Source organism: Undibacterium sp. Dicai25W (assembly GCF_049340505.1).
GTDB classification, from domain to species: Bacteria; Pseudomonadota; Gammaproteobacteria; order Burkholderiales; family Burkholderiaceae_D; genus Undibacterium; species Undibacterium jejuense.
On sequence record NZ_JBMPOQ010000013.1, the window covers coordinates 1 to 102,984 of the forward strand.

The 102,984-nt window shown below is 46.0% G+C and carries 86 protein-coding genes and 1 tRNA gene; 45 read left to right on the top strand and 42 right to left on the bottom strand.

Annotation, left to right across the window (positions count from 1 at the left end; translation table 11 throughout):
- Positions 1–393: 393 nt before the first annotated feature.
- On the top strand, positions 394–2,001 hold the full coding sequence (locus tag ACO0KY_RS14090; protein ID WP_423047040.1) for an NAD(P)/FAD-dependent oxidoreductase: 1,608 nt from the start codon (positions 394–396) through the stop codon (positions 1,999–2,001).
- A 126-nt stretch (positions 2,002–2,127) separates the two neighbouring features.
- On the opposite strand, the gene ACO0KY_RS14095 is transcribed toward ACO0KY_RS14090, so the two are convergent.
- The 5 genes from ACO0KY_RS14095 to glnA form a co-directional block, all read right to left on the bottom strand.
- On the bottom strand, positions 2,128–2,955 hold the full coding sequence (locus ACO0KY_RS14095; RefSeq protein ID WP_186914270.1) for an HDOD domain-containing protein: 828 nt from the start codon (positions 2,953–2,955) through the stop codon (positions 2,128–2,130).
- 221 nt (positions 2,956–3,176) lie between these two features.
- On the bottom strand, positions 3,177–4,685 hold the full coding sequence (ntrC, locus tag ACO0KY_RS14100; RefSeq protein ID WP_423047042.1) for a nitrogen regulation protein NR(I): 1,509 nt from the start codon (positions 4,683–4,685) through the stop codon (positions 3,177–3,179).
- 89 nt (positions 4,686–4,774) lie between these two features.
- Positions 4,775–5,848 carry a nitrogen regulation protein NR(II) gene (glnL, locus tag ACO0KY_RS14105; protein ID WP_186914266.1) on the bottom strand — a complete coding sequence of 358 codons (1,074 nt, stop codon included), beginning with the start codon at positions 5,846–5,848 and terminating at the stop codon, positions 4,775–4,777.
- A gap of 90 nt (positions 5,849–5,938) precedes the next feature.
- Entirely contained in the window at positions 5,939–6,421 is a 483-nt protein-coding gene (locus ACO0KY_RS14110) for a DUF4124 domain-containing protein (protein ID WP_423047045.1), read from the bottom strand.
- Positions 6,422–6,606: 185 nt separating this feature from the next.
- Positions 6,607–8,022, bottom strand: coding sequence for a type I glutamate--ammonia ligase (gene glnA, locus ACO0KY_RS14115; protein WP_186914262.1), 1,416 nt, complete (start codon positions 8,020–8,022; stop codon positions 6,607–6,609).
- A gap of 608 nt (positions 8,023–8,630) precedes the next feature.
- On the opposite strand from glnA, the gene ACO0KY_RS14120 reads away from it, so the two are divergent.
- From ACO0KY_RS14120 to ACO0KY_RS14160, 9 genes are all read left to right on the top strand, one after another.
- Positions 8,631–11,576 (top strand): bifunctional diguanylate cyclase/phosphodiesterase, encoded by a 2,946-nt coding sequence (locus ACO0KY_RS14120; protein WP_423047047.1) that lies wholly within the window; start codon positions 8,631–8,633, stop codon positions 11,574–11,576.
- Positions 11,577–11,666: 90 nt separating this feature from the next.
- The gene (locus tag ACO0KY_RS14125; RefSeq protein WP_423047049.1) at positions 11,667–12,131 is read left to right on the top strand and encodes a rhodanese-like domain-containing protein; all 465 of its coding nucleotides are present in this window, start codon (positions 11,667–11,669) and stop codon (positions 12,129–12,131) included.
- A gap of 97 nt (positions 12,132–12,228) precedes the next feature.
- Positions 12,229–12,318, top strand: a tRNA-Ser gene (locus tag ACO0KY_RS14130).
- Positions 12,319–12,483: 165 nt separating this feature from the next.
- Positions 12,484–13,740, top strand: a complete 1,257-nt coding sequence (locus tag ACO0KY_RS14135; RefSeq protein WP_423047051.1) for a tyrosine-type recombinase/integrase — start codon at positions 12,484–12,486, stop codon at positions 13,738–13,740.
- Between the two features lie 103 nt (positions 13,741–13,843).
- Positions 13,844–14,155, top strand: a complete 312-nt coding sequence (locus tag ACO0KY_RS14140; RefSeq protein WP_423047053.1) for a hypothetical protein — start codon at positions 13,844–13,846, stop codon at positions 14,153–14,155.
- A 113-nt stretch (positions 14,156–14,268) separates the two neighbouring features.
- On the top strand, positions 14,269–14,865 hold the full coding sequence (locus ACO0KY_RS14145; protein WP_423047055.1) for a hypothetical protein: 597 nt from the start codon (positions 14,269–14,271) through the stop codon (positions 14,863–14,865).
- Positions 14,866–15,230: 365 nt separating this feature from the next.
- The gene (locus tag ACO0KY_RS14150) at positions 15,231–15,659 is read left to right on the top strand and encodes a hypothetical protein (RefSeq protein ID WP_423047057.1); all 429 of its coding nucleotides are present in this window, start codon (positions 15,231–15,233) and stop codon (positions 15,657–15,659) included.
- Positions 15,660–15,661: 2 nt separating this feature from the next.
- Positions 15,662–16,162, top strand: coding sequence for a hypothetical protein (locus ACO0KY_RS14155; RefSeq protein ID WP_423047059.1), 501 nt, complete (start codon positions 15,662–15,664; stop codon positions 16,160–16,162).
- 127 nt (positions 16,163–16,289) lie between these two features.
- Positions 16,290–16,988, top strand: a complete 699-nt coding sequence (locus tag ACO0KY_RS14160) for a hypothetical protein (RefSeq protein WP_423047061.1) — start codon at positions 16,290–16,292, stop codon at positions 16,986–16,988.
- A gap of 1,866 nt (positions 16,989–18,854) precedes the next feature.
- Here the strand turns inward: ACO0KY_RS14160 and ACO0KY_RS14165 are convergent.
- Positions 18,855–19,517 carry a DUF3313 family protein gene (locus ACO0KY_RS14165; RefSeq protein ID WP_423047063.1) on the bottom strand — a complete coding sequence of 221 codons (663 nt, stop codon included), beginning with the start codon at positions 19,515–19,517 and terminating at the stop codon, positions 18,855–18,857.
- Between the two features lie 290 nt (positions 19,518–19,807).
- Here ACO0KY_RS14165 and ACO0KY_RS14170 point away from each other — a divergent pair, with 290 nt between their 5' ends.
- The 6 genes from ACO0KY_RS14170 to ACO0KY_RS14195 all read left to right on the top strand — a co-directional run bounded on the left by ACO0KY_RS14170 (position 19,808) and on the right by ACO0KY_RS14195 (position 25,700).
- Positions 19,808–19,954, top strand: a complete 147-nt coding sequence (locus tag ACO0KY_RS14170) for a DUF2256 domain-containing protein (RefSeq protein ID WP_417851983.1) — start codon at positions 19,808–19,810, stop codon at positions 19,952–19,954.
- The gene (locus ACO0KY_RS14175; protein WP_423047065.1) at positions 19,948–21,357 is read left to right on the top strand and encodes a DASH family cryptochrome; all 1,410 of its coding nucleotides are present in this window, start codon (positions 19,948–19,950) and stop codon (positions 21,355–21,357) included. The genes ACO0KY_RS14170 and ACO0KY_RS14175 overlap by 7 nt, the downstream gene beginning before the upstream one ends.
- 14 nt (positions 21,358–21,371) lie before the next feature.
- Positions 21,372–22,898: a cryptochrome/photolyase family protein gene (locus ACO0KY_RS14180; protein ID WP_423047067.1), complete on the top strand. Its 1,527-nt coding sequence runs from the start codon at positions 21,372–21,374 to the stop codon at positions 22,896–22,898.
- A gap of 45 nt (positions 22,899–22,943) precedes the next feature.
- Positions 22,944–24,218: a glycosyltransferase gene (locus ACO0KY_RS14185; RefSeq protein ID WP_423047069.1), complete on the top strand. Its 1,275-nt coding sequence runs from the start codon at positions 22,944–22,946 to the stop codon at positions 24,216–24,218.
- A 363-nt stretch (positions 24,219–24,581) separates the two neighbouring features.
- Positions 24,582–24,959, top strand: coding sequence for a hypothetical protein (locus ACO0KY_RS14190; RefSeq protein WP_186913663.1), 378 nt, complete (start codon positions 24,582–24,584; stop codon positions 24,957–24,959).
- Between the two features lie 87 nt (positions 24,960–25,046).
- The gene (locus tag ACO0KY_RS14195) at positions 25,047–25,700 is read left to right on the top strand and encodes a DUF4272 domain-containing protein (RefSeq protein ID WP_423047072.1); all 654 of its coding nucleotides are present in this window, start codon (positions 25,047–25,049) and stop codon (positions 25,698–25,700) included.
- Between the two features lie 74 nt (positions 25,701–25,774).
- Here the strand turns inward: ACO0KY_RS14195 and ACO0KY_RS14200 are convergent, their stop codons facing one another.
- The 3 genes from ACO0KY_RS14200 to ACO0KY_RS14210 all read right to left on the bottom strand — a co-directional run bounded on the left by ACO0KY_RS14200 (position 25,775) and on the right by ACO0KY_RS14210 (position 31,096).
- Positions 25,775–26,911 (bottom strand): glycerophosphodiester phosphodiesterase, encoded by a 1,137-nt coding sequence (locus ACO0KY_RS14200; RefSeq protein ID WP_423047074.1) that lies wholly within the window; start codon positions 26,909–26,911, stop codon positions 25,775–25,777.
- Between the two features lie 12 nt (positions 26,912–26,923).
- Complete coding sequence (locus ACO0KY_RS14205) at positions 26,924–29,344, bottom strand: TonB-dependent receptor (RefSeq protein ID WP_423047076.1); 2,421 nt, start codon at positions 29,342–29,344, stop codon at positions 26,924–26,926.
- A 174-nt stretch (positions 29,345–29,518) separates the two neighbouring features.
- Complete coding sequence (locus ACO0KY_RS14210; protein ID WP_423047078.1) at positions 29,519–31,096, bottom strand: mechanosensitive ion channel family protein; 1,578 nt, start codon at positions 31,094–31,096, stop codon at positions 29,519–29,521.
- A 307-nt stretch (positions 31,097–31,403) separates the two neighbouring features.
- On the opposite strand from ACO0KY_RS14210, the gene ACO0KY_RS14215 reads away from it, so the two are divergent.
- Positions 31,404–32,153: a tetratricopeptide repeat protein gene (locus ACO0KY_RS14215; RefSeq protein ID WP_423047080.1), complete on the top strand. Its 750-nt coding sequence runs from the start codon at positions 31,404–31,406 to the stop codon at positions 32,151–32,153.
- A gap of 269 nt (positions 32,154–32,422) precedes the next feature.
- Here the strand turns inward: ACO0KY_RS14215 and ACO0KY_RS14220 are convergent, their stop codons facing one another.
- The 4 genes from ACO0KY_RS14220 to ACO0KY_RS14235 all read right to left on the bottom strand — a co-directional run bounded on the left by ACO0KY_RS14220 (position 32,423) and on the right by ACO0KY_RS14235 (position 34,843).
- A complete protein-coding gene (locus ACO0KY_RS14220; protein WP_186913667.1) occupies positions 32,423–32,569 on the bottom strand; it encodes a hypothetical protein in 147 nt (48 codons plus the stop codon).
- 247 nt (positions 32,570–32,816) lie between these two features.
- Positions 32,817–33,179 (bottom strand): hypothetical protein, encoded by a 363-nt coding sequence (locus ACO0KY_RS14225; protein WP_423047082.1) that lies wholly within the window; start codon positions 33,177–33,179, stop codon positions 32,817–32,819.
- Positions 33,180–33,195: 16 nt separating this feature from the next.
- The gene (locus ACO0KY_RS14230) at positions 33,196–33,369 is read right to left on the bottom strand and encodes a hypothetical protein (RefSeq protein ID WP_423047084.1); all 174 of its coding nucleotides are present in this window, start codon (positions 33,367–33,369) and stop codon (positions 33,196–33,198) included.
- 568 nt (positions 33,370–33,937) lie between these two features.
- The gene (locus ACO0KY_RS14235; RefSeq protein WP_423047191.1) at positions 33,938–34,843 is read right to left on the bottom strand and encodes a LysR family transcriptional regulator; all 906 of its coding nucleotides are present in this window, start codon (positions 34,841–34,843) and stop codon (positions 33,938–33,940) included.
- A gap of 171 nt (positions 34,844–35,014) precedes the next feature.
- On the opposite strand from ACO0KY_RS14235, the gene ACO0KY_RS14240 reads away from it, so the two are divergent.
- A complete protein-coding gene (locus ACO0KY_RS14240; RefSeq protein ID WP_423047086.1) occupies positions 35,015–35,653 on the top strand; it encodes an NAD(P)-dependent oxidoreductase in 639 nt (212 codons plus the stop codon).
- A gap of 52 nt (positions 35,654–35,705) precedes the next feature.
- Here ACO0KY_RS14240 and ACO0KY_RS14245 read toward each other — a convergent pair whose 3' ends face one another.
- The gene (locus ACO0KY_RS14245) at positions 35,706–36,314 is read right to left on the bottom strand and encodes a TetR/AcrR family transcriptional regulator (RefSeq protein WP_423047088.1); all 609 of its coding nucleotides are present in this window, start codon (positions 36,312–36,314) and stop codon (positions 35,706–35,708) included.
- A 349-nt stretch (positions 36,315–36,663) separates the two neighbouring features.
- Between ACO0KY_RS14245 and ACO0KY_RS14250 the strand changes: the two genes are divergently transcribed.
- Positions 36,664–37,758, top strand: coding sequence for an MBL fold metallo-hydrolase (locus ACO0KY_RS14250; protein WP_423047090.1), 1,095 nt, complete (start codon positions 36,664–36,666; stop codon positions 37,756–37,758).
- Between the two features lie 189 nt (positions 37,759–37,947).
- Entirely contained in the window at positions 37,948–39,825 is a 1,878-nt protein-coding gene (locus tag ACO0KY_RS14255) for a DUF3857 domain-containing transglutaminase family protein (protein ID WP_423047092.1), read from the top strand.
- A 98-nt stretch (positions 39,826–39,923) separates the two neighbouring features.
- Here the strand turns inward: ACO0KY_RS14255 and ACO0KY_RS14260 are convergent, their stop codons facing one another.
- Both ACO0KY_RS14260 and pepN read right to left on the bottom strand, forming a co-directional pair.
- Positions 39,924–40,925: a class 1 fructose-bisphosphatase gene (locus tag ACO0KY_RS14260; protein WP_186913674.1), complete on the bottom strand. Its 1,002-nt coding sequence runs from the start codon at positions 40,923–40,925 to the stop codon at positions 39,924–39,926.
- Positions 40,926–41,040: 115 nt separating this feature from the next.
- Positions 41,041–43,719, bottom strand: coding sequence for an aminopeptidase N (pepN, locus tag ACO0KY_RS14265; RefSeq protein WP_423047095.1), 2,679 nt, complete (start codon positions 43,717–43,719; stop codon positions 41,041–41,043).
- 578 nt (positions 43,720–44,297) lie between these two features.
- Here pepN and ACO0KY_RS14270 point away from each other — a divergent pair.
- The gene (locus ACO0KY_RS14270) at positions 44,298–44,939 is read left to right on the top strand and encodes a DUF4136 domain-containing protein (RefSeq protein WP_423047097.1); all 642 of its coding nucleotides are present in this window, start codon (positions 44,298–44,300) and stop codon (positions 44,937–44,939) included.
- 2 nt (positions 44,940–44,941) lie between these two features.
- On the opposite strand, the gene ACO0KY_RS14275 is transcribed toward ACO0KY_RS14270, so the two are convergent.
- The 4 genes from ACO0KY_RS14275 to ACO0KY_RS14290 are packed head-to-tail and all read right to left on the bottom strand — an operon-like array spanning position 44,942 to position 49,249.
- Positions 44,942–47,158 carry a DUF1631 family protein gene (locus tag ACO0KY_RS14275; RefSeq protein WP_423047099.1) on the bottom strand — a complete coding sequence of 739 codons (2,217 nt, stop codon included), beginning with the start codon at positions 47,156–47,158 and terminating at the stop codon, positions 44,942–44,944.
- Positions 47,159–47,192: 34 nt separating this feature from the next.
- Positions 47,193–47,330: a hypothetical protein gene (locus ACO0KY_RS14280; RefSeq protein ID WP_186913678.1), complete on the bottom strand. Its 138-nt coding sequence runs from the start codon at positions 47,328–47,330 to the stop codon at positions 47,193–47,195.
- Positions 47,331–47,340: 10 nt separating this feature from the next.
- Positions 47,341–48,315: a quinone oxidoreductase family protein gene (locus tag ACO0KY_RS14285; protein ID WP_423047101.1), complete on the bottom strand. Its 975-nt coding sequence runs from the start codon at positions 48,313–48,315 to the stop codon at positions 47,341–47,343.
- A gap of 22 nt (positions 48,316–48,337) precedes the next feature.
- On the bottom strand, positions 48,338–49,249 hold the full coding sequence (locus ACO0KY_RS14290; RefSeq protein ID WP_423047103.1) for a DMT family transporter: 912 nt from the start codon (positions 49,247–49,249) through the stop codon (positions 48,338–48,340).
- 657 nt (positions 49,250–49,906) lie between these two features.
- On the opposite strand from ACO0KY_RS14290, the gene ACO0KY_RS14295 reads away from it, so the two are divergent.
- From ACO0KY_RS14295 to ACO0KY_RS14335, 9 genes are all read left to right on the top strand, one after another.
- Positions 49,907–50,632, top strand: coding sequence for a YebC/PmpR family DNA-binding transcriptional regulator (locus tag ACO0KY_RS14295; RefSeq protein WP_423047105.1), 726 nt, complete (start codon positions 49,907–49,909; stop codon positions 50,630–50,632).
- A 1-nt stretch (position 50,633) separates the two neighbouring features.
- On the top strand, positions 50,634–51,908 hold the full coding sequence (gene purD, locus ACO0KY_RS14300) for a phosphoribosylamine--glycine ligase (protein ID WP_423047107.1): 1,275 nt from the start codon (positions 50,634–50,636) through the stop codon (positions 51,906–51,908).
- Positions 51,909–52,003: 95 nt separating this feature from the next.
- Entirely contained in the window at positions 52,004–52,903 is a 900-nt protein-coding gene (hemF, locus tag ACO0KY_RS14305; RefSeq protein WP_423047109.1) for an oxygen-dependent coproporphyrinogen oxidase, read from the top strand.
- The gene (gene nadD, locus ACO0KY_RS14310; RefSeq protein ID WP_186913684.1) at positions 52,894–53,565 is read left to right on the top strand and encodes a nicotinate (nicotinamide) nucleotide adenylyltransferase; all 672 of its coding nucleotides are present in this window, start codon (positions 52,894–52,896) and stop codon (positions 53,563–53,565) included. Before hemF ends, nadD begins: the two co-directional genes overlap by 10 nt.
- Positions 53,566–53,570: 5 nt before the next feature.
- Entirely contained in the window at positions 53,571–54,272 is a 702-nt protein-coding gene (rsfS, locus tag ACO0KY_RS14315) for a ribosome silencing factor (RefSeq protein WP_186913685.1), read from the top strand.
- 142 nt (positions 54,273–54,414) lie between these two features.
- Positions 54,415–54,885, top strand: a complete 471-nt coding sequence (gene rlmH, locus ACO0KY_RS14320) for a 23S rRNA (pseudouridine(1915)-N(3))-methyltransferase RlmH (protein WP_423047112.1) — start codon at positions 54,415–54,417, stop codon at positions 54,883–54,885.
- A 29-nt stretch (positions 54,886–54,914) separates the two neighbouring features.
- Complete coding sequence (locus ACO0KY_RS14325) at positions 54,915–55,532, top strand: Maf family protein (protein WP_423047114.1); 618 nt, start codon at positions 54,915–54,917, stop codon at positions 55,530–55,532.
- Between the two features lie 12 nt (positions 55,533–55,544).
- Complete coding sequence (rng, locus tag ACO0KY_RS14330; protein ID WP_422993580.1) at positions 55,545–57,011, top strand: ribonuclease G; 1,467 nt, start codon at positions 55,545–55,547, stop codon at positions 57,009–57,011.
- A 395-nt stretch (positions 57,012–57,406) separates the two neighbouring features.
- Positions 57,407–58,981: an HDOD domain-containing protein gene (locus tag ACO0KY_RS14335; RefSeq protein ID WP_423047116.1), complete on the top strand. Its 1,575-nt coding sequence runs from the start codon at positions 57,407–57,409 to the stop codon at positions 58,979–58,981.
- Between the two features lie 102 nt (positions 58,982–59,083).
- Here the strand turns inward: ACO0KY_RS14335 and ACO0KY_RS14340 are convergent, their stop codons facing one another.
- Positions 59,084–59,551: a hypothetical protein gene (locus ACO0KY_RS14340; RefSeq protein ID WP_423047118.1), complete on the bottom strand. Its 468-nt coding sequence runs from the start codon at positions 59,549–59,551 to the stop codon at positions 59,084–59,086.
- Between the two features lie 257 nt (positions 59,552–59,808).
- Positions 59,809–60,366 carry a hypothetical protein gene (locus tag ACO0KY_RS14345; protein WP_423047120.1) on the bottom strand — a complete coding sequence of 186 codons (558 nt, stop codon included), beginning with the start codon at positions 60,364–60,366 and terminating at the stop codon, positions 59,809–59,811.
- A 112-nt stretch (positions 60,367–60,478) separates the two neighbouring features.
- Here ACO0KY_RS14345 and ACO0KY_RS14350 point away from each other — a divergent pair, with 112 nt between their 5' ends.
- From ACO0KY_RS14350 to ACO0KY_RS14390, 9 genes are all read left to right on the top strand, one after another.
- On the top strand, positions 60,479–60,835 hold the full coding sequence (locus ACO0KY_RS14350; protein WP_186913713.1) for a winged helix-turn-helix domain-containing protein: 357 nt from the start codon (positions 60,479–60,481) through the stop codon (positions 60,833–60,835).
- A gap of 101 nt (positions 60,836–60,936) precedes the next feature.
- Positions 60,937–61,359, top strand: coding sequence for a DUF2946 domain-containing protein (locus tag ACO0KY_RS14355; protein ID WP_423047122.1), 423 nt, complete (start codon positions 60,937–60,939; stop codon positions 61,357–61,359).
- 232 nt (positions 61,360–61,591) lie between these two features.
- Positions 61,592–62,197 carry an SCO family protein gene (locus ACO0KY_RS14360; RefSeq protein ID WP_423047124.1) on the top strand — a complete coding sequence of 202 codons (606 nt, stop codon included), beginning with the start codon at positions 61,592–61,594 and terminating at the stop codon, positions 62,195–62,197.
- 11 nt (positions 62,198–62,208) lie between these two features.
- Positions 62,209–62,670, top strand: coding sequence for a copper chaperone PCu(A)C (locus tag ACO0KY_RS14365; RefSeq protein WP_423047126.1), 462 nt, complete (start codon positions 62,209–62,211; stop codon positions 62,668–62,670).
- 48 nt (positions 62,671–62,718) lie between these two features.
- On the top strand, positions 62,719–62,952 hold the full coding sequence (locus tag ACO0KY_RS14370) for a hypothetical protein (RefSeq protein WP_423047128.1): 234 nt from the start codon (positions 62,719–62,721) through the stop codon (positions 62,950–62,952).
- Positions 62,949–63,494: a YcnI family protein gene (locus ACO0KY_RS14375; protein ID WP_423047130.1), complete on the top strand. Its 546-nt coding sequence runs from the start codon at positions 62,949–62,951 to the stop codon at positions 63,492–63,494. Before ACO0KY_RS14370 ends, ACO0KY_RS14375 begins: the two co-directional genes overlap by 4 nt.
- Positions 63,495–63,540: 46 nt before the next feature.
- Positions 63,541–64,542, top strand: a complete 1,002-nt coding sequence (locus ACO0KY_RS14380; protein WP_423047132.1) for a TonB-dependent receptor — start codon at positions 63,541–63,543, stop codon at positions 64,540–64,542.
- Positions 64,543–64,681: 139 nt separating this feature from the next.
- A complete protein-coding gene (locus tag ACO0KY_RS14385) occupies positions 64,682–65,053 on the top strand; it encodes a DUF2946 domain-containing protein (protein ID WP_423047134.1) in 372 nt (123 codons plus the stop codon).
- Positions 65,054–65,188: 135 nt separating this feature from the next.
- The gene (locus tag ACO0KY_RS14390) at positions 65,189–67,585 is read left to right on the top strand and encodes a TonB-dependent receptor (RefSeq protein WP_423047136.1); all 2,397 of its coding nucleotides are present in this window, start codon (positions 65,189–65,191) and stop codon (positions 67,583–67,585) included.
- Between the two features lie 179 nt (positions 67,586–67,764).
- Here the strand turns inward: ACO0KY_RS14390 and ACO0KY_RS14395 are convergent, their stop codons facing one another.
- From ACO0KY_RS14395 to ACO0KY_RS14405, 3 genes are all read right to left on the bottom strand, one after another.
- Positions 67,765–68,361, bottom strand: a complete 597-nt coding sequence (locus ACO0KY_RS14395; protein WP_423047138.1) for a Crp/Fnr family transcriptional regulator — start codon at positions 68,359–68,361, stop codon at positions 67,765–67,767.
- A gap of 214 nt (positions 68,362–68,575) precedes the next feature.
- Entirely contained in the window at positions 68,576–68,944 is a 369-nt protein-coding gene (locus ACO0KY_RS14400; protein ID WP_423047140.1) for a DUF2946 domain-containing protein, read from the bottom strand.
- A 300-nt stretch (positions 68,945–69,244) separates the two neighbouring features.
- Positions 69,245–69,610: a c-type cytochrome gene (locus ACO0KY_RS14405; RefSeq protein ID WP_423047142.1), complete on the bottom strand. Its 366-nt coding sequence runs from the start codon at positions 69,608–69,610 to the stop codon at positions 69,245–69,247.
- A 273-nt stretch (positions 69,611–69,883) separates the two neighbouring features.
- Between ACO0KY_RS14405 and ACO0KY_RS14410 the strand changes: the two genes are divergently transcribed.
- Together ACO0KY_RS14410 and ACO0KY_RS14415 are read left to right on the top strand one after the other, a co-directional pair.
- Positions 69,884–71,305, top strand: a complete 1,422-nt coding sequence (locus ACO0KY_RS14410) for a CoA transferase (RefSeq protein WP_423047144.1) — start codon at positions 69,884–69,886, stop codon at positions 71,303–71,305.
- Positions 71,306–71,431: 126 nt separating this feature from the next.
- Complete coding sequence (locus tag ACO0KY_RS14415; protein WP_423047146.1) at positions 71,432–72,463, top strand: acyltransferase family protein; 1,032 nt, start codon at positions 71,432–71,434, stop codon at positions 72,461–72,463.
- A 3-nt stretch (positions 72,464–72,466) separates the two neighbouring features.
- Here the strand turns inward: ACO0KY_RS14415 and ACO0KY_RS14420 are convergent, their stop codons facing one another.
- From ACO0KY_RS14420 to ACO0KY_RS14455, 8 genes are all read right to left on the bottom strand, one after another.
- The gene (locus ACO0KY_RS14420; protein ID WP_423047148.1) at positions 72,467–73,684 is read right to left on the bottom strand and encodes an acetate/propionate family kinase; all 1,218 of its coding nucleotides are present in this window, start codon (positions 73,682–73,684) and stop codon (positions 72,467–72,469) included.
- The gene (locus ACO0KY_RS14425) at positions 73,681–75,105 is read right to left on the bottom strand and encodes a bifunctional enoyl-CoA hydratase/phosphate acetyltransferase (RefSeq protein ID WP_423047150.1); all 1,425 of its coding nucleotides are present in this window, start codon (positions 75,103–75,105) and stop codon (positions 73,681–73,683) included. Before ACO0KY_RS14425 ends, ACO0KY_RS14420 begins: the two co-directional genes overlap by 4 nt.
- 54 nt (positions 75,106–75,159) lie before the next feature.
- The gene (gene fabI, locus ACO0KY_RS14430; RefSeq protein ID WP_423047152.1) at positions 75,160–75,939 is read right to left on the bottom strand and encodes an enoyl-ACP reductase FabI; all 780 of its coding nucleotides are present in this window, start codon (positions 75,937–75,939) and stop codon (positions 75,160–75,162) included.
- An 85-nt stretch (positions 75,940–76,024) separates the two neighbouring features.
- Complete coding sequence (locus ACO0KY_RS14435; RefSeq protein WP_423047154.1) at positions 76,025–77,179, bottom strand: ABC transporter permease; 1,155 nt, start codon at positions 77,177–77,179, stop codon at positions 76,025–76,027.
- 17 nt (positions 77,180–77,196) lie between these two features.
- Positions 77,197–78,351 (bottom strand): ABC transporter permease, encoded by a 1,155-nt coding sequence (locus tag ACO0KY_RS14440; RefSeq protein WP_423047156.1) that lies wholly within the window; start codon positions 78,349–78,351, stop codon positions 77,197–77,199.
- On the bottom strand, positions 78,348–80,414 hold the full coding sequence (locus ACO0KY_RS14445; protein WP_423047158.1) for an ATP-binding cassette domain-containing protein: 2,067 nt from the start codon (positions 80,412–80,414) through the stop codon (positions 78,348–78,350). The genes ACO0KY_RS14440 and ACO0KY_RS14445 overlap by 4 nt, the downstream gene beginning before the upstream one ends.
- Positions 80,390–81,502 carry an HlyD family secretion protein gene (locus ACO0KY_RS14450; RefSeq protein WP_423047160.1) on the bottom strand — a complete coding sequence of 371 codons (1,113 nt, stop codon included), beginning with the start codon at positions 81,500–81,502 and terminating at the stop codon, positions 80,390–80,392. The genes ACO0KY_RS14445 and ACO0KY_RS14450 overlap by 25 nt, the downstream gene beginning before the upstream one ends.
- A 65-nt stretch (positions 81,503–81,567) precedes the next feature.
- Positions 81,568–82,986, bottom strand: coding sequence for a TolC family protein (locus ACO0KY_RS14455; RefSeq protein ID WP_423047162.1), 1,419 nt, complete (start codon positions 82,984–82,986; stop codon positions 81,568–81,570).
- 121 nt (positions 82,987–83,107) lie between these two features.
- Here ACO0KY_RS14455 and ACO0KY_RS14460 point away from each other — a divergent pair, with 121 nt between their 5' ends.
- Positions 83,108–84,979, top strand: a complete 1,872-nt coding sequence (locus tag ACO0KY_RS14460) for a PHA/PHB synthase family protein (protein WP_423047164.1) — start codon at positions 83,108–83,110, stop codon at positions 84,977–84,979.
- Positions 84,980–85,106: 127 nt separating this feature from the next.
- Here ACO0KY_RS14460 and ACO0KY_RS14465 read toward each other — a convergent pair whose 3' ends face one another.
- The 7 genes from ACO0KY_RS14465 to dnaE form a co-directional block, all read right to left on the bottom strand.
- Entirely contained in the window at positions 85,107–87,113 is a 2,007-nt protein-coding gene (locus ACO0KY_RS14465; protein ID WP_423047166.1) for a diguanylate cyclase domain-containing protein, read from the bottom strand.
- A gap of 196 nt (positions 87,114–87,309) precedes the next feature.
- Positions 87,310–87,885 carry a Crp/Fnr family transcriptional regulator gene (locus ACO0KY_RS14470; RefSeq protein WP_186913735.1) on the bottom strand — a complete coding sequence of 192 codons (576 nt, stop codon included), beginning with the start codon at positions 87,883–87,885 and terminating at the stop codon, positions 87,310–87,312.
- Between the two features lie 11 nt (positions 87,886–87,896).
- Positions 87,897–88,961: a lipopolysaccharide heptosyltransferase II gene (gene waaF, locus ACO0KY_RS14475; protein WP_423047169.1), complete on the bottom strand. Its 1,065-nt coding sequence runs from the start codon at positions 88,959–88,961 to the stop codon at positions 87,897–87,899.
- Positions 88,958–89,536, bottom strand: coding sequence for a peroxidase-related enzyme (locus ACO0KY_RS14480; RefSeq protein ID WP_423047171.1), 579 nt, complete (start codon positions 89,534–89,536; stop codon positions 88,958–88,960). Before ACO0KY_RS14480 ends, waaF begins: the two co-directional genes overlap by 4 nt.
- 46 nt (positions 89,537–89,582) lie before the next feature.
- Positions 89,583–91,328, bottom strand: a complete 1,746-nt coding sequence (msbA, locus tag ACO0KY_RS14485) for a lipid A export permease/ATP-binding protein MsbA (protein ID WP_423047173.1) — start codon at positions 91,326–91,328, stop codon at positions 89,583–89,585.
- A 128-nt stretch (positions 91,329–91,456) separates the two neighbouring features.
- Positions 91,457–92,773 carry an O-antigen ligase family protein gene (locus tag ACO0KY_RS14490; RefSeq protein WP_423047175.1) on the bottom strand — a complete coding sequence of 439 codons (1,317 nt, stop codon included), beginning with the start codon at positions 92,771–92,773 and terminating at the stop codon, positions 91,457–91,459.
- A gap of 9 nt (positions 92,774–92,782) precedes the next feature.
- On the bottom strand, positions 92,783–96,307 hold the full coding sequence (dnaE, locus tag ACO0KY_RS14495) for a DNA polymerase III subunit alpha (RefSeq protein ID WP_423047177.1): 3,525 nt from the start codon (positions 96,305–96,307) through the stop codon (positions 92,783–92,785).
- Between the two features lie 283 nt (positions 96,308–96,590).
- On the opposite strand from dnaE, the gene ACO0KY_RS14500 reads away from it, so the two are divergent.
- From ACO0KY_RS14500 to ACO0KY_RS14510, 3 genes are all read left to right on the top strand, one after another.
- Positions 96,591–98,615: a TonB-dependent receptor plug domain-containing protein gene (locus ACO0KY_RS14500; protein WP_423047179.1), complete on the top strand. Its 2,025-nt coding sequence runs from the start codon at positions 96,591–96,593 to the stop codon at positions 98,613–98,615.
- Positions 98,616–98,693: 78 nt separating this feature from the next.
- A complete protein-coding gene (locus ACO0KY_RS14505; protein WP_423047181.1) occupies positions 98,694–99,602 on the top strand; it encodes an ABC transporter substrate-binding protein in 909 nt (302 codons plus the stop codon).
- Positions 99,599–100,927 (top strand): diguanylate cyclase, encoded by a 1,329-nt coding sequence (locus ACO0KY_RS14510; protein ID WP_423047184.1) that lies wholly within the window; start codon positions 99,599–99,601, stop codon positions 100,925–100,927. The genes ACO0KY_RS14505 and ACO0KY_RS14510 overlap by 4 nt, the downstream gene beginning before the upstream one ends.
- Before the next feature lie 118 nt (positions 100,928–101,045).
- On the opposite strand, the gene ACO0KY_RS14515 is transcribed toward ACO0KY_RS14510, so the two are convergent.
- On the bottom strand, positions 101,046–102,026 hold the full coding sequence (locus ACO0KY_RS14515; protein ID WP_423047186.1) for a hypothetical protein: 981 nt from the start codon (positions 102,024–102,026) through the stop codon (positions 101,046–101,048).
- A 128-nt stretch (positions 102,027–102,154) separates the two neighbouring features.
- On the bottom strand, positions 102,155–102,984 hold an 830-nt coding region (locus ACO0KY_RS14520; protein WP_423047188.1), incomplete at its 5' end, for a DUF2515 family protein.

Genomic DNA, 102,984 nt, shown 5'->3' on the forward strand with positions numbered 1-102,984 from the left:
TCCCTGATTGCTTTTGCTGTTCGTTTCGATGCATCTTATGCAGATGTTGTCGCTTTCGCGTCAATTTCATCAAATCAAACCGCCGGAGTTACCTGGCTGCTGCCTTCTTTCTTGCTTCCCGTTTTAGCGGGAGGCGAACTATAGCAAAGTTTAGTGCTGTTACGCAAGGGGAATTTGGAAAATGATTTATCGCATTCAACCCATTCGGGTATCAACCTAGGCTTGAGCAATTCTTTCCTCGCCTTACTAAATAAACAGAAAAATGAAGTCCAAGGATTAGTCACAAGCTAACTGCAAATAAAAGAAGACGCTGTTTTCAGTCCGGTAACGGGTAAAATACCTCTTTTAGAAGAATTACCTAACTTCCACGACGAAGTTTTTTGGACACGAACTATGTTACGCATTACCGATTTGCAACTACCGCTTGACCACTCAGAATCTGCGCTAAAAGAAGCAATTTTGAGTTTTTTAGATATTGAAGAACACGAATTACTTAACTTCACAGTATTTCGTCGCAGCTATGATGCGCGCAAGAAGACAGCTATCGTACTGATTTATACAGTGGATATCGAAACAAGCAATGATGCAAGCTTGCTGGCAAAGTTTAAAAATAGACCCCATTTCGGCCTCACTCCGGATACCAATTACAAATTCGTCGCAAAAGCAGGCGCAAAGCCATTTAAACGTCCGGTCGTCGTTGGCTTTGGTCCGTGCGGTTTGTTTGCTGCACTATTATTAGCTGAAATGGGTTATCGCCCTATCGTATTAGAACGTGGTAAAACGGTGCGCGAACGCACCAAAGACACCTGGGGTTTATGGCGCAAGCGCGAACTACAACCAGAATCCAATGTGCAATTCGGTGAAGGGGGCGCGGGTACGTTTTCAGATGGTAAGCTATATAGTCAGATCAAAGATCCTAAGCACTACGGTAGAAAGGTGCTCACTGAATTCGTTAAATCTGGTGCGCCAGAAGAAATCATGTATGTGAACAAGCCGCATATCGGCACCTTCCGACTGGTCAAAATGATCGAAGAAATGCGCAATGGCATCGAGGCGCTTGGTGGAGAAATCCGCTTTCAGCAACGAGTCACTGACATTGACATACGAGACGGCCAAGTGCATGGTCTGCATGTGAATGATGGCGACTATATTGAGACGGATCATGTGGTGTTGGCGATTGGCCATAGCGCACGCGATACCTTCAAGATGCTTTACGAACGCGGTGTCTATATAGAAGCAAAACCTTTTTCTGTCGGATTCAGGATAGAACATCCACAATCGGTGATCGATAAAGCGCGCTTTGGCCCTAACGCGGGAAATAAGATACTAGGTGCTGCAGATTATAAATTAGTGCATCATGCAAGCAATGGTCGTTCTGTCTATAGCTTCTGTATGTGCCCCGGCGGCACAGTCGTTGCCGCGACATCCGAACCTGGTCGCGTGGTCACTAATGGAATGAGTCAGTACTCACGTAATGAGCGCAATGCCAACAGTGCCATCGTGGTTGGTATTACGCCTGCCGATTATCCTGGTCATCCTCTGGCTGGCATTGATTTCCAGCGCGCACTAGAAGAAAAAGCCTACGAGTTGGGCGGACAAAATTACAATGCACCTGGCCAGTTGATCGGCGATTTTGTAAAAGGGAAAGCTTCTTCAGAATTGGGCGAAGTGATACCGTCTTATAAGCCAGGGGTAACGCTGGGCGATTTGGCACAAGCATTGCCGGAATTCGCAATTACTGCAATCCGCGAAGCGATTCCCGAATTTGATAAGAAAATACGTGGATTCTCAATGAAAGATGGCATTCTGACCGGCATCGAAACCAGAACCTCGTCACCGATCCGCATTAAGCGCAAAGACGATAGCCTGCAAAGTATGAATACAAAGGGTTTATATCCTGCTGGTGAAGGCGCCGGTTACGCTGGTGGCATTTTATCTGCTGGTGTAGACGGGATCAAAGTTGCGGAAGCAGTCGCGTTGGATATAGAAAACGGACATTAATTTTCCATCTGCTACACCCACACTTAGACAAAACCCATACATGCGCCACTTTATAGAAGCAGCGCATGTTTAGAGTTTAGACGTTTTTGTGATTCAAATGACCTAGTTGAACGATAAGAGTCAAAATCAATTCAACAGATCCTCCAGACCCGCACTCAACTCATTCATTGGCGGCATATCGTTGAGAATAAGCTCCGGTTTCAAACCAAGTTTTTGTAATACATCGACTGGCAACGTTGCTTCTAACTCTTCGGGTGTAAAGCCATTTTCAGCAGCGCGCGCTCGCCATGCAGCGATATGAACAATACCCGCAATAGGTTCAAAACTTTGTTGCACCAAAGGTTCTGCGCAAGCTTTAATCGTCATCGAAAACGTGTCCGGAAATCTCCAGCGCTTGGCGAGTTCTGCACCGACATCGTAGAAATCATAGCCAAATGAATTACGCTCAACACCACTGCGGCGGGCATCTAAAGTACCAGCAATTTTATCCACCTGCAGCGCCTCTTCAGGCATACCTGCATGCATAACCAATTGGCCAATGGCATGCATCAACCCAACCGTAAACGCAAAATCAGAATTGCCGTGCGTTTGCTTCGCCAGCCATTTTGCGACCACTGCAGTGTGCAAGCTGTAGCGCCAGAATTGTTTAAGATCAATCCCAGGCATCGATTTAAAACCACCAGTCAAACCACTACTAACGACTAAGGTGCGTACCGTCATAAAACCCAACATCAGAACAGCGTCGTCTACGGTACCTACACTTCTTGACGCATGGTAATACGACGAATTCGCTAACCGTAATAACTTTGCGCTGATGACCTGATCGGCGGAAAGCTTTTTAGAAATCTCCTCGATCGACACACTGTCATTGTTAAAACTTTCGATTACCTCTTGCACTACCTTAGGGATCGAAGGCAAGGCATTTTGCTGCTGAAACAGAGTTTCGAACTTCATAGGGGCATCTCCTGATAGGGTGACAGCACAAAAGAATCGCGTTTAGCCTGTATCCTGAAAGAAATACATATCAGCATAATGAGCTTTTCTCTTTAATGTCGGCGACAAAACCAGAAAAAAGCTGCTTGCTATCAAAAATCATACTCTGATCTTGCAGTCTCACAAAACATTTTATTCAGAAGAAAAATAATCCCTAAAAAATTGAGGCTTTTTTGCTAACATCAGTCATCTTTTGCGCCATCAATTCCTAACTCCTGGATTTTTCTGGTAATGGTATTGCGACCAATTCCCAGACGTATTGCAGCATCATTTTTCCTGCCGTGAGTGAACTTCAATGCCGCCTTAATGACTATGGATTCAAAACTACGCTCCAACTTTACGATCACATCTGACTGACCATCGACCAACATAGCCATCGCTTCAGCTTCAAGCAAGTTACGCCAATCAGCCTGATGCTGATGTTGTGGCACATCGTGTGATGTTATCCCATTACTGACTGGATACCCAGTTGCATGAGGGACGTCAGACTTACCAGCATCAACTTTCTTAAACTCCGAAGTCAGACTCGTAGCTGCGGCAACGGGAAGCAAATCTTGTGGCAAGTCAAGAATTTCTACCGTTTGACCAGGTGCCATAACAGTAATCCAATTACACAAATTCTCTAATTGGCGTACGTTCCCAGGAAAATCCATACCAGACAACAATTGTAAGGCTGGTTCCGACAAACGTTTTACATCCACACCCAATTGCTTGGCACTTTGCGCGAGGAAAAATTTAGCCAGCAAAGGAATATCTTCGCGTCGCTCGCGCAGGCTAGGCAAGCGTAAACGAATAACATTTAGACGGTGGTACAAGTCTTCACGGAACAAGCCATCACGCACGCGCAATTCCAGATTTTGATGTGTTGCTGCAATCACCCGCACATTGGCCTTCATGGGTTGGTGACCACCAACCCGATAAAAGTGGCCATCTGACAAAACGCGCAACAAGCGTGTCTGCAAATCGAACGGCATATCACCAATTTCATCCAGAAACAGCGTACCACCTTCAGCCTGTTCAAACCGGCCGCGACGTGTAGTTTGAGCACCGGTGAAAGCACCGCGCTCATGTCCAAACAATTCAGACTCGAGTAAATCCTTAGGAATGGCGGCCGTATTCAAGGCAATAAATGGCTGACCAGCACGCGGACTATGTTTATGCAAGGCACGCGCTACCAACTCTTTACCACTGCCCGATTCGCCGGTAATCAAGACGGTGACATGTGATTGCGACAGTCGTCCAATCGCCCGAAATACATCCTGCATTGCGGGTGCCTGTCCGAGTATTTCTGGTGTTTCTGAGATGGTTTGTTCAACACTGGCTTCACGCAGACTTTCATCCAATGCGCGGCGTATGAGTTCCACCGCTTTATCGAGATCGAAAGGTTTCGCCAGATATTCGAAAGCCCCCCCCTGAAACGCTGCGACAGCAGAATCCAGATCGGAAAACGCAGTCATAATAATGACTGGCAAGCCAGGGTGTTTAGCTTTGACAGTTTGTAGCAGCTCGAGTCCGGATGCGCCGTGCATACGGATATCAGAAACCAACACTTGCGGAGATTCGGATTGCAAAGCCTGCATCGCATCTCGCGCATTGGTAAAGCTTTTGGTGCTCAGATTTTCCCGGGCTAATGCTTTTTCCAACACCCAACGAATTGAATCATCGTCATCCACTATCCAAATTGGTTTCATATTTTTATCTTCATCTCTGGTTTCAACGTAGCAATGAATGATGGCACTTTTGATGCCACACTATACACTCCCTCTATCACTCTCTTGCTTCAAGGGAGTGGGATCAGGATTCTGAAATCGGTACACCCTGGCCGGCTCTCACATTCGATGACACCCATGTGTTGTTCGACAAAATTCTGTGCCAGGGTTAAACCTAAACCGCTACCACCATCCCTTCCCGATACTAATGGGTAGAAAATACGGTTGCGAATTTCAGGAGGAATTCCAGGTCCGTTATCAATGATATGCAAGTCTAATGCCAGCCTGTAGCGAACCTTGGCCACCGTGATCTGACGCACCACTCTGGACTTAAAAGTCAGCATGGCATCACCTTGACGTATCCTCTCTCCCAATGCCTGGGCAGCATTGTGGGCGATATTCAGCACCGATTGTATGAGTTGTTCTTTATCGCCACGAAATTCCGGAATCGACAAATCGTAATCGCGATGAATAGTTAATCCCTGCGGAAACTCTGCCACGATCAAACTTCTGACACGTTCGCAGACTTCATGAATATTGACATCCGTCACAATATGCGGAAGTCGGTGCGGTGCCAGCAGACGATCCACCAATGTTTGCAAACGATCCGCTTCTTTAATAATGACTTGCGTATATTCTCGCAATTCTTTGAGCTGACGCTCAGGCAACTCCAATTCCAGCAATTGCGCTGCGCCACGGATTCCACCTAAGGGGTTTTTGATTTCATGCGCCAGATTGCGGATCAATTCTTTGTTTGCCTTGCTCTGATCGAGCATCCGCTCTTCGCGATCCAGTTTGAGTTGCTGTACGTTTTCGCGAAACTCAATTAGTACTGGCGTTTCGGGATTATCTAAAGCCGTGACGATACTATGTACATGCAAAGCTTCGCGTCCAGCACGTTCCAAGGTGAGATCCTGGCGCTTATCTGCAAATTGGTGCGAAATCGCCTGATCGAATACCGCGAGCAATTCTTTGGGGTTTAAAAATAAATCGGTTAATTTCTGATGTGCCAGCGCTTTTAAGGAGCTATCAAGTAAATTTTCGGCGGCGGCATTGACGAATACAATGCATCCGTTAGCATTGAGCACGATAACAGCCGAGGTCAACAAATCAAGACCGGCGAACGAGTTAAGAGAGTTTTCCAAAATGATCCCGAAAAAAAAGGCCGCATACAGCGACCTTTACGCAAACATCATGCCTGAATTTTCAATCCCGAAAGCATCCTGACTTTTGCACTATTTGAGGTTGCTTAGTTCGCGCTGCAGAGCTTCAATATTTTTTGTGCTGCGCGCAATATCATCTTTCATTCCACTGGTCCGTTCCTGGTATTTTGCGAAGTTACGCTCGCTACCCAAGCGCTCGGGCTCGCCATTGTTGTAGTCTTTTTTCAAATCATCTAATTTTTTTTGCTCTGATTTGAGTTCATCTTGCAAAATCTGCTTACGATCAGAATCGCGTGCTTTTTGGGTAGAATCGTCTACCTTAGGAAAATCTGCCGGGCTTGACGCAGGCTTACCTTGCGCTTTTTTTGCTGGCAAAGCAGGCGCTGGAACAACCGTAATACCGGGCAATTCGACCTTACTACAACCTTTAGTCGCGCCAGTGTTTTTGTATTCTTTCTTGCCGGTTGCATCAACACACAAAAAAACCTCACTCTGTGCATAGGCCACACTTTGCATCAAAAGCAAGGAAATAATAGCGGTCAATATTTTCTTCATAATCAGTCAATAGTCACAAACAGGCTTGTAGTGTATTCGAAGCAGCGCCGTCGCACAATTCTAGCTTACCAGTTGTAACAAAGGATGTGTAAAGGAAATACAATCTAAAAAAACCAATCCGAAGCAAAAACGTCGTCAAGACCAAAAAAAAGCGGGGTTGCCCCCGCTTTTTTATCTGTACCAAATTACAGAGAGTAGTACATGTCGAATTCAACTGGGTGAGTTGTCATGCGCATACGCTGTACATCTTGCATTTTCAATTCAATGTAAGCATCAATCATGCTGTCACTGAATACGCCGCCACGGGTCAGGAACTCGCGGTCTTTGTTCAATGCATCCAACGCTTCTTCCAGAGAAGAACATACTGTTGGGATCAATGCATCTTCTTCTGGAGGCAAATGGTACAAGTCTTTAGTTGCTGCTTCACCTGGGTGTATCTTGTTTTGTACGCCGTCCAGACCAGCCATCATCAGTGCAGAGAAGCACAGGTATGGGTTGGCCAGTGGATCTGGGAAGCGCGCTTCAACGCGACGACCTTTTGGATTTGCAACGTATGGAATACGGATAGATGCAGAACGGTTACGGGCCGAGTAAGCCAATTTCACCGGGGCTTCATAACCTGGCACCAGACGTTTGTACGAGTTAGTACCTGGGTTAGTGATTGCATTCAATGCTTTAGCATGTTTAATGATACCGCCGATGTAGTACAGAGCGAAATCAGACAAACCAGCATAGCCATCGCCTGCGAACAGGTTTTTGCCATCTTTCCAGATAGATTGATGCACGTGCATACCAGAACCGTTGTCACCAACGATAGGTTTAGGCATGAAAGTCGCTGTTTTACCATAGGTATGAGCAACATTCCAAACCACGTATTTCAGATTTTGAGTCCAGTCAGCGCGCTCTACTAATGTGGAGAACTTAGTACCGATTTCATTTTGACCTGCGCCAGCCACTTCGTGGTGATGCACTTCAACTGGAATACCCATGGATTCCAGAATCAAGCACATTTCAGAACGCATGTCCTGAAAGCTGTCGACAGGTGGCACTGGGAAATAGCCGCCTTTGACAGTTGGACGATGGCCGGTGTTACCGCCTTCGAGTTTTTCGCCTGTTGTCCAGGACGCTTCTTCGGAATCAATCTTCACGAAGCAACCAGACATGTCGATTTTCCAACGTACGCCGTCAAAAATGAAGAATTCTGGCTCTGGACCGAAGTAAGCCGTGTCACCGATACCGGAAGATTTCAGGTAAGCCTCTGCACGTTTTGCAATAGAACGTGGATCACGGTCGTAACCTTTACCATCGGATGGCTCGATGACGTCACATTGCATAAACAGTGTGGTTTCTTCCATGAATGGATCGATGTTCGCTGTGTTTGGATCAGGCATCAACAACATGTCGGAAGCTTCAATCCCTTTCCAGCCGGCGATGGACGAGCCGTCGAATGCGTGACCAGATTCGAATTTATCGATATCGAATTGGGAAACTGGAACAGTTACGTGCTGTTCTTTGCCTCGGGTATCAGCAAAGCGGAAATCAACGAACTTAACTTCGTTGTCTTTCGCCATTTTCAAGACTTCTGCGGCTGTCATTGCCATGTGAAACTCCTCAAATAGAGCTAAAAATAAATTCGGAAATTGCTGAGCCCTGTGCCAGCCATATTATTTGATAACCCAACAGCACTATAAATACCATTTTTTCATCAAATTTCATGCAGCGGCTAAACTCAATTAACAATCATAGCAGAAACTATGCCACCTTCCAGTTCTGTTAAAAACAAATAGATTTTTTGGAAAACCCTTGTTTTTTTATGAATGAGTATATAAAAAAAGTAAATATAGACGCCCATCTCTGCACGACACACTCACCATTTTGGTGCGCAAAAATAATTTTCGCACCAATTTAATGCATCTCATTTTTAATGATTCGTGCATCCTCATTTTGGTGCGCATATCGTCATTCCATACCAATGCAAACAAACCGTTTTAGTTCAAAGCCATTCCTGCTCTGAGATCAAATGATTGATGCTCATCATACTCAATGCGGATAGGCAGGTAATGCGATTGACTCTCATTTCTCAAGTGGCTATCTTTGATGACCAATTTGCGCTTCGTCGCTGACTGGATAAATTGTCGCAATTACGCGAGCCTACAATTACATAAACATAAGTTTCTTTCCGACCAGTCTACCTATTCATTGATGTCACATGCCACCTATCACCAGAAGATTTTCGCTGAATTCGCATATCTGTGCGATCTTGACCTTCTTTGTGGCCATCAGCATCGGCGTGACGCTGATCATTCGCTTAGAAAGAAGTGCAGCGATCGAAGACCGCTTAGTGACTACAGAGCTCGCCAGCCTGCAAATACACACCATTGAAGATAAGCTTGCACATGCACTGTCAGCGACCTACGCAGTAGCCTCATTGGTAAAAGACCGTAAAGGCAAGGTCGATGATTTCGATTCTTTTGCTGATCATTTGCTTGAATATCACCCTGGTATATCGGCGCTCTACCTGGCACCAGACGGTATCACCACTAACGTCGTACCGGCATACTGGCGCAAATATGGCTTGGGCATTAATTTACTCACCGACCCTTCCAGAAAAACTGAAGCACTCTTAGCGAAAAACACCAACCAACTTACACTGGCCGGCCCACTGACGCTTAAACGCGGCAGTATCGGCATCATCGGGCGCTTGCCCGTTTATTTAAAAGCAGAATCTGGTCAAGAACAGTTTTGGGGCATGATATCTGTCGTTATTACGCTAGAGTCAATACTGAAAGAATCTGGCCTACTCAGCATGGCGCAACGCGGCCACGATTACGAATTGTGGCGTATCGACCCTGCCACCGGGAACAAACAAACTATAGATAAAAGTACACATTTCGACGGCCAAAATACAGTTCACCAAAAACTCACCTTACCCAACGCTGTGTGGTATCTCGATGTCGTTAATAGCAATACCAATCAACCATTAACTGGCTTATACGTAAAATGCAGTATCGTATTTTTGATCAGTCTAATGCTGGCATGTATGGTTAAATTATTACTCAATACTCGTACGCAAAAACGTAATCTGGAAGCGATTATCGCCGACAGAACCAGGGAAGTCGCAGCCCGAGAAGCGGATCTGAGTCGCGCCCAGAGTATATCTGCCACCGGTAGCTGGATTGCAGATAACTACGACCAGATACATTGTTCCAATGAGGCTTATCACATTCTGAAGCTTCCAATAGGAAGCAACGTTGACTGCCAAACTATTTTTGAAAGAATTCATCCAGATGACCAGAAAAAAGTGATTCGGCACTGGAAGGAAAGTCTGACCCAGTTTTGCGCTGTTGAATTCCGCTTAAGCATAGACGGAGAAATTATCTGGATTCACTCTCAAATTGCCCTCGACAGAAGTTCGAATGGCAAGCTAATCCGGCGCATAGGCACAATACAAAATATCACTGACCGCAAACGCATAGAAGATGATTTGCGCGTCGCCGCGATTGCGTTTGAAGGACAAGAAGGAATGGTGATTACCGATGAACATCGCAACATCCTCCGAGTCAATAAGGCCTTTACCAGGATCACCGGATACTCCCGTGAAGAAGCATTAGGCAAGACCACAAATTTACTCAAATCTGGCATACACGGCTCAAGCTATTACAAAGACATGTCAGAACAATTGCAACTACATGGATTCTGGCAGGGCGAGATTTGGAATCGTCGTAAAAATGGCGAAATATATCCAGAATGGTTGACTATTACCGCGGTCAGATCGCAAGATGGAAAAACTATCAATTACGTCGGCACCATGCTCGACATTACGCAGCGTAAAGCCACTGAAGCCAAGCTCGAACATCTCGCTTACCACGACCCATTAACTGGATTAGCGAATCGCCGATTGTTACTCGACCGCTTACAACATGCGCTCGCCAGCAATATGCGCAACAAACGGCACGGCGCAATTTTGTTTCTCGATCTGGACAACTTCAAAACCATTAACGATATTAACGGTCATGGCACTGGCGATATGCTGTTGCAACAAGTCGCCAAAAGACTTTCTGAAAGCGTCGGTAAAGCGGATACATTAGCGCGCATCGGTGGCGACGAATTTGCGCTGATACTGGAAGGCATCAGTGACAATCTCAGAGAAACCGCGAGTAGAGCAAAATCCAGTGCCAGCCAAATTATCGAAAAACTCAAACAACCGTATTTTATTGATGGCCATGAGTATCACACCACCGCCAGCATAGGCATCGATTTTTTTAGTACTGACACCCAATCCGCCGACGAATTGCTCAAGCAAGTCGAAGTCGCAATGTACGAAGCCAAATCGTCCGGTGGCGATACTTTGTGCTTTTTCGATCCGATTATGCTCAATATTGTGACAGCGCGAGCAACAATGGAAGCGGCTATGCGGACTGGCATTTATCAGCAACAGTTTTTGTTGTACTACCAACCACAAGTCAATAGCGCAGGCAAACTGATCGGCGCCGAGGCGCTGCTGCGCTGGCAACATCCGCTCAAGGGAATGATTTCCCCGGCAGACTTTATTCCGCTTGCAGAAGAATCTGGTCTCATTATTCCTCTCGGCACCTGGATACTTAAAACAGCCTGCCAGCAATTGCGTGCGTGGAGCAGCGACCGACACTCGGCTAGTTTGACAATGGCAGTCAACGTCAGTGCCAAACAATTTCGCCAGCCAGATTTTGTCAAAGGCGTTCTATCTACCATTGAAGAAATTGGCGTTGATGCCCGCAAACTCAAGCTGGAACTCACTGAAAGTTTGTTGGTCGACGACATCGAAGAAACCATATGTAAAATGAACCAACTCAAAGCACATGGCGTCTGTTTTTCTCTCGACGATTTCGGAACCGGTTACTCTTCCTTGAGCTACTTAAAACGTCTACCTCTGGATCAACTAAAAATCGACCAATCATTCGTGAGAGATATTTTGATTGATCCCAATGACGCAGCGATCACCCGCACCATCATTGGCTTAGGTAAAAGCTTAGGGCTGGCTGTCATTGCCGAAGGCGTTGAAACCGAAGCACAACTGGCGTTCTTGCAAAGCCAGGATTGTCATGCTTTCCAAGGCTATTTGTTCGGCAAACCAGCACCAGAATTGAACATGCTCAGAAAATTGGTGTCCGCATAAACATAACAACCACATTGAACACAGTGCAAAAAAAGTACTCCTCGTGCATAATCAATACGAAGAACATTCCCTTTTTTATGAGATATCAACATGTCTAGCCTCGCTTTGTTGCAAACTGCTCGTCAACGTGGACAAGAACAAGGGCTGCCCTATGCAGGCGCACTCACCCCGACTGAAGCCTACGACTTATTGCAAGCCGATTCATCCGTGTTGTTAGTCGACGTAAGAACGAACGCCGAACGCGACTGGGTAGGTAAAGTTGGCATCAAGGAAGAACAACATTTTGCTGTGCAGTGGAATATCTACCCAGGCGGGACGCCAAATCCAGATTTTTTGGCGCAATTGCAGGCGGTGTCAGCAAATAGAGATACGGTTATCTTATTCCTATGCCGCTCCGGCGTGCGCTCACGCCACGCAGCCAAGCTAGCAACAGAAAATGCTTATATAAATTGCTATGATATTTTGCAAGGTTTCGAAGGTGATAAGGATCAACAGGGCCATAGAAAGACCATAGGTGGTTGGTGTCAACAAGGTTTGCCCTGGATTGGCGCCTGAATTTTGAATAATTCAACACCAAAGCTTCCATCTGAAGAAATAGTTTGCTAGAATAGCGAGCTTCGCTGATGCGGCACAATTGCAAAGACGAAAAGTAGGAGAGGTGGATGAGTGGTTTAAGTCACACGCCTGGAAAGCGTGCGTAGGTTTATCCCTACCGGGGGTTCGAATCCCCCCTTCTCCGCCATGAACACCGCAAACTACTACCAAGTTTGCCTAAAAAGCCCCTAAGTAATCAACGACTTAGGGGCTTTTTTACGTCCGTAGCGGCAAAGTATGCCCATTGACACCCACATTCTTTAGGGGCACTCTTAAGGGCAATGCCCCATCCTTTAAAAGAGAGTGCCCCAAAATGCCAAAGATCGTCACCCCTTTGACTGACATTCAGGTTAAAAACGCGAAGCCCAAAGAGAAAGCCTATAAGCTGGCGGACGGCGGCGGTATGTACTTGGAAGTGACACCTACAGGCTCAAAACTATGGCGCATGAAGTTCATGCAGGCCAACGGACGTGAGAGCCGTCTAGCTTTTGGCACTTACCCTGAAGTCACACTATCAGAGGCCAGAGAGAAACGACTAGAAGCCCGTCGATTGATCGCCAGAGATATTGACCCAGCGCAAGCCAAGCGCAAAGCCAAAGAGGATATAGCTACCGCTAACGCTAATACCTTTGAAAAGATCGCCCGTGAATGGCACGCAAACCGCCTAAGTGCTTGGAGTGCAACGACTGCCAAAGAAACGATTAATAGGTTGGAAAAGGATATTTTTCCTGAGATCGGCAAGTTACCTATTGCCTCAATCACACACCCCCAGATGATCGCAGCCCTACGCAAGATAGAAGCACGAGGCGCTGGAGAAATTGCCCATCGCCTTAAATCGACTTGTGCCCGTGTGTTTAGCTATGCGAACCAGCACGGCATAGAAAACAAGAACCCAGCCGCAGACCTCAAAGACGTACTCAAACCAGTTAAAAGCACTCACTTTGCAGCACTTGCGCCCGATGAATTGCCCGCCTTTGTTGCAGCCATTAGAGAAAACAACGCAAGGTTATATCTGCCTACTCGGTTTGCCATTCGCTTGATGCTGTTGATTTTCGTTCGCAGTAGCGAGCTACGCACTACCCCATGGAGCGAAATTAACTTAGAGACCGGAGAATGGATTATCCCGTGGCAGCGTATGAAGCGCGGCAAGCTGACGGTTAACCCAGATGAGACAGATCATCATGTGTGCTTATCCCGCCAAGGGTTAGAGCTATTGCGCGAGCTTCATAAATACACTGGCGGCGGTAAATACCTTTTCCCGAACCAGCGCGACCATGAAAAGCCAATGTCCGGCGATGCCATCCGCATGGCCTTAAACCGTATGGGCTATGAAGGCAAGATGACGACGCACGGCTTCCGCGCCTTAGCTATGACCACGCTAAAGGAAAAGCTAGGCTATCGGCATGAAACCGTTGATCGCCAGTTAGCCCATGCACAGAAAGACAAAATAGCCAGCGCCTATGATCGAGCGCAATTCTTGGATGAACGCAAAAAGATGATGCAGCATTGGGCGGATTACTTAGACGGCATGATGAATAATTCAAACGTCGTACCGTTCAAGGCAGCATAAACAGAGTTTCACCGAGCCTGACGGCCTCAGGCAAAGCGGCGGACTAGGTGCGGGAACACTCAGGCCGCCTGACCACAAAGCAAACTAACAAGGAGTTTGAATCATGGCTGAAGCAGATTTTACACGAGGCAAAGAAGAGACCATAAAAACCGAGTTTGAGCGTTTTTCTTGGGTTCGCCAAGCACAGCAAACGCAAAACACTGCTTTCCTTGAAACTGTCTATAACGTGACCAATGGCGCACAATTAGCGTTACAAATAGTACACACGGAACATATGGCAGAAGATAACGATGCCAATACGATATTCAGCAAAAATGATGTAGAACGATTATTACTGCTTGCAACTACATCGCTAGAGCTACTTAAAAACGCTACATTTGAACGAATCGAAAGAATTAACGATCAGGCCAGATAACTACTGAGAGAATAACCAGTTTAACCATGCCTACCGCGACGGCGGGAAAACAAGCATTGCCCCTTTGCTTGCTGGCATGGTTTCCGTTTTAGGGGAATAGGGAGGGGCTGTTAATGAAGATGGATGATATAAGAAGTGACCTTGGAGACGAATTTATAGAAAAAATTACAGAGGAATTTATCGAAAATATGACGCGCACTACAATGTTGCCCAGCATGAAAGCTGAACATTTAAGAGCGAAAATCAAAGAGGTTCGCGGAAAAAATCATGATCCTATATTTCTTGAATTAACTCTCAGTTGCTCAGAACTCTTTATTGGCACGCTTAAAGACTACATAAAAAAGCTGGAAAATATAATTGATATTGACGAAAATATTCAAGATCTATGGGATGCTGAAGTATCGCTTCAAGATAAAATGTTAGATTATTTGAAAGGAAAATCAAAGGAAAATGCAAAAAAAGGCGGACAAGCCAAAGCAATAAAGACTGAAAAATGCAGAAATGAATTTTTGCGACTGGTTGACGAGCGAAAGCCGCCATTTGATAAATCTAAGGTAGGGTTAGCTGAGGCTGTGCTTGAGTTGAAGCCGTTGATCGTTAAGTATGCAAAAGAAAATCAAAGTAGCGTAATAACCGCATCAACAAACCTCCCAGTCAAATGGCTAAATCAACATTGGAATCTGCCAAAACGGTCATATAAAAAGACCTGAACTAAGCACAATTAGTTTTTGCTAAGCACATTTAAATTCTGCTTAGTTTGAGTAGTTTTTATAGAATTGTTTCAAGTCTATCTTTGCATCACCCCGCCGTAGTTTGGTGGCAACGAGCAAAGATAGGCAGTCATGAACAATCAATCAAACACACCACAAAGTAAAACCCTCCCAGCCGACGGCATGAGCCGTTGGAGCCAGATAGCGCCATTCTCACCGATATGCCGAGAAAAGTTTAGGCAACTCGTAAAAAAAGGCATGGCTCCGCAGCCAGTCAAATTTTCCGAGCGTTGCACCGCTTATTCAAATCGAGAGCTTCATAAATTCTTTGCTGACCCTTTGAACTATCGGGCTGAGGTAAGCAAATGAGCGACCCTACAAAGCAAAATGCCTCCAACGAGGGAGGCAAATCATTCACTAAGCTGGCGGGCGGCGTGAAATCAGAAACTCAAGTTTTAAGATGCGGCGTTCAACATATAAGCAGACTTAGAAAAGAACTTGAGGCCAATGATCTTACCCTAAAATCCTCGTCCGGTGAGTCGCAATTATCTACCTTGCTGAAGGTTTTAATTTATCTCGGTGAGCGTGGACTTAATACCAAAGAGGGCGAAGGTCTGGGCTATTTCAGAATTGCTACTCGCATTCAAGACTTGGAAATGTTAGGTCATCGTTTCGCCTCGATTCGTGAAAGCATCATAGGCGTTGATGGGTTACAACACCGGAATATTGCTAGGTACATTTTAATCAGCCCGTCTGATTTGAAAAGTCCGCAGAGCGAGCTTGATCTAGGCTAGGCATGAGTCAATCAAAAAGACATTCGCTTAAGGATGCAAAGGCAGCGCGGGGAGGCGGTCAGTTCCTCGCTCTGCCCGTTGCTGTACTTCAAAGCCAAGCCCTAGCCAACTTATCACCTTACGCCTGTAAGTTGTTATTGGATATTGCGAGCCAATGGCGACTTCACAAAAATGGCGACGCGAGCACTGCATTTGAAAAGATTATGCGTCCTAGAGGTTGGAAATCCAAAGAAACGCTATACAAGGCAATGGACGAGCTACTTGCATCAGGATTGATTGTAAAGACCAGACAAGGCGGCTTACATAAATGCAATTTGTTTGCTTTGGGATGGCTGGCAATTGACGAGTGCGGAGATAAGTTAGACATCTCCGCGACAACTAGGCCAATGAATAAATGGGTAGATCTAATTCAGCCTATCAAAAACAAAGTGTCCAGTACGCCTACCGTACCTAAGCAAGCAAAAAACAGGAATTTAGGTACGCCAGCCGTACCAAGCGGATAGGAAAAATCGCGTTTAGGTACGCCCACCGTACTTAAATGGGTGTTTTTGGGCTTTCATATAGTACGCCTACCGTACACCTCTAGAGAATTACCATCTGTATGTAGAAATTAAAAAAGGATTTAAGAGCATGAGCGAGAAAACAAAAGAAGAAATTGCTGGCGCTGGCAACATTCACCGATTGAAAGCGAAACGGGAAAATGCCGATTCGACCCCGCTAACCATGCAAGAAATAGCATTGCCACTGATAAGGCTACGTTACAACATCAGGAAAGCTGTCAATTCGTTGAATGCAGCCCGTGACGAGGCCTATCAGTACGGTAGAAAGGCAAGGCAGCTAAAAGGCTATAACAGCCCGTTTTACGCTGGGAGAATTGAAGAACTAGAGCAGACTGCCAGCGCAATCCACAAAGGAATGGAAAGCACAAACGCGGCATTGAAGGCATGGGGCTATTTACTGACGGACATTAGCCATATGCTTGATACATGCACGACCTTGGCGCAAAGGTGCGAGTTAGTAAATGTTAATGTGGCTGACCGTGGAGACCTGACCGAATCTGATAGCCTTGTGCACATCATCTTTGTACATGGCTTGGAAGATTCAGCAGAACACAGAGGAAAGGACTTTAAAGAAGGCGCGATGTTTGAAGCCTTGCACTTGGTCTTTATGGACTTCCTGACCAATACGGACGAAGGGCAAGCCGTGGGAGATTCGTTATTTGAGGAAGGCGGCCTGTTTGAGTCAATACCTACCTATAAGCAGGACAAAGAAGGCAACATGCAGCGCCAGCCGCCAGCACTGAAGCTAATTAAGCCGACATATCACTAACACCAGCGCCAGCCTCAGAGCTGGCTTGTTTATTTGCTGGCGCTTCTCAATGTGCGAGGCCGTAGCCATTTGGTCGGACTGTTAGAGGCGTTTAGCATGGGTGGGGGGCTAAAATCCTCAAGACCGTATGGCGTTCTGACCGTCGGTTTAATCTTTTTTTTATTTCCACAATTCAGACTTTTCATTTTGGTATAGGTTCGCGGTTAGGTTCGCACCGATAGTCAAATAAACCCGAACCGGAAACCACCAGCGCCAGAGTGATGAAAGCGCCATACGGGAAAATATAAATCCGCCAGATCATCAAATAAGTACGCAACTAGGTACGCAAAGTAAGGCACTCCCTATTGCTTCACAAACCCTCTTTAAGATGGTTAGTCGATAAAGCTAGTAAAGCAACACGAAGTCCCTAAATCGGACTTCGTAAAAACTCATCGAGGCGGCAATAGAGAAGGCCGCGCCAGCACGTCAGGCATACAGGCTTTATCCTGCATTGCCCCTTATATCCATGATGCGCGACACACTGCAATGCAGTATGTCCATGATGTACATCCCACCCTTAATCTGAGGCTGGCGCAGAGTTGCGTAGTCTGCCAACGTCCGCATATTTAAGGAGATTCCCGCCGAAGTTCCCCGAATAGTGCCGAATGCTCGATACTATTCTCGAAAGCTCGCGCGATGCTCAGATGTGAGAATCGCTAACGCTTGCCTAACGCATTAATAACGCTTGTAGCGTTACGGAAACGTCTACGAACCGTGTACGAACCGTGTATGAGGTAACTACGATCGAACTGCGAACAACACGAAGCTGTCACGACCTGTCACGCATAGTCACGACGTGTCACGATTGCTGGCGCTGGAATGCGTCCGCATACCGTCCGCACCTTGTCCGCATTACGTCCGTATTGCGGTCGCATAAGACTAGTACCAGATAAGCACAGTGCAAGTACCCGAGTGAGTCAACACACGTTCAACACCTGTTCATCAGATGTTAGCTTTTGTTAGCTTCATTGTGACTGACTCAGTGAGCATTCAGCGACAGACTGTGTGACTAGTGTCAAGGTATTCCTCCATTGCGGGAAGACCGAGCATTCAGTGGCAGACTACCCAAAATTGGGGAAGCGGTATTTAGGTCGTTTAATTCTGGCCAGTATTGCGGACTATCCATTTTTGGCTTGTGAGTCGTTTAAACCTACTCTGTTCATTTTGTGAGCCTATTAAGCAGACTCGCAAAATATAGCGTCTCGATTTTAAATCTGAAAGGGTAGCATTTCAAACGCGACCCTTGCCCCAGCCACCAGCGGCGGATGGAGAACCCACGGTTAACCCATCGGTAATCAATGAGGAACCCAGTGATAACCCACCGCCAATGGTGGATGGGGAAAACCGCCTACCCAATTTTGAGGATACGGTAATAAAGTGCTTCATTTAGAAACAACCCCATGAAAGAAAATGTCAACCAGCCGAAAAACTGGCATCTTAAATATTGCCCGCCCTTCGTTTCCAAACGAACCCCATGAAAGGAAATGGCAAGAGTGCTTTATTTATGGATAAGTAAAAAATAATAGAAAAATATTATCGTAAATTATTTGCTTAAAATTTGAGCATAAATAGGCTCTATAAACTAGCGGGATAAAACACCTTAAGAAAAAACACAAAGGGGCATTTTTAGGGGCATTTCATGTTTTTAAAATTCGTAGATCGTTTATTGGTAAGGCTTTCAATAGATCGTTCGACTTCCCCCTTCCAAGATAAGAAAAAAGCCCTTGAATTATTCAAGGGCTTTTTTGTTTTTCTCCCGGGTGCTAGTCAACACTCGGATCGAACCAGTACCCACCTCAATATGCGCTCCGTATGCAAAAGCGGTTTTTACTTCGGATCCGCAATTTCATTCACAATTTTATTGGTCCAGACATCAACAACTGGTTCCAGGGATTTCATATTTGCCTGCAATTTGGCATCGCCCGTGCGGCCTATGTTTTTTCCAGCGGAGTGATGTACTGCTTCGAATACGATCTGATTGGTTTTGGCGTCACGCATGGACATTTCTAAAGTCACGACGATTTGCTGTTGTTTACCCATTGCAGCGTCCTTGATAGGCTTTGTGAGTAGACGTAGCGGAATAAAATCAATCACGTCACGACCAGCGTCAATAGTCTTGGCTTCTGTTGCGGCGATTTGCACTATCGTGTCAGCTTGCTCTGGTGTATCAACGAGCAGATTTTTGTCTTTCAATTTGTGACGCAAAACCTGATCGAGTTTTTCCACCATGGCATCCGCAGTGGACTTATCGATCAGGTCAAATTGTTTATCCTCGGGGTAACTTTTTATCTTAAAAAAATAGATCTTACCCACTTTACGTCCTCGCGCTTCTGGCGGGGTGTAATGAAAATAGTTGTCCGCGGAACGAGGATCAAGCACCAGCCTGGAATAATCACTGAGGAAACCATTGGGTGGGACCACCTGGCTATCTTGCGCATGCAAATTGCTAAGCAGGCCTAAACATAAAAGGAAAGTGAGGATTTTTTTCATGATAGTTATTTGCAAGGTCTAAAAAGGGCTGCACGATTTTCATCAGTACGCAGACATCATCACCTACATAAATCTCGTTACTCAAATATCATATCTCAAAAATGTATATTCAGATATTTAATGGTTGAATTAACATCTATCGCCGCGTCTCCGGTGCATTTTTTCGTCCGTTGATATAATAAAAAAGTGCGATACAGCAATATAGTTTGATCAGAGTGCTTGCAAGTACGAGTTCGAATTAGGGCGAACAAATGATCACACATTGATTGGCAAGGAACCTCTTCATGCGGATGCGAAAAAAAGCCGATTTACCAACTAAGCTTTGCCCATATTGCATGCGGCCTTTTGCATGGCGAAAAAAATGGGAAAAAGTTTGGAATGAAGTGAAATACTGCTCGGAGCGTTGCCGCAGCGCCAGTAAAGGTAAGACATGCTGAAATCAACAATGATAAACACCTCTTCGCAAACGCAACCTAGCCAATCTAGCTCAGAAAGAATTGTTATCTATTTGTTTCGTAATGACTTGCGTATTGAGGACAATCCCGCCCTGGTAAAAGCATGTCAAGTCGCAGAAAAAATCGTATTTGTGTATTGCCACGTCAGTGCGATTAATGTTTTCAATTCTCGACAACGGTGTAGGCTCCCACAAAGTAACGGACATCGTCAGCAGTTTATCGCCGCTGCACTAACCGAAGTGAGAATGCAATTAGAGGCGAGCGGTAACACCTTGCTCGAAGTTCATGGCAGTGCCGCAGCATGTTTGCCGCAATTGGCGAGTGAGATCAATGCTAAAACGGTTTATTGTGAAGAAATAGCTGCGCCCTATGAGCAAGACGAGGTAAATGCATTGCGTTCTGCAGGTTTGCATGTGCATACCGTATGGCATTCGAGCTTACTTGACCCTGCAGATTTGCCGTTCACGGCAGATGCCCTGCCCCGAGTTTTCACCCAATTCCGCCAGCTCATTGAAGCCGAAGGTGTGAGACCACGATCACCTGCACCAAAGCCAGCGGTAATTCCGGCATTACCTGATAATTTCAACACTGTTGCTGCCCGCTGGATTCAATTGGAAACTAAACGTCCGAAATCGGGAGTGTTAGTGGTGTCAGTCGCGTCGATGCCAATACCGTTAAGCAATGATCCACGCTCTTCGTTTCCGTATTATTTACCGGCTTTTTCCGGTGGCGCGAGTGCTGCCCGCAACCATTTACAGAATTATTTGACGAAAAAACTTCCGCACACTTATAAGCTCACCCGCAATCAATTATCAGGGCGTGATTATTCAACGAAGTTTGCGCCGTGGTTGGCATCGGGTGCCCTTTCCGCACGCCAGATTTACCAAGATTTAAAAGAGTTCGAAGCGACCTATGGTGCAAATGACGGCAGCTACTGGATATGGTTTGAACTACTTTGGCGTGATTATTTTCGCTTTTTACATCTTCAATATGGGCGCAAGCTCTATGCGGCAAGTGGCTTGACTCAAGCACCAACGCCGACACATCACGAAGATAGATTTGAACAATGGTGTATGGCGAAAACGGCGGAGCCCTTGGTTAACGCTGGCATGAGAGAACTCTATAGCACAGGATATTTATCCAACCGCTTAAGACAGATTGTCGCCAGCTATCTGATTTACGATCTGGAATGCGACTGGCGCGCGGGTGCCGCATGGTTTGAGGCATCCTTAATTGATTACGATGTCTACAGCAATCAGGGGAATTGGCTCTATATTGCCGGGCTTGGAACCGACCCACGCAATGGCCGACGATTCAACATTCAAAAACAAATGCATGACCATGACCGCGACGGATCGTATCAACGCTTATGGAATACATTTTAAAAAAGACAAACACTATGACGACGATCAGACTGCTACTTGGCGATCAATTAAATATCCAACATTACTGGTTCAGGAACGTGGATAAAACCAAGATCTACGTTCTGATGGAAGTCAGGCAAGAAACGGACTACGTACTCCACCACGCGCAAAAAATTCTGGCGATTTTTGCAGCCATGCGAGATATGGCACGTCAGTTAAAAGCACTGGGTCATCAGGTTCATTACCTCAAGATTGACGCCCCTGAGAATTTACATGCTATTCCTGCCAATATCGATGTTTTGATCACGCAATATAAAGCCGATGCGGTTGAATATCAGGCCCCAGATGAATGGCGTCTGGATCAACAACTCTACCAACATGGGCGTACATCGACTATTCCCTGGCGCATGGTCGATAGCGAGCATTTTTATACGCATCGTGGACAGGCAGCCGAAATCTTCAAGGGACGCAAGCAATGGTTGATGGAATATTTTTACCGCCAAATGCGTGTGCAACATCAGATATTAATGGATGACAAAAAGCCGGTTGGCGATCAATGGAATTTTGATCACGATAATCGCAAAGCCTGGAAAGGAATACCAATTGAGCCTGCCGATATAAGAACCAGACACGATCATACAGAACTATGGCAAAGCATCGTCAATGCCGGTGTCGCGAGCTTTGGGCACGCACAGGCAGATGCATTGGCGTGGGCATTAAACCGCCAAGAGGCTTTGCAACAACTTGAAGGTTTTATTGACCGCGCACTCCCACATTTTGGTGATTTTCAGGATGCCATGCATACCAAAGCGTGGCGCTTATTTCACTCTCTTCTCTCGTTTGCGCTCAACGTGAAAATGCTGACACCACATGAAGTAGTAAAACGAGCGGAAGCAGCATATCGGGCAGGTCATGTACCACTGGCTGCCGCTGAAGGATTTATCCGGCAAATTTTAGGCTGGCGTGAGTACATACGCGGTGTGTATTGGGCAAATATGCCTGAGTATGCAGAAAAGAACTTCTTTCAACATCAACGCGATCTACCTCAATGGTTCTGGACCGGCAAAACCAAAATGAATTGTCTGTCCCATGCAATTACGCAATCATTGGAGCAAGCGCATGCACATCATATTCAGCGATTGATGGTGATAGGGAATTTTTCTTTGCTTGCAGGCTTAGATCCGGTGGCGGTACATCGATGGTATCTGGGTGTATATATCGATGCATTTGAATGGGTAGAGCTACCAAACACCCTAGGAATGAGTCAATTCGCTGATGGCGGTCTGCTGGCGACCAAACCGTACGTGTCAAGCGCAGCATATATCGATAAAATGAGCGACTATTGCAAAGGCTGCTACTACGATAAAAAATCCCGTATTGGCGACAAAGCCTGCCCTTTTAATGCCTTATATTGGGATTTTTTTGAGCGCAACAAATCAGTGCTGGCAAAAAATCCACGGATCGGCATGGCATACAGGCAGCTAGAAAAAATGGACGTAAAGGCGATTAGTGATTTTAAAATGCAAGCACAAAAAATGCTGGATAATTTGGATATGCTGTAATCGTCCGTGACAGATCGTTAAACGTTATTTGAGATGTGAGAAACTATGAAAATAGGCATGCAAACCTGGGGTAGTCATGGCGACATACGCCCATTCCTGGCGCTCGCCGAAGGCTTGCAAGCAGGCGGTCATGATGTGACTCTGCTCATCACTTGTTTTGATAGCGCAGCTTATACGAACGCTACATCAGCGAATGGAGTGAAGATCAAACTCATCGCATCACCGGTCGTGAGTCTGGAAGAAGCCGAAAAAATCTCGAAAATCGCCTACAACATCCGCGATCCGATGAAACAAATCGCGACCATTTTGCAAAGAGGATTTGCGCCGGTTGAAGATCAGATGTTTTTTGCGGCCCAACAACTGAGTAAAGACAACGATTTACTGATCGGTCATTACTTCATGCATCCGTTGCAAATTGCTGCGGAACAAGAACATAAGCCCTATGTCAGTATCGTACTTGCCAATATCGTTGTCCCCAGCGACTACACCAATCCACTGGGCTTTAATGCACTTGGAAAATGGGGGCATCGTCTGATTTGGTGGATCACAAAATTTAGTATCAACCGCGTCATCCGGCACTATCCAAATCGTTTGCGTAAGCAATTGGGTATGCCATTAACTCAAGATCTGATGACACAAGTATGGATGTCACCATTTCTGACCTTGCAAGCGGTCAGTCCACAATTTTGTCCACGCCAGCCGGACTGGCCTTCATCAGTTGAAGTTTGCGGTTTTCTTGATACCCCCAATCTGAGCATGGAAGGGACGCTGCCAGGTGCTTTAAGTAACTTCCTTTGCGCTGGAGATGCGCCTGTGTACATGACATTTGGTAGCTGGATGCCACAAGATTTTGTCAATCAAACCGCTACATTGCACCTCTTGACCCAAGCCGCAAAACTGGCTGGTTGCCGCGCCATTATCCAGAGTCCGTCGTGGCAGGAATGCGGTTTCAACTCGAACGAGCAGATTTTATTTGTTTCTGCCGCACCACATCATTTGATTTTCCCGCATTGCCGTGCAATTGTGCATCACGGCGGTGCCGGAACAACGCAATCAGCCACTCTGGCAGGGAAACCATCCATCGTCGTTGCGCACCTCAGTGAACAAGAGCATTGGGGACGCGAATTACATCGTTTAGGGATAGCTGGTAAATTCAGCAAACGTCGCAGCCTGAGCGTGAAACAACTAGCAGATCAAATCAGATACATTCTGAATAATCCTGGTTTAGCCCATACTGCGGAGAAAATTGCGATAGCCATGAAACAAGAAAATGGCGTAGCTGAGGCAGTCAAGGTGATCGAGCAAAGGTTTATGGCATAAAGCAATTTGTTTTAATGCAATACGATTCCCATGTGTTGCGCCTGAGCAGGTCAAAATAAGGCCATCCTGATCGGTGTCGACACGCCTGAGTATCGTTTCATTCGCACCTCTGATTCAAATTTTTTTATCTTCTTCCATCTCGAAGGCATAGAAGTGCCACTGAATCCCCTACATCCAACGGGGTAGAGATGCAAGCGATGTCTGGAGCCACCGCGGCCAGACCGCTTGAATATTCCGCTTTTCAAGCACTTCATCACGAGGTTTTTACCGCCTGTCGCATGCGAATTGATACCGATCGATCCAACGAATAAGATGGTTTCATCAACAAAAACATTTAATTTATTACCCAAGGGAGAGATCATCATGAAAACAACAACACGTAATCTGCTTATTTTGCTGGTATTAGTAACAATTGCAGCGACATGCTCGATGTACTTCGTTTCACCTCATACCATCATCATCAATGACGAAGAAGTTACTGGCGTTGTTGGCTTTGGTGCAGCATTTGTCGGGATTATCATCGCGGCCCTTGCATGTATATTTGCAGTGATCGTTACTAGTGCGGTTTTAGCAGGTGTTTCCGCTTTGTTAATTTTCGTATTTGCAGCTCTTGCAATCGCTTTGGCACTGGCAGTCGCCCCTTTGTGCTTACCTTTACTATTGCTAGTGGGTGTAGTGATGTTTTTCAATCGCCGCAAGCAAGCCAAAACTGTGAATACTGAAACGCTGGCTCAAAACTAATCAAATCATTCATCCCGGAAGAAAAACTTGCCACAGCGTCGCGCTCAGCACTGGTACAATCTGTGACCTTTTTTCTTCCGGTTGATTATGAAATCTCCAGAACTGCGCAAAGAATTATCAGAACTGGTGCTGCATAAACGTGGTATCCGCATTAACCTCCAGTTGCCCCTGATCGAAAGTGAAGACGAAATAAGCCTGCGTAGTGCCGATGCCTTGGCGCAACGCCTGACCGCACTGAGTCTGATCCGGCAATTTTCTCTGTCCGAGCCGATACAACAAGCAATCTTGCGTAACGATATTCAAGCAAAGCAACTGAATGATTGTTTCAGTGCCAACGAGCAGCAATATATATTTGATCCAGCGGGTAACCAAAACTTGCTCAGTATAAATGGCGAAGCATTACGTTTTTTACTGTGGGCAAGTGGTTTGCAAAAAAATATAGGTATGCCAGACGGTCAATCGCCAGGAGCAGAGTTTGAGATTCTTTTAGCGAGCTTACCAGATGCGCCAAATGAACTAGCAATTCGCGTCAAACCACGCAGTAAATCCGAAATTTTGGATTGGGCGGATTTATTGTATCGCTTGCACTGGGCGGTGCGACATGCACACATCACCGCTAAACCTACGCCAGGCAGGCTGCACGTTGATGCTGTACATGAGTGGCACAAAGCGGCAAATTGGCTGATCCAATATGATGATGAAAACGATTGGGATAAAGTCAGTACTGAAACTGCGGGATAGTCATTGGACTGAACAAAAAAAGGCCAATATCTGATTGTACAGATATTGACCTTTTACTTTAAGTTTGTCAGGGCTTATCCAGAAATCGCCTTGCGTGCAACGGCTGAATCATCAGAAAAGAATCCATCAATACCCTCAGCGAGATAGGTTTTGATTTCGGCAATCGAACCAGCCTCATTACGTGCGTTTGGTCCATCAGCATTGCGGAAATCTGCCGCCAAAAAGCAATTCTCGGGACGGAAGGTGTAGGTATGCACCAACAAACCAGCAGTATGTGCATCCGCCACTAAAGACGTCGGTTTAGCCAATTTTCCATTGGCCTGAACCGGAATCACCGCCCTGTGAGGTGGCGCTACAACATCGGCATAAACTGCGATGTCACGTAACCCCTGCGCACTACACATTCGCTCAAATGTCAGAGTACCACCAGCTGCGACCACATCAGCAGGACGTGCATCGCCCATGTAAACCAATTGCATCAGGCGCGTATTCGGACGTCGTCCTATCAAACTACGCAAGTACTTCAAATTGGCAATTTCAAACGATTGAATTTCTAATGGGCAGCGGCGCGTATATTCGTGGGCATCTATACTTTTCAGAAAACGATCTTCAAGTGGCAAACCCAGACTGGCAAAATACGTAGAATGCTTTAACTCAGGAATCAAGCCGATGACTTTACCGGTGGTTGCTGCAGTCGCTGCGGCAAAATCGATAATTTCATCCCAGGTCAATATCTGAAACATCCCATCGTATTGCGTGTTTTGCGGTCGAATTTTTGGCAATCGTTCCACCGCACGCAAGGTCTTTAATTCTGCCAGAGTAAAGTCTTCTGCATACCAACCGGTACGGGTTTCGCCGTCGATAGTTTTGGTGATTTTTTTGTTTGCAAACTCAGGACGCTGTGCAACGTCTGTGGTCTCACTTAAAAATGCTTCGTGTCGTGCAACTAACACGCCATCTTTGGTAATAACCAGATCGGGTTCGATGTAATCAGCGCCATCCACAATCGCTTTGGCATACGATGCTAAAGTGTGTTCGGGACGCACAGCGGGTGCCCCGCGGTGTCCGAACAAATCTATTTTGCGTTTTTTGCTTTCTGGCTCTATTTTTGAGCCAGCAACTGCAGTAGCGATCCCACCCCATGTAGCCACACACATGACCGCAGCACTATTAACTGCAGTCTTTAAAAACTTTCTGCGAATTTGTGTCATGCAAACTTTCTATTAAAACTCTGCGCCAAAGGTGACAAAGAACTGGCGAGGAGCAATTGGATACGTATTGTATGTACCACTTGCTGCACCAACGACGACAGCTGTCGCACCTGTTCGTTGATTCAGGTTAGTCACATTCAAACGTAGTTTCGCATTTTTCATGAAGCCACTCGACAAGGACGGCAATTTCGCGGTGACGCCAAGATTCATCATAAAGTAACCACCGACATACAAATCATTCGTGTAAGTTGCATAGCGACGACCAACATAATCACCCGTCAATTGTGTTTCAATGTCACCAAAGGTTGCCGTTGCCACGAACTTATTCATCCATTGCGGCGCACCTGGCACTTGCTTGCCGGATGTTTGTACGACAGCGCTACCATTGGTATAGTTGTCTTGATAGACCGAGCGGTTATACGACAAGGCATTATAAAAACTGAAGTTTTTACCGAAATGCAGCGTTCCGGCAATGTCGATACCATCCGTAGTCACGCTACCGACGTTAGCGAGGACAGGGTTACCACCGACAATTGCCGTAATCACTGCCGTTGGGCTGATTTGCAAAATACGATTACTGAAATCAACGTGATAGACGTTCACCTGACCATCAATTTTATCCAAAGCACCTAACTGCACATCGCGTTTGCCACGAATGCCCATTTCATAGGTGACCGAAGTTTCTGGCTGCGCGGTATTCTTAAACAGGTCAAATGCAGACTGGCTTGCCAGGCTCCACGGAGATGCACCACCAGCCCCATAGGTCACAAACTGGCGCATATTTTTTTGAATATTGACGAAAAATTGATCCCGCGGGTTGATATCCCACAAGACGCCTAATTCAGGCAAGAACCATTTTTTGGTATCAATTTTTCCGACTGGCAAGGCTGTAGAACCACCTGCAATCGCACCAGGCAAAGGCTGTACCGGGAACAATCCTTCGGCAAATTGCAAACTCGATTTAAAACCAGCTTGCAAAGCAAGGTTCGGCTTTACGCGCCATTCGTCTTGAACGTGCAATTGCACCACATCGTTCGTTATATTGCTGCCGTATTGGGTAATCAAAGGATTGCTAGGACGTTGATACGGCGTACTTGGATTGTTCACGTCCAATGCAAACCAGCGACGATACGTGGAAGAATTATTGTGCTCCCACCAGCCACCAAACTCCAGTTGATGATCACCCAGATCCATACGAACATTGGAAATGATACCGGGTCGATTAATGACATATTCGGTAGCACGGGTTGCATAACCGGAGTTACCAAAAATCTGTTTCAGATTTTGATTAGGGAAGTAAACGCCAAACAAAGCGGGCAAACCTGCCGCACCTATAGGACCTGCAACGACACCAACACCATCATCATGATGGAAGTAGACTTGATTCGTCCAGGTGGTAGTCTGATTCAAATTCCAGTCGTATTTTGCGTACGTCAAAAAGTCAGTGCGTTGCGCGTCGCTGTAATAGTTATGGTAATTTGCACCATCGGCCGCTGGAGTTGCGCCTTTAGGTGACAAATAAGTTAACGCAGTGGCAAAATCCGGATACAAAAATGCTCTTGTGTATGGAGCACTACTCTCACCAGCAACATGCACAGTCGCATCTTCATTCGGTTCTATTTTATCGCTGTAATTGGCAAATACGGTGAGCTTACCAGTCTCGGAATTATGAACAAACTTTCCGTTGAATTGATTACCACCTTGTCTGCCATCAAAGTCCCAGGCACGCGCTTCATGATGCAAGCCAGAAATGTAAGCGCTGTTGCCATCACCAAAATTACCTGTATCAAAACGGACAAAAGTACGTGATGTGCTATAGCTACCAACTGTTTGTTGAACGCTGGTGGTTCTGGTAGCTAAAGGATCGCTGGAGAACACTTCAATCGTTCCACCCAGATTGCTGGTTGATGGCGTTGCCAAATCACCGGCGCCAGAGGACAAGACGACATTGCGCACGTTTTCACTGATCACTGCACGCTGTGGCGACAAACCATTGTAATTACCGTATTGCTGGTCACCAAGCGGCACGCCGTCCATGGTATAACCCAATTGTTGCCCGCTAAAACCATGCACAAACAAAGTTAGATTTTGTTCATTATTTCCCCATGGATCGGCAGTAGAAAAGCTCACACCTGGCAAGGTTTCTATGCCTTTTAATGGATTAGTCCCAGGTAATTGACTTTGCAACTCTTTTGCACGCAAAGAAACGGACGAACGTGTACTTTGAGAAGAAATTTCTACGGTAGAAACGCTATTGTCCACCCCTTCGATTTTCTTTGCATCCTTGGATACCTGATTATCAGCACTTGCGACAACCGTCGTCGATTGCGCTGCGGCAAAAGACGAGAAAGCCATTAAACATGCTGCGGACATTACCAACAAAGGAAAATGGCCGGGCTGACCCGGCTTAGATTTCGAAGGGGAGGTTTTCATGGTTTAATCAACGCTTGATTCAGTGGTTAAAGTAAATTGCTTGCAAGTTTCTTTTAAGCAACTGCAAAATTGCGTGTAGCTTAATTACTTTTTATGACCACGAAATGACCATGCGTTATCCATTTGCAAAAATGCCTCTCCATTAATTTTATTGCTTTTCATAGAGAAGTATGACTATGAAGGTGACGCTGGTTCCTTATACCAATTGCTCTTAGCTACCACTTTTTCGTGTTCTGGATCACCAAGATAATGTGGCGACATAATCTGTACTCCATATTCATTGAACACATCCTGAATGTTGGCATGTAATTGATTCATCACCTCAGCCCGAGGTCTCGGATCTGTCGGAATCGCCTGACATACCAGTAAATACTCGGGATAAAAATCAGATAATGCGGTTTGAAAAACCTTGGGTGAAGGTTCCGGCAAAATGCCGGGTGTTCTATGCGCCGCCTCAATCAACATTGCCTGCACTTGCCGCCACGGCGTGTCGTAACCGATCGTCACTTTAGTATCGACTACAAAACCATCACCAGAAACAACACGTGAATAATTCTTGGTGACACTGCTCAACACGTAAGAATTCGGCAGCGTCAGTTCGACGCCCATGCCATTCCGTATCCGCGTGCTAAACATGCCAAGCTCAGTAATCGTCCCGTCATGCTCGCCGATACGGATAAATTCACCTTTGCGGTAAACTCTTGAATACGTCAGTATCAACCCACTGGCTGCTTGTCCAACCAGGCTGGACGCTCCCATCGACAACATCAAACCAACCAGTACTGATACGCCTTTGAACGCTTCCGTCCCAGAGCCAGGCAAATACGGATAAGCCATCGCCAATGCAAACAGCCAGACCGCGATGATCGCTATGCGGCGTGTTGGGCCAACCAGATCAGCATCCAACCACGCGATCTCTATTGACCGGTTTTGCACCAGGTCAAAAAAGTGCCCCATGCCCTTCGCAAATAATTTAGCGAGAACAAAAATCACACATGCGACAAACAGATCAGGAATCGCTCTCAAGATCGCGCCACCCAACATCAATACCAGGCCAAATAAATAACCGTTCAGATGTTCGCCCCAAGGACGCGTAAACGGAAACTGAGACATGATGACACCTAGCCACTGGTAACTGAGCAACAAGATGATGAGCCAGGTCAATAACTGAAACACCTTACGCATGACCCAATTGATGCGCTCTCTGCGTAGCAGTAAGACACCTACATCATTCAGCCCAGCCATTTTTTCATGTGCAAAATTGAGCAATTTTCGTATTGCAACCCGGCGCAATTTGATGAGCAGCCAGATTAAGCCAACATAAACCAGGCTTGCCAGCGCAGCGTATCCTAGCGCATGTAAAATACTCCTCAGGCTATGGCTCTCCCGGATCTCACTCAATGACTGATTGAGTGCTTTGACAGCATTCTCAGCCACACTTTCTAGTGTCTCCTGTTCATAGGGATCAATATCTTCCGGCGAGATATAAAAACTTCCCGCACCATCAATTTGTATCAGCATACCGGGAGCCACCACTACCGCTTTAGCCTGATGGTCACCAGTCACTTCAAGCTGTTGGGTGATACGCGCTTTCGCTCGCAGCACCCGCTCGGATGGATGCATGCCAAGAACCGTACTGCGAAACACCACAATGTCGCGATTAAAAACACTTAGTGTCGCTTCATCGGTTTTCTCGTGGTTATCGGTAGTAGATAACTCAGTGGCATGCAACATGCTTGTCAGCAACAGCATGAAAAGACAGCACAACAAATGGTAGATTTTGAATATTTTCATTTTTGAATTAAATCCGTCAATCGAAAAAACTGCGCTGAGTAAATGAAAGACAATCTTATCAGCAAGCCTGAGAGAAAATCGAAGAAACTCTATTCCGGCTTCTTTCACGCAACAGATTTGAATCTATGCTTGTTTGACAATCATCACCAAGCAAAGGTGAGTGAACTTTTTAGATCAGGATCAAAAAAATATTGCTAAACTGACCTACAATAACTGCAAATTCCAACTACAATGAAATTTCCATGTTCTCCTCATGGAGCAAATAATGACTTCCCGTAATTATAAATTTCCTCTGACTATCTCTAGCGTCGCATTGATCGCGTCCTTGGGCATAGCCTTGCATTTTGCTTATGCCAATGAGAGCGAAGATGGTGCAAGTAAGTATCAGGACAATGACTTTTCCGCAGCTGCGGAAGCGTTTCAGGCTGCGGCCGACAATGGCGATGCTGAAGCACAAACCAGTCTTGGGATCATGTATCTGAAAGGCGAAGGCGTTGACGAGGATGAAAAGAAGGCACTAAGCTTATTTGAGAAAGCCGCAGCGCAGGGCAATGTGCGCGCCGAAGTCAATCTGGGCAGAATGTATGCCAAAGGCAAAGCCGGATTAGTACCTAATTATGGCATCGCTGTCTCATGGTTTGATAAAGCCGCGACCCAAGGATATGCCGATGCGCAATATACGCTGGGTGTGCTGTATGTGACGGGTAATGGCGTCCCTCTGAATTACAAAAAGGCACAGGAATTATTCAGCAGTGCCGCAGATCAAAACAATGCCAGCGCGCAATATCAGCTTGGTTTGATGAATTTCAAAGGCAAAGGAATGCCAGTCAATTTCACCGAAGCCTACAAATGGCTATCGTTAGCAGGCGACTATGATGATGCCGCTGTCTATCGCGACTTTGTGTCACAAAAAATGTCGAAAGAGCAAGTGGAACAAGCGGTGGCCCTGGCTGATGATTGGAAGCAAGATCAGGAACAAAATCAAGATAAAAATAGCGAAAAAGCAGGAAAATAAAACACCTCCGCCAATACTTTTGAGGCGGCTCTGACTGAAAATTTTCTTTGAGCCACTCCAATCGCTCGAACTTGTGTTGAAGAATTAGTGTCCCAAGTTCAGGTTCATAGGTCAATCACAAAGGCAGGATTGTGTAAAGCCTAAAGAAAACTAAGAACGAATACATCGGCATACAAAATCCATGTCGATGTATTCGATATGTGCAGGAAAATCCCGCTTAGTATTAAAAATACTTCAAAGTAAAATCAATATCAAATTCAATGATGAAATTAGCGCTGAAACGGACGATGCGCGTTCAACCATTTGATTGATGTTAAAAATATGCCACCTAAGGTACCGTAGGTTTTATCTTCTTTTTCAAGTGAAATTTGTGGGTAAACTTCTGGTAAGCCACTAACGAGGTATGCGAAATTCATGATGTTCTGCTCCAAAATAAATGAAGTGTCAGAACAGTTCGCCTGATCCTTTAATCGCGCAGAATATGTCCGCCTCGACCTGGATTAAGTTTCACCACTCTGCACTTTTTTAATAAAAAATTTTTAAGAATGTTCTACAACTACTATCATCAGTCATATTAACTCCCAGTTCGTTGATCGGAATCTGTACATATGTGCAGATTAGCTTCGCATGAAAATGAAGATCATTCCTATAGAATTTTTAAATTCATTTTCTGCCATTTCCAACAGCCGCACTCCAACGGATACTACGTACGCTGCCTTCCAGACCCAGACGGCTGACCATCTGAACCAGATGGTTACGGACATTTTCTGCGCAACGTACTTCGATATCAAAGACGGCCAATCCTTGCACATCTTGAGAAATATAATCAAAGCGCTCTATCGTTCCCCCTATCGATACCAAAGACTGGCGTACTAAGGTTTCGACATACTGAATATCATCATCACGAAAAGTGGTGCGAATGTGATATAGCGGTGCGATATTTTTGACCGGCATTCTCACCACCGCTTCCCGGTGTGAGATTGAGATTTGTTGAAATACAAAAGATGCTAAATCAATGAGTGTCATGTTGACCTCCTCATTCTTATTCGTTGTGACGTGTAAGAACACGCGAAACGACACCCACCATTCCCCCAACAACTGGAATTGAAGCTGGAAAAACATGTGTCATTACATTGAAGCAGCGACCGATAGGTGTATCAGCGTCACTGCTGGCTAGCGCATGACGAGCGCTGTTGATGAGTAAGTACCATTCCATTGCAAAATCCTCCGCAATAATAATTCGCAACGTACAGGCGAACGACAGCCTCGCACCTGGCGAATTAAAGAAAAACGCGCGCAAATAAAAACGGTTAGCACTGACACGACGAACACGAGGCTACAAACAGAAAGCCGTGACCGAGCGCAAGAATGCGAATTTATTTGAACGAAAAAAAGCTTAGAGCTGGGAATGTTTGCTGACGAAGAAATCGTCGGGAAACTATAGCCTGCATTGCGCACGCTAGAGATAAGAGCTGGTCTATCAGGAGTGTGCGGAAATGACGGGGCTAACCCATCCATTTAATTGATAACGACAACTACTACAGTCCACAATGGAACTCCTATAAAACGCAATGGGCGAATTGTAAGCGCCTTAATTTTAAGGTGTCAATAAATAATTCCAAATTTTTATAAATAATTTTTTGAAGATGAACCTCGCCAAAAAGTTTGAACCTGAAATTTTCAAACCACACCTGACCTTGAACTATAGTTGTACAGATAAGAAACGCCATCACATCAGTTTTTCTTTGCCACCTCAACGTCATTTGATCGTGATTTTTTTTGGCTCAAATATAATTACGATAAAAATCAATGAAGGCTCTGATCTTCGCAGGCACTAAACGCCCCGGTGGTAACACTGCATAAACCCCACCTACTGGCAAAGACCATTCTGGAAATAATCGAACCAACTTACCCGCATCAATTGCCGTTTGCGCTGTAAATTCGTCGAGCACGGAAATCCCCGCGCCGTTCTGCACAAGCGCCAATAAAGCATTGAGCGCATCCACTTGCAGGCGCGATTTCACGTGCACGGTTTCGACGCCCCCCATAATGTCGGTCATTTTCCATGTCAGTGGCGTCGGCAATAATGATAAAGCGACCCACTCGTGTCGTCGCAGATCCTGGAGCTGCTTTGGTTCGCCATACCGTTTCAGATATTTCGGCGCTGCGACCATGAATTGCTGAAACTCGCCGAGCTTCATCGCTCTTTGCGATGAGTCACGTAACCATCCCATACGAAATGATAAATCTATTCCATCAGAAACCAAATCTCCAATTCGATCGGCCAATCGTAAATCGATCCGTAATCGTGGATGTAATAATGCAAAGGCAGCGATAACCGGAGCCAGCTTCTGTGCGGTAAGATTGACTGTCGAAGATATACGTAACACCCCGGTCAATTCACCGTAACTGGTTTGATCACTTCCTGCCTGAAACAATGCTTCACGTAATCCTTGCAATAAAGGTTGGCATTGTTCATGCAAAATACGCCCGGCTTCTGTGAGCACAATTTTACGTGTTGTCCGTGTGAACAAAGAGCAGGACAATTGTTGCTCGAGGCGGCTAATGCTGATGCTGATTTTTGCTTTGGCGACGTCAAGCCGTTCGGCAGCGGCTGTGAAACTGCCCGCCTCGACCACCGCACCAAAAATACTAAGCATATTTAAATCAATCTGATCCGGGCTCAACATACTATCCACATACGGTCATAACGAGGGTTTATCTTACCATTCATTGATAAGAATATGAAAACAAAGAATTATTAATTAAATCATTTATCTATCCAATTTTTAATGTCAGACTTCGATTTATGAATCACACCATTCAGATACTTATTTAAACTTTTTTCGGAGAATAGCAATATGAACATCGCACTCATCGGTGCATCTGGCTTTATTGGTTCGGTTTTATTAAAAGAAGCCGTGTCACGTCAACATCAGGTGACCGCATTTGTCTCACACCCAGAAAAAATTTCTGCGACTATTCAGGTGGCAGTTCAGGCAACGGATGTTCAAAACCTGCCACAACTAACTGAACAACTACAAGGCTTTGATGCGGTCATCACTGCTTTCAGCGGTCATGCAAATGAAGATGTGGTTGGCTACTATGTATCTGGTATTAAAAACATTATTCAGGCAGCCAAAAATACAAACGCTATGCGCTTATTGGTCGTCGGTGGTGCCGGTTCCTTAGAAGTTGCCCCGGGGATGCAAGTCATGGATCAGCCAGGGTTCCCAGACGCTTATCGCGCTTCCGCTGAAGGGGCACGCCAGGCATTAAGCTTATTACGCGAGGAAACGAGTCTGAATTGGACCATGCTATGCCCTTCAGGCATGATAGAGCCGGGGCAGCGTACGAATCAATTCCGACTTGGCAAAGACCAGTTATTGATCGCTTCAGATGGCAAAAGCCATATTTCTGTTGAAGATTATGCGCTTGCGATGATCAATGAATTAGAGCAACCAGCCCACGCCTATCAACGCTTTACTGTAGGTTACTGATCAGCATAAGACCTGCTGGGCAGGTTTAACTTTCATCACAAAAGCGGCCTGCTTATTTGCCGTAATACCGCAAAAACATGTTTGCCGTGGTCTGGATCAAGACTTGTTGCTGCTCTGTTGAAAGGATAGGCTGCCCCATGGCAACTTGCGGCCAGAAAGCGATAGCTTTGATTTGACCGAGCAACATATCTGCCATCAGCGCCGGATCGCCGGCAATCAATTTGCCATCTTTTTGGGCGGCTTTTATCCAGGTGACAATACTCAATTCATTTTTACTGAGCTTCTCAACCATATCGCTGGCACGTTCCGGGGTATGAATGGTGGCGGCCACAGCCACCCTGGAAAGATCCAAAAAATTTGGATCACATAACATCAGCATCTTACGCGCCAGATAGCCTTCCAGCAGGCTTTGCATGGCGATCTCGGCTGAATACGTGACAACTTCTTGCGTCGCAGTACTGTGCCACAATTGCATCAGAATCGCCGAAAACAATTCCTCTTTACTTGGAAAATGGTTGTACACCGTCCGTTTTGAAACCGCCGCAGTGGCTGCTATCTTATCCATACTGGTCGCCTCATAACCGTTTTGGCGAAACTCCGTTATCGCAGCTTGTAAAATTGCTTCGCGTTTGCGGTCAGTTTGGCGCTGCTGTTGAGTCATTGTGTTAAACCAATAGAAAAGAAAGAATTAAAAAGACGCCGCCGAGCTCTATTCCCCGACTTGAACTTCGCTTGCGGGTTGTTTTGCCTCGTAAATCGCTGAGAAAGTAAATATATCGATAAGCGAATAAACAGATAAGAAAATATTTTACACTATGTAGTTTACTTTTCTAAATTTAAAAACTACACTGTGTAGTGTAATTTCAAATACCTGGCATCAATACCATGAGCAAAAAAGCGCTCTCAAAGAACGCATTTTCTCCATTTGTAGTATAAAAAGAAACCAGAAAAAAAGAACACTTGCTGCCAGGTATCCAACGTAGACAAATCGGTACATGACGACATTCAGGATGAGTAAAATGACTTTGAATACCTCAGTAACTGCAACATCACAAGCAGAGACAAGCACTACACCAGAGTTCAACGCAAAAAAGCTGGGACTCAAGTACAGCAATCAAAAGCAAATGCGTGAGCCTGGTTTTTTTAAAAATCTCTCATTAGCCTGGCGCTTCTTGTTTAACAAGCCAAAAAATACAGTTCCTCAAGGCAGCATTCCCGTCCATGAATTAAGTCGTGCACAATTGCTTGCCGCCCCAGACGCCACACTTTTCCGATTGGGACATTCGACTATCTTGTTGAAATTGCAGGGTGAATTCTTTCTGACTGACCCTGTATTTTCCGAACGCGCCTCACCTTTTCAATGGATGGGACCAAAACGTTTTCATCAGCCACCGATCAACATTGCCGACTTGCCACCAATTAAAGCAGTGATTTTGTCGCATGATCATTATGACCACCTGGATCATGCAGCGGTTCTCGCTTTAGCGCACAAAACTGAACACTTCCTGACCACGACCGGTGTGGGTGACAGATTAATAAAGTGGGGAATTGCTGCAGATAAAATCCAGCAATTAGATTGGTGGCAAGAAACGGCGGTACATGGAATACGCTTTGTGGCGACACCAGCACAACATTTTTCGGGTCGTAAATTAAACGATCGTGACCATACACTATGGGCGTCATGGAGCATTCTGACACCTGAGTTAAAGATTTTTTTTAGCGGCGACTCTGGTTATTTCAAAGGTTTCAAAGAAATCGGTGAACGCCTTGGACCTTTCGATTTAACCCTGATGGAAACCGGGGCGTACAACAAACTCTGGCCTGACGTCCACATGCAGCCAGAAGAATCACTGCAAGCGCATCTCGATTTAGGTGGAAAACATTTACTACCTATCCATAACGGCACGTTTGATTTATCGCTGCACGCTTGGTACGAACCATTTGAACGCATTGTTGATCTCGCAAAACGTCATGGTGTAAAAATCAGTACGCCGCAAATGGGCGAAGCGGTGGACATCGCAGAACCCCAAACCGGTCAGCACTGGTGGCGATTTAACCATACAGTGCGGCACCCAGTTAGTCTTCATGCTGCGATCACTGAATAAAATTAGTACTAATTTAGTGATTTATGACTATTTCCAATGAAGAGAATGTAAATTATTTATTGTAAAATCAACACAAAATTAAATCGCGTGGGTACGGATTTACACAAATATCAGGTGAATTGAAGTTTTTTTGATTCGAACGTAATACTCATTTCTTACTTTTCATAATCTCGCTAGTGAAGCATATCTATGTTCAACAATAAAAAGTTGCTCGCAATTAGTATCGTATCGATTTTCGCTACTCCATTTACGGCAAATGCAGAAGGTGAAGGACATTATCGTTCTTTATTTCAACATACTGATGTGACCATCAATGCGGATAGCACCAGTGTCGTGGATGAAGAATACATTTGGCGCGGAGTTGATCAGCAAGGTGCGAATGGACTTGGTCAGCAGTACCTGAGTTTTGATCAAGACAAACAAGAATTAGAAATAATAGAAGCAGAAACCATACGCGCCAACGGTGAGAAAATCAAAGTACCAGCATCTGACATCAAGTTACAGGATGGTATGTTGGGAGGCATTTCCTATCCACACAGAAAACTGTACCAGATTACTTTTTCCAAGCTATCTCCTGGAGATGCAATACACCTGCACTATCGTCAAAAGCAAACCAAGCTCGACTTACCGGGTGGTGATTCGCACAGTGCATACTATAACCGCGATGTCATCCGCGATAACACATCGTATTCGTTACATTATCCTGAGAATATGCCATTGCACATTGCAAGTAATGAACTTGATAAAACTGAAGACAACATTTCTAACGGAATACATACTATTAAGTGGACACATCACAGCACCGATACCAGGACCAATGATCCAAATATGGTCAATGCCTGGCGTCAAACACCATATGTCATGATCAGCAGCTTTAAAGACTTGAAAGCCATCGCCGACGCCTACCAGATTGGAGCGACAGAAAAAGCCCGCATAACACCAGAGGTACAAGCGTTGGTAGCAAGCTTAGTTCAAGGTCATAGCACTGACGCAGATAAAGCAAAAGTAATCTACGACTGGGTAAGAAAGAATATCCGCTATGTGGCAAGTTATATTGGTGATGGTGGCTTTGTCCCGAATGACACTAAAACCATTTTAGAAAAGCGTTATGGCGACTGCAAAGACCACGCAACGATCTTAGAAGCACTACTTGAAGCGAGTGGCATCCCAACCTCGCAAGTACTGATCAATGCCAGCACCGACTCCTACACGATGTTGCCGATTCCGGTCTTTAACTATAATCACGCAATAAACTATGTACCAAGTTTGAATTTATTCCTGGATTCCACCTCGGATCAGACACCCTACGGCTTATTGCCGGAAATGGATACGAGTCACACTGTGTTAGTTACCAAAAATTTCAAAGAGGTGAGCCAGACGCCACCGATTTCTACCGGTGGATTTAAAATGCTACGTCAGACAAAAATCGATCTGGCAGTTGATGGCTCAGCAACCCGCACGACGGACATTACTGGATATGGACTGGCAGCGGTTTCTGTGAAGACGCTCCTTGATGGAATAGGTCCCGGAAAAGAAAGTGATTGGGCGCGCAAAACTTTAGCTAATTCGGGCATGCATGGCACGTCTGAATTCAAGGCATTGCCATCCAATGACCCTCTCAAACTGTCATATCGCTATACTGAAAAAGTCAGTAACTTCATCTCGCAACCAGAAGCCAGCACAATCAACTTTTACGTCGCTCTGCAAGGCCCGATTGCTGCAGGAAGCATCCTGCGTCGATTTACAGAAAAAGACAGAAAATCAGATTTCAAATGCGATGCTTTTGCAATTGAAGATCAGGTAGAAATCAATCTGGCACCGGAATTGAAAGTGTTATTCGTGCCTAAAGATGTACACATTAAAGAGGGAGACATTTTCTTTGATGCTGTTTATCAGCGCCATGGTAATACATATAGCGTCAACCGCACTTGGGGTTCCACATCGACCAAAGCTTGGTGCGCGCCAAAAGAGTACGATGCGATGAAAAAAGCCATGAACAATATCGACAAAGCTATTGGTGGGCGCTTATTATTTATGAATAAAAATGAAGCTCGTAGCGATCTGTAATTCCGCAAAAATTTCGCAAAATATCTAAAAGAATGAAGCAAAAAAAAACCGCGAAAATTCGCGGTTTTTTTCTCATTGAAATAAAATCCGCAACCGGATTATTCCTGATGATATTGCGTAACGCGTTCCACTTCGTTTTTCGAACCCAGGAACACTGCAACGCGTTGATGCAAGGCTGTCGGTTGAATATCGAGCATACGTTGCTTACCGTTGGTCGATGCACCACCGGCTTGTTCAACGATGAAAGACATAGGATTAGCTTCATACATCAGACGTAACTTACCTGCCTTATCTGGTTCACGCTTGTCGGCTGGATACATAAAAATACCACCGCGATTCAAAATACGGTGCACATCGGCCACCATAGATGCAATCCAACGCATATTAAATTCTTTCCCGCGTGGGCCAGTAGAACCTGCCAACATTTCATCAACATAACGCGTGACTGGTGGATACCAGTGACGTGTATTGGAAGCATTGATCGCAAATTCTTTAGTGTCAGCAGGAATTTGCATATTGCGTTGCGTCAACACCCATGAACCCATTTCGCGATCCAGGGTAAAGCAATTGACGCCATTGCCCGTCGTCAATACCAGCACGGTTTGCGGACCATAGACCGCGTAACCTGCCGCAACTTGCTTGCTACCTGGCTGCATGAAATCTTGCTCTGTTGGCGTGGTCATTCCATCTGGTGCTTTTAACACGGAGAAAATCGTACCAATAGAAACGTTCACGTCGATGTTGCTGGAACCATCGAGTGGATCAAACAACAGCATGTATTCGCCTTTTGGATAGCGATTTGGAATTTGATGGATAGTTTCCATTTCTTCCGATGCCATCGCTGCCAGATGGCCACCCCATTCATTGGCTTCTAACAAAATTTCATTCGACAAAATATCGAGTTTCTTTTGTACTTCACCTTGTACGTTTTCGCTACCGGCGCTACCTAATACTTCACCGAGGGCACCTTTACCAACAGCGTGGCTAATGGTTTTACAAGCACGCGCAACCACTTCAATCAACAAGCGCAATTCTGCTGGGATAGAGTTATTGAGGCGCTGTTCTTCAACCAGATACTGGGTCAGACTGACACGTTTCATCTCATTCTTTCATTAAAAATAATCGTTTTAAGACTTCTTGCCATCTGCTAATCAATGACAAGACCATTGTTCAGCAATTTCAGCAGACAACAAGAAGGTGTAAATTAACGCTTCATCAGGCAGCCAAGGCTTTACCAATAACTTCCGCTACGTCTTTTGATAACTTCTTAGTTGCGGCAACCTTTTCCAATGCCAGCTTCATATGTTCTTGCAAATGCAGCGGGTATTTCTTCCAACGATCCAAGCTACGGGCCAGACGCGCGGCAACTTGTGGATTAATTTTATTAAGTTCAATCACCAATTCTGCCCACAAAGCGTAACCACTGCCATCAGCCGCATGGAAACGTGATGGATTCCCATTACAGAAACTGAAAGTCAAGCTGCGTGCGCGATTCGGGTTACCTAGGGTGAATGCTTTATGTTCCATCAATTCACGAACCTTTGCGACATCCGTTGTATCCGCAACTGCTTGCAACATGAACCATTTATCAATGACCAGTGCTTCTTTTTTGAAATCTTTATAGAATTTTTTCAAAGATTGTGCAGCGGCATTTGCTTGCGTCTCAGTCCCATGGAAGTTAGTCAGCGCCGACAAGGCTGCCAATCTGTCTGTCATGTTTTCAGCTTCATCGAACTGCGTTTGTGCCAATTCGAAAGTGCTTTCATCTGACCATGCAGACAGATAGGATAAAGCCAGATTTTTCAATGCACGTTTAGCCATTGAAATTGCGTCTGGCGTATATTGTCCTGGTGTCAGATTAGCCTCATAGGCCGACAGAAACTCAGACCGTAAATGCTGTGTTAAGGTCGTACGAACAAACTGACGTGCAGTATGAATCGCTTGCGGATCAACAACATCAAATTCTTCAGCAATCATTGCTTCTGATGGCAAGGTCAATACTAATTCACGGAACGATGGATCAAGGCTTTCATTGACAAGCGTTGCGCGCAAGGCTTCGATGAACATACTGTCGAGCTCCAGCGTTTCGCCAGCCTGCACTGCCTTGGTCAATTTCACCAGACGACGGGTTGCCAGACGTTGACCAGCCTCCCAGCGATTAAATGGATCACTATCATTGGCCAACAGCAGGCCAAGTTCTTCATCGCTATACTCGATATCAAGTAGCACCGGTGCCGAGAAATTACGCAGCAAAGAAGGAACTGGTTTTGCCGCAACACCTGTAAAGGTAAAAGTCTGACTGGCTTCGGTCAATTCCAGTATCAGATTTGTTGCACCAGCCAAAGCTGGATACGCATCGCAATGCAAGGCAATATCTTTACCTTCAGCATCCAATAAGCCCATCGTTACAGGAATATGAAATGGCAGTTTTTCGTCCTGGCCTGGCGTTGCAGGACAAGATTGTGACAGCGTCAATTGGTAGGTTTGTGTCTCAGCATCATACGTTGTTTCAGCTTTTACGCGTGGTGTTCCAGATTGGCTGTACCAACGTTCAAACTGGGTCAGATCACGCCCACTGGAATCCGCCATCGCCGCGCGAAAATCATCGCACTCCACTGCTTGGCCATCGTGGCGCGCAAAGTATAAATCCATACCTTTACGGAAGCCTTCATGCCCCAGCAGCGTGTAATACATACGCACCACTTCCGATCCTTTTTCATAGATCGTTACGGTGTAAAAATTGTTGATCTCGACAAAAGAATCAGGACGAACAGGATGCGCCATTGGCCCTGCATCTTCCGAGAACTGGACTTGACGCAAAACGCGCACATCTTCAATACGTTTCACCGCACGACCGGTTGTTGTACCGACCAGATCTGCAGAAAACTCCTGATCGCGGAAAACAGTCAAACCTTCTTTTAAGGACAATTGGAACCAATCGCGGCAAGTGACGCGATTACCCGTCCAGTTATGGAAGTATTCATGACCAACTACCGATTCAATACCGGCATAATCCACGTCCGTTGCGATGCGAGAATTTGCCAATACGTATTTAGTATTGAAAATATTCAAACCCTTATTTTCCATCGCGCCCATATTGAAATCGCTGGTCGCCACGATCATAAAGCGATCCAGATCGAGTTCCAGACCAAAGCGCTCTTCATCCCAACGGATACTGTTTTTCAGGGAATCCATCGCATGCTGGGTTTTGTCCAGATTACCGTCTTCCACCCACACTTGCAGCAATACTGAGCGACCAGATTTGAGGGTGTAATTTTCTTCCTGGCAGACTAATTTACCGGCGACCAGTGCAAACAAATATGAAGGCTTTTTGAATGGATCTTCCCATTTAGCGAAATGGCGTCCATCGCCCAAATCACCTTCTTCGATCAGATTGCCGTTACCCAGCAAGATCGGGAATTTTTTCTTATTAGCGCGCAGCATGACAGTGTATTTTGCCATCACATCCGGGCGGTCAGGGAACCAGGTAATCTTACGGAAGCCCTCTGCTTCGCATTGGGTAATGAAATTACCGTTCGATGCATACAAACCAGACAAGGAGGTATTCTTCAACGGCTTAATCAGCGTTTCGATCTCCAATGTCACTTCATCTGGCGCGTTAGCAATGCGCATAACTTCGCCATCTATCGTGTAGGCGTTTTTTTTCAAATTGACGCCATTCATACGCAATTGCAACAGCTTGAGCGAAGCGCCAAACAAAACCAGATCCTTTTCGGCGCTGTCGTGGTTACGGCGCATGGTTATGCGGGTAGCAACATGGGTTTCATGTAAATCCAGATCAAAACCCATTTCGACCGTGTCAACCCAGAAGCCTGGAGCAACATAGTCTTTGCGGAAAATGGTTGGTGGGATAGCAGCGATATCGTTACTCATGGGATGAATGTCTCTTGAAAAAAGTGAATATCACGGGACTAAGGCGAAATAACTCTGGTAGTGACTGGCAACAATCAAGGATGATAAATCCCGGCTACCAAAAGCCATCATGCCAGTTTTGAGTTACTAAGTCAGTCCTTTATCAAAGTTTCATGAACTTTGCTCAGACCAGCATTTTACCAAGTCAGCAGGTGATAGGCATAAAACACGCACAAAATAGCCTATATACATCAATCACGGCATATTCTAAAAGCTGTTCCAGTTGCCGTTCCACCGTAAAAACCTGTGTAAAAAGCGACAGCGTGTGCACTCATGCCAGTCTAATTCACTGATTTTCAGGAACTATTGGAATCAAGCGTAGTCATAAAGTTACAAGTTGAAATAGACATTGTCACAAATCGTCTTATCATAGTGATCTTTAGCCGCGCCAACGCAAAAGTAGTTTTTGGCTAAATTAAGCGAGTTTGATAGTCAAATTCTCCTGAATATTGTTCAAGCGAGGATTCCAAAAAACCATCTGCAATCTTCCAGCAGAATTGAGCTATTGGGTCGCTTTTGATCAGATTAAAGGAGTTGAAATGAAACGTTTTTTAAGCGCCACAATCATCGCCGTCAGCATGATACTGACTGGATGTGCAACCACTTATAGCAGCCAGGTCAGTGTTTTTCACGAATGGCCACAAGGAAATCAGGATAAATCGTATATTCTGGAACGCTTGCCAGCTCAGGAAAACAATCCTGAATACAAATTTTATGAAGAAGAGTTAAGAACTCAACTTGGCTTACACGGCTTTAAAGAAATCGCAGTGGGCGCGACACCTGCTCTCAAAATTGGCATGCAATACGGAACGACCATGAGCGAATTGCAATATTCCAGCGCTTGGCATCCTGCAATGTATGACCCGTTCTGGAACATGCATTTCCGTCGTGCTTACTTATACGATCCGTATTTTCCATATTACGGAAGGCGCTTGTCCGGTCCGATTGATATTAATGTCACGCGCTACTATTTGCATCAATTAGAAATCGATATGAGTGACTTTGCGAGCAATAAAAAGCTGGCTTCGATCAGAGTCAGCAGCGAACAAACAGAACCAGAAATTTCTAAGCAAATGCCATATTTGATAGAAAGTGCGCTGCAAGGTTTCCCTGGCAAAAACGGCAGCACTACTAATGTAGAACTGCCGCTCAATAAGGACCATAAGGACACAAATAAATAGAATTAACCCGGAGGATCGCGCAAAGCTTCAACCAAAGCGCGATCCACCACCGAAGCAGCTGATATCTCTACTGCGCCTCCACTACGAAACTGTGTCACCAACTCCTCGCTGGAAATTGAAAATGAATCGTGCCCTTGCCGATTGGTGAAAATATAGCGAGTACGTTTTGGGCTAACCCAAGCCAGCTTGAAACGTGTCGTTACACCAGCACTGGTCGTAAAATCAACCCAAACACCACGCTCTAATCCTTCCACCATTTGTACACATTCATCTGGAATGTGTTCATGCTGATCCTGCACATGTCGGTTTAGACGTTTTTCACTTGCCCGTTGTGCGATATTAACGGCAATTTCCAACTGACGCCGCGGAGATAACTCTAACGGCGCTCTGGCGATGGCCGCATGACGTTCGGCTAGTTTAGAGAAGAACAAAACACGTTCAGGTTCATCCCATTTAATCGCATTCAACCAGGCATTGAGCAGAGTCAGCATGGATGGCAACTTACTGACCAATTCTTTACGCTCTTCCGAACTATTTTTCGGTTTCAGGCTCCAGATCAGATCGTCCATCGTCCGCAAAGCATTTTCCAATGCATTGGGCTTTTCTTCTTTCACATTATGAGCAATGGTTAAAATTCTGATCCATTGATCCAGCAAAAACTCTTCCAGAAAACCGGCAACCTCGCCGGTTTCTACCCGAATCGCGACGTCGTTTTCGGCAAATTCGCGCGCCAGTCGCATTTTTTCTTGTTTGAGTGCCAGTGCTACTGGTTCAACAATTGATTGCTCCGCGGTTTGTTCTTCTTCTTTGAGAAAGGCCTCAAGATCAGCAACCACATCGGAAAAAAGGTCAATCTGCTGATCAAAATCCTGCTGAACTTTTTCAACTATCCCTTCTATCATCTGGAACAAAGGGTCTTCCGCACTAGCATCTCCGCTAAAAAACACGCTGGACTTAGCCAAGGTATCGATCAGAACACGCGCTGGATGGTTATCTTTAAAGAAAAAATCCTTGTCCATCAATGCGACCTTGAGGGTCGGTATCTGTAACTGTCCGATCAAGCTTTTGATTTCGTCGGGAATACTCGTATCGTTAAATACATAATCAAAAATACGCGCCAACAACTCAATGGTATTTTGATCGATATGCGTTAACTCAGTTGCTGACGCATTTTGTGAGAGTTGCCGCAGATGCGTGCTGTCTCGCGGCGTTTCTGCAGATGTCTGAGATCGCTGCAACCCCGTCAGATAATTAAAAAACTCGCGATCAATCGTTACGGTTTCCGCACTCTTCCCTCTCGTATAGGACTGCTCTCGTGGTGCATCTGACCAGCTATTGGTATCACCCAAGCTGGCACGCCCCTCAGCAAAATCACGCTCCTGATCAGCCGCATAGGTGGAGTTGAACGAGGTTTCGCGTTCATTTTTTTCGTCTTGCTTGGACACGGAAAAAATATTTCTTAATTTATTTTCCAGATACGGATCCTGCAGGTCCAGATCATTTTGACGGGTGCGCATTAGACGTTTTTTATCTTCACGTTTAGCATTATCAATATCGACTAAAATACCACGCTCTATCAAAGCGTCGTTCAAACCTTGATAGACGCTGTTGAGTTGCAAAAACAATTCTGGTTGCAGCAATCGCAACACCAAATGCTGAGTTTCTTTACTCGATTCAAATTCTGACCACGCTTGTGTTACTGCGGAAACAAACAATTCCGGACGAAACGGGTTTTGCGAAACACTAATTGGTGTGCGTCTCAACACATGGCCAATACGAATATTGAGCGCCACCAACTGATCAGCATTATTGACTTCGAGCGCGTTGCTCAAATTATTCGTCAACACCTTATTTTCCATCTCTTCAAAACTGACGAGTGAAAAATCCTGTCCCTCCACCGTTGCTTTCGCTTTTTTGCGTGTATTAACCACACTCACTTCTTTGGTCAAGACGGCATTGATCTGAGATGTGAGTATTTTATAAAAACTGCCTGGATTTCGTTTTAGCAACTGATATGCCAAAAAGCTGCTACCTGCTTCCTCCGGTCGTACCGTCTGGTCAGAAACCACAAACAATGCCTGCGTCAAGCGCGATGCAAATGCCTCTAGCTGCGACGACACCAGATTAGTCGCAATCGGTACCAGACTCTGCAGCAAGAGCAAGCGACTGGAGCTAGAAAATTCACTTTTCTTAGCAGTGTTTAAAGGAATGGTGTCCATGACTCACATTATAAAAATACAAATAAAGCAAAAACTAGGAGGAGTAATACGCCTCACTAGCTATCGTCACCAACACAATCAACATGACTGCGACGAGCAAGACGACGAGTAAACGACCAAACTTAGGACTTGAACTAGTACCAGTTGGTAAATCCGCGTTATTCTGAGCCATATCTATTGCCTTATGGAATTAATAATGTAGAACCTGTTGTTTTTCGCGCTTCTAAGTCTCGGTGCGCTTGTGCAATCTCACTCAGGGGATAACGTTGGCGAATATCAATTTTGATTTTGCCACTCTCCACCATCGCAAATAAATGCGCTGCCATCATTTCCAGATCAGCACGTTTAGCGGTGTAATTCATCAGACTCGGACGTGTAATGAACAAAGAGCCGCGCGAGGCTAATTCGTTCAATGCAAATGGTGGAACTGGCCCTGACGCGTTACCAAAACTGACCATCATCCCCAGAGGGGCGAGGCAATCCAAAGAACCTGTGAAAGTATCCTTGCCAATCGAATCATACACAACTGGCACACCTTTTCCTTCGGTAATTTCTCTCACCCGCTGAACAAAATTCTCAGTATTGTAGTTAATGACGTGAGTACAACCATGCTCTTTGGCCAGAGCTGCTTTCTCATCAGATCCAACTGTACCTATCATCGTAACGCCAATCGCCCTAGCCCACTGACAAGCAATCAAACCAACCCCACCAGCCGCAGCATGGAATAAGATGGTTTCTCCGCCTTGCAAAGGAAAAGTTCTGTGAAACAGATATTGCACTGTCAAACCTTGCAACATCATGGCAGCGGCAGTATCAAAAGAAATGCTATCTGGTAGTCGCACCAGATTGTCTACCGGCATGATGCGCGCCTCAGCATATGCACCTATCGGACGCCCCGCATACGCTACACGATCACCCACCGCTACATAGCTCACGCCCGCACCAACGGCTTCAACAATGCCCGCAGCCTCCATCCCCAAACCCGCCGGCAAAGTTTGCGGATATAAACCCGTTCTGAAGTAGACATCAATGTAATTCAAGCCGCAGGCTTTATGCCTTACCAATACTTCACCTGGTCCTGGCGTGCCTAGTTCAATGTCCTCATACAGCATCACGTCCGGACCACCTGCCTCTAACATTCTGACCGCTTTTACCATCTCCGCCCCTTTTAGCTATTTGTTACGACTTCTTTTTCGATAACAAGTACATCCCTCCCATTACCAGAGCTGTACCACCCAATTGCCACGTCGTAATCGCTTCATTGAGAAAAAAAGCGCCCAAAAATAGGGTTGAAACTGGTCCTATCATCCCCGCTTGTGAAGCGGTCGCAGCGCCAATACGCTTTACGGCGATCATCGTCATAAAAACCGGCAATACCGTGCAAAACACGGCATTAATCAAAGACAGCCAATACACCTCAACCGGTTGGATCAACATAGAAACGGGGTGCAATAGAAAAAATTGCCCAACACAAGCGGCACTGGAAACGCACATAGCGTATGACACCAGTCTTAGCGAGCCAATCTTCGTCACCATTTGACCTGATTGGATCAAATACACAGCGTAGGATATTGCCGCCCCAAGCACCATGGCTGATCCTAGCAAGACCTTATCACCACCAAATTTCAGATCATGTAAAAAGACTAAAACAATACCAAAGTAACTAACCAGCAAAGCTGCTAGTTCCAGTGTAGACACTTTTCGTTTAAAAAATAGCGCTGACATAATTAAAACAAACGAGGGCGTTAAAAATAAAATCAAGCGCTCTAAGCCTGCCGTAATGTATTGCAATCCCAAAAAATCCAAAAATGATGATAAATAATAACCAATCAAGCCAAGAGCAATCAAACGCCAACGCTCTGATTTAACTAAGGGTGGTGATTTGCGCATCTGCCATACAGCGATGACAGCAAACAATGGAAAAGAAAATGCCATACGAAAGCCGATTAGAGTCACGGCATCGACGTGGTAACGATAAATCAGCTTGGCAACAATGGCCTTGGTTGAAAATAAAATAGCACCAGTCAGGGCAATCAGTAAGCCGCCAAGATAATGCTGACGCGAAAAAGAGGGAGTGGATTGTACGTTCATGGACGCAATTGTAAGGTGATATTTCAAAAACAGATTTAATTACAAAAAATGTTAATTAAATGCTCAAGATCAACAAAAAATAGTTGTTGAATTTCCGCCAGGAAAAGATATAACAATTCATCACAAATCTTGGGGCAAAATCACCTTGAATGTGACTTTGCTTAACGATTTACAAATGTCAGTTTGCTTACAATTTGTATTTCTTTTACAACGAGCAAAAACACCATGGAAATGTATTCTCCTCGCCTACAGTTCGCTGAAAATGCAAGACCGCGCCCAAAACTCGCCAATAAAGCCACGTCGGGGTCAATTGGTACGATCGTACATTTTCAAAGTAAAAACTCAGACAATCAATTACGACAGCTATTTCAACGCTTATTCAAAAACGAACCATCAGCCTAAACTAGCTCTCAAATTAATTAATCTGACAAATAAATCATTTCCATCGAAAACTGATGACGATGAATTCCCGGTCTTAATTCCGTCATTCACAGCAGCTCAAATTTTTTATGTATAGCAAAGCTCAAACTTAAAGGTATTGATTTCAAGAATTTCTGCAGTGCCAATATGGTAAAATGCTGGTCTTCAATATCAAACTAAGCCAGGCAAAACTGCCACCTCAAGGGTGCATTGTTGCCGATTCAGGAAAGAGCGATCATGGCAGGACATAGTAAATGGGCCAATATTAAGCATAAAAAAGCGGCGACTGATGCAAAACGCGGCAAAATCTGGACCCGTCTGATTAAAGAAATTACCGTTGCTGCCCGTATGGGCGGTGAAGATGTCGACTCCAACCCACGTTTGCGTCTCGCAGTGGATAAGGCAGCCGACGCCAATATGCCTAAAGAAAACGTCACCCGTGCGATCCAACGCGGTGCAGGCACATTAGAAGGCGCTAATTACGAAGAAGTTCGCTATGAAGGTTATGGTATCGGTGGTGCTGCGCTGATCGTCGACTGCATGACTGATAATCGCGTCCGTACTGTGGCTGAAGTCCGCCACGCTTTCAACAAATACGGCGGGAATATGGGCACCGAAGGCTCGGTTGCTTTCATGTTCAAACATTGCGGACAGATGTTATTTGCACCAGGCACCAATGAAGACGCTCTAATGGACGCCGCGCTCGAAGCTGGTGCTGACGACGTTATTACGGATGACGAGGGCGGTATCGAAGTCTTGTGCGCACCTTTTAGCTTATCGGATATCCGTTCCGCACTGGAAGCCGCCGGATTCAAGCCCGAAGTTGCAGAAGTCCTCATGAAACCAGATGCAGAAACCGTCTTCACCGGTGAAGACGCCATCAAAATGCAAAAATTGCTGGACGCGCTGGAAAATCTGGACGACGTACAAGAAATTTATACCAATGCCATCGTAGAAGAATAATATGAAAATTCTCGTTGTCGGCTCGGGTGGCCGTGAACACGCACTCGCCTGGAAACTGGCTCAATCAGAACGCGTACAAACCATTTTTGTCGCACCGGGTAATGGCGGTACTGCCAGTGATATCCGGCTCAAAAATATCAACATTACCGATCCGGTCGCATTGGCGGATTTTGTTGAGCAAGAGCACATAGGCTTAACCGTGGTTGGCCCTGAAGTGCCACTGGCGGCCGGCATCGTGAATATTTTCCGCGATCGTGGTCTGAAAATTTTTGGTCCATCCAAAGAAGCTGCGCAATTAGAAAGCTCTAAGGATTTCGCCAAAGCGTTCATGAAAAAACATGCGATTCCGACCGCGGAATATCAGACTTTTTCAGATTTGCAAGCGGCACATGATTACATCGACGCCAAAGGCGCGCCTATCGTAATCAAAGCGGATGGCTTAGCCGCGGGCAAAGGCGTCGTCGTTGCCATGACGCTGACTGAAGCGCATGATGCGGTCGATATGATGTTGTCTGACAACAAACTCGGCGATGCAGGGGCACGCGTTGTCATCGAAGAATTTTTGGTCGGCGAAGAAGCCAGTTTTATCGTGATGGTCGACGGTAAAAATATTTTGCCGCTAGCGACCAGCCAGGATCATAAGCGCTTGCTGGACAATGACGAAGGCCCGAATACCGGTGGCATGGGCGCCTACTCCCCTGCCCCTATCGTCACGCCACAACTGCATGCCCGCGTGATGCGCGAGATCATTGACCCGACAGTACAAGGCATGGCAAAGGACGGCATCGTCTTTACTGGCTTCCTCTATGCAGGTCTGATGATTGATGAGCACGGCAATCCTAAGACACTGGAATTTAACTGCCGCATGGGCGACCCTGAGACACAGCCTATTATGGCGCGTTTGAAAACCGACTTATTGCACGTGATGGAACATGCCGTCAATGGTACGCTCGACACAGTAGAGCTGGAATGGGACAGGCGCACAGCAATGGGCGTGGTCATGGCTGCGGCGGGTTATCCAGATACACCACGCAAAGGCGATAAGATTACCGGTATTCCGGCAGAAACTTCGGACAGCATGACGTTTCATGCAGGCACCGTATTAAACGAAAAAACCTTGTTATCGAACGGCGGTCGTGTTTTGTGCGTAGTTGGATTGGGTGACACTGTCAAGCTGGCGCAAAAACATGCGTATGATGTCGTGGAAAAAATCCACTTTGACGGCGCACAATACCGTCACGATATTGGCTGGCGTGCACTCAACAGAAAGCACTAAGCTTTAACATCAATGAGCTTTTCGGCTCAAGTCCTGTACAATAATGGGGGCTGGACTGTGTCCAGCCCGTCTTGCTTTTTAATGAAGGCAACAGAATGACGGATACACAAGCTGTTAAAAATTACTTTTTATCTCTACAAGCGAGCATCGTTGCGTCGCTGGAAGAAGTTGACGGTAAACGATTTTTAACCGATAGCTGGGAACGCCCTGAAGGTGGCGGCGGAATTTCCCGCGTAATTGAAGAAGGACAGGTATTTGAACGCGGCGGCGTTAATTTTTCCCACGTTATGGGGAACAATTTACCACCATCAGCCGCTGCCAGCCGTCCTGAATTAGCTGGCAGAAGATGGGAAGCCATGGGTGTTTCGCTGGTGTTACACCCGCGCAATCCTTATGCACCAACAGTACACATGAATGTGCGCTTCTTCATCACCCATGCGGAAGGACAAGAACCCGTATGGTGGTTCGGTGGAGGCATGGACTTAACACCGTATTATGGTTTTGAAGAAGACGCACGACATTTTCATCGAACTTGCAAAGATGCCGTTTCACCTTTTGGCGCAGACTTACATCCGCGCTTTAAAAAATGGTGCGATGAGTACTTTTACCTCAAGCACCGCAAAGAAGCTCGCGGTGTAGGTGGTATTTTTTATGATGATTTTAATGAACTCGATTTTGCCAGTAGCTTTGCGATGACGCGGGCAGTTGGTGATGCTTTTGTGCCAGCCTATCGCCCTATTCTTGAAAAGCGTCACGCACTAGTCTATGGTGAACAAGAGCGTGATTTCCAGGCGTATCGACGCGGGCGCTATGTAGAATTTAATCTGGTGTTTGATCGCGGCACGCATTTTGGCCTGCAATCAGGCGGCAGAACCGAATCCATCCTGATGTCGATGCCACCGATTGTTAAATGGCGCTACAACTGGACACCAGTGGCTGATAGTGCAGAAGCAAAGTTAGCAAGCGATTTTCTGGCGCACCGGGAATGGGTATAAGTAATATTAAAACACGTTGTGTGCTTGTATTGGGTGGTAGTTTTGACCCGGTACACATAGGACACATCGCCTTAGCGAGCAGCCTGACACAACTGCTCAAGCCGGATGAATTACGTATCATCCCAGCTGGGCAACCGTGGCAAAAAAACGCTCTGACGGCTACATCAGAGCAAAGAGTCAGTATGCTAAAACTGGCTTTTGAAAATTGGACAGACTGCCCCCTTTATATTGACGAGCAGGAAATCCGACGCGCAGAACGACAGCAAAGCAGTTACACCATTGATACACTCAGACAACTGCGTGCCGAACTAGGAGCAGAAACGTCGCTGAACTTTGCGATGGGAGCAGATCAGCTATTGAATCTGCATACCTGGCATCAATGGCGTGATTTATTCGAGGTAGCTAATTTATGTGCTGCGGCACGACCCGGATATAGTTTAAAGATAGCTTCACAAGACGTCGCTAAAGAATGGCAAGACCGGCTCATGAATGGTAAGGAATTACGATCCAGATCGCACGGAGGAACCGCTTTGGAACCCGAGTTAGCGATCGATGTGTCAGCAACCCGACTGCGCACTGAATTAAAACAGCATAACCCGACAATGAGATTGCTAGTCCCTCACAAGGTGCTAGACTACATACAACAACATTCAATTTATTAAAAAAAATGGATATCAAAAAATTACAAACTCTGGTCGTTGACGCTTTGGAAGATGTAAAAGGTCAAGACATACAACTGTTCGATACTACCCACCTGACTAGCTTATTTGACCGCGTTCTGGTCGCGTCTGGTACTTCAAACCGTCAAACTAAGGCATTGGCTGCATCAGTTCGCGATAAAGTCAAAGAAGCCGGCGGCAACATCGTCAGCGTCGAGGGTGAAACCACAGGCGAATGGGTACTGGTCGATCTGGGTGATATGGTTGTCCATATCATGCAACCAGCTATCCGCGCTTACTATCGTTTAGAAGAGCTGTGGGGCGACAAGCCTGTTAAATTAGGCGCTGAAAAACGTACGTCCAAACGCACGGCTGCCGAGCCAGCCGAAACAGAGAAGCCAAAACGTGCTCCACGCAAAGCAACTGGCAAAGCCGCACCGCTGGAAGTGACACATGACATGATGGCGATTCAGACAACACTGGATGATGAAAAGAAACCAGCCCGCAAACCACGCGCATCCAAAGCGGTCGATGGTGATGCAAAACCAGCACGTAAGCCAGCGACACGCAAAGCAGCAGATGGTAGCGCCGCCAAACCAGCCAAAATCCCTACTGGTGGTCGTGTGAAAGTTGCCGCGACTAAAACCGCTACTGCTTCCGCAAAGCAAGCTGCAGCAAAACGTCCGGCACGTAAGAAAGTAGCTGAATAAGCGACGGAATCAATACTGCGTTCATGCTAAGTAGAAAGCAAATGGCTGCCTCGTGCAGCCATTTGCTTGACTGGCGCTATACTTATCGTGGTTAGGTCATTTCGATTTATTCATCATACAGATTTTTATTTAAAGTATTACCATGCAACTCATCATCGCCGCTGTCGGCCATAAAATGCCAGACTGGATAGAAACTGCCTTTCAAGAATATGCCAAGCGTATGCCGCCTGAAATTCGCATCCATTTGAAAGAAATTAAACCAGTCGAACGCTCCGGCAGCAAAACCGCTGAGACGGTGATGGCTTTAGAACGCGCCAAAATTGAAGCAGTCATTCCCAAAAATGCGCGCGTGATTGCACTTGATGAACGTGGCAAAGATTGGACCAGCGTCGCCTTATCCCAAAATTTAAGTAACTGGCAGCAAGATGGTCGTGACGTGGTATTTGTCATTGGTGGTGCAGATGGCCTGGATGCTGGTTTCAAAGCAAATGCTGATGGCCTGATACGGATTTCCAGCTTAACTTTGCCACATGGAATGGTCAGAGTCATCCTTGCTGAACAACTGTACCGCGCCTGGACAATTACCCAGAATCATCCGTATCATCGAGTATAAATACAAAATAAATACAAAATTACATCGATATGCATCAAGAAAATAAAATTTATCTGGCATCCAAGAGCCCGCGTCGTCGCGAATTACTGCATCAGGTCGGTATAGAATTTGATTTACTGCTATTGCGTGATGCCGCACCGCGCGGGCCAGATGTGACCGAAATCGTCTTACCGGGCGAACTACCCTACGACTATGTCAGCCGCGTCACCCAAGAAAAGGCCGCGATGGCATGGAAGGTCATGCAAATGCGTAAGCTACTCCCAAGACCCATTTTAGCCGCCGACACCACCGTCGTTCTGGATCAGCAGATTTTAGGCAAGCCAGCAAACCGGGATGAAGCTATTCAGATGCTGACTCAACTGGCGGGTAAAACACATCAGGTATTGACCAGTCTGGCAGTTCAGCATGCACATGGACTTGAGGCGATTACCCAAACCTCCGAAGTCAGCTTCGCGCCTTTGACCGATGCACAAATTCACGCCTACTGCCTGACCACCGAGCCCTACGATAAAGCCGGTGGTTATGGTATCCAAGGTGTTGCAGCACGCTTTATTTCCCACATCGATGGCAGTTATTCTGGCATCATGGGGCTACCCTTATTTGAGACTTGCAAAGTGTTACGTCAGTCTGGAATTTTTATCCCTTAATTTCTGAATTTCATGAGCGAAAACCTCCTCATCAACATCACACCGCAAGAAACCCGCGTGGCCCTGATTTTTCAAGGTGCGGTTCAAGAATTACACATAGAGCGCACTTTATCCCGTGGTCTGGTTGGTAATATCTACCTCGGAAAAGTGGTTCGGGTGCTACCCGGCATGCAATCAGCATTCATCGATATTGGCCTGGAACGTGCAGCGTTTTTGCACATTGCCGATATCTGGGATGCCCGCCCGCCAGAGGGAAATTCGTCGACGCCGCTGACCCCCATCGAAAAACTGCTGTTCGACGGACAAGCCATTACAGTTCAGGTGATTAAAGACCCTATCGGTACCAAAGGTGCTCGATTGTCGACGCAGATTTCTATCGCCGGCCGCATGCTCGTCTACTTGCCACAAGATTCTCACATCGGCATTTCTCAAAAAATCGAGAATGAACAAGAGCGTGAAGCCTTACGCAGTAAAGTACAGGGCCTGCAACAACCAGATGAAAAAGGCGGCTTCATCGTCCGCACCATGGCAGAAGATGCCTCCAATGAAGACCTGAAGGCTGACGTCGATTATTTACGCCGCACCTGGTCCACCATCACCCAGTTAGCCAAAACTCAACCGCCAACTACCCTGCTCCATCAGGATTTGAATCTGGCACAACGTGTGCTGCGCGACTTTGTGAATGAAGAAACCGACAGCATCCAGGTCGATTCTCGCGAGAATTATTTGATGTTGCAGGAATTTGCGGTTCGCTACATGCCATCAGTGATTCCCAAGCTACAGCACTACACTGGTGAGCGCCCTCTATTTGATCTGTATGGCGTTGAAGAAGAAATCGAACGTGCCCTAGGACGTCGGGTTGACCTCAAATCTGGCGGCTACCTGATCATCGATCAAACCGAAGCCATGACCACCATTGACGTCAACACCGGTAGCTTTGTCGCTGGGCGTAACTTTGATGACACAATCTTCAAAACCAATCTGGAAGCCGCACACGCCATTGCACGTCAACTGCGCTTACGCAATCTGGGTGGCATCATCATTCTCGATATTATCGATATGGAGAATGAAGAACATAAAACCGCGGTATTGGCTGAACTGAATAAAGCGTTGTCACGCGACCGCACTAAATTGTCAGTCTCTGGTTTTTCGGCATTGGGATTGGTTGAAGTCACTCGCAAACGTACTCGCGAATCGCTGGCCCACATTTTATGTGAAACCTGCCCAGCCTGCTCAGGCAAGGGACAGGTAAAAACGGCACGCACGATTTGTTATGAAATTTTGCGCGAATTATTACGTGAGGCAAAACAATTTAACCCACGTGAATTCCGCATCATGGCGTCGCAAATCGTGGTCGATATGTTCCTCGAAGAAGAATCACAACACCTGACTATGTTGGGTGATTTTATCGGCAAGCCGATCTCCTTGCAGGTCGAAAACATGTTTCATCAAGAGCAATACGACATTATTCTGATGTAAGAAAGGTCGTTCAGTACTTCAAACCAGTTGAAAAATTGCTTTATAAGAACTTTTCTACTGCCGGAAATTCTCGTCCCACTTACTGTTTCAATGCCAACACACACAACTAACTTTTTGGTTGCGTGTGCCTAAAGTCATTGCTATAATTTTTATATCAATATTAGAGATATATTAGAAACGATAATCGAATGACGTCATAAAGCATGGTGAGCAAGACCGCATGACCGCTATCACCCCGTCCACTTCCGGTGTGCTTATGTTGATCACGACTTTTAGTCGAAATGGCATTACTGATTAGAGGGCATCAGCGTTTGATGAACATTCGCAGAACAAATTTTTACCCAAATTCACATTAGCGTTTTTGATTACCAACATAGGATGAAATCGCATAATTTATGGGCTATTTAGAATCAGCAAGTTCGCTCCCTGCTTTGCCAGACTCAAGACTTGACCGTCTTCTCCGGAAAATTAACGAAGAAACCAATTTACCGACACTGGGAATAGCAATTGCCAAGGTAGTCGAGATCACTTCTTCTTGCGAGGATTCGGTAGCGCAGCTAGCGCATTTTGTGCTTTCCGATGTTGGTCTTACGCAGAAAATTTTACGTTTATCAAATACAGTGCAATATCGTACAAGCTCAACAGCCGCGGTCACAACCATATCGCGTTCTATTTTTTTACTGGGTTTTAATACGGTAAAGACCAGTGCTATGGCGATGTTGCTGGTTGATTTTTTTAAGGACAAAACACAGGCAGTCAGTGTGCGGAAAGAATTAGTCCGGTCTTTGTGCGCCAGTATTATCGGGCGGGAAATGTCGCAAAAAGGACGCTTTCAAAACAGCGAAGAAGCAGCTATTGCAGCTTTGTTTAAGAATGTCGGCCGTGTCTTAGTCGCGTCTTATGATCATCTGCTCTATACTCAAATCGAAAGAATCTGTGGTGCAACGGAGTCTAGTTCTGTCGATGCAGCGCAAATGTTATTAGGTTGCAGCTTTGAGCGCTTTGGAGAAATGGCTTTGCAGAGCTGGAACATTCCAGACGCAATCGTACAAGCAATAGCTCCGCTGCCAAATGGTGATTTGCAAAAGACACCGCTTCGCAATGATTGGCTCAAACAAGTCGCCAGCTTTAGCGATGCATTGGCAGATATAGTGATGATCGGCCAACATAATGCTCCCGGGCGCATGGACGCAATTTTGCAAAAATACGGTCAGGTGCTCGAAATTGACAAAAAAGCCTTAAGTACCATGCTTGTCAAGATTGAGGCAGAGACGCGGCAATTCGCCAAGAGCATGAATATTATGCTTCCACATGGGTTAAGCGATACTGAACAGTTAAAAAATTCAAGCGGGGTTCCGAGCGAATTTCTCTTGAAAACAATTGATCCCATACCAGAACAAAATGCCAACCGCTATGCGAGTGGCAAACCCTACAATGCCCGCGATTTACTATTAGCTGGCATGCAAGACGTTACGCAAATGCTTGCTTCTGAAGATTTACAATTAAATGACTTAATCCTACTGGTGTTAGAAACGCTCTATAGCAGCATGGGGTTTCGCTTTGCAACAGTGTGTCTACGTGACGTCACGAGTGGCCGCTACACATCACGGATTGCAGTCGGAGAAAATTATGCATCGCGTCAGAAGGGTTTTAATTTTACTTTTAAATCTGAAGCTGACTTATTTCATCTGGCGATGAGCAATAATGTTGATGTCATGATTTCCGATGCGAGCGTACCGAAAATTCGCAGCTTGCTACCTTTGTGGTACCAGGAAATTTTACCTGACGCAGGTAGTTTTATGATTTTGCCATTAGTGGTTCAAAAAAAACCATTAGGCTTCTTTTATGCAGACCGTGCTGTAGCAGAAGAAGATGGCGTTTCAGCAGAAGAAACCACAATGATTAAAACCTTGAAAAGTCAGTTACTTACTGCAATGATGCGAGGCACAAAAATCGCAGCACACGTATGAGTGAGAACTCGCATAGAAAAACCGATTAATAGTGAACTGTCTCTGAAACTTTATCTTTACGCTTAGATCACTAAAAAAATGTAGATAAAATAAGTGGCTCGCTTAATTTTCAGTTTCGATTAAGCCATATCTACCTACAGTTTTTTGAAATGTTACTGTTCCTGACGAATCGATAATTTTCAGATTCAAATCAAAATCGGAACTCGCATTTTGCGCACGTATTGCATAGTGCTTACTTAAAGCGATGTGCAAGCTACGTCCATCACTACCTCTTTTACCCAGCTCATTTAAGCTTACCGCATCATACATTCTGAACTTACCAGCATTCTTTATCTGGAATTTGGTATCAGAATTAGTTGCGCCACCGGAGAAACAAGATTGAATAGCGATCTCCGACCGCACTTGATTTATGGGATCAAAACCACACGTCAAAACTGCCTCATATTCTTTTGTTTCGCCTAAAGAATCCGAGGAAGGATGCATAGCTTCTTTTTCCATATTTATACCGCATGCTAACAAAAACAGAGGCGCCCAAATAATATGAATACGGTTGAAAGCGTGTTTTCTCATACCAATACACTCATTAAGACCTAATTTAAAAAGCAACAAAATATTAACCGATATAATAACCATATCGATATAATTTTCATAGCATTTAACTCAAAGTTCATGAAAAGAAATTCCAGTCAGTCCTGAACATCAACACAAAGTTAGAGGGAAAAAATTTGTGATAGATACGAAGAAAAATAATAGCAACCGATAGATGCCTGAGCACCAGTTCGCAACCACCATACAAACAAAGGCACTACAGGAAAAAGAGTATTAATTTAGTTTTGCTGGGGCAATTTTAACGACGGTAAAAAATTCAGTAAGCCTTTCATTGCGTAGACAATGATCAAACTCCCGAATAAGTCGCCTGCGAACATCACAAAAAATCCCGATAAAAAATCTTGTGTGTCACCATGCACAAAGAACCAAATATGATGCAAAAACGGACTTGCAAACGCATAAGCAATCACACAGAGCAATAATCGTTTTGGCGTCAGATTAATTAAATTAGTTTTTAAACCATATAAATACTCTGCTACCCGATATACCAAATATGGTGCCGCCGCTGCCAGGATACCCCCCATAAAGGAGCGAAGATAATCATCCTGAAAAAAATAAAAGAAGCAAACCGCCCACGATACAATCAGCAAACCAACAGCGCCAGCGCCACCAAACAACAAGGTACTCAAAAGACGCACACCAGCTGGTAAATATATCCAGTTAATTCCGCGCGCAAATTCAAATCGGGTAAATATCATTTCATTGATAAATAGCGTTAGAATAAACAAAAAAATAGTAGCCGTGATCATGGCAATATTGAGGCGTAATTGAGACATAGATAGTCAAGCAGAAAAGCTCGTAAGGGCGGCACTTCAGGCACAGGATGTGCTAAATAATAGATCGGTATAATATGCTTTAATCTTTCCAATTCGGTTGCAATCATCCAACATGAAACAGACATCCCGACCTGCCGACATATATTTAAGATTTCTGCAATTGGCAGAAACCTTGCGTGGCTTACCATCGCTACCATCACTCGACCCTTTGGAAGAGCGTATTCTGGAACTCGTCGCCAGAACCAGGCAAACCCAAGAACGCTTATCAGTGCGAGATATGATGGCAAAGAGTGAACTGGGATCACCAGCCATGCTCCATAGCCGCCTGAAATCGATGCGTGAAAAAGGTTGGATTATGCTGACAGACACCGAAGACAGCAGGAGAAAACAAATTGAATTAACCCAGGCGGCATTATTGCATTTTGATAAACTTTCAAAATGCTTAGTTCAAGCAACCAAACATATTTAAAGCAAGGCAACATGCATTACATGTCAGTTGTCAGATACAAATTTATCTATTAATTGATATAGATTCAAACTTTTATTCACGGTCTTGGTTATAATCCGCGCATGAGAAATTTTTTGAATTCCCGCAAGTGGCATATCTGGATCGCATGTTTTGCGATACTGATCAATGCGCTTGCGCCTTCGATTTCTCAAGCGTTTGATTTAATGAACGCCAAAACTGGCTTGCCTGGCTTTGCTGAAATCTGCACGACCCAGGGCGCCAAAATAGTATCAGATCAAGTAACATCTGCATCTCTGCAAAACCAATTTCCAGCAAAAGACCCGCTGCAATCGGTATTGCATCATATGCAGCATTGCCAGTGCTGCGTTACGCATGCTGACAACCTGGCATTGCCCTTCCCTGACAGCCAGCAAGTTGCGATCATAGAAGGGCATGATGCCTATCCTGCATTGTTCTATCATTCCCCCACTACGCTGTTTTCATGGGCAACTGCGCATGCGCGCGCCCCACCTGCCTCTGCTTAAGACTTTGTCATGGTTTATCTGCCATCCACAGATAAACTGATACCTGCCGTAACCGGGAATAAGTCGTTGTTCATTCAAAAATTGAGTTCTTGATCTGAAATTTATCTTTTAGATTCAATGCCAATTCCGTCTGCACATTGTTCATTCTTAAGGTTTAACGGTTTTTTGTACTAGCGAGCAATCGCTGATCCTGATTCGCTAAGCGGGATTCATCGTGCAACAGAAGCAAACAATGAATTCAATACGACGTAACACACTAGGCATGCTGAGCATGCTTGGCATCGCTTGCCTATCTCTAAGCGCATGCAAACGCAACACGCCAGTCTTTAACGGTATTGATATTACCGGGGCCGATTATGGCAGTGATTTTCATTTGACTGGTCAAGATGGCAAAACCTATTCTTTGAGCCAATTCAAAGGCAAATACGTATTGCTGTTTTTTGGCTATACACAATGCCCCGACATTTGCCCCACGGCATTGACCCGTGCACTCAATATACGCCAACAATTAGGTGCTGACGGTACGCAACTTCAGGTTGTTTTTATTACCGTCGATCCGGAACGCGACACCCCGCCATTGCTGACAGAGTACATGCATGCGTTTGATCCGACATTTCTGGGACTGTTTGGCACTACGGAACAGACCCAGGCGGTTGCGAAAGCATTCCGCGTCTTTTACAAAAAGGTTCCCAGCGGTAGTTCCTATAGCATGGACCACACTGCGATCAGTTACCTCTACGATACCAACAACAAGATTCGCCTCGCCTTCAAACACGAACAAAGCGCTGAACAATGTGCCGCCGACATTCGTACTTTAATTCAAACTCAATCAAGCTAAGGAAAAACATCATGAAAATCTTCAATCAAGTTGTCATCAGCAGCATTCTTTCCATCACCGCCTTCGCCGCCCAGGCACAAGTCAAAGTGACCGATCCGTGGGTCAGAGCAACGGTCGCGCAACAAAAAGCAACTGGCGCTTTTATGCAATTAAGCTCGCCACAAAATACACGCCTGATTGAAGTCCATACCAATGCTGCTGCATCGGCAGAAGTACATCAAATGGAAATGGTCGACAACGTCATGAAAATGCGTGAAGTCAATGGTCTCGATCTGCCAGCCAATAAAACAGTGGAGTTAAAACCAGGTGGTTATCACGTCATGTTGATGGGCTTAAACGCGCAAGCAAAAGTCGGTGATGTGATCCCGCTGACCCTGGTATTTGAAAACAAAGACAAAAAACGTGAGACCGTAAATGTCAATGCCGTCGTCAAGCCTCTGACTCAAACGTCTATGCCGGAACATCAGCATTAACCAATATTAACCAATATTAATCAACATCCTTCAAGGCAGACAATGATCATGAATGCGCAACGATCAAAATTCAGTATCAATGCCGCTATTTGTTTAAGCGTATTACGTAGCTTTAATGTGGCAGCAATGTGTGCGCTGGCTGTATGGCATGGCTATGTGTTTCATTTGAATCAGGCTCTGCTTGAAGCAGAAAATAAAAAATCACCGACACCGCCAGCTCATATCAAATTACAGCGTATTGCAGCGGCTTCGACAACTTTCTATTTGAAGGTCCAATCATGAAAAACTCTATCATCATCCGCCGTGCAGCAATGACAATTGCTGGCATATTCTTCTCCCAACTTGCCGCTGCACATATCACTATCGATCAGGCTACTGCAACCACAGGCGCTTACCAAAAACTGACGTTTAAAGTCGGTCATGGCTGTGATGGCAGCGCTACCAATCTAATTAAAATCAGCATTCCGGAAAACGTCGCCGGCGCCAAGCCTATGCCAAAAGCAGGATGGCAACTGTCCACAAAAATAGAAACACTGGCGACACCTTATACATCACACGGCAAAACCATCAGCAGCGATGTGCGTGAAATCAGCTGGGTTGGTGGACCATTGCCAGACGCCTACTACGATGAATTTTCTGTCCACGTAAAACTGCCTGACACCCCGGGAAAACTGTATTTCAAAGTCACTCAACAATGTGAAAAAGGAAGTTTGGAATGGGTGCAACTGCCACAAGAAGGACAAAATAAAAATGAATTAAAGTACCCGGCACCAGGAATTGAAATTATTCCCGCAACCACGCACGAACATATGCACCAGCACTAAGCCAAAAACAACAATACTCTTTCAAAAATATTCACAGAGAATAACAATGAACCTCAAAAAAGTCAGCCTTTTAGCGACCAGTATTGCTCTCCTGTTTCCAGTATTGGCACATGCTTGCGCAAGCTGCGGTTGCACCTTAAGTCCGGATTGGGACGGCACAAATACGACCGGTCAGCCAGGTTTTAAATTAGACGTGCGTTACGATTATCTGAATCAAAATCAATTGCGTTCCGGAACCAGTACAATTAACCCCGCAGTCGCCAGTCAATTCGTCAATAGCACGGGGCCTCAAGAGGTAGAGAAATTTACCAAAAATAATTACATCACAGTGGGTCTGGATTACTCGAATGGCGGCAATTGGGAAGTCAAGCTTCAGGTACCCTATATCAACCGTAACCATAGCACTTTGGGCACAGCCTCTGATGGCACAACAGCGGGTGCAGGAGGCGGTCAATATGACTCACAAACCTCGGGTATAGGTGACGTCAAAATCATCGCGCGTTATATCGGCTTGTCTGAATCACATAAATTCGGTGTCTTATTCGGTGCCAAATTAGCGACAGGCAGTCATACCTTGACTGGTACTTCAACCGATGCCACAAACCCAGGCACGGCACCAATTGATCGTGGATTGCAGCCTGGTACAGGCACAACCGATCTTATCCTTGGTGTTTCATATGCTGATAGTCTGAATACTGACTGGTCTTATTTTACGCAAGCAATCGTGCAAACTGCACTCAATTCCAGCGATCAATATAAACCAGGTACGGGATTAAATATCAATGGTGGCTTACGCTATAACGGCTTCGAAAAATTCAAACCTATGGTGCAATTCAATGCCAAATATGTACAGCATGACACAGGGGACAACGCCGACACCATTAGCACTGGAGGCACGCTGGCCTATATCAGCCCGGGTGTTTTAGCCGTAGTGAGTGACACTGTTTCTGTCTACGCTTTTGTACAAGCCCCCATTTATCAAAACGTCCGTGGTGTGCAACTTGCGCCACGTTACACCGCTTCTGTTGGCGTCAAAGTCGCGTTCTGATTGACGCAAAGCTGATCTGATGTTCAGGTTCCAAACCTGCGTCAGGTCAGCAGTTTTTTCATCCTTTTAAAAGATTCATCGCGTACAACCGCCAATGAAATGTCATGCATTTACTCGCAATTTGATCTTCGGAATCGCTATGTTGGCGATGCTGATGCTCACGCTTGCTCCGGCGATATCAAGTGTGCTGCTGAGCGATGTTAATCAGGGTCAAGCAAGTATATGCAGCACCAGCAATGCGGTTGGCGATCTCAGCCTGATCGCGCGATCAACGGAAAATTTTCCGCGCAAATCACATTGGCATTTTAGCCATTGCCAATACTGTTTCACCCATGCAGGTTCATTTCTCATGCCAGGTATGGCAAGCATATTTGTACCTGGCATACAAGCAGGATTTCACTATCCAGTAGCATTCTATGAATCTTCTGTTCCACTATTTACCTGGTTTTCATCACAACCACGAGCACCTCCTCGCGTTTTTCGCCTGGCACCACAAAACGCAACTTTTTAGCGCGTAGCCTGGGCAAGTAAAGCTTGTCATTCATTTGTACATCAAGACATTTCTCTCCTTCTTTGAATGACTGAGATGATCGCTTTATGCACGCCATTTTTATTCGCATTTATTATTCGTTTTTTGAATTGAATCATGAAAAAATCCGTCACCACTTCTTCAATAAAACCAGCAAACAAGCAATTTCACACCTCGACATTACGTCCTATGGTGAGTGCCATTAGTGCCATCATGGCCTGTCTGACGACGACGGCAATCGCGCAAACCACCGATAACGCAGAGCCAGATGCACAGGTCGTGTTGGTCACAGGTACATTGGCGACTAAGCCGGTCACAGCTTCTCCGGCAACCATAGAAACAGTCACGGCCAAAGAACTGGGCGAAACGACCAATGTCACCAATGTCGAAGATGCCTTAAAATATATCCCTAGCATCATGGTACGCAAACGCTTTAATGGCGATACGGCAGCACCAGTCACTTCACGTACGACGGGCGTGAATGCGAGCGCACGTACTTTGATTTTTGCTGATGGCGTCATGCTTTCGAGTCTGGTCAATAACAATAATGGCAATGGCTCGCCACAGTGGTTTATGGTTTCGCCTGAAGAAATCGACAGCATCGATGTCATGTATGGTCCGTTTTCTGCAGCCTATGCAGGTAATTCTTATGGTGCTGTTATCCAGATGAATACCCGCATGCCGCGACAATTTGAAGCGACAGCAAAAATAAATCTATCGTCGCAAAATTTTGATTCGTATGGCACCAGCAACAATTTCAAATCGGGCAGCCTGAACGCTACCATTGGTGACCGTCAAGGTGCATTTTCCTGGTTTGTCAGTGCCAACCACCTCGATAGCTTTAGTCAACCGATTACCTTCGGCACGCTGTCGCAATCTAGCAAAGCCGCGGCAGCCAACCTACCTGTCATCAATGGCGCAACAGCCGACTACAACCGCACTGGCGGTGCCATCCAGGTAATCAGCGCAGGGAATCTTAATCACACGGTGCAAGACACCGCCAAAGTCAAATTAGCCTACGATTTCAATGCCGAAACCACGCTCAGCTATATGCTCGGTTACTGGCAAAATTCGGCGAATGGTAAGGCTGCCTCCTATCTTCGTGATGCTAGTGGTACTTCCTATTACGGTGCAACAACTGGCAATGTCAATATCGGTGGCTATGCCTATAGCGCGACCACTATCGCAGGTCAATTTGGTAGCAATAGCACCGAACAGACACACTGGATGCAAAGTCTGGCGCTCAATAGCAAAACTTCCGGAGCCTGGGATTGGAATGCGGTGATCAGCAATGTCAATTATGCGACCGATCTGACGCGTTCTTCTACAGGCCCATATCCTGCTGCACAGACCACGGGTGCGGGCCGCATTGCCGATGCGAGTGGAACCGGCTGGACCACCTTTGATGCCAAAGCGACCTATCGTCCAGACGCAAATCAAGGTTCCCACACGGTGAGCTTTGGAGTCCACGCTGACCAATTCAAATTGGTCAGCCCGACTTACAATACAACAGACTGGCTCAATGGCAGCAACGGTGCTTTGTATAGTAACTCTCTCGGAAAAACACAGACCAATGCGCTCTGGATACAAGACGAATGGCGTATCAATACAAAGTTAACTGCCACCATCGGCGGACGTTATGAACAATGGAAAGCACGCGATGGCTATAACTACGCTATCGCTGCCAATGGGACAGGTTTCCCGGTCAATCAACCTGGCGTTTCCCAAAATGGTCTGTCGCCAAAAGCAACCCTGGCGTGGAAAGCATCGGATACCTGGCAAATCACTGGTTCTTTCGGTCGTGCCTTACGCTTCCCTACGGTTGGTGAGTTATACCAAAACGTCCAGACGGGCACCACCTTTACACAAGCAAATCCTTATCTCAAACCAGAAGACGTTCTATCGAGCGAATTCGCATTTGAACGCAAAACCAAAGACAGCCGGGTACGAGTTTCTTTGTTTGGCGAGTTTGTTTCCGACGCCTTGATTTCTCAGACATCGAATATCGCTGGTTATTCCACGCCTGTTTCATTCACACAAAATGTGGATAAAACCCGTCAACGTGGGATAGAGTTGGTCGCAGAAAAAGACAACGCGTTTATTCAAGGTCTGCAGTTATCTGCGAGCCTGACCTATGTTGATGCGGTGATTCTGGCCAATAGCAGTTATGTACCGACAATCGCTGGTGCAACGTCCGTCGGCAAGCACACACCTTACGTACCTGACTGGCGCGCGACGATGGTTGCGACTTACCGGCCAGATGCGCGTTGGGCTTATACCTTAGCTGGGCGCTATACAGGGCGCCAATATGCCACGGTTGATAACACCGATATCTACCCAGGTACGTACCAAGGCTTTCAACCATTTTTCGTCGCTGACGCGCGAGTTCATTATCAGGTCAACCGTCAATGGAGTATCGCGGCAGGGATTGATAACCTCAACAATGAGAAATATTATCTATACCATCCTTTCACGCAACGTACTGCATACGCTGAGCTGAAATACACGTATTGAGAAGACGTGGTTATTTGAATTAGGTAAGCCAAATATTCACTAAGAGGAAACGGGGAGCAAAGGCTAGCTCCCCGTTTTCTTATGCTTACTACTTTAGGGCGGATGCAAGCGCCAATTCTGATAAAACCTCGATGCAGCGCGAGTTGCACCCACTCTACTATTGGTAAATGACTGCGCTTTTATGCAGACAGTTGCAGTAAATGCTCACGGTTTTCTAAATGCCTGCGTTTCATTTTTTCCGGATCACCATACGCGAGTAAGCGTGCTTCTTTTAAGCTGTTCAGTACCCGGCATACTGTCTCTCTGGTGGAATGGATAATCTCTGCGATGTTTCCCAGACTTGGCAATACGCAAGAACTGGCTTTATTCACATCAGTATCACTTTCCTCCGCTAACAAACGTAGTAAGCGCTTGACACGTTCATCAACTGGGCCAGATCTCAGGCTAACCGCCTCGCGGCAACGCTGATAGCTGGTAGAAACGGCGGACATCAGCAATTTTGTCAGTTGCCTGTCATCCAGATAGGAAACCGGCGACAAGCTCACTTCTGTGATAGCTCGTATCGTCAACGTATCTGACACGCCAACAAAATGCTCCACGCCTAATAAATCGCCAGGCAGGGCTAATCGGACAAAACTAGCGGGTTCATCACCGGTCTGACTATCGATACGAATGGCGCCTTTTTCTATTCGCCATAACACTTGTAAGTCATCGTCCGCCATGGATTGGCGAGGTAAAAGATGGCGACGTAAGGTCATTTTTTCTGTGGCTTTCATGTTTAACTCTTTCCCATACTGTGTCATACAGATTCAGTCATTTGTATGACAACATTAATTAATTTGCTCATCACAGATCACCAACAAGGCGTAACACTCCAGACGAGATACGTATGCAATTTCTATGCAACGCAGCAATAGGGTCGAGCTGTACTCAAGTGGTCTAAGCTGATCTGCTTCTTTGGCACGTAGCCAGTAAAAAGAATCAAAAGAGTCAGATTACGGGTGGGGCACGCACAGCGGGGGAAAACCAAGCAGCAATCAGTAGAAATTGCTGGTTTGATTGCGAGTGATGATGAAAGCTAAACGAGGGAGCTAAAAAACTAAAATCACTGACAGGCGGCAACCCAAATGAAGCCGCATGCGTAAAACAGTAATCGCAATACTTCGCATGGAATAGCGATGGCAGATCGACTGGTTTGGCATCACGACTACTGCTGATCCATTTGCTTCCCGTTGTCGAACATACTTCACGCCATTCAAGAGCCGCCCGATTGCCATTTGCAGCATTGTCTAAGGCCTGCGAAATCAATGGCATCAAGCCGTTCAACAAGATTGCCAATGCGGCAATCCAGCTGATCACGAAACGCCTCTGAGGAAAGCGTTGATGACGACGTTGATAAAGTTTGACTATGCGCACAAGAAAGAAATTAATCGAATGAAGAGTTGAATATTTAAACGATAAGCAATTTTCAGTAGTTCACCATACCAGAAATTCAAGGTTAAGATCTATTGGATTTGTAAAACTCAAGCTTAACTACTAAAAACGATTAATCCAAATCAATCGTCACCATGTAAAAAAGCCACGACTCGTGGTCGCCCCTGTGTCCCGATCATGTCACGCTCGTATCAAGTTCATGTCAGGCTGGTATCAAGTTCATGACTACTTTACTTTTTCCAACATATACTCAACTGCGGCTTTGATTTCTAAATCCGAACAGCTACTGCATGAACCGCGCGCTGGCATCAATTTGTAGCCGTGTAAAGCATGTTCAATCAAGGTGTCAGGGGTTTGTTTTAATCTCACTGCCCAGGCGGCTTTATCGCTTACCTTAGGGGCACCGCTGATACCAGTCACATGACACTCGGCGCACATCAAAGTAAATATCGTCGCGCCTGAGCGCCCCTGAGGAATCCGCGAAGTTGTCGTGGCTGCGAAAGTGACCTCCGTCATCATCAGACTGACGAAAAAGACCATCAGGATCAGGCAAGATACATATTGCGCAGCAGGTTTTTTTAAATTTCCCATTTTCTTCTCGTCATAGATTGTAAGCAAAGGATATAATTTTAATAAAATTATCACACTGACTCAGCGCCAATATTAAAACAGACCAGACAGCAGCGAATTCCTACGCGATATAACATCCAGTCTAGAAAAAATCGCTATACGATTTTTTCTATAGCAGCATTTTACGGCGTACGCAGAAATTTTGTCTGGCACGCACTGACTCTCTGTTGATACCAAATCGGGTCTTTAAAGTCCCAATACTGAAACAAAACGTTCGCCTATTGAAAGACAACGATGCCAGAAATCACTTCCGTAACGAATCAATACGAAGCTCATTCAGTCGCTTATTTTATTCAGGAAATTAAAAATGCCTTTGGCACTTTCGCCAACTCAGCATTAAGTGCAACGCCACAACTTAAAGTGACTAGTCTCGGTGAGTTGCCGTCTGCTTTCGCCGTCACAGAACTAGCGACAGCGTCCATTGCGAGCGCCGGCCAAGCCTTGAGCGAATTGATCGCCCATTCTGGCACTCAGGCACCATCGTTACAAATAGACCGAAGACTGAGTTCATTTTGGTTTGATTCTTCGGTACATCCTCGCGGCTGGACTCTGCCACCGGCATGGGATGCGATTGCCGGTGTTTATCAAACTACGGACGGTTGGATACGCCTACATACCAATGCGCCACATCACCGGGCTGCGGCGCTGGCAGTTCTGGGGTGTACTGCCGATAAAGACGCCGTCAGCAATACCGTATCGGGCTGGAACTCACAAGATCTGGAGGACGCCATCGTTGCACAACATGGTTGCGCCGCAGTAATGCATGACAGACAAACCTGGCAAGCGCATCCGCAAGGACAAGCGGTTGCCCACGAGCCGCTCATCCATATTCAAGCTTATCCATCTGATGGCAAAAAGCACTGGAAAATCGATCCGCACCGACCACTGCAAGGCATACGGGTACTCGACTTAACCCGTATTATCGCCGGGCCTGTAGCTACTCGATTTTTAGCCGGTTACGGTGCTGACGTGCTTCGACTCGACCCACCTGAATGGGATGAACCTACGATATTGGCTGAACTGACGATAGGCAAACGATGTGCTCGACTAGACTTAAAGAAGTCTGATGATAGAAAGCAATTTGAACACTTGCTGAGCGAAGCCGATGTGCTGGTTCATGGCTATCGCGCTGATGCTCTGGCAGCATTGGGGCTGGATGCTGAAAGTCGTCGCCGAATCAATCCAGCATTGATCGACGTTAGTCTGAATGCCTATGGCCACAGTGGCCCATGGCAGTATCGACGCGGTTTCGATAGTCTGGTGCAAATGAGCTGTGGGATTGCTGACTTTGGTATGCATCACTACGGCAAAACACAACCTACGCCCCTGCCAGTTCAAGCCTTGGATCACGCAACAGGCTACATGATCGCGGCTGCCGTTATTCGCGGATTGCAACAGCGCTACTTGCATGGTCTTGGCAGCGAAATGCGCTTATCACTCGCCAGAACGGCAGAATTACTGATCGCAGGCTCATTACCACGGCAACCCGGCTTAAGTTTTGAAGCAAAGAATAACACTGACCATACACCAGTTGTGGAGCACACCGTCTGGGGCGCTTTGCAACGCCTGTTACCACCACTAAAAATCCAAGGCGCGCCCATGCAATGGGATAAGCCAGCCGGACTTTTGGGAACAAACAGAGCGAACTGGCAGTAGTATTGTCTTCAAGTGTAAAAACTAGTTAAAAATGAAAGAAAAAAAGTCGTAAATGCTGTCAAGGAAGGATGGTAGGCATAAAATAAGCGGCACCGCTCACCAACTTCTGTCAATTCCATTCTGAACATGCAAAACCGCGACCATTGGGTAGATTACGCTAAAGGCATAGGCATTTTACTGGTCGTCTACGGTCACGTCAGTCGCGGTGCGTACAATGCTGGAATAGTGATGGACGCGAAGCTGTTTAAACTGATTGACAGCATCATTTACAGCTTTCATATGCCGCTGTTTTTCTTGTTGTCGGGGATATTTTTCATTCCTTCACTTAACAAGTACGGCCGTCAGCGTCTGATCTTAGATAAAGTGGATAGCGTTTTCTACCCTTACGTGTTGTGGTCGTTGCTGCAAGGCTTTACCGAAGTATTCTTGTCACGATTTACTACTGCAAAAACCAGTGTGGATGATGTGCTATCGTTGTTATGGCAACCACGCGCACAATTCTGGTTTCTTTACGTGCTCTTCGTTGTATTCGTATTGATGGCACTTACCTACAGAGAGCAACGTGGCGCTGCAGCCTTGTTCGTGCCACTGATGTTAATCGCTGCCTGGATATCACGCTTTTACGTGCAGTTACCCTTTCCGGTCGATTTTTTGGCGACATATCTTATTTACTTTTATTTAGGTTCACAAGTACGTGTCTGGAAAGACTTCATCATTGAGCACGCATCCATTGTTTGCGCCATCAGTGGATTACTGTTTGGCTGTCTGGCGTGGCTGTTCCATGGCAAACTGGGTTTGATTTATTCCGATCAATCCTTGCTGGCTCTGCCGCTGGCTTTATCTGGAATTACAATGGTGTGTAGCCTGGGATTCGTATTAGCAAAAGCTGAATTGAACATGTTGAAATGCCTGACATTGTTTGGCACCTGTTCTATGCCTATCTTTTTAATGCATATCCTGGCCGGCAGTGGTGTGCGTATTATCCTGAATAAATTCCTGTACATCGACAATGCATCGATACATCTGATTCTGGGTACCGTGATCGGAATATTAGTGCCAATCACGGTTTTCCAGTTATCAAAAAAAACGTCATTGGCCGGGTTACGCTATCTGTTTGCTCCACCACCATTTTTATCACTAAAACGGCGAATGAATTAATTCTCACATAGCCTGACCGGCCGCCGCTAAAATCGCCGCAGCATCCATCGCGGCAATCCGTCCCTCATCAGTAGGAATCACCCAGATTTCCTGCTGACTATCGCTGGCATGAATTGCAGCAATTTGATCACCGTGGGCAGTCAGATTTTTTTCCAGATCAATCTTCAAACCCAGATACGCCAATCCTGCGACCACGTCAGCGCGTAACTGCGCATCATGCTCACCGATCCCACCGGTAAAGGCGAGCACATCAACCCCGTTCAGACAAGCGGCTAAGGCACCGGATTCTCTGGTGACACGATAAACAAACATATTGATTGCTACTTGCGACTGTGAATCTTTGCTTTGCCTCAAGGTACGCATATCTGCCGACACGCCAGAAACACCGAGTAAACCCGATTCTTTATACAAGGTTTTTTCTATGCGTTTTGCATCCCATCCAGCCTGCAATAAATGGAGCAAAATACCCGGATCAAGCGCGCCACAGCGCGTTCCCATCATTAAACCATCTAAAGCAGAAAAGCCCATGGTGGTAGCGATACTCTGACCATTCAACATCGCACAGGCGCTCGCACCATTGCCCAGATGCGCCATGATGACGCGTTGCTGAGATTTCTCTGATCGTTGCGCTAAGCGCCCCGCGACATAACGATAAGACAAACCATGAAAACCGTAGCGACGAATGCCGGTTTCACGCAAAGCCAACGGTAGCGCCACGGTACGCTCATTGAGCGGTAAATTAGCATGAAAACCCGTATCAAAACAGGCAATCTGTGGCAAATCTGGATAGGCTTTTTGAAACGCGAATACGCCTTCCAGATTGTGCGGTTGATGCAGAGGTGCCAGTGAATTGAGGCTTTGCAAATATGTCATTGTGTTCGCATCAATCACCACCGACTGGGCGTATCGATCACCACCATGCACAATACGATGTGCGACAGCGACCACTGTCATCTCCTGGCTGTGCTGTTCCAGTAGCAAACGTAAGCTGTTTAAGGCAAGCGCGAATTTCTGCTTTTCTTCAGTCGCATTACCGGGCAATGGAAACACTTGCTTCTCACCGCGAATACTGAGGCTGATACTCGCCTTGCCGCCAGGCTCCAGACCTTCCACCACACCAGAAATATCCGCTGCGTCCACCAAAGCCTGATGCACAGGATATAGCGCAAATTTAATCGAAGACGAGCCAGCATTGACGGCTAGAATGGCGTGCTGGTTCATGGCGCATTCTTTCTGTATTCATTCGCCAGTAGTTTGACCAGTGCTGCCGATGCGACCCTTGAACTAGGGCCATCCGCGCGGCTCGTCAAAGCAATCGGCACCCGTGCTCCCAGTACTACACCACACGTTGCTGCACCTGCCAGATATTCAAATTGCTTGGCCAGCATATTGCCAGATTCCAGATCAGGCACCATCAGAATATCCACATCCCCTGCGACCGGTGAATCAATGCCTTTGATGCGTGCAGCTTCAGCAGAAATCGCATTATCAAACGCCAGTGGGCCATCCACAATACCGCCTTTGATTTGCTTACGCTGTACCATTTTGCACAAAGCCGCAGCATCGATCGTTGAAGACATTTTGGGATTGACGGTTTCCACCGCGGATAACAACGCGACTTTGGGTTGTGCGATTTTTAATGCTTGCGCGAGATTAATCACGTTTTGCAGAATATCTGCTTTTTCCATCAATGTTGGTGCAATATTCAGTGCTGCATCGGTCAATAACAATACCTTGTGGTACATAGGTACATCAAGGTGAAATACATGCGACAGACGGAATTTGGTTTTCAAGCCAACACAGTGTACAACTGCGGACATTAACTCATCAGTATGCAAACTGCCTTTCATCAAGGCTTCGACTTCACCTGCTGCGGCCATTTCTACGGCTTTATCAGCGGCAGCGTGACTATGTGCTACGTCAACGATTTCGACACCGCTGATGTCGAGTCCAGCTGCACTGGCGACCCCTAACAGCTTAGCTTTCGGCGCGATCAAAACGGGAATAATCAAACCCTGCTTTGCCGCGTCTAAAGCACCCTGCAAAGAATCTGCATCACACGGATGCACGACAGCACAACGAATAGCAGGAAGGTCAGCAACGCTATCGATCAAGGCTTTTTGTCTTGCGCCCAGATCAAACAAGGCCATGGTCGGTAATACTGTCCGCTGACGCGTCACGCGTTCAGTTGGCGCAATCACGAGCGCATTACCGTACACGACTTTGACACCGTGTTGATTTACGATCTCACAATCAAGTGTGACGCGCTTTTTTTCATCGTCTTTCGCAATCACAGTTGCGGAAATCGTCAAGGTATCGCCAATACGAACCGGTCTGGCGAAATGCAGATTTTGCTCCAGATAAATCGTTCCTGGGCCCGGCAAACGCGTACCCAGGATGGTAGAAATCAAGGCACCGCCCCACATACCATGAGCAATCACGCCATGGAATAAAGTGTTCTCAGCATATTCTTTGTCAAGATGCGCTGGATTGACATCACCTGAAATCGACGCAAACGCCTGAATATCGGCTTGTGTCAGCGTACGGGTCTGACTGGCCGTCTGACCGATAGAGATATCGTCATAAACAACATTGGAAATCATTTCTTGGTCATTATTGACCGGATACACTGGATCGTTCATTGTTCATTCTCCGTGATGGAACTGAAATAATGTTCACTGGTAACTTTAAAGGACTTAGTTAACGATGTGATAGCCGCCATCGACATACAAGGTTTGCCCTGTCATGCCTGACGATGCATTGCTGATCAAAAATGCCGCCAATTGCCCCACCTCTTCGAGTGTAACCAAACGTTTGAGTGGAGAACGTTGGATAGCTTTTTCCATCAATGTATCAAATTCTAATAATCCAGAAGCGGCACGGGTAGGAATCGGCCCCGGAGAAATCGCATGAACACGAATACCTTTCTCGCCCAATTCTGTTGCCAGATAACGAACCAGGGATTCCAGTGCTGCCTTGACGGGGCCCATCAACCCATAATGGGCAACGGCTTCTTCAGCCCCCAGATAACTCATCGTAATCAGGCTTGCGTCCGGGCTTAAATGTGGCTCACATAATTTCGCTACCTGAGCAAATGAATGGCAAGAAACATTCATTGAACGTAAAAATCCGGTACTGGAACTATCAATCACTCGCCCATGCAAATCATCCAAAGGTGCCCAGGCAATCGAATGAATCACAAAATCCAATTGACCAAATTGCGCAACTGCTTGCGCCACCAGACTTTCTAAAGCACCGTCTTCCTCCACATTACAGGTGACTAAAGTCGCGTTCATTTGATCTGCTAATGGTTTGACATAAGGTTCAGCCTTTTGATTCACACAAGAGACCATCAATTCAGCCCCAAGTTGATGTGCGACCAAAGCACAGCCGTACGCAATACTATGTTCGTTGGCGAGACCGATAATCAAGCCGCGCTTACCTTGCAAAGAAAAAACTGACTTATTTTCAGACATGTTATTCCCTACTTTCAAGAAGTGACGAATTCAATTTGATATTTGTATTTTGCTTGTGTTTTGCCTACGTATTACTTGTGTATTCTTAACCAAACTGTTTTTTAAATCTGATGATGGTGGTAACACTGACCAGCATACCGATTAACAATATCCCGACAAACATCGGCCACAGCACCATTACCCCGGCACCTTTGAGCAAAATGCCATAACTGGCATTGATGTAGTAATACAAAGGCGACGTGTACATCCCCAAACGCATCAGTGCAGGCATCGCTTCTGGTGGCGTCCACGCACCGGACAAAAACATCATCGGTGCCAAAATCAGAATCACCATCATGCCAGCCTGCGCCATGTTATTGGTCACCGTTGCAATGAGTATCCCTATTCCCGCCAAAGTGCTGATGTACAAGGTACTCAAAACAAAGAACAAGAACAAACTCCCTACCACTGGTATTAAAAATACCGGCACCAAAATACCAAATAAACCTAAGGCAGTACCACCTAAAATCACCGCAACCATCGCAATGATTTTGGGTATCATAATCTGCAAAGGTGACAACGGTGAGACAAGTAATTGCTCAATTGTTCCGCGCTCTTTCTCTCTGACCATTGCTGCGGCTGGTAGCAACATAGAGAACAAAGTCACCACGTTAAGCAACTCGGAAATTCCCATAAACCAGGCATCGTTCTGATTTGGGTTAAACCAGACACGCGTTGCATTGTTGATGGCGGGAGCATCAATTGCCGCCGAACTATCAACCCCCAAACTTACCGCAGCTTGCTCCAGGCCATAGCGGGCAATAATTTGTGTCGCGTCAACCGACATCAAAAACCCTTGCACAGAATTGGCAGCATCAATCTGCAATTGCACTGCTTTGTTCTCCCCACGCGACATGGCAGCACCAAACCCCGGAGGAATATCCAGCACCGCCATTGCCTTACCATCGTCTAGAAGCTTTTGACCTTGTTCTGCATGTTTAATTCCGCCTATCCAGCGAAATTCTGGCGGCATAAAGCGGCCTGCCAATTCGCGCGAGGCAGCAGAGCGATCCAGATCAAACAGCGCCAACGCTGCGTTATTGAGTTGAAACGAGACACCGGATGCAGCATTGTAAATATCCGCAGTAAACGCATACAAAACAAACACCAGCAAAATCGGATCACGCAATAATTGCAGTAACTCTTTCCAGGTCATTGCCTGTAAGCGACTCCACCAGACACGGTTGATAAAAAAATTCATTTCTTTTTCTCCACGCATCAACGATCCGGACGTTTATGAAACGCCAGAAATCCCGCCGTAAACAACACCGTGGCATAGAGCGTCAAAATCAACATATCCATCCATAACGAGGTAAAACCCACGCCTTTTAAAAAGCTACCGATCACAATTTCCGAGTAATACATGCCTGGTAAAATATGTGCAATCACAGCAGCAGTCGCAGACAACGACGGAATAGGAATAATCATCCCGGAATACAAAACTGCCGGAACCACCGTCACAATCGACGTACCTACCATCGCCGCCACCTGCGTATTAACAACCACTGACACCAGCAAACCGATACCCGTCGTACAAATCACATACAGGATGGTCGATAGTAAAAAGAATAAAGGGTCACCTCTGAATGGTGCCCCGAATAGCAATAAAGCAAATGCCGTCAAAGCACAGGCGTTCACAACCGAAATACCCACATACGGCAAGAGCTTGCCGATCAAATATTCTCCGCGTGACAAAGTCGATGAATAAACGTTGTAAATCGCGCCAGATTCTTTTTCCCTGACAACGCCCAAGGCAGTAAGAAATGGTGGTGACAACATTAAAATTACCATGATCAATTTGGGTGCCATTGACCAAATACTTTTGACTTCCTGATTGTATAAATAGCGGGTTTCTAATTTCACTGGTTGTGCGGTGGCACGAATACGATCTTCACTCACGCCTGTTAAACCGGAAATATACGTCGCGAGATTGTCGAGATTAATTGCAGCGTTAATTGCATTCACATAGCCTTTCGCCGTCAACGCACGAAACGGAAAAGTGCCATCAATCCAGGTTTGAACATCGGCTGATCTGCCACCGCGCAAGTTTTCACCAAATTGCGGTGGAATCACAATGACAGCGCGCAGACTATTATCGATCAGCAGTTTTTCCACGTCTTTTTCACGCTGCGCATACCCTTGAAACGAAAAATAACGTGAGTCCGTAAAACGATGCGCATAATCGCGTGAACTCACCGACTGATCATAGTCAACGATCGCCAGCGGAATATTTTCGACATCCAATGACAAGCCATAGCCAAACAAGAGCATCAATAACGATGGCACGATAAATGCCAACGCAAAGAACAAGCGATCACGAATAATCTCACGCCATTCTTTATAGGCAACCACACGAATACGACGAAGATTCATGGTCGCCCTCCTTTCGCCTGTACGTTTTGCGCATCTTGTGCCTCAAGCCTGGTCACGATGTGTACAAACACGTCTTCCATCGATAATTTTTTTGGAGCAATCTTGAGTGTGCCTAGCGGCTTTAACATCTCTGAAATTTTAGCTGCATCAGCTTCCGGATCAAGTAACAACACATGTATCCGCGGTCCGAATAAAGCGGCACTGGTGTAACCATCAGCTTGCAACAGATCAAGTGCAGCTTGTGGATCCGGGGTTTGGATCTCAACCAATTTTCCGGCCTCGGCTTCAACATTTTCTTTCAGTTTTTCTGGTGATGCATCAGCCACCACACGGCCCGCATACATAAGCGCGATGTGATCGCAATGTTCGGCCTCTGACATGTAGTGCGTCGTTACTAAGATCGTCACGTTTTCCTCACGCGACAATTGGAATAACACTTCCCAAAACGCTCTGCGACCTATCGGGTCAACGCCGGAAGTTGGTTCATCCAAAAATAGTACTTGCGGTCTGTGAATCAAAGCACAGCCCAAAGCCAGACGTTGTCTCAAGCCCATAGGCAAACTGCCCGTTAAAGCTTTGCCGAACGGACGTAAGCCAGCCATATCGAGTATCCAATCCATGCGGGCTGCCGTTTCTTTGCGGGTCAGACCATAGATACCTGCATAGAGACGTATATTTTCCAGTACCGACAAATCCAGATACAAAGAAAAAGCCTGCGACATATAGCCGATACGTTCACGGATCTGGCGTCCGGAAGTACGCACGTCAGCGCCGGCGACATTACCTTTACCTGAGGTCTGACTCAAAATACCTGTCAGCATTTTGATCACGGTACTTTTGCCAGCGCCATTGGCACCTAACAAACCAAAAATTTCACCTTGCGGTACTTTAAAGTTGACCTGATCCACTGCCTTAAATGCGCCAAATGTACGGCTTAAATTTTCTGCTTCAATTGCTAAACCCTGATCAGGATGGCGCTGGCTTGCTGACACTTCTGCGGGTTGCCGGGCCTTATTCTGATCTGCATTATCGAGATGTTTTTGGCGCAACAAGGCAATAAAAACGTCTTCTAATTCGGGCTCTAGTACCTCGGAATGCTGCTGAGGAATGCCGTCCAGACATTGCATCACTTCTTTTGTTGCGACAGCATTATCGGCCTGATCGACAAACATACGCATCTCTTGTCCCAGCACTTCCATTTGCGGGAAGTGTTGTGAGAGACGCTTTACTGCATCAACTTGTTGCGCTATCTGAACGCAAGTAGTGCTGACGATCGTACCGACGGCTAATGCTTTGATTTGTTCAGGGTCACCAGAAGCAAGAACTTTTCCGGCATGCATTAAGGACACACGATGGAAGCGGCTGGCTTCGTCCATATATGCAGTCGATACCAAGGCCGTGATACCTTTTTCCTTCAACAGCCGCGCTAAAATGCTCCAGAATTCGCGTCGAGATACAGGATCAACTCCTGTCGTCGGTTCATCAAGAATGACCAGTTTTGGTTCATGAATCAGTGTGCAAACCAGTCCTAATTTTTGCTTCATTCCACCGGACAAGTTTTTCATCGGACGATCGCGAAACTTATCCAGACGGGTGCTGCGTAGCAACGCCTCTTTGCGAGAACTTAGCTCTTGCTTGCTAAGTAAACGCAGTCCGCCAAAATAATCGATATTTTCTTCTACCGATAAATCGCCATACAAATTCTGCCCCAAACCTTGCGGCATCAAACCAATTCTGTCTTTCACCAATTCGCTGGATTTTTCAGAATCAATCAGGCAATCGAACACTCGCAAATCACCGGCGTCATGTGCGAGCACACCAGCGACTACTTTCAAAAGACTACTTTTACCGGCACCATCGGGGCCGATCAGACCGTAAATTTCTCCCGCTTGTACCTGCAAACTAATGCCATTCATAGCGATACTGTCGCCATAGCGTTTCATGAGATTCTTCACATCCACCACTGGACGTGCAGAGTCTGCCACTTGGGCATTAAGTGGTTTGTTGGTATTCACAGCATTCATCGTCGGAGTGGGCATCAGTTCCAACGTGGTTTTTGCCATGCGATGTTTTCTTTCCAACGTATCACCGCATCAGCAGGAATACCGGGGGTCAGTTTGTGGTCAGGATTTTTGGTAATGACTAATTTCACCGCGTAGACTAGCTTGACACGCTCGTCGGTGGTTTGCACTTCTTTCGGCGTGAATTCAGAACGCGAAGAAATGTAGCTGACAGTTGCCTCGTAGAATTGATCTGGCTGCGCATCTGTATAGATTCTGACTGGCAAACCTAAACGGAGTTGGCCAATTTTCGATTCCGGCACGTAGACTTTTAAATACAAATGGTCGAGATCGACAATTTCAACGAGTGAACCACCAGGCATGACGACTTCACCGGGTTCGCGCAAGCGGGTTAATACCACGCCAGTGCCAGGCGATTTGATCACCAGATCAGATAACACTGATTCGGCCTCCGTCACGGCCGCAGCAGCGCGATCACGCTGTGCACGGAGGGCGTCGACATCTTGTTGTTTAGCTTTGATTTTATCGTTCCCCAACCCTGCTTGCGCTGAGCCTTGCTTAGCACGGTTAATCGCTTCCTGCGCCGCTTTCACATCCGATTGTGCAACTTGCCACGCCAGATCTGCTTGTTCATAGCGATGACGCTCTATCACGCCACGTTCAAACAAATCTTTGTTTCTTGCCGCATCCAGCTTCGCCTGGGCTTGGACCGCAGTGGCTTTGGCCCACATGGCCTGCGCCTGACTTACACTGGCATCGGCAACGCTGACGCCCATAGGCACTTCGCGTTGGGCGATATCAAGGTTCGCTTGCGCCGCTTTTAATTGTGCGTCGGCGCCAGTAAAAGCCTGACGTGCTTGTTCTACTTTGGCCTGAAAACTTTCGTCTTCCAGTTGCGCGACTACTGCGCCAGCTTTGACCGTATCGCCTTCTTTGGCAAACATTTTACTTACACGTCCCGGATATTTGGCTGCGGCAACAATACGATCTCCTTCGATGCGCCCATTGGCAGCGATCAACCCTTCAGGTAATTTGCGGCTTTCGGCAAAATAATAAAACACACCGATGCCAATCACTGCAGCAGCAATGCCTATGAGGACTGGGCCTAAGAGTTTATTTTTATTTTCCATTTATCTTCCTACGTATTCTTGCTTTACGGATTATTTTATTGAGTACAAAATACTCATAAGAATGCTTACAGACTACCCGCGGCATGTTGCAATTGCAGACGCGACAACTCGCGGTCATAGATCGCATTGTCACGATTTGAATAAGCTTGTAAGCGGCTGGTTTCGGCATCCAATACTTCGCTATTTGGTGCTAAACCAGAACGGTAACGTTCACGTGCCAACGCCAGACTTTCATCGGCTTGCTCTACGGCTTTATTGACTAACTGCATACGGGCATTGGCTTCTTGATGGGATAACCAGGATTGCCGCACTTGCAAAGCAATGCGCTCACGGGTGTCTTGTTCCATTTCTGACACTGCTTGTGCATTGGCGGCCAACGCCGATGCCTGCTGCCGGATCAAGCCGCCATCGAACAAATCCCACTTCATCACAACACCAACCCACCAGCCTTTATCTTCGGCCAGATATTTATTTTCTAGCTTGTTGTAACCGCCACTGATACCGATTTGCGGCAAGTGACCGGCGCGAACACTCGCCGCCTGACTCTTGTATGCTTCACTTTGCTTAGACAGTTCTTGCAACTCTTGGCGTTGCTCACTTGCGGATGTCAGCAAGACACCAAGATCGCTTTTATCGTCAATTGCCGTTGGATTTACGATGTCTTGCAACTGCACCACCTGCTCATAAGGGCGGCCCATCCAACGGTTGTAGGCAGCACGTGCTAATTCGAGTGCATTGCTTGCTTGCAATCCCAATTGCCGCGCATTGGCGAGCGTGACTTGGGTCGCTAACAAATCGTGTTTGGCGGCATAACCATGTTCAAACAATTCCTGTACATCCGTCTCATGTCGCTGAACGGCGCTAATATAGCTGGTGGCTACCATCACCGCGTGCTCTGCTCGCAGAACGGCAATATAAGATTGAGCAATTGCTAATTTGAGTTCGCTGCGAGTCAGATTGGCATGTGCCGCGGTCGCATCTGCCATCGCCTTGGCTGCTGCCACACCGGAAGAAATTTTTCCGCTGGTAAAAATCGGTGCTGAGACGGTCACGCCACCGTAATACGCTGAATCCTGTGCAAATGGCAGAGCCACGCCCTTTAAAAAGGGTAAAGCCGGAATGTTCAGTTTGGCAGCTGGTTCATATTCGGTACGTAGATAACCGGTTTCTAAGGCCACTTTGGGAAAGTAATTGGCTTGTGCAGCATTCACCTGGTGCTGCGCAGATTGCTGCCTATATTGCGATGCAGCAAGTGTATGATCGCGTCGTAAAGCGACATCCCAGGCTTGTTGCAAAGACTCAGCAGACCAACTATGTGCACTCAGCATCGCAAGATTGATGTAGATCAAACTTCTTGCAAATGATCTTAATTTACCGGCTTTTAAGTTCTTTTTTGCATTCAAATTGCGCTGCACACGCGCTGAATCAACCGTAGTGACAGCCAGAATTGAACGAAATGACAGAGAGAAAACAGGAATTTGCATAGGAGTACCTAAAGATAGTCATCGTAGTGTATTGCTGTACATGCACAATCAAATTGATCCGAATCAAGTCGATCATTGATAATTTTTGCAACAATCAAGAAACTCCACTTAAGGAATCCAGATGAGCAATAACTCAGTTAGCGCATTACCGATCATCGCAAACATCAGCTCAACCAAGTCTGATGCAGAATTTTGCTCTGCGTGCGGCGAAGAACACACCATCAATCCACTCGACATGGCCTTGCAAAACCATCTCGCCAAATTGACGGGAGGCATTTCTCCAGCAAGTGTCAGTTTGGCCTGGATGGATTGGGCAATGCATCTGGCAACCTCGCCAGGCAAGCAAATGGAGTTAGTCGGGCTGCTGCAAAGGCAAACCGCCGAATGGCCCGGATTCTTAAGAAAAAATCTGCTGCACAATGTCTACCCCGCATCATATGAGATTGATCCCACTGAACTGACGACCAATTCGGGTGACACACGCTTTGCTGACAAAGGCTGGGAACAGTGGCCATTTAATGTGATGAGCAAAGCATTTTTACAGGCGCAGGACTTTTGGCAGCATGCAACCTGTGGTGTGCGTGGAATGACTGAACATCACGAAGATGTGGTCAATTTCATGGCCAGACAATTGTTAGACGTCGTTTCACCGTCGAATAGCCCAGTCCTCAATCCTGAAATAATTGCAGCCAGTACTACCAGTGGCGGTAAGAATCTGACTTCGGGTCTGGTGCATTGGCTACAGGATATGGGATTGGAAATTCCGAATAACAATGGAGATAAAGACGCAGAAGTGCAACCTGGCTATCAACCAGGAAAAGATGTCGCATTGACCCCTGGTAAAGTGATCTTCCGCAATCATCTGATCGAATTAATTCAGTATGCGCCGCAAACCAGCAAAGTATTTGCAGAACCTATCCTGATTGTTCCTTCATGGATCATGAAGTACTACATTCTGGATTTATCACATCACAATTCGATGGTGCGCTTTCTGGTAGAACAAGGTCATACGGTATTCATGATTTCCTGGAGGAACCCAAATAAGGATGATCGCAATTTGGGAATGAATGATTATCTGGAACAAGGTTTATATGCAGCACTAAGCGAAACAAATCGCGCCGTCAAAGGTCACGCAATTCACACAGTCGGCTACTGTCTCGGGGGTACTTTATTATCGATTGGCGCTGCAGCTCTTGCCAAAGAAAATGATATCGCCAAAACAGAGCAAGCTAAAATTACCAATATCGCCAACATCGCCAGCGTAACCCTGCTCGCTGCGCAAACCGATTTTAGCGAACCAGGTGAGCTGGGTTTATTTATCGATGAAAGTCAGCTGGCAATGCTCGATGCGCTGATGTGGAAGCAAGGCTATCTGGATGGCAAACAAATGTCTGGCTCATTTCAGTTGCTCAACTCGCGCGACCTGATATGGTCAAAAATTATGCGTGAATATCAGTTAGGCTTACGTGCTCAACCGAACGATTTGATGTCGTGGAATGCCGACACGACGCGTCTACCATATCGCATGCATAGTGAATATCTTAAGCAGTTATTCTTACATAACGATTTAGCCCGTGGTCACTATGAAGTGCATGGTCATGCGATTGCACTTAATGATATACGCGTTCCTATGTTTGTCGTAGGCACCGTCAAAGACCACGTATCACCGTGGCGCTCGGTATATAAAATTCACGTCTTGACAGATGCACCGATCGAATTTGTACTAGCTTCCGGCGGACATAATGCAGGTATTGTTTCAGAGCCTGGACATGCGCATCGTAGCTACCAATATCTGCCACAAAACATGCGCACCAAGACCTATAGCGACCCAGATGAATGGCAATTTGAAGCGCTGAAGGAACAAGGTTCCTGGTGGACATTCTGGCAGCAATGGTTGAAAAATCACTCCGATGAAAAACAAATCAAAGCTACACAACCATCGGCTGATACAGATTTGGGTGCAGCACCGGGAACCTATATTTTTGAAAAGTAATACGGGCAATAAGTCCATCCAATAATACAATGGGCTTTATTTGGTCATGCGCTCAATGCAGAGCGACAAACCAGATAAAGCCAGAATTCTTTGAAGTACCGACGGCAGTCGAAGCGACTTGAGTAGTTTAGCGTTCAAACGACATTTTTTTCATATCACTCTGAAAGACTTTGACATTGTTACGACCACTCGCTTTGGCACAATACATTGCCAGATCCGCGCTCTTTGCCAGGCTAATCTCATCGTGTCCATGCTCTGGATAAACCGCAACACCAATGCTGGCTGACAGTTGATGGATATCCCCCGAAACATTAAAAGCGATGCTCAACGCGTTGCATATTTTGGTCGCGACCGCTTCTGCATTTTCGTGATCACCAATATCGAGCATCAATCCAATAAACTCATCGCCGCCAATACGGCCAACCGTATCAGCCTCTCTCACACATTCAAGCATTCGTTTTGCTGCTTCTTGCAAAATAGCATCACCGACTGCGTGCCCGAAACGATCGTTAATCGGTTTGAATCGATCCAGATCAATAAACATCAAAGCTAATTTGGTATGATTTCTTCTGGCAAGTGCCAGACCCTGTTCTACGCGTTCAAAAAACAATATCCTGTTCGGCAAATTGGTCAGACCATCGTGATGAGCCATATGTACCAATCGGTCGCTCGTGTGCTTACGCTCAGTGATGTCAAGCTTGACAGCGATGTAGTGGGCAAGTTTCCCATTTTCATCATTGACTGGAGAAATATGCGCCTCTTCCCAATACACCTCACCCGACTTACGGCGGTTGATTAATTCGCCTTTCCATAATTTACCTTGCGACAAATGCGCCCACATGTCTTGATACGTTTCCACTCTGGTTAAACCAGATTGCAAAATTCTGGGCGTTTTTCCATAGGCATCATCTGCCGAATATCCTGTCTCTTTTGTAAATTGAGAGTTCACATATTGAATCCGGGTGTCAGATCCGGTAATAATCACTGAGGTCGGGCTATGCTCTATCGCCATCGAAAGTAATTTCAGTTTAAGTGCACCGGCTCTCAGTTCATCCAGACTCTGTGCCAGGCGACGATTAACACGTAAGATATAAAATGTAATTACTCCAGCAACACATGCAAACAACAATGTAACGGTGATGATGCTATAGATTAATTTAAAATTGATTGCTGGATTGGGCTCGTACAATAAATTATCCAAAGGAAAATTTTTGGGAAGCATCCCCAAATCTGCATATGTATCCGCAATGTGTCGCCAGCGTCCTGGATTCATATAGCCAGTTGCTAAGAGATCACTGCGCATCAATTCGGATATTTTATCGGCTTCAAAACGTAGAAACTCCCGCGTATTGGGCCTATTTTTATTTGGATATTTTTTCAGGATCAGATCAATGATTTCATCCTGGTGGGTAATAGCGTAATCCCAACCGCGCAGACTAGCATCTCTGAACGCTTTAACACGTTCCGGATGTTGGTTAATTTCAGCCTCAGAAGTGAACAAGTTATCGCCATAAAAATCTATTCCATCAGAGCGTGGCGTAAATGCTTGATAATCAAATTTTGCTTGATCAAGATAGTAGGGTTCACTGAATGAATAAGCGGACATGGCATCCGTTAAGCCATCAACCAAATCCTGCACATCAAAGCTATGCTTTTGTAAGCTAATGCTGTTTAAAGGGATGCCTTCGGCTTTCAGATAGGCGACAAGTTCTTCGGATTGCGGCTCTAACATCAGCCGTTTGCCTTTAAGATCGTGCACGCTTTGGGCAGGCAGGCCATTTCGAATTACGATAATCTGCGGTGAATGTTGAAAGATGACAGCTAGAACGACCGCAGGCTGACCGGCCTTTCTCTCCAAAATCAGGCTACTGGTTCCAACGCCAAAATTAGCATGACCACGCAAGACTTCATTATTGACGTCAAGGGAGGGATCAGCTTCGCGAATATCGACGTCCAGACCTGCCTGTTGGTAAAAACCTTTTTCTTTGGCGGCATAATAACCAGCAAACTGAAATTCATGGGTCCACTTGAGTTGCAAACTGACTTTTTCAAGTGCATAGACGGAAGGAGTAAAGCAGGGGCAAAGCTGTATGAGCAACAGCGAGAGACTCAATAAACATTTCAACAGTTTCATGGTCTATTCACCATTTGAATGCAACATGTAAGTTGACGGCTCGCCCCGCAAATAGTAGCGCAAACAATGCTGGTCTGAGATATTTCTATTATTTAAAATAGTCAAAAATTGCGCGAATCCAGAACCAGGCAACAACAGCCACGATATGGTTTATTGTAACTGAAACGCGATAGCAATTCGCTACCTTTACGAAGTTTCACATTTGCAATCGCTTACGAATTCTGCTTAATGCTTCGGGTGTTACACCGAGGTATTGTGCAATGTCTTTCAACTGTATTCGTGAGGCAATATTTGGGTAGGATTTTAGAAATGACTTGTATCGCTCGTCAGGCGCCATCGTCAGTAACTCGCGTTCACGCAACTCTTTTCTGACGATATGCCATTCCAATAGTTGCCGTATAGCTTTTTGCCACGCAGGATGTTGATCGGTAAGCATTCTCATCGACTCAGAATCAAATTGCTCTATTTCACTATCCTCTAACGCGGTTGCAAAATAATCGGTTTTGAGACCAGCAATCAGCACATTAGGGCAAGCAAAAAAATCGCCTTCACCAATGAAAGACTTAATCCATTCCTGTCCGTTCTCACTGAGATATGTCAGTTTAACGATACCACTACGGACAACATAAATGTAGGGTTGCCATTCACCAGCCGAAAAAACATCCTGACCTTTAGCGAAGTGATGCAACTGATAAGACGCATGTAAGACATCCCAATCAGGTAAGCTCTCGCCAGCGGCACGTTCCATTAAAACACGGGTTTGCTGCATCATTTTCGGCAATTTCAATGGCAAACGTTGACATTAGCCAACAGAGGTTTAAGAGCTTGCCAAACCAGATCTGGATTCAGTTTTTGCATACAATCATGATGCGCCAAAGGACATTCGCGCTGTTTGCACGGTGAACAAGGCAGGCGCAAAGAAAACGAATGGGCAATATCAGAAAATGGTGGCGCGTGGTCAGGATCAGTAGAACCATAGATTGCCATCACAGGACGGTTCAATGCAGAAGCGATGTGCAATAATCCAGAATCATTGCTCACTACCGCAAGCGATGATGACATCAAGGCGACAGCCTGATCAAGACGAGTTTTACCAGCCAGTTGATACACTTGCGGTGACAAAGCCTGGATTTCCTCGCACACCGATGCATCTTTGGGGGAGCCTAATAAGGCAATCTGTATTTCTGGGTGATGTTGCAAAATCGTGTTTGCTAACGCAGCGAAGTGACTCGCCGGCCAGCGTTTAGCATTCCCAAATTCGGCACCGGGCGCAAAGCAGATCAGCGGCTGGGCAGCGGATAATCCCACCTGATTCAATGCCGCATGCTTTTGTTCATCCCGCACCGACAGACATGGCTTGGGAACATGTGCTGGCACTTGCGGTGAAGGAGCACATGCCAGTGCAGCATAGAAAGGCACCATCGGCCGTGATTTAGTTTTGTCGTCAAAATGCATGACGTTAATCAAACCATAGCGACTCTCGCCCTTATAACCAACCCGTTTTTTTATTCCTGCCATCCATGGCAGCAATGCGAATTTAAGGGTGTTTGGCAATATATACGCAGCCGCATACCCACGTTGACGTAGCATCCGCGCATAGCGCCAGCGTTCGCGCAATTGCAAAGCGCCATGTTTGAATGGTGTCTCAAGTATAGTGTCAACTTCTGCCATCGCTTTTAAAACAGGCGCGACTGAAGTCGGTGCCAACACGTCAATCGCGTGATCCGGATATTGCAGTTTTAAAAGTTGCAGAAGTGGCTGCGCCATCACCATATCACCAATCCAATTCGGACTAATTATCAGCAGGCGTTTTGTCTTTGCCAGCCCTGAATCGGCATGCAAACTCATCGTGGGCTACGTCCCATCAAGAAAAATTCTTCATTCGGGCGCATTGATATCACGTTTGCCATACGATTCGACAGACCAAAAAATGCCGTGATGGCAGCGATATCCCAAATATCTTCATCATCAAAACTATACTGGCGTAAGACTTCATAATCACGATCACCAACAGCTTGTGAGTCCAGACAGACTTTGATCGCAAAATCCAACATTGCCTTTTCGCGCGGCGTAATATCGGCCTTCAAATGATTGACGGCAACCTGATCTGCGACCAGGGCATTTTTGGAATAAATACGCAAAATCGCGCCATGGGCGACGACACAATACAAACAATTATTCTTTGCACTGGTCGCGGTAACAATCATTTCACGATCAGCTTTGCTCAGATTTCCAGTTTTTTTAAGCATCAACGCGTCGTGATAAGCAAAGAACGCACGAAACTCATCGGGCCAGTATGCAAGCGTTAAAAAAAAGTTAGGAACAAATCCGGCTTTTTCCTGTACGGCGAGGATTTTTTCGCGAATATCGTCCGGCAATGCTGATAATTCCGGCACCGGAAAACGGGAAATTGGCATGGTCATGTTTCAATATCTCCTCATTGCATATTTCTGATAATCTGGCCGACGTTTATTCCGCAAACTGCATACGGTATAAATTCGCATAGACACCTTCTTTTTGTAATAACTCAGCGTGGCTGCCCATCTCAACAATCTCGCCACCGACCAGCACTGCAATGCGATTTGCGCGCTCTATGGTAGACAAGCGATGTGCAATGACTAATGTAGTACGACCTTCCATCAAACCATCCAGGGCCTCTTGCACTGCACGTTCAGATTCGCTATCGAGCGCAGAGGTCGCCTCATCCAAAATCAGAATAGGGGCGTCTTTGTAAATCGCACGGGCTATGGCTAAACGCTGACGCTGACCGCCTGATAAACGCATACCATTATCACCAATCATGGTATTCAAACCCTCTGGCAAATCACGCACCACGTCACTCAGATGCGCTGCGCGAACCGCATCATCAATCCTTTGTTGATCAGGGGCTGAATCACCATAAGCAATATTGGCGGCAACGGTATCATCAAACAAGACCACGTTCTGGCTCACCATCGCAATTTGCTGACGCAAGCTAGATAATGAAATATCCTTCAATGAAAGACCATCAAGCAAAATATCGCCCGCAACTGGCGAATAAAAACGAGGGACCAGATTGACCAGGGAGGTTTTACCACCGCCAGACATACCGACCAAAGCGATGGTCTCGCCAGGCTGTATGCTGAGGTTGATATCCCTCAATGCCTCCTGCTCTTGTTCCGGGTAAGAAAAGCTGGTGTGTATGAATTCGAGCTGGCCTTGCGCTCTGGTTGCAAGCGTTTGACCACCGCCGGTCTCTGCATCGGTGTCAATCAAAGCAAACACAGATTCCGATGCAGCCATGCCGCGTTGCATAGGCCCATTCAAATCAGCGAGACGTTTTAATGGTGTCAACAATAACATCATCAAACTGACGAATTCAACAAAGTGCCCTACTGTCGTCGCATTTTTTGTCGCTTGAGATACAGCCACCATAATCACGACTGCCACTGCAAATGCGGCGGCCAATTGCGTTAGTGGCGTCGTCGATGCAACAGCCACAGTGGTGCGCATTGCATAACCACGTAGTTTTTCATTCTTTGCCTCAAAACGATCCTGCTCGTATTTTTGTCCACCAAAAATCCGGATCACCTGACTAGCTCGTGTGGCCTCTTCGATAATCTGGGTTAATTCATTATTTACGCTCAACTGATTTTGATTCAGGCGGCGCAAGCGCTTGCTGACGCCACGCACCAGGTATGCCATCACTGGCATCAAAATCAAGGCGATGATCGTCAATTGCCAGTCGCGCCACAACAAAGCGGCCAATAAAACGAAGACCGTTAATGAATCTCGAAACAAGGTCGTCATTGATACTTTGAGCATCTCAACGATTTGCTGCGTTTCAAACATAATCGTATTGATGATGCGACCACTCGATTCAGAATGATAAAAACTGATAGGCACATTCAAAATACGATCAAATACTTTTGCCCGCAATTGGTTTTGTAACTTGGTCGAGATCCAGCTCATGATATAGCTGGTGGTAAAAGTACATAAACCTCGCATCAAAAAAATGCCGATAATTGCAACCGGCACCATCCACAAAGCGAGATGCGTTTGTCCACCTTTAAAGCCGTGATCCAGAATATATCCTAGTACTTTAGGAAACATCACTTCTGTCAAAGCAGTGCCAAGCATGGTCGCGAACGCCCACCAAATTCTGGTGCGATACGGTTGCACGTCATCCCATAAGCGACGGAATACGGCAATGGTTTCTTTATTAACTAATCTCATAGATCCAAAAGAAAAATCCTACATCTGCTGCCGTTGGTAACAGCAGAAGAACAATATGCGTCAATGTATTACGCAAAAAAAAAGAGCTTGCGATGAAGGGTCGCTTGCGCGACATCTGTTAACATCTGTTAGCTAGGTCGACGAACTCCAGTCAACGGTATCGCAAGCAAAATCATAAAAGCCATACCAAACACGCCATCTCTTAAAATCGCATTAAACATACCGCCCAGCATCATCGCGGATGTCAGCATTGCCAGTAACATGGCGCGATTACGAATCGATATCTCGGCGCTTTTTGACATACGATACGCTATATGCAATTGCACAATCCAGATGCCGATCAATGCAAACAAACCAGCGACACCTAACTCAGTGGCATACAATAAATAATCATTATGTGGTGTCGTCATAGTATTGCTGCTTAATCCTTGCGACCGTTTTTGGTAATTCGGCATCCAGGACGCGATGCCATGGCCAGTCCATGGTTGTTCAGCAATCATGCCAAACGTAATTTTGTAAATTTCAAGGCGCATGCCATCGTCACCGATCTTACGTCCTTCAGAAAAATCTCTGACCTGCTGTATCGTGCAAACCGTGCGGATCTTGATGACGTTCCACGGTGCGACGTGCGCATCGTTGATCACGCAAGTCGGCGGAGGCGGCAAATTGGTTGCATATTTCCAGCCTCCATACAAAGACATCACGAACAAAAGTGGCAACGCCAAACTACGCCACGACCAATTGAAATTTCGCATCAGCATCAGCCCGCACATCAGGAAAAACATGAGACTAGCGGAGCGTGTTTTCGATAACAAAACCAAAACAGCAATCACATACAGCAACACTACAATACGCATCCAGCGATGATCTTTGCGTAGACGTAATTCGTGCAACATCCATCCCGCGGCAACCGCCAGCAGCATACCTAACAGAATGGATTTGTTTCCCAGATAGCGTACATAACTGTGGAACAGCGTGTTATCTGGTAATACATTCAAGGCATTAGCAACGAACAAAGTCGATGCCAATATCGCACCACTAAAAAATATCTTCACTGCTTTGCGCTGCCAGTCACCAGAACTCAGACTCAGATAGGGCAATAGAAAAAGATAGGTCTGATAATGTCCAAAACCCGGCCAGAATTCTTGCGCTATTTCTGGCGGTTTATCTTGTGTCAGCCCGATTACTCCACTCACTACCGATAAAAGCAGAATGGGCACCAGCATTGGATTGCTACGCACATTGTCTAATTTATTCCGCCAGTCACCTGAGGTCATCAGTCCTATGTAAAACAGCAAAATACCGGTGTACATAATCCCGATGGGGAAAAACAAAGTAAAAGGCAGGCACATCAAAATGCGTTCAGGCAAAGCGCGACGCCATTCGGGGACGAACGCCGTCATTGTGTCTGGCTTGATCTGATGTGATGTCAATTCAGGGCTCATCGTCATACATTAGTTGTAATCGATAGTGACATTTTTAGGAGACAGCCATTCACCCAGATTTAAACGCAGGTTGTCATCGGGATTCACTCGCCATTGATCTGACAAATACAACTCGGCACTGGCAGTCGCATTTTTATAGTTAATCAATACCGGGCAGCCTTCAGCATTCAGATGCGGTTTCAATAGCTCTTGTAATTTTTTGGTATCGGCTTTATCAGTCAACGTCAGTCGCAAACCTTGCGAAAACTGCACGCGGGCACGGCCAATATCCATGACTTTTTCAGCTGAGATGCGCAATCCACCTGAGAAACGGTCTTCAGATACTTTACCCAAAACCGCTAAAAATTCATCCTCTTTGAGCAAGGATTTGAATTCTTCCATCAATTCGCTGTAGACCGTCACTTCAACTACGGCAGTACTGTCATCCAACGTCACTACCATCAATTTGCCACGCTGCGTCATTTGTGTGCGTAGACCAGTGATGATGCCGCAGATTAAACGCAAATCACGTGAAGGTTCTACCTTTGCCAACGTGGTTTTGATGAATTGGCGCACTTCTGGTGCATAAGAATCGAACAAATGACCTGACAGATAGAAACCGAGTGCAAGCTTTTCTTCCGTCAAACGCTTTTTATCCGACCAATGCGGTACGTCTATGTATTGCGGTGGCGGGATCAGATCATCATCGTCGCCAAACAAACTGACTTGATTCGCGGCTTTATCGGCTTGCTCTGCAGCTTCAATCGCCAGACTTACCGTTGCCAATAAAATCGCACGATCTTTGCCCAGACAATCCATAGCGCCAGCACGGATCAACGATTCGATGGTACGACGATTGACCTGGCGTTTATCAACGCGTTTACAGAAGTCAAACAAATCTTTAAACGGGCCGTCGGCAACGCGTGAAGCAACGATATTTTCAATCGCATTCTGGCCTGAACCTTTAACCGCACCGAGGCCATAACGAATCTGTGTCGATTTTTTACCTGGTTCACCGACTGGCATGAATCGGTAATCGGATTGGTTAATATCTGGCGGCAGCATTTTGAGCTTGCAAATATCAATCGCATCTTCAACCAGAATTTTGACCTTGTCCGTATCATCCATCGCCAGCGACATATTGGCTGCCATAAACGCGGCAGGATGATGAGCTTTCAGATAGGCGGTGTGATACGACAACAAAGCATAGGCAGCAGCATGAGATTTATTAAAGCCATAGCCCGCGAATTTTTCCATCAAATCGAAAATTTCATCGGCTTTTTGCTGCGACAAACCATCTTTGGCGGCACCGTCACGGAAAATCTGGCGATGCTCGGCCATTTCCTCGGCTTTCTTTTTACCCATCGCACGACGCAATAAGTCGGCGCCACCCAATGAGTAGCCACCAACCACCTGCGCCATCTGCATCACCTGCTCTTGATACACCATGATGCCGTAAGTTTCAGACAAAATGCCTTCAGTACGCGGATCGGGGTAATCAAACTTCTCACCGTGCTTACGCTTACAGAAATCAGGAATCAGATCCATAGGACCCGGACGATACAAAGCCACCAGCGCAATAATGTCTTCAAAACGATCTGGACGTGCGTCTTTCAGCATGCCTTGCATGCCGCGACTTTCCAGCTGGAACACCGCAACCGTTTTGGCTTTGGTGAGCAATTCATACGATGCGCGGTCATCCAGTGGCAATTTGGCCAGATCAAAATCAGCCATTGCCGGATCCAGCATTTTAATGTATCGCACGGCTCGATCGAGAATCGTCAGTGTGGTCAAACCCAAAAAGTCGAACTTCACCAGACCGACGGCTTCAACGTCGTCTTTATCATATTGCGACACCACGCCAGAATCACCACCCTGCGTGTACAGCGGGCAAAAATCGGTCAGCTTACCTGGCGCAATCAACACACCACCAGCATGCATACCGATGTTACGGGTAATACCTTCGACTTGCTGCGCCAGATCGAGCAGGGTTTTGACTTCCTCTTCGTTTTCCTGACGTTCAGCCAGCAACGGTTCTTCAACAATTGCCTCAGCAATCGTGACTTGCTTACCTGGTTTAAACGGAATCAGCTTCGATACGCCATCGCAAAACATATAGCCAAAATCTAGTACCCGTCCAACGTCACGGATCGCCCCTTTAGCGGCCATGGTACCGAAGGTCGCAATCTGCGATACCGCATCTTTACCATATCGGTCTTTCACGTATTGAATAACGCGGTCACGACCTTCCTGGCAAAAGTCAATATCAAAGTCGGGCATGGATACCCGCTCTGGATTTAAGAAACGCTCGAACAGCAAGTTGTATTGGAGTGGATCGAGATCAGTAATCAGGAGTGAATACGCCACTAGCGAACCGGCACCTGAACCACGACCAGGTCCGACCGGCACGCCATTACTTTTCGCCCATTGAATAAAGTCTGCCACGATCAGGAAGTAACCGGGGAAACCCATTTTAATAATGGTATCAGTCTCAAACTTCAGACGGGCTTCATAACGTGCGCGCTCTTTTTCGCGCTTTTCCGGATTCGGAAATAAGTGCTCCAACCGGAATTCCAGACCACGTTTCGCTTCATAAACGAGGAAATCGTTGAGCGTCATGCCATCTGGCGTCGGGAAATCTGGTAGCTTCGGTTTACCAAGTTCCAGCGTTAAATTGCAGCGTTTAGCAATTTCAACTGAATTTTGAAGTACGCCTGGCATGTCAGCAAACAATGCCGCCATTTCTTCTTGGGTTTTAAAGCATTGCTGGTCATTAAAACGACGTACACGGCGACCGTTGGCCAGCATATCGCCATCAGAAATACAAACTCGCGCCTCATGCGCGGTGTAATCATCCTTGCTGATAAACTGTACCGGATGCGTCGCCACCACCGGCAACTTGAGCTTATTTGCTAATGCTACCGCTGCACGCACATGATTTTCCATGTTGGGCTGTCCGGCGCGTTGAATTTCGATATAAAAATGATCAGGAAAGATACTATCCCAGCGTTGTGCACTACGCTCTGCCAATTCATGATTGCCATTATCTATCGCCACGCCAACATCACCAAAATGTGCGCCAGATAAGGCGATCAGACCACCGCCGTCACCGTCTTCGTGGATTTTTTGCAACCATTCATAACGAATTTCAGCGCGGCCACGATGCTGATTAGTCAACCATGCGTGTGCAAGCAATTCACATAGTTGCAGATAGCCTTTGCGATTCTTCACCAACAACATCAGACGTGAAGGCTTATCACGGTCAACATCATTGGTAATCCAGGCATCACATCCGGCGATAGGTTTAATCCCTTTGCCGCGCGCCGCTTTGTAAAACTTCACCATCGCGAACAAGTTCGCCAGATCGGTGATCGCCATCGCTGGCTGTTTATCCTTCACTGCCGCCTTAATCACATCGTCAATGCGCACCAATCCATCCACGATCGAATATTCCGAATGGATACGTAAATGAACAAATTGTGGGTCGCGAGGTACTGCAGGGGTAGCAGCTACTGCTTGGTCTCCTGCCGGAGAAATACTCAGTTCTGTAGTCATCCCGCTATTCTACCGTGTCAGGTCGGCGGTTTATAGACTTTACATCATACAAATTCGTGGTTCTTACTTGTGCTGATCTCTCTGCATGAGAGAACATTCACCAATTTAGTTATAAAAATTAAAACATTCAACCGTAATTAGTGGTTTTTTAATCAAATAAATTCCCAATGGCAGAAATTTTGTCGATTTTCTTTACAGACACATTTATGCTTGAAAGAAATGCAGTAAATGCAGCAAATTGGCACATTTAATCAGCGCGATCCTGGATTTTAAGGAAATAATTTTGTTGATTTCACATCACAAAAAAATGATTTATTTGTCAACATCAATGTCAGCCAGACTAAGTGTGTTTACTCTCTTAGTAGCTAGCTGCCAAGCCGTACACGCAGAGAACAAAATTGACGAATCAATTTTTCTTGACGATATTCCCGTCGTTTTAAGCGCCTCTCGCCTGACCCAACCGATCAGCGAAGCCCCAGTTGCGGTTACTGTTTTAGACCGACAAATGATCCGTGATTCTGGTGCATGGGATTTGTCCGAAGTATTCCGACTGGTACCGGGCATGTATGTTGCCTATCACGCGGATCCAAATTTTTACTCTGCTGACAGTACGGTTGCCTACCACGGCATGGTCACCAGTACGACCTCTGATCGTATGCAAGTGCTGATCGACGGCCGCTCAGTCTATTCTGGTTTATTCGGTGGAGTGAACTGGAGTGATCTTCCCATTGTACTGGATGACATAGAACGGATTGAGGTAGTGCGCGGACCAGATTCAGCCAGTTATGGGGCAAATTCGTATCTGGGAGTCATTAATATCATTACACGTCATCCCGCTGAGTCACAGGGTGCATCTGCATCGCTCAGCTATGGAACAAGTAGAGCCGAAGGCGTGTTTCGCTACGGCGGAAAAGCCGGCGATCTGACTTTTCAGATTACTGCCAGTGAGCGTAAAGATAATGGTGAAGATGACAAAATTCACAATCCCACCTCGCAAGACGTTTTCTGGACATTAAATAAATTCGATAACAAAAACATCCAGATTTTCAATTTCAGAGCCGCCTATCAGGCGAGTGCCAATGACACCCTGGAATTACAATTTGGATATAACGGTGGTTCCAGACAAACTGGCGAATACGACAATTTTAAATCGATCACCCGTACCACGAACAATCATTTTGAGATGTTCAACTGGCGTCGTGTGCTGGAAGGCGGCGGAGAATTGACCGTCAAAGCGTTTCATACTGAGGAGCGAATCAATGCGCGCTTAATTGATTCTGACGGCATGCAAAATGGTGATGCTTCATTTAAGCGGGATGATCTGGAAATTCAACATACATTTTCACCTTCTGACACGACGCGCGTCGTCTGGGGTGGCAGCATAAGGCAAGACCTCACCTACGCACCGTATTACCTGGGGGTAGAAGATAATACCTATTTATTCGGTGACTTTAAATATCGCTTAGGAAGATTATTTAGCAACCTGGAATGGCATGTGCGTCCAGATCTGCTGTTGAACGCTGGCGCAATGCTGGAAAACAATTTTTATACCGGCACCGAGTTCACACCTCGTCTGGCACTCAACTGGCATATAACGCCACAGCACACAGTTCGGATCGGGTATTCTCGGGCAACGCGCGCGCCATCTGTGTATGAAAAAGTTTATGAAGAATATTGGCGAGCACCGGACCAATATCCGAATTTACCGGAATTAAAGCCTGAACATGTTAAATCCATTGATCTTGGCTACATAGGAAAAATCGGAAAGATGGATATAGATTTCCGTCTTTTTCATGACGACTATACCGATCTGATCGACGTCAAAAATCATAAGTCTCCACAAAGTGATAATCTGAATGCAGGAAATGCTTTAATGCGCGGTTACGAATTACAAATAAAAGCCCCTCTCTCAGAAAAAACACATGTTACCTACGGCCTATCCGGTGGCAGTGTAAAAAGCGACGATGTCAACGGAGTGATATACAGCGGATCACTTCCCTCTTACAACCACAACTTGATGCTGACCCATCAATTTAATGAAGAATGGCGTGGTAGTCTGATTGCCTATCAGATTGCTAAAACGAAACTCAATCAAACCGATTACAACCCATCCTTGGGACGTGGCTACTACATTGATGGGAATAAGCGCTTTGACGGAAAAATTTCACGCCGTTTTTTACTCGCTGGACGTCAGACTGAAGTAGCTCTGATCATCCAGAACATTGCTAACGCCCATTATTTTGAATACCGTCACGATAATGAGGTCCCAGGTCGATTGGCACGCATTAACCTCAAAACGGATTTCTGACGCATGCAATGGTTGTGCTTGAATCTCCGTAAGCCTTCATCATCTTTTAAGGTGTTGAAGAACATTGCTTTTATAATTTTGTTCGGATTTTCCGGCACAAGTTACGCCTTGGATGGCGTCACCATCTTATTGAGTGAAGAAGGCGGTGCTTACTCGGAATTTGCAATTGGTTTGAGTAACTTATTGACTCAATCGGGTGCAAACCATCCTGTCATTAAAATCTTCGACGTCAATAAATTTAGCAACGATGATTTGTCGCGCAGCGCCAACAATCAAATCTTAATTGCGGTTGGCTCATCCGCGATGCTAACAATCGCGCAAAAACCTCCAGCCATGCCCGTGCTGAATGTACTGGTACCGCAGAGTAGCTTTGTCAAGGCGATTAAACAAAATAGCCGGATTCAAGATAGCCGTAGATTTTCAGCCGTGTTTTTCGATCAATCCTGGTCAAGACAATTGGGATTAATACAGGTCAGCATGCCAAATCACCCTCGTGTCGGCATATTACTTGGTAAAGAATCGACTGAATTAATACCTCAATTACAAAATGCCGCGAAAACATTAGATATCAGCCTCAATATTGAGACCGTTTCTGAAGATGCCGAATTACTGAATGCTTTACGCAAATTACTGACGATTAGTGATGCCATGCTGGCAGTGCCTGATGCACGTATTTATAACCGAAATAATATCTCCAGCATTTTACTCACCAGTTACCGGCAACAAATCCCACTGTTTGGTTTTTCTGCACCTTATGTTAAAGCGGGTGCGCTGGCATCCATTTACAGTCTACCAAGTCAGATCAGCCAACAAGTTGCAGAAATCATCGCCAACCTGCCTGCGAACGGCAATCTCCCACCGCCACAGTTTCCTAAGTATTTTTCTATTACTACCAATTCACAGGTTGCCCGCTCTCTTAACATAGAAATCGCGCCAGAACCTGAATTGCAGTACAAACTTAAACATCTTACGGAGCACGCCCAATGAAACAATGGCAGCTCTCTCAACGGATACTGTTTCTGGCCCTGGCACCAGTGTGGGCCATCACGATTTTGTTGACCCTGATGGTAGTGATTGTGGGTATGACCGAAATTGACGGCGCATTAAAAGAACGTGGCGCTCTCATCGCGAGACATCTGAGTAGCGCCTGTGAATATGGCGCGTTTTCAGGTAATCGGGAGGTATTGACGGCACTGACTCAGGCGACCATGAAAGAAGAAGACGCTCAGGCGGTCATCGTCACTGATGCCCTTAACCATGTGTTGGCAGCAAGTGGCAAGCCAGAAAATATCGACGCGACCTATCCGGGAGCCGCCTTGCAAGGAAAAATCCTTAAAGGCAAACACAGCAGCTTCATTTTTGGCATGCCGATTTACCAGGGAACACTCGCCGCAGATAACTTTGATTTGATAGATCGCCCACAGAATGAGCCCACGAACAAGACCAAATTGCTCGGCTTTGTTTATCTGGAATTAAGCACCGCATCGAGCAAACAAGAAAAAACTTTGTTTGTATTTATCTGCCTGCTGATTGGCATCGCCGGAACCGCCGGAGCATCCATCCTCGCGCTGCGTATGAGCCGTGATCTGACCCGACCATTATCACGCTTGATCGATGGTGTTCACAGCATGGCAAAAGGTGAATTTAGCACCCGCATCAAGGCGGATTCCGGAGGTGAATTACAAGATCTCGAAGAAGGCTTTAATCTGATGGCAGCAGAAGTCCAGAACAGCCACGAAAAAATGCTTGAAGTTAACGCCAATCTGGAACACTTGGTTGCTGAGCGCACACGTGAATTAGAGTTAAAAAACCTAGATCTGGAATATCTTTCCAATACCGATAGACTTACCGGTTTATACAACCGCTTTAAGTTAGAAACCATCCTGGAAGAAGAACACCAACGCTGTCAACGCTATGGCAGTAGCTTCTCTATTGCCATTATTGATGTGGATAAATTCAAGAGTGTTAACGATACCTATGGCCACTCAGTCGGCGATCAGGTGCTGGTGAGCATAGGCATCATCTTGCAAGAAAACATCCGCAGCATCGATGCCGCAGGCCGCTGGGGCGGTGAAGAGTTTCTGGTGATCTTCCGCGAGACCTCAATACAGGCGTCTATAGTCATCGCTGAAAAATTACGCGAAACCATTGCCAACCATAACTTCCATATGATAAGCACACTCACCGCCAGTTTTGGCGTGACCGAATACCGTCACCCAGACAGTATTTTAGAAATGATGATACGCGCCGATGCTGCACTCTATGAGGCAAAACACAAAGGCCGTAACCGGGTTGAATACAAAGAGCATTAAACATCTCGCACATTTCCACACCAAATATGCTAGCGCGGTTCATGGCGACTAGTACTAGGATGGGGTGGTAGTTTTTTAGGTGGCAAAACCACGCCTTTGGCGGCGTTGATGTCCATACTTACGGTAAAGGCTTACGCCATGTCCACGTAAGGAGCTTATTATCTTCGTCAAATCCCGGTAAGCCTTGACCAAAGCCGGTGACGGTTTGCCACTGTGTAAACTGTCTCCAACGACCGTGATAGGTCGCTAATGTTTCTGCCATGCTGTCGATTCTGCTGGCTTCCCAGATGCCATCTTTGGGGCAGATATCACCAACCTTGACCTTCAGCTCTGGTTTGATGAGGGCTTTGATTGGCGGGTCTTGGTAGTTGGTGTCGATCTGGTAGCCTTTGGCGCGTGCTTCGGCTTCTTCTTTAGTGCGCGATTCATGTGCTTCTTTTATACGTTCCGACCACAACGCCTTCCAGTTATCACGTTCTTCTTCGAGAAAATGACTACGCACCTCGTCTTCTTCGCTGTGTAATTCCATGGTCATAAAATACGCACCGGGTTGAAGTGGATTTAAGCGATTGTCATCTCTATACATGACTATTCGCATATAGACCCCATCGGCTTCTAAATTCCAACCTGCGCCATCTTCTAACGCCATCCACTCCTCAAATGTCGGTATATAACGTACATCTATGTTGATATTATGTAGCGAGCTGCGCCCCATAATTCGTGCAGCGTCCCGGTAATAGAATTGCCGCCAGCCTTTCTCTTGTAGCATTTTTAGGAGAGCAATGAATTTTTGACGTGCTTCATCATGGGGTATGAGTTCTGGCGCAGTAAGTCCAAAACTAATGTCCCAGTGATAAATTCCAGCGTTCATTCTTTCTACATCTTCCGTTCCCATGATAATTAGCACGGCACCAACTCTAAAAGTATGCATGCCGTGTTCAAACGTTACTTCACCCGCTTCTGCACCATGTGCAGTTAAATCAACGTCATAAAAATTTAATCCCGCCGGCTGCCTATCTGGTCTTACTTTCTTTTGTCCTATTCGCTGCGTAAAACTATCGCCGGATTCGCCAAGACGAATAGATATTTTTTGTACCATGTTTACACCCTCTTTCTTCAGGTTACCCAAACCGTGGTCGATTTTCTTAGTACAGCCGGAAACTGCACCGACTAGTAGTAGGCCTAATAATAGTTTTTTAAAGATATGCCACATAAAATTAACAGACATTAAAGTGGCATCGTCGGGGTTACTATCTGGTCATCTTGATGACTTACCCACGATGCGATTGTTTGTAATTGATGTTCCATAAAATATTTTTTTGTTTGCATTAACCCATGAAATTTTTTTGCAGCTAAGTCAATCCATATCATTCGGCTTTTAAAATCTTCAAGCATGGTATCTCGGGGCGCCACCGATTCCAATTCTGGATCATCGGTATCACACGACGATGCAAACACCAGCTTGAGCGCAGGTGACGCCCAGTTCACCCATGTTGAACGTTGTTGCTGTATCCACCATTTAAAATCTTCATCGTCGTAGATCAGCGGCTGTAAAATCTTACCTTGCTCATGCTTGGCAATACTCAAAAGATGTTTCAATTGCGCCGAAGGGCGTTGAGGATTACGCAATGCCATTTGTTCGATTTCTCGTACCTTATCAAAACCCTCTTCAAGCAATTCATTCCACTTAAAATTATTCATTTTTTGTAGCGCCTCCTTTGCCCATGGCATGGCTTTGATGGAGTCTAAAATAGGCGGCACAAAATTATCTCCGCTACGTGTGGCCTTGCACATGTCGAAACTTTTAGAAGAAAGGCTATGCGCCCAATGCCATGGTGCGATCTCATAAAACAACCACATATTTCCTTTACCTAATCCTTGTAAAACGGTGCCGATTGTTTTGACTCGTGGATCTTCAATCGAACAAGCCACTGTCTTACTGGCGAATGCTGCTAATGCTGCCCAGTAGTAGCGTCCTTTTTTAGCCGGATTACCATGTTCTTCGGTCTCTAAATAAAACCTCGCGTAGGTGGCACTGATGCGTCGGGCACGAACGT

Excerpts from the sequence above, each read along its gene's own strand:
- ACO0KY_RS14090 (WP_423047040.1), top strand. The coding sequence starts at position 394 with ATGTTACGCATTACCGATTTGCAACTACCGCTTGACCACTCAGAATCT.
- ACO0KY_RS14095 (WP_186914270.1), bottom strand. The coding sequence starts at position 2,955 with ATGAAGTTCGAAACTCTGTTTCAGCAGCAAAATGCCTTGCCTTCGATC.
- ntrC (WP_423047042.1), bottom strand. The coding sequence starts at position 4,685 with ATGAAACCAATTTGGATAGTGGATGACGATGATTCAATTCGTTGGGTG.
- ACO0KY_RS14110 (WP_423047045.1), bottom strand. The coding sequence starts at position 6,421 with ATGAAGAAAATATTGACCGCTATTATTTCCTTGCTTTTGATGCAAAGT.
- glnA (WP_186914262.1), bottom strand. The coding sequence starts at position 8,022 with ATGGCAATGACAGCCGCAGAAGTCTTGAAAATGGCGAAAGACAACGAA.
- ACO0KY_RS14120 (WP_423047047.1), top strand. The coding sequence starts at position 8,631 with ATGCCACCTATCACCAGAAGATTTTCGCTGAATTCGCATATCTGTGCG.
- ACO0KY_RS14125 (WP_423047049.1), top strand. The coding sequence starts at position 11,667 with ATGTCTAGCCTCGCTTTGTTGCAAACTGCTCGTCAACGTGGACAAGAA.
- ACO0KY_RS14135 (WP_423047051.1), top strand. The coding sequence starts at position 12,484 with ATGCCAAAGATCGTCACCCCTTTGACTGACATTCAGGTTAAAAACGCG.
- ACO0KY_RS14140 (WP_423047053.1), top strand. The coding sequence starts at position 13,844 with ATGGCTGAAGCAGATTTTACACGAGGCAAAGAAGAGACCATAAAAACC.
- ACO0KY_RS14145 (WP_423047055.1), top strand. The coding sequence starts at position 14,269 with ATGAAGATGGATGATATAAGAAGTGACCTTGGAGACGAATTTATAGAA.
- ACO0KY_RS14150 (WP_423047057.1), top strand. The coding sequence starts at position 15,231 with ATGAGCGACCCTACAAAGCAAAATGCCTCCAACGAGGGAGGCAAATCA.
- ACO0KY_RS14155 (WP_423047059.1), top strand. The coding sequence starts at position 15,662 with ATGAGTCAATCAAAAAGACATTCGCTTAAGGATGCAAAGGCAGCGCGG.
- ACO0KY_RS14160 (WP_423047061.1), top strand. The coding sequence starts at position 16,290 with ATGAGCGAGAAAACAAAAGAAGAAATTGCTGGCGCTGGCAACATTCAC.
- ACO0KY_RS14165 (WP_423047063.1), bottom strand. The coding sequence starts at position 19,517 with ATGAAAAAAATCCTCACTTTCCTTTTATGTTTAGGCCTGCTTAGCAAT.
- ACO0KY_RS14170 (WP_417851983.1), top strand. The coding sequence starts at position 19,808 with ATGCGAAAAAAAGCCGATTTACCAACTAAGCTTTGCCCATATTGCATG.
- ACO0KY_RS14175 (WP_423047065.1), top strand. The coding sequence starts at position 19,948 with ATGCTGAAATCAACAATGATAAACACCTCTTCGCAAACGCAACCTAGC.
- ACO0KY_RS14180 (WP_423047067.1), top strand. The coding sequence starts at position 21,372 with ATGACGACGATCAGACTGCTACTTGGCGATCAATTAAATATCCAACAT.
- ACO0KY_RS14185 (WP_423047069.1), top strand. The coding sequence starts at position 22,944 with ATGAAAATAGGCATGCAAACCTGGGGTAGTCATGGCGACATACGCCCA.
- ACO0KY_RS14190 (WP_186913663.1), top strand. The coding sequence starts at position 24,582 with ATGAAAACAACAACACGTAATCTGCTTATTTTGCTGGTATTAGTAACA.
- ACO0KY_RS14195 (WP_423047072.1), top strand. The coding sequence starts at position 25,047 with ATGAAATCTCCAGAACTGCGCAAAGAATTATCAGAACTGGTGCTGCAT.
- ACO0KY_RS14200 (WP_423047074.1), bottom strand. The coding sequence starts at position 26,911 with ATGACACAAATTCGCAGAAAGTTTTTAAAGACTGCAGTTAATAGTGCT.
- ACO0KY_RS14205 (WP_423047076.1), bottom strand. The coding sequence starts at position 29,344 with ATGAAAACCTCCCCTTCGAAATCTAAGCCGGGTCAGCCCGGCCATTTT.
- ACO0KY_RS14210 (WP_423047078.1), bottom strand. The coding sequence starts at position 31,096 with ATGCTGTTGCTGACAAGCATGTTGCATGCCACTGAGTTATCTACTACC.
- ACO0KY_RS14215 (WP_423047080.1), top strand. The coding sequence starts at position 31,404 with ATGACTTCCCGTAATTATAAATTTCCTCTGACTATCTCTAGCGTCGCA.
- ACO0KY_RS14220 (WP_186913667.1), bottom strand. The coding sequence starts at position 32,569 with ATGAATTTCGCATACCTCGTTAGTGGCTTACCAGAAGTTTACCCACAA.
- ACO0KY_RS14225 (WP_423047082.1), bottom strand. The coding sequence starts at position 33,179 with ATGACACTCATTGATTTAGCATCTTTTGTATTTCAACAAATCTCAATC.
- ACO0KY_RS14230 (WP_423047084.1), bottom strand. The coding sequence starts at position 33,369 with ATGGAATGGTACTTACTCATCAACAGCGCTCGTCATGCGCTAGCCAGC.
- ACO0KY_RS14235 (WP_423047191.1), bottom strand. The coding sequence starts at position 34,843 with ATGTTGAGCCCGGATCAGATTGATTTAAATATGCTTAGTATTTTTGGT.
- ACO0KY_RS14240 (WP_423047086.1), top strand. The coding sequence starts at position 35,015 with ATGAACATCGCACTCATCGGTGCATCTGGCTTTATTGGTTCGGTTTTA.
- ACO0KY_RS14245 (WP_423047088.1), bottom strand. The coding sequence starts at position 36,314 with ATGACTCAACAGCAGCGCCAAACTGACCGCAAACGCGAAGCAATTTTA.
- ACO0KY_RS14250 (WP_423047090.1), top strand. The coding sequence starts at position 36,664 with ATGAGTAAAATGACTTTGAATACCTCAGTAACTGCAACATCACAAGCA.
- ACO0KY_RS14255 (WP_423047092.1), top strand. The coding sequence starts at position 37,948 with ATGTTCAACAATAAAAAGTTGCTCGCAATTAGTATCGTATCGATTTTC.
- ACO0KY_RS14260 (WP_186913674.1), bottom strand. The coding sequence starts at position 40,925 with ATGAAACGTGTCAGTCTGACCCAGTATCTGGTTGAAGAACAGCGCCTC.
- pepN (WP_423047095.1), bottom strand. The coding sequence starts at position 43,719 with ATGAGTAACGATATCGCTGCTATCCCACCAACCATTTTCCGCAAAGAC.
- ACO0KY_RS14270 (WP_423047097.1), top strand. The coding sequence starts at position 44,298 with ATGAAACGTTTTTTAAGCGCCACAATCATCGCCGTCAGCATGATACTG.
- ACO0KY_RS14275 (WP_423047099.1), bottom strand. The coding sequence starts at position 47,158 with ATGGACACCATTCCTTTAAACACTGCTAAGAAAAGTGAATTTTCTAGC.
- ACO0KY_RS14280 (WP_186913678.1), bottom strand. The coding sequence starts at position 47,330 with ATGGCTCAGAATAACGCGGATTTACCAACTGGTACTAGTTCAAGTCCT.
- ACO0KY_RS14285 (WP_423047101.1), bottom strand. The coding sequence starts at position 48,315 with ATGGTAAAAGCGGTCAGAATGTTAGAGGCAGGTGGTCCGGACGTGATG.
- ACO0KY_RS14290 (WP_423047103.1), bottom strand. The coding sequence starts at position 49,249 with ATGAACGTACAATCCACTCCCTCTTTTTCGCGTCAGCATTATCTTGGC.
- ACO0KY_RS14295 (WP_423047105.1), top strand. The coding sequence starts at position 49,907 with ATGGCAGGACATAGTAAATGGGCCAATATTAAGCATAAAAAAGCGGCG.
- purD (WP_423047107.1), top strand. The coding sequence starts at position 50,634 with ATGAAAATTCTCGTTGTCGGCTCGGGTGGCCGTGAACACGCACTCGCC.
- hemF (WP_423047109.1), top strand. The coding sequence starts at position 52,004 with ATGACGGATACACAAGCTGTTAAAAATTACTTTTTATCTCTACAAGCG.
- nadD (WP_186913684.1), top strand. The coding sequence starts at position 52,894 with ATGGGTATAAGTAATATTAAAACACGTTGTGTGCTTGTATTGGGTGGT.
- rsfS (WP_186913685.1), top strand. The coding sequence starts at position 53,571 with ATGGATATCAAAAAATTACAAACTCTGGTCGTTGACGCTTTGGAAGAT.
- rlmH (WP_423047112.1), top strand. The coding sequence starts at position 54,415 with ATGCAACTCATCATCGCCGCTGTCGGCCATAAAATGCCAGACTGGATA.
- ACO0KY_RS14325 (WP_423047114.1), top strand. The coding sequence starts at position 54,915 with ATGCATCAAGAAAATAAAATTTATCTGGCATCCAAGAGCCCGCGTCGT.
- rng (WP_422993580.1), top strand. The coding sequence starts at position 55,545 with ATGAGCGAAAACCTCCTCATCAACATCACACCGCAAGAAACCCGCGTG.
- ACO0KY_RS14335 (WP_423047116.1), top strand. The coding sequence starts at position 57,407 with ATGGGCTATTTAGAATCAGCAAGTTCGCTCCCTGCTTTGCCAGACTCA.
- ACO0KY_RS14340 (WP_423047118.1), bottom strand. The coding sequence starts at position 59,551 with ATGAGAAAACACGCTTTCAACCGTATTCATATTATTTGGGCGCCTCTG.
- ACO0KY_RS14345 (WP_423047120.1), bottom strand. The coding sequence starts at position 60,366 with ATGTCTCAATTACGCCTCAATATTGCCATGATCACGGCTACTATTTTT.
- ACO0KY_RS14350 (WP_186913713.1), top strand. The coding sequence starts at position 60,479 with ATGAAACAGACATCCCGACCTGCCGACATATATTTAAGATTTCTGCAA.
- ACO0KY_RS14355 (WP_423047122.1), top strand. The coding sequence starts at position 60,937 with ATGAGAAATTTTTTGAATTCCCGCAAGTGGCATATCTGGATCGCATGT.
- ACO0KY_RS14360 (WP_423047124.1), top strand. The coding sequence starts at position 61,592 with ATGAATTCAATACGACGTAACACACTAGGCATGCTGAGCATGCTTGGC.
- ACO0KY_RS14365 (WP_423047126.1), top strand. The coding sequence starts at position 62,209 with ATGAAAATCTTCAATCAAGTTGTCATCAGCAGCATTCTTTCCATCACC.
- ACO0KY_RS14370 (WP_423047128.1), top strand. The coding sequence starts at position 62,719 with ATGAATGCGCAACGATCAAAATTCAGTATCAATGCCGCTATTTGTTTA.
- ACO0KY_RS14375 (WP_423047130.1), top strand. The coding sequence starts at position 62,949 with ATGAAAAACTCTATCATCATCCGCCGTGCAGCAATGACAATTGCTGGC.
- ACO0KY_RS14380 (WP_423047132.1), top strand. The coding sequence starts at position 63,541 with ATGAACCTCAAAAAAGTCAGCCTTTTAGCGACCAGTATTGCTCTCCTG.
- ACO0KY_RS14385 (WP_423047134.1), top strand. The coding sequence starts at position 64,682 with ATGTTGGCGATGCTGATGCTCACGCTTGCTCCGGCGATATCAAGTGTG.
- ACO0KY_RS14390 (WP_423047136.1), top strand. The coding sequence starts at position 65,189 with ATGAAAAAATCCGTCACCACTTCTTCAATAAAACCAGCAAACAAGCAA.
- ACO0KY_RS14395 (WP_423047138.1), bottom strand. The coding sequence starts at position 68,361 with ATGAAAGCCACAGAAAAAATGACCTTACGTCGCCATCTTTTACCTCGC.
- ACO0KY_RS14405 (WP_423047142.1), bottom strand. The coding sequence starts at position 69,610 with ATGGGAAATTTAAAAAAACCTGCTGCGCAATATGTATCTTGCCTGATC.
- ACO0KY_RS14410 (WP_423047144.1), top strand. The coding sequence starts at position 69,884 with ATGCCAGAAATCACTTCCGTAACGAATCAATACGAAGCTCATTCAGTC.
- ACO0KY_RS14415 (WP_423047146.1), top strand. The coding sequence starts at position 71,432 with ATGCAAAACCGCGACCATTGGGTAGATTACGCTAAAGGCATAGGCATT.
- ACO0KY_RS14420 (WP_423047148.1), bottom strand. The coding sequence starts at position 73,684 with ATGAACCAGCACGCCATTCTAGCCGTCAATGCTGGCTCGTCTTCGATT.
- ACO0KY_RS14425 (WP_423047150.1), bottom strand. The coding sequence starts at position 75,105 with ATGAACGATCCAGTGTATCCGGTCAATAATGACCAAGAAATGATTTCC.
- fabI (WP_423047152.1), bottom strand. The coding sequence starts at position 75,939 with ATGTCTGAAAATAAGTCAGTTTTTTCTTTGCAAGGTAAGCGCGGCTTG.
- ACO0KY_RS14435 (WP_423047154.1), bottom strand. The coding sequence starts at position 77,179 with ATGAATTTTTTTATCAACCGTGTCTGGTGGAGTCGCTTACAGGCAATG.
- ACO0KY_RS14440 (WP_423047156.1), bottom strand. The coding sequence starts at position 78,351 with ATGAATCTTCGTCGTATTCGTGTGGTTGCCTATAAAGAATGGCGTGAG.
- ACO0KY_RS14445 (WP_423047158.1), bottom strand. The coding sequence starts at position 80,414 with ATGGCAAAAACCACGTTGGAACTGATGCCCACTCCGACGATGAATGCT.
- ACO0KY_RS14450 (WP_423047160.1), bottom strand. The coding sequence starts at position 81,502 with ATGGAAAATAAAAATAAACTCTTAGGCCCAGTCCTCATAGGCATTGCT.
- ACO0KY_RS14455 (WP_423047162.1), bottom strand. The coding sequence starts at position 82,986 with ATGCAAATTCCTGTTTTCTCTCTGTCATTTCGTTCAATTCTGGCTGTC.
- ACO0KY_RS14460 (WP_423047164.1), top strand. The coding sequence starts at position 83,108 with ATGAGCAATAACTCAGTTAGCGCATTACCGATCATCGCAAACATCAGC.
- ACO0KY_RS14465 (WP_423047166.1), bottom strand. The coding sequence starts at position 87,113 with ATGAAACTGTTGAAATGTTTATTGAGTCTCTCGCTGTTGCTCATACAG.
- ACO0KY_RS14470 (WP_186913735.1), bottom strand. The coding sequence starts at position 87,885 with ATGATGCAGCAAACCCGTGTTTTAATGGAACGTGCCGCTGGCGAGAGC.
- waaF (WP_423047169.1), bottom strand. The coding sequence starts at position 88,961 with ATGAGTTTGCATGCCGATTCAGGGCTGGCAAAGACAAAACGCCTGCTG.
- ACO0KY_RS14480 (WP_423047171.1), bottom strand. The coding sequence starts at position 89,536 with ATGACCATGCCAATTTCCCGTTTTCCGGTGCCGGAATTATCAGCATTG.
- msbA (WP_423047173.1), bottom strand. The coding sequence starts at position 91,328 with ATGAGATTAGTTAATAAAGAAACCATTGCCGTATTCCGTCGCTTATGG.
- ACO0KY_RS14490 (WP_423047175.1), bottom strand. The coding sequence starts at position 92,773 with ATGAGCCCTGAATTGACATCACATCAGATCAAGCCAGACACAATGACG.
- dnaE (WP_423047177.1), bottom strand. The coding sequence starts at position 96,307 with ATGACTACAGAACTGAGTATTTCTCCGGCAGGAGACCAAGCAGTAGCT.
- ACO0KY_RS14510 (WP_423047184.1), top strand. The coding sequence starts at position 99,599 with ATGAAACAATGGCAGCTCTCTCAACGGATACTGTTTCTGGCCCTGGCA.
- ACO0KY_RS14515 (WP_423047186.1), bottom strand. The coding sequence starts at position 102,026 with ATGGTACAAAAAATATCTATTCGTCTTGGCGAATCCGGCGATAGTTTT.